The following is a 115343-nucleotide window of genomic DNA, read 5'->3' as shown; positions in this document are numbered from 1 at the left end:
GGTTGCTGGACGTCGGTATCTCGTAAGTCGGTTTTACCCGTGGTTGAAGAGTTAAATGGCTTATTGTTCTATCCCGTTCAGTATGAAGGTCAGGAACAATCTAAAAATATTTTCTACACAGGTGCAGCACCGAATCAACAAGCAATTCCTGCTGTTGAGTACCTAATGAGTGAAGAGGGTGGTAAGGCAGAACGCTTTGTACTTTTGGGCACAGACTATGTTTACCCACGCACTACCAACAAAATCTTACGTGCATTCTTGAAGTCGAAAGGCATTGCCGATGCAGACATCATGGAAGAATACACGCCATTTGGTCATAGCAACTATCAAACTATTGTGGGCAATGTGAAGAAGTTTGCGGCAGGGAAAAAGACTGCTGTGATCTCGACCATTAATGGTGATTCAAATGTGCCTTTCTATCGTGAATTGGGCAACCAAGGCATCAAAGCTGCGGATATTCCAGTGATGGCGTTCTCTGTAGGTGAAGAGGAATTACGCGGTATCGACACCAAGCCGCTGGTCGGACACTTGGCATCGTGGAACTACTTCATGTCAGTGAAAAATCCAGTGAATACTGAATTCACCAATAAAATGAAGCAGTATGCCGTGGAATACAAATTGCCAAATGCCGATAAATTTGTGACCAATGACCCGATGGAAGCTACCTATGTCGGCATCAATATGTGGAAACAAGCGGTAGAAAAAGCAGGAAGCACAGATGTCGATAAAGTGCGTGAAGCTATGGCCGGCCAAGAATTTAAAGCGCCATCGGGCTATACCTTGCAAATGGATGCGTCGAACCATCATTTGCATAAACCAGTCATGATTGGTCAGATCCGTGCCGATGGTCAGTTTGATGTGGTACACAAAACCGCAAAAACCATTGCTGCAGAGCCATGGAGTCCGTATATCCCTAAATAATTCAATCCGAATGCCTGTTGCTATTGTGTAGCAGGCCTTTTTTGATGTGATCCCTGTATGGGGTTGTTCTATTACTCAATAGGGATGCTTATAAGATGAAAAAATTACGCAATTTCCCGATCCTTTTTCTATTCCTGAGTCAATTATTCTGTCTGCAAATCGTGCATGCAGAAACAGCAGCGGATGTGGTGCCTACGGTGCAATCTGTGCAGCAAGGTGACGCCATTCAGCAATTTGTTCGCGGGAGTTTTACCGAGCGACGCAGCTTACTCAATCAATGGCCGGGCGATATTGAATCATTAGATCAGTTGGCCGCATTGGTCGAAAAAGACCAGTTATATAGTGGTCAAAGCGGTCAAACCTATATTTTAGAAACTGACGAAAAATTATTGAGCTATCCAGATTTGCAAACCGTGACGGATTGGCCTGCCGATTTATCTCAAGTCACCTTGGTGAATACCCTTCGTAAAGCCTTAACGTTTGCGCAAGCGAAAGAAAAGCTGCAATCGAATGATTTAATCCAACGTTTGGATGCAATCGATATTTTAGAAAATAACTTGGCTGAGTTGGATGTTAAAAATATTAATCAATTGTATTTAAATGAAAAAAATAACAAAGTTAAAGCCCGTTTAGCGCAGCTCAAAGCACGCTTGGATTATCAAAACCCTGATGTATTACAAAAAATACAGGCGGCTAAAGTGCTGCAAGATTCTAACCGTCCCGATGTGTTAGCGATGGTGGAACAGGAATTACAACAAGCCAATCTGCATCCCGAGTTAAAAGCCGCACTGACAGAAGCCAAGAGGAATATTAAAACTCGGATTCAGGCGAGTGAATGGACTGGACATGTCTTTTCCGGACTGAGCACGGCCAGTATTTTACTGCTGGCGGCACTGGGCTTAGCCATCACTTATGGCCTGCTAGGCGTGATTAATATGGCGCATGGTGAACTGATTATGATCGGGGCCTATACCACTTATGTGGTGCAAAGCCTGTTTAAGAGTTATCTCAGTAGCTATGTCGATTGGTACTTGATTGCCGCGATTCCTGCTGCGTTTTTTGTTAGCGCTTTGATCGGCATGTTGATTGAACGTACCGTTATTCGTCCCTTGTATGGCCGTCAATTGGAAACACTATTAGCCACCTTTGGTGTGAGCTTAATTTTGATGCAAGTGGTGCGTATGGTTTTTGGTGCGCAGAATGTCGAGGTGTCAAATATTTCATGGCTGTCAGGAGGGATCGCTGTGACACCGAGTCTGATGCTGCCTTATAACCGCATTGCCATTATTGGCTTTACCGTTGCGGTACTGTTGTTGCTGGTTTACTTGCTGAATAAAACCCGCTTTGGTTTATTTGTTCGTGCTGTGACGCAAAACCGTCAAATGGCACAGGCCGTAGGTATCCGTTCTAGCCGCATTGACATGATGGCTTTTGGCTTAGGTTCGGGGCTTGCAGGTCTGGCAGGTTGTGCCTTAGCACAAGTCGGCAATGTCGGTCCTGACCTAGGACAAAACTATATTATCGATGCGTTCTTGGTGGTTGTGGTGGGTGGTGTTGGTCAAGTATGGGGTGCAGTACTGGCGGCCTTAGGTCTAGGTGTCAGTGGCACAGTGTTGGAAATCGGCATGGGTGCGGTCTTAGCGAAAATTATTCTACTGGTTCTTGTGATTTTGTTTATTCAAAAACGTCCACAAGGTTTGTTTGCTATCAAAGGCCGTTTTGTGGAGTAAGCGCATGAAAATCACTTCGTTATTATCGGATAAACCCTATAGCGGTATGGCGATTGCCGTGTGCTTTGCCATTTTGCTGATTTTGCCTTGGTTACATGTATTGCCAGCCGATTCAGCACTGCATTTATCAGCGTATTGGGTCACGCTCATTGGCAAGATTATGTGTCTCGCCTTGGTGGCATTGGCCTTAGATTTGGTTTGGGGCTATGCCGGCATTTTAAGTTTGGGACATGGTCTGTACTTTGCCTTGGGCGGCTATGCCTTTGGCATGTATCTCATGCGTGAGGCGGCAGGCGATGGCTTACCCGACTTTATGCGCTTTTTGAGTTGGACTGAGCTACCGTGGTACTGGATGGGTACTGAACATATCGTGTGGGCATTGGCTTTTGTGGTTTTAGTTCCGGGATTGATTGCCTTCATTTTTGGCTTCTTTGCCTTCCGCTCCAAAATTAAAGGCGTGTATTTTTCAATTATCACTCAAGCCATGACCTTTGCGGCGGCACTACTGTTTTTCCGCAATGAAACAGGCTTTGGCGGTAACAACGGCTTTACCGGTTTTAAAACTATCTTAGGCATGGATATTACCTCTGCACCAATGCGAGCAACCTTGTGTTTCCTCACGGCACTGACTTTGCTGGTCTGTTTTGTCGGTTTACGCCACCTGATGAATAAACCCTATGGTCGTGTACTTGGTGCAATTCGTGACAGTGAAAACCGTTTGCAATATTTAGGTTACCGCACCTTATGGTACAAGCTCTCTGCATGGGTATTGTCCGCTGTGATCGCAGGGATTGCAGGTGCTTTGTATGTCCCTCAAGTCGGCATTATTAACCCGAGTGAAATGAACCCTGTCAATTCGATTGAAATGGCGGTGTGGGTGGCTGCAGGGGGGCGCGGTACGCTGATTGGCCCGATATTGGGTGCAGGTTTAATCAACGGAGTGAAGACCTATTTCACGGTGGCTTATCCAGAGGCATGGCTATTGATTTTAGGTGCGCTGTTTATTGTGGTAACGATATTTCTGCCAAAAGGCGTGATTGGGCTATTAGAGCGGTTTAAAAAGGAGCGCAGTGAATGAATGATCAATGGGTTCAACCGCATGGCGGTCATGCTGTTGAAGGTTATGGACGACCGAAGGAGCAGGGTGCGGATTTCAGTCACGGTATAGCCCTGTATTTGGAAAAAGTCAGCGTTTGGTTTGATTCTTTCCGTGCATTAAATGATTTGTCGTTATATATCAAAGAAGGTGAGCTGCGCTGCATCATTGGTCCCAATGGTGCAGGCAAAACCACGCTGATGGATGTGATTACGGGGAAAACTCGCCCAACAGAAGGTTCGGCTTTTTTTGGGCAAACCTATGATTTGGCAAAAATGAGCACAGAGCAAATTGCAGAAGCAGGGATCGGTCGTAAGTTTCAAAAGCCAACTGTATTTGAAAATTTTACCGTGATGGAAAACCTGTTATTGGCAGCGCCGAAAGATAAGCGGGTGAAAAAGAGTTTTTTCAGCACGCTTGATCCGGATGCGCAAAATGCCTTGGACGAATCTTTAGCACAAATCCGCTTAGAAGAATTGATTCATAAACCGGCAGGGCTGTTGTCACATGGTCAAAAGCAGTGGTTAGAAATAGGCATGCTATTGATGCAGCGTCCAAAGTTGATTCTGCTGGATGAACCTGTAGCAGGGATGACCGATGCTGAAACAGAGCGCACTGCTGAGCTGTGTTTAGAGTTGAAAAAGAACCACACCCTTGTAGTGGTTGAACATGACATGAGCTTTATTGACACCATCAGTGAAAAAGTCACCGTGTTGGCGCAAGGTGCGATTTTGGCCGAGGGTACATTAGCCGAAGTCCAAGCCAATGAAGATGTCATTGAAAAATATCTTGGACGTTAAGGAGCAGACCATGTTAGAAGTCAAAGACGTCAATCAGTTTTATGGTGGCAGTCATATTTTAAGAGATGTGACATTTGCCGCTCCCGTGGGGGCGTGTTCAGTGGTGCTCGGCCGAAATGGTGTAGGTAAAACCACACTCTTAAAATGTTTAATGGGCATTTTACCGATCAAGTCAGGGCAGATCCTACTGGATGGCAAAGATATTTCTAAGCTAAGTCCAGAACAGCGTGTACGTGAAGGCTTAGCTTATGTACCGCAAGGGCGGGATATTTTCTCGACCTTGACCGTTGAAGAAAATATTTTGATTGGGATGGCAAAATTTAAAGGCGCTAAAACCCGAAAAGTGCCAGAACATCTCTATGAGATTTTCCCCGTATTGGATGAAATGAAACATCGTCGAGGTGGAGATTTATCTGGTGGTCAGCAGCAACAATTGGCGATTGCCCGTGCGCTCGCTTCCGAACCACGGGTATTGATTTTAGATGAACCGACCGAAGGCATTCAGCCGTCGATTATTAAAGACATTGGCCGTGTGATTCATCAGTTAGCCGATGGCGGAGAAATGGCGATTGTTTTGGTTGAGCAGTTTTATGATTTTGCAGAAGAACTTGCAGATGAATATACCGTGATGGCGCGGGGGCAAGTGATTGCACAAGGTGTCGGTAGTGAAATGCCTGAAAAAGGCATTCGGGAACTGGTGGCGATTTAGGTTGTTTAATGCCCTCTTTTGCTCCATATGTTGGGGCAAGAGAGGGGGTATTTTACTCACGGCTGTTATGCTTAAAGGGAGGAAATTTTTATGTGGATTAAAGTTCAATGTTCTCAGGCCAAAGAAAATAGCCACCATATTGATTGGGCTTGAATTCTCCGCCAATGAATTTACCTGAATCTGTAAGCGTATGCTTACCTTCTGCTTTTTCTTCAAGTAACCCTTTATTCACCAATAGTTCTAATAATTCAGGGGTTTTTAATTTGTGCTTTGCGGCGAGTTTTGAACTGGTTAATTTAGATTGTAAAAGTGGTTCTTCTTCAATTTTTTCAATAGTAGGTTTTTCTGCTTTCACCTCATCTAAAGTAATGCGTACTTCATCGCTGATGCGAATAATACGTTGGGCTTCTTCATAGGCATCTTTAAAGACTTCATCATCTTCGTATTTACGAACTAAAATCCCCATTTCATTGTTATTTACTTGGCTAAATTCATAAAGATTTAAACTTGAAATAATGCATTCACCTTCATTTAAATAGCACTTTGCATGCAAATTTTTACAAAAGCTCACGCGGACATAATCCAGTTTTTGCATCCATTTTATTTCATCTGGATGTAAGTCACTTTTACCGTAGACAATACGAATATCAATTTTCATACGGTCTTTATCTTCAAGAAGCTCTTTAATACGGTCATTTAAACGTAAATAGGGGCTGATTAAAATCAAACGCTCTTTGGCATTTTTGATTAACTCTTCAAGAAAGAAGTTAGTGCCACTGGTATTTAAGAATTTTGCCATTTATCCCCCTGATTATTTTTGATAATTTTAAATTTTAGCGCATAAAATTCATACTTTGAAATAATTCGCTTTTAAACTTTAGACATGCATTTGTTTTTTGATAGCAGGTGGTCTAATTGAATTGGCGGTAAGCATAGTAATAGTGAGTTACTTATGATTTCAGTCGGAATAGATTGGGCTATACATGAATTGAATAAGTCAGCTGATATACAAAAAATTGTATAATTATTGCTCAATAAAAGTTAATCTTAACTAAATACATAACAAGAAGATAAGAATATGGACGCGATATTATATTTGATCCCACCGAATGATTTGGAAACACTGATTTTAGAAGCAGAAACCCCTCAAAATGTCTTGGATTCACCCTTTGTACAACACTCCTTTTTTTTAGGGGAGGCATGGCAAGAGTTGAATCCATTATTAAGCGTGAACAGGGATTCAGCTGCGGCACTGAATTATGCCATTCAGGCAGAACATCCATTGTCAGAGCGACGACCGGGACTGAGCCTTGCAGTGCATTACAATACTGTAGTTCGCGTTGCAGAAATCCATCAGGCATTACAACAGTTAAGCGTGGATGAAATCAAAAAACGTTATTTGGTCACGATTGCTGAAAACGCACCTGAGCAAGAGCTCAAATTGGCCGAATTAAGACTGCTTTTTTTACAGTTACAAGACCTTTATCGTGATGCGGTGCGTCATAACTTATCGGTGCTGAGTGTAATTCAAGATGGTATTCGTTTGGATAAATTACCATAAACACAGCTCAACACGGGTTATAACTGAAGTTGCATCAGGACCAGATCACGCCATTCACCAAACTTTTGTCCCACTTCAGGCATATAACCTGTTTGCTTAAAGCCTAATTTTTTGTGCAGGGCAATCGAGGCGCTATTGCCGTGATCAATGCCTGCAATCATGACATGCATATTTTGGCTTTTGGCATGCTGAATTAGGTGCTCTAATAATTGCTGACCAAGACCCTGTCGAGCATAGTTTGGGTCAATATAGACAGAATGCTCAACAGTATGTCGATAGCCAGCAAAATGGCGGAAAGAACCATAGTCAGCATAACCGGCGATTTGCTGTTGATCCTGATCTTCAATCACCACAAAAGGAAAATTTTGCTTTTGGAAATCCAGCAATTTCTGTTGAAAAGAGTCAAGAGTGTAAGCTTGATCATTCCATGTCGCAAAGCCGTTGAGAACTTCATGATTATAGATTGCGAGAATGGCCGCTAAGTCTTGTGGAGTTGCAGGTCGAATGAGAAAAGACATGCGCAAATTTCTGATAAAAATAAAGTCAATTTAAAAACTTAGGCATAAAAAAAGCAAGGTGATGAACCTTGCTTTTTTCTTCATCGCGTTCTGAGTCGAACTTAGAAGTGGTATTTCACCAAAGCGCTGACATCGTTTTGGTCCTGACCTTTCAGGCCATATTTGTTGTTCCAAACCGAGTGTTCAACACCTACGTAGAGCTTAGTCTTAGGAGAGATATGCTTACCTATATTCCATTTATATTGGCTTGTCCAGTTTAATTCACTAGCTTGCGCCCCTTTTTCAGCTGTTGACCAGTCAAGGAAAGCATCTACTAGAAAATCTTCAGAGCCAATTTTAAATGGCACAGCATAAGTGATCGTCATTTGATAATCATCTTTAGTACCGGCTGATTTAGAATCATTATCGGCTTTATAGAAGTTGATGTTTGCATACTGTGTATATGGAATGTCTAAAGCAAAGCCAATACCATACAAGAAGTTATTAAACTCAGAATTTTTGTCGTAGCCGGCATTATGTTCCCAAGTCGTTGCAATCAGAACGTCTTTGATCGGCCCCATAGAAAGGTCTTTACCAGAAACTTCGCCTAAGCTAAGGCGCGGTGCAAGCTCAAGGTAAGTCGATGCTTCATCATCTTTGTCCCAAGCTTGGTCAACGAAGAAGAATACATCTGAATATTTCAGTTTAGCGGCATATTCAGCTGTGATCGTTTTCTGTTCATTGTTGTCACCATCAAAAGGCACAACATAATTTTCACCATATAGGCCAGTTAAGCTGAAATCTTGCCATACGATAGGTGAAGCTTGAGTGAAAGCAGCAGCAGATGCTAATGCACATGATGCAACGATTTGTGTAAGTTTCATTAAAAAATATCTCCCCCGAGAAGCACTGAAAGCATACAGATTATTAAGCAAAAATAAAGCCAAATTTTACTCAACGGCAAAATTGTTTTGTAATTTGAAGGGGAAATATGCCGTGAATGATCAATGACGGTAAAAGCGAGATTTTAAGTTGGAGTGGAATTGTACAAATAGAAGGTGGGCGTCGAGGAAATGCACAAAAATATGACCCAAATCAATTAAAACAATGCAAATCTACAATAAAGTCTTACTTTTTTTATGGATATTAAAAAAATATCAAAATAGCACTTGCAAAATTCTAACTTAAGACCGATATTCGAAGTATAAGGACACGGATCTGCAGACTCTAAAGTGTTCATCATTCAATGTGGAGGACGACGTTCCATACAAAGTTGAAGATGGTCATTGCTGTAACATTTACAGCAAATGTAACGTGCCAAGATAATAAGTTTTGCACAAATATTTATAGATATTACAGATAGATATGAGGATGATATTATGAACATAGAAATCCGTACAGATAAAAACATTCCTAATAGTGATCGATTAATTACATACGTTCGTGCAGAACTTAATGAAGAATTTCAGCGCCATAGTGAACGCATTACTCACTTTTCGGTGCATTTAAGTGATGAAAATGGGGACAAGGGCGGTAGCGACGACATTAAATGTATGATTGAAGCGCGTCCTGCTGGTTTGAAGCCTGTCGTGGTCAACCATCGTGGTCATAATGTAGATACAGCTATTCACGGTGCAATTGATCGACTTAAACGTAGTCTTGAACATGTGTTCGAAAAGAAAGAGAACCCACGCAGTACGCAACCTGCTTTTGCTGAAGCAGATGACAGCGTAGACGACGAATAAGTCTCAAAATTTAAAAAAAGCCCTGCGGGGCTTTTTTTGTGTGTTTTGTATTTTGTTTTACATGAAATTCAAACAAACGCAGCTTTATTCGGCATAATAGATCAAAATAAATTGAAGTGAGCTTTCCCGATGTTAACAGCGCAACAACAGCTTTTTGTGCAAGCGTTAGAAGAACAAGATCTTGCACAGGTGCAACGCCTGTTGGCAGATGGTCTAAATCCAAATTTTATCGATTTTGAAAAAGGACCTGCGGTTTCTGTATGGTCTGATGGTTTGTTTAAATGGTGGGAAATGGTTTGCGAAGCGTATGAAGCAGGTCAACCCTTAACAGCTGAACAGAAAACACAACATTTAGACGTACATATGCAAATCTTGGAAGCGCTGATTCAAGCCAAAGCCAATGTGCATTTATGGGATGCTGAAGAAATTTATGGTCCATTATGGGACGCCGCGAGTGCAGCATGTGTCCCTGCGGTACAGCGCTTATTGGATGAAAAAGTGAATCCAAATATGATTGATAGCGATGGTTTAACCATTTTATCGTCGATTAGTGAATTATTTTTTGACTGTGATTTTGACGCGGTAAATTGGTCGGAAGCATTGGAAGAAGAAAAACAAACCTTGGAGCTTTTGCGTAGCCATGGCGCAAAAATGACCAAAGAATTAGCATAATTGTGAGTAAAAACATGACTGTATTTAAAGTTTTAAGCATTGCAACATTATCCGGTTTGAGCCTGTCTGCATTTTCGGCGGATTTTTCATTTGACCGTCCGGGCGCGGGTATGGGCACAGGCATTACCCCTGTAGGTCGTTTGGCATGGGAACAAAGTTTGCCAGCAGCGAGCTATAGTGAAAGTCGTGATGACAATGGTGAAAAAGTAAAAAACACCACTTTAAATGCAGACATGTTATTCCGTACTGGTTTGGCAAAAGGTTTGGAATTGCAATTGGGTTGGCAAGGTCCTGCATGGTCTAAAACCAAAGTTGCGGGTCGCTCAGTTGAAGAAGATGGTTTGGGTGATGTCAGCATTGGCCTGAAAAAAGCCATTGATTTGAATGATGAGAAATTATCGATGGCCATTCTTGCAGAAGCCATTATTGCAACAGGCAATCAAGGCTTTAGTGCTGAAGATGACATTTATAGTCTGACTTCAGCCGTGGCTTATGATTATAGCGATACAATTGGGACTTCAATGACCATGCGTTATGAAGTTCAAGATGGTGATTGGGCTGTGAGTGCTATTCCTGGATTGGAATATCAAATTGCGGGTAATTTATCGGGTTTTTCTGAGCTGGTTTATCGCAAAGCAGAGAGTACCGATCAGGAAGTGTCTTTGGCATCAGGTCTGACATATGCCGTTTCGGATCGTATGCAGTTGGATGCGAGCGTCGGTCTAGAACTCACTGGCGGTCATAAAAATTATCAGTCAGGTTTAGGTGTATCTTACCTGTTCTAAAAGAACCCTAAATTTTAAAACGTATAAATACAGACTGAGGATGAATTCAGCTGAATGAAACAATGGACTTATGTTGCGGCAGCGGCTGTGCTGTCGTTCAGTATGGGCGTCTCTGCTCAGGATGCATTACTTTCAGCTGAAGATGCTTTTCCTTTCTCGGTTGTCTCTGATCGTGCAGATCAGGCGGAGCTGAGTTGGGATATTCCAGCGCATTATTATCTGTATCAGCACAAAATAGAGGTGAAGCAGGGCAATCAAGTTTTAGCTTTGGATTTGCCTGCTGCTGAGGATTTAAAAGACGATAACTATGGTCATACGCAGGTGTATTACCAACAGTTGAGTTTTAAAATTCCGACTCAAAAACTGCAGACCTATCAAGTCAGTTGGCAAGGCTGTGCCAAGGATCGGGTGTGTTATCCACCACAGAGCATCAGCTTTGAAACGGATGCTTCTGGCTTGGTCACACAGCAAAATCTAGCCACTCCAAGTAAACGCTTACTCGACTTTGCAGCAGAAAATAATGCCGAACAGCCTACGGCGAATCGTTTAGATCAGCAGCGGGCAGATAATGCTGCACTGGCTTCTGATCGCTATACAGCAAGTGACCAAATGTGGTCAGAAAAATTAGCGCAAAGCTCCATATTTTATGGACTTTTGCTGTTTTTTGGACTGGGTTTTTTGCTGGCTTTTACCCCTTGTTCATTGCCAATGCTGCCGATTTTAACCTCACTGATTGTCCGCGACAGCCGAGGTTTAAAAGCGTGGATGATTGCACTGACTTTTGTCACCAGTATGGCGATGGTGTATGCCATTCTTGGCTTGGTGGCGTCGTCTGCAGGTTTGAATTTCCAGCGTTGGTTGCAACAACCCTCGACTTTAATTGCCTTTAGCGTGCTCTTTGTAGTTTTTGCCCTGAATTTATTTGGTTTATTTGAATTGAAATTGCCTCGCAGTTGGGTCAATCGCTTAGACCAAGCTCAGTCGATGCAAAAGGGCGGTAGTCTCGTTGGCGCTGGAGTCATGGGGATGATTTCAGCATTGCTGGTCGGTCCTTGTATGACAGCACCGTTGGCAGGTGCATTATTATTCATTTCCCAAACCCAAAGTCAGTGGCAAGGTGCATTATTGTTATTCACCCTCGGCTTTGGCATGGGGACCCCGCTATTGTTGGCCAGTGTCCTTGGCTCACGGGTATTGCCTAAAGCGGGTTTGTGGATGAATCAAATCAAGGTGCTCTTTGCTTTCATCATGTTGGCATTAGCTTTGTATTTTATTCGACCATTGATCAGTGAAGCTTGGTTACAGTGGTTATCCCTTGCTCTGGGGCTGGTGTTTAGCGCTTATGTGCTTTGGCGCATTTTATGGCGCAGTACTCAGCTCAAATGGTTGTATATCTTGGTGTTCTGTGCAGCTGTACCTTATATTGTGTACAGTCAATATCAACACAGCCAACGTTTTTTAGTCGAAGAAAGTCAACAACAAAGTGCTTGGCATGTGGCACATACAGCGGAAGAGTTTCAACGTTTGTTAAGTGAAATTCCTCAAGGTCAATCCGCGATTATTGATGTCTATGCCGATTGGTGTGTGGCCTGCCAGCCGATTGAACATAAAGTTTTAAAATCGGCTGCGGTACAACAGGCTTTGGCACCGTATTACTTAATTAAGTTAGATTTGAGTCAGTATGATGCAACCCATCAAGTACTGCTCAATCAATGGGATATTTTAGGGCCACCGACCTATTTATTTTTAGATACAGCGCATCAAGAGATACGTGGACTGCGTTTGACGGGCGCTTTTAGCGAGAAAGAATTGCTAGCGCAATTGGAAAAATTTAAATCGCGTGGAGAATAAAAATGATGCAATTATATATTGCCAATAAAAACTATTCGACGTGGTCTATGCGACCGTGGTTGGTGTTACACGCGTTTAATTTACCCTTTCAAGAGATCTTGATTCCTTTTTCTGAAGAAGCAGATGGCGGAGCATTCAAGCAGCAAATGTTAGCCCTACATGCCAATGGCAAGGTTCCCCTACTGCAACATGACGGTATGATGATTTGGGACTCATTGGCAATTTGTGAATATTTGGCAGAGCAGTTTCAAGATCTTCCACTGTGGCCTAAAGATCCCGCGCAACGCGCATGGGCACGTAGTATTTGCGCGGAAATGCACAGTAGTTTTATGCAATTGCGTAGCTTATGTAGTATGAATTTGCAGGCGGATTATGGTCATCATGGTCAGAGATTATGGTCTGAACATGCCGAATTGCGTGCTGAAGTGACTCGAATCGAGCAGATTTGGTCGAGTCGTCCTGCGGTGGATGGCTTTCTATGCGGTGAATTTAGTATTGCCGATGCATTTTTTGCACCCGTGGTGACACGTTTACAGACCTTCCAGCTACCTGTGAGTGACAACACACAGCGTTATATGCAAAAGATTTTGCAGCATCCTTCTGTGGTGGCATGGATCACGGCTGCTCAACTGGAACAGCCAGTCCGTCGTATGGAACAGTATCCACGTTAAAAGCTTAATGCCGCATCTGAGCTATATAAAAGTTTTAAACCAAATGGCTAAAGCTTTGTTGTTCGGTGTAGGCCATCACCATGTTACGACCACCAGCTTTAGCTGCATATAGCGCCTGATCAGCATGGGTCAGCAATTGTTGCGGTACCAATTCAGGCGTAGAAATTGCAATGCCAAAACTAGCTGTCACATGAATTGACTGACCGTCATGCCCCCAAATTTCAAGCTGTTCAATGGCTTTTCGACAGCGCTCTGCAATGAAAATCGCTTGTTCTAAGTTAGAATTTTTTAACACCAAAATAAACTCTTCCCCGCCAAAACGCCCAACTACATCACTACCGCGTAAATGTTGGTTTAATACTTGGCTGACGAGAATCAAGGTTTCATCGCCTTTATCGTGTCCGTATTCATCATTGATGCGTTTAAAATGGTCTAAGTCCAACAAGACCAGTGCATATGTATCTGTTTTAGCACTATCGAGCTGTTCCAAACACTGATTGATACTGCGTCGATTAAATAAATTGGTCAGTGGGTCGACTTGACTGAGTTTTTGAATCAAATGCTCACGGTGACGCCATTGGCTCAGTAAGATTTCAAATAAAGCCAGACAGGTTAATAAAATAGGAACAATGAAAAAGATCATTGAGAAGAGCCAAAAACTATTTTGATAGCCATAGGCATGAGGTTGAAAAATCGGGGCATAGGGAATAATGCCGCGAATACTTAAATACATGCAAATAGATAAAAAAATCGTGGCTGGAATCAGCATGCTATAGACGATTTTTCGTGTAAATAGCACTAATCCAACGGTCACCAGGCTCACATAGGTGATCATGGTGGCTGGGCTCATGACACCAATTAAGTAGCCGTCACGACATAAAGAAATGACGAATAAGCCGACCGAAAGATAAGGTAAAACAAGCTGAATTTTTGGCTTTTCTTTTCCAGCATAGCAAGGCCAAATCAATAGCACCATTAAGCCAAAAAAGACGATGTTGGTCCACAATTGAGAGTGGATGAGATCAAGGTTAACCCACTGCCAAAGTTCAGGTGTAAAAGAAATATATAATTTCCAAATAATCCAAAGCAGATGAATGGCTGAGCCAAGCATCAGCATGAGCATACACTTTTTCAGGATGCTCCAATTCATGACCACTTCATCTTCCAGTAAATACTGGGCGATTCTATTGCGAAGGATCATGTCACGTATGCTTGATTTCACCGTCATCCTGTGTCTTTGCCCTGTTCGAGTTATCAGTTTTTTTCTTAAAGTTTATATAGATATCATTTTATAGGCTTACATTAGCATGAAAATTTACACTTGATAACGGTCAAGAACCGCTCAGTAATTTTAAATTTTTTACGAGTTCAAAAAGATTGTTCTAAAAATAAAACATACTGTCATAAGGATCGGGATTATTCTATTTATGAAAAGTGATTACACTAGGCTCAAGTTAATAACAACAGCTTTAGGTTTTAGTCATGAAAATTTTGCATATTGATTCAAGCATCATGGGCGACGCTTCAGTTTCACGTCAACTCAGCGCTGAAATTGTACAACAGCTACAGCAAAAACATGGTGATGCGGCACAGGTTCAATATCTCGATTTAGCAGTACAGCAGATTCCACATCTCAGCAGTGAAATTTTGATGGGTCAAAATGCAGAACAATCGGCTTTAGGCGAGCAGTTGTTACAACAGTATTTAGATGCCGATGTGGTTGTGGTTGGTGCTGCTATGTATAACTTCGGTTTGCCATCAACTTTGAAAGCATGGATTGACCGTATCAGTGTTGCAGGTCGTACCTTTAAATATACAGAACAAGGTCCAGTGGGTTTGGCAGGTGACAAAAAAGTCTATATTGCCAGCAGTCGTGGCGGTGTGTATGGCGATAACAGCCCTGTAGATTATCAAGAAGGTTTATTAAAAGCCGTGTTTAATTTCACAGGTGTCAGCGATATTGATGTGATTCGTGCCGAAGGTGTCAATATGGGACCAGATATGAAAGCACAGGCAATGGCGACAGCTCAGGCTCAAATTCAAGCCATTTAACAGATTGACATTTCCCTCTTAGGTCAGCATCTGCTGACCTTTTTTTATGGTGACTTTGATCCATTTCAGGGATTATTTTTCAGCGATTAATCCTGATCCAGTCGATGTGCAAAATCGGCTAAATCACTTAGCGCACGCTGTCCTTCTTCAAACCATGGGCTAAACATTTGGAAGTTATGCCACATGCCAGTGTATAACTTGAATTCGACATCTAGGCCGGCTTCTTCTGCTTTGACTTTAAAACGCTGCGCATCATCCAATAAAATTTCTTTAGAACCCACTTGAATATGAATCGGAGGTAGTCCTTTGAGCTCTGCAAAAAAAGGCGAGACCAATGGATCAGCTCGATCGACCGAGCGTGGTACATAATAATCAATGCCTGTTTCAAGGGCTTCTATGCTTAACAGCGCATCATGCTTACGGTTATAACGCAAAGACTCACTGCTCAGCGTCAGGTCTAAAAACGGTGACATCAACACCAAACCACTGACTTGTGGAAGTTGGTCCTGTTGAATTTTAAGGGCTAAGGCAAGCGCCAAGTTTGCACCACAAGAGTCGCCTGACAAAATAATATCTTTGGCTTGAACCCCTTGATCTAATAACACCGCATACACATCAAAAAGGGCATCGAGTGCTTCAGGGAACTGTGCTTCAGGGGATAAAGGATAATCCAAATGTAACACTTGCATTTGCGTGCGTGCCGCAACTTGAGTCAGAAACGCCCGATGCGTGTTCATCGAACCCAAGAAAAATGCGCCCCCATGAATATGAAAAATGAGTTGGGTCGATGCCTGTTGAGGTTTGATTTCTTCGGCTTTTAAGCCGGCTAAGCGAATAGGACGAATTTGTACATCGGGGTTTTGGGGAAATGCACGACACATTTGTTCCAAAGCAAACCTTAAAGTATTGGGCGGTAAATTGAATTGGCTCGGCCCACGAATTGTGGTTTTTAAAATGCTTTCTGTAATCAGTTGTTTCGTCAGTGGCGATATCTTCATTGTCTTTCCATGTTTTTCTATTTTTGGAATCGTGTGAGCATATTTACCAACACAAATTACAAGGTTACACTAAACGGTCACATACAAAAATTGATAAATTGTTGTGACTTTTGGATACTAATATCGTCTATATCAGACCAGGGAAATAAACAAAAATGAAAAAAATTGCACTAGCATTAGGATTGATGAGTTTAGCCGCATTTGCAAATGCTGCAGATCCGCTAAATGGTACAACTTGGAAAACCATTGATGATAAAACCAAGCAGCCAAAAGCGATTGTAAAATTCACTGAACAAAAAAATGGTACGCTTTCTGCGAGCATTCAGTCAGTTTTGACACCAGGTGAAGAAAACGCTTGTAAAAAATGTGAAGGCCCATATCACAACAAATCATTAAAAGGCTTACGTATTGTGACAGGTCTTAAAAATGTAGGTGGTACAAGCTATGAAGACGGTTCAATTTTGGATCCTCAATCAGGTAAAACTTACAAGTTAAAAGGTCAATTGGCTGATGGTGGCAAAAAACTAGAGCTTCGCGGCTTTATTGGCGTTGCTGCTTTAGGTCGTAATCAAACATGGATTCGTGCCAACTAATTTGACATGATTCAAACAAAAAAAGCCTGACAATGTCAGGCTTTTTTATAGCCTATTTTCAGCCACAATTGAACTAGAGCCGTGCATGAGTGTGATAAAAAAATTTATTTCAATGCACGGTAAGCGCTTTCATCAAAGCCAATCAATAAATCGCTACCTGTATCGAGTACAGGACGTTTAATCATGCTGCTATGCGCTATTAAACATTGAATCAAATTTTCTTCACTGGCTAACGCTGTCTGTTGCTCTTCTTCACTGAGTTTTTTCCATGTTGTGCCTTTTTTGTTGAGAATCACATCAGCGCCTTTGGCATTAAGCCATTTTTTTACGGTTTCAGCATCAATCGCTTGTTTTTTATAGTCATGAAATTCGTAGCTTAGGCCTAATTCGTTGAGCAAGTCGAAAGCTTTTTTCATGGTATTACAGTTTTTGATGCCATAAATTTTAAGCATGAACAGGTGTCCTCAATTATTCAAACAATAAGATAAAAATACAATTCAGCATTATCCTACAGGCTAATTCATCAATGCTCAAAGCTCGATCTGGATGTGGATTGAGAAATAAATGTTTTGCTGTAAAAGTCGCATGTAATAAATATTGGGTATTGTCATCAAAACGACATTTTGGTCTTTTAGAATAGCCTACAGAACAAAACGATGCTCAGAAAAGAAAGCGATGCAATAACAAGAAAATTCAGCTTAAGGTTGCACAGTCAAAAGTAGAAAGAAAGCGAGAATAAGAAAATGCTGTGCAGATCGAATTTTTAGCTGTTTTATTTGGGGGATGTTTGAGTCTATAGATGTGGGGACTAGATAAGAGAAAACCCGCATTTAATCATCCTGATCATGCGGGTCTCAATCCAACGTCCATTGTCACATCCTTGAAAACAAGCTAAATCATTTAGTTTGTTTTTATACTTCCTTCGGCGTCCAATCCTTTTATGTCATCCTGACATGTCCCTTTGCCGTGCGACCATAATGCTATGTTCAAGTTATGAGATAAATCCACAAATTCGTCATGTAATGTGAGAAATAAGCTCTAATTGAGTAAACAATTGTTCACTCAATTAATTGTTGGAAGCTTAAATTTTATAATCAATAATCACAGGGGCGTGGTCGCTAAACCATTCATCTTTAAATATCCAAGCATTGACTGTACGTTCTTTCCAGTCTGGTGAACATGCATGGTAGTCGATACGCCAACCCACATTTTTGGCACGCGCTTGTCCTCGGTTAGACCACCAAGAGTAAAGCTCGGCTTCTTTACGTACCTCACGGAAGGTGTCGACATAGCCAAGCTCATCATAAATATGATCGAGCCATGCACGTTCATGTGGTAAGCAGCCTGAAGCCTTTTGGTTCCCAGACCAATTTTTAATATCAATACGTTTATGCACGATGTTGTAGTCACCGCAAACAATCACTGACTTATTTTCAGCACGCCATTGCTTCAAAATTTGTTGATATTCGCCTAAAAATAGGTCTTTGCGCGCCTGAGCTTCTTCACCCGATGAACCAGAAGGCAGGTAGAGCGAGCAAATATGTGCAGTTTGTCCAAGTCCTAAATCGAACTCAGCAGAAATAAAGCGGCCTTGAGTGTCTGCCAATTCAAAACCTAAACCATCTGTCACTGAAACAAAAGGTAGGCGGCTATAAATCGCAGTACCGGCATAGCCTGGGCGTTCTGCAGGGAAAAGGTGTGTAAACCAACCTTCGGGTTTAAATTTATCGGTCCATTGTTCATGGGTAATGCGGCTTTCTTGCATGCAGATGACATCGGCATCTGAAGTTGCCATCCAGTCAAAAATACCTTTTTTTTCAGCGGAACGCAGACCATTCACATTAATTGAAACGACACGTAAAATTTTTTGATCACTTGGATAGCTACTCTTTGGTATCATGCTCAGGTTTAACCTCAAACTTAAAAAAATGGAGCACCTCATGACAGCGCAAGCGGCATTTAATCCACAAGCTTTTATCGAACTCGCATTATCACGTGGTGTGCTTAAATTTGGTGAGTTTACTTTAAAATCGGGTCGTGTGAGTCCTTATTTTTTTAATGCAGGTCTACTGAACGATGGTGAAGCCTTATCATTATTGGCTTCTGGCTATGCAGCTAAATTAACAGAATGCGATAATGTGGAAGTGGTCTTTGGCCCAGCTTATAAAGGTATTCCATTTGTAGCAGCTACGGCTGTCGCACTGTCACAAAACCATGGTGTGAGCGTACCTTGGGGCTTTAACCGTAAAGAAGCGAAAGACCATGGTGAAGGTGGTGTATTGGTCGGTGCGTCTGTTGAAGGCAAAAAAGTCTGGATCATTGATGATGTGATCACTGCCGGTACAGCGATTCGTGAAGTAGTGACTATTCTGAAAAATGCCGGCGCGCAGATTGCGGGTGTATTGGTTGCACTAGACCGCCAAGAAAAAGGTCAAGGCGACTTATCTGCGATTCAAGAAGTACAAAAAGAACTCGAAATCCCAGTTCATGCCTTAATTACTATGAAAGATTTAATGACTTTCTTAGAGGCTAAAGGCGAAACTGAAGCTTTAGCGAAAATGGAAGCGTACCGTGTGAAGTATGGGATCTAAGCTAAGCCATGAACTTGAAGAAGGAAGCGATAGCTTCCTTTTTTGTATCTATATGAAAGTAAATTATTAAATTGATCTAATTAAAATTAAATTTGCACAGAAAGATTTAATGATGCGCTTTATTCATGACTAAGGGCCTCATCTAACCATACATATTCTTTCTCTGTACCTAAAATAAATCTATAGCCATAAGGTAGTGCCATATAAATAGCTAGGTCAGGCCTTTTGTGGATTATATGAGAAAAGTGGACATTTTCTAGAGTATTAAAATCACCATCATATTGATCTGTTGTTAACCACCATCCACTCATATGAGTTGGAGATTTATATCTCACCCCTTCAACAGCGCTATTGCTGGTAAGCACTCCTTTTGATACAACCACCAACTGATTTAAATTTACTGGGTTAAATTCTTTATCATAAAACTCACAGCACTCTCTTTGCTTATCTAATATATTTTTCATGGCATATTTCCCTCCTGCATTGTCTAAAAGTAACGTGGTTGAAAGAGGAAGTACAAGTTAAAGTGTATGATATTTAAAATTATGAATAGTTTATAAGTATGTATTTGATTTATATATTAAAAATAAAGGTAGATGGATATAAATTTCCACTTTATTCGTATTAAAAATAATGGCTGTTATACGAAACTCTCTTCATCACACTTCTTGCATTCCAGCATCACCCCTAATTTTTCTTTCCGTCCTTGCTCAGTCATTACCCAGGGACGGTTCTGCCAAGGCGGATCATGCCGGACATGCTGTGTATGGCCACAAGCTAAAATGGCATACCAATGATTTTCATCATCCAAAGCAAAATCAACAATGGATTGCTGCATATCTAACACCTATCTAAATTAAAATGATGCTGAAAAGGGAAGAGAGTTCATCTTGAACAATTACACGGTTTGAATATCAAATTACTAAATAAACAGTGAAATTTGGTTTATTTCTGCCGCACGCTTAGGCCGCGACAATTCTATTTTTCCCGCCATGTTTGGCTTTATACAGCGCTAGATCAGCACGTTTAATTGTATCTTCGTAGGTACAATCTTCAGGCATGATGGTTGTCACTCCTATGCTCACGGTGACATGCGCATTATCTATTGAAAAACGACTTAATTCTTTTCTGGAATGTTCATGTATCCGTTTGGCAAATTGAATGGCTTGTTCGCAGCCCGTATTGGGTAATGCGACCACAAACTCATCTCCATCTAAGCGGCAGGCGCAATCGGTCTTGCGCAGTGTTAAACGAAGAATATCTGCGACTGCTCGGATTGCCTCATCACCGACATGATGACCTTTGCTGTCGTTGATTTTTTTGAGGTTATCAAGATCGAACATCAAGATCGAGGTCTGTATGGAATGCCGTAGGTATGACTCATAATGTAATGCTAAGTCATGCTCTAATTTTCTTCGGTTGAAAAGACCGGTTAACTGATCGGTATGGCTGAGTTCTTTCAGCTTGATTTCCAAGTTGTGACGCGCTGAAATATTACTTGCGACCCAAAGTACAACGTCTTCTTTATCTACCGAAAAACTGAGGGCTTGGATGCGCACCTCAAACCAAATGGGCTCTTCAGGACCATAATCAGGCAGACCTTTTACATCCCTATTGCTCAATTCGTACTCTTCGATGAGTAGATTTCCTGACGCTAGAGCTTGGTCGATCAGATGCATAAAAAAGTTGGCTTTATCTGGCTTGATCACATCTGAAATATAGGTACCAACAAGACCGGAACCATCGTGGTAATAGCGATTATCGCGCCCACCAAAAACTGCAACGTATTTTCCACTACGTGATATGACAAATGCAGGGTCTGGTAAAGCATCAAGAATGATAGCCATCTGCTCAATGTTGATCATCAATAAATTCTATTTTTTTATTTACAATAATTAACACAATAGCTAAAAAAATAAAAAGCACGTGTTTTTTAACCAAAAATAGGGCTAAGTATATTTGGAAGTAATTAAACAGGTAGCAATGCTTTGGTATTTATTTATGCAGACCTATCAAATGATATTATTAAAGCTTATTTCCATTATTGAGATAAAGCCGATGATAGAAATGTTTTGAATTATCGCCTGCATCACACGAATCCATACATACACATGCAAAATCAGAATAAACAAAAGAAAAATCTCGGCTATACTCGTTCATAAATTGATAATGAACAGAGCACTGAATAATGCGTGTACTTGTTGTGATGGATCCCATCGAAAATGTAAACCTAAAAAAAGATACCTCAATGGCCATGCTGTGGGCAGCAGCACGTCGTGGACATGAGCTAGGCTATGCATTACAGCAAGATTTATATATCGATCAAGGCAAAGCCTTTGGTTTGATTTCTCCGCTAAAAGTTTTTGAAGACTACAACCACTATTACGAACTCGGCGAAAAACAAAAAGAATCAATTGCTGCTTATGACGTGGTTTTGATGCGTAAAGATCCGCCGTTTGACATGAACTTTGTCTATACCACCTATATTTTGGAACAGGCTGAACGCGAAGGCGCATGGATTATTAACAAACCGCAAAGCCTACGTGACTGCAATGAAAAATTGTTTGCGACGCAATTTCCTGAACTTCAAGTACCGACCTTGGTGACTTCACAACAAAGTCTGATTCGTGAATTTTTACAAGAACATGGCGATGTGATCGTGAAACCATTAGATGGCATGGGTGGTATGGGTATTTTCCGTTTATACCAAGATGGCGTTAATATCGGTTCAACTATTGAAATCCTGACCAATAACGGCACACAGCCGATTATGGCGCAGAGATACATCCCTGAAATTGTGGATGGTGACAAACGCATTTTGATGATCAATGGCGAACCCGTGCCGTATTGTTTGGCGCGTATTCCGCAAAATGGTGAAGTGCGTGGTAACTTGGCGGCAGGTGGTTTGGGCGAGGCGCGTCCATTGACTGAAAATGATAAAGCCATCGCAGCCAAAGTCGGGCCATTCCTTCGTGAAAAAGGTTTAGTCTTTGTTGGTCTGGATGTGATTGGTAATTACGTGACTGAAATCAATGTCACCAGTCCAACCTGTGTACGTGAAATTGATGCGCAATTTGGTACCTCGATTGCCGATGATTTATTTGATGTCCTTGAGGCAGGTTTAAAAGCTTAATTTTGCACTAGATTTAAAAGAGTCCTTCACGGGCTCTTTTTTTTGTCCTGCGCTAAGGGGAGGGGAGCTTAAAAAGCAAAAAAACTGTAAGTGAATGCAATTAAAGTGAAAAATTGTCTGATTTTTTTTCAATTCTCATAGATTAATAATAAAACTAGTTTAAACTTTTAAAATAGTAGAAAAAAACAATCATACGCCTGTTGAAAAAAAGTAAATTACCTTTCACGGTCATGCGTTTGTGATTACAATTGTTTGCTTAAAATCGAATATCATTAGCCTCTTTTTAGAATTGAAGAATTAGACAGTGACCGAAGTAACGCAAGTAAAGCCGAAACATGTCATGATGATGGCTGCCGGAACCGGTGGTCACGTCTTTCCAGCGCTCGCTGTTGCCAAAGAGTTGCAACAACAAGGCTGTGAAGTTTCTTGGCTCGCAACGCCAACAGGCATGGAAAATCGCCTGCTTAAAAATCATAATATTCCAATTTATCAAATTGATATCCAAGGCGTACGCGGCAATGGAGTCGTGCGTAAGCTGATGGCACCATTTAAAATTCTCAAAGCTACATTGAGTGCCATGCGTTATATGAAACAACTCAAAGTCGATGCAGTTGCAGGCTTTGGGGGGTATGTGGCTGGGCCGGGTGGCTTGGCAGCTCGTGCATTGGGCATTCCAGTCATTATCCATGAACAAAATGCGGTGGCAGGTTTTACCAATACGCAGTTGTCACGTGTGGCCAAAATTGTTTGTCAGGCATTTCCAAATACCTTTCCAGCACAAGATAAAATCGTAACCACAGGGAATCCTGTACGTAAAGAAATTACAGAAATTTTAAATCCGTCATGGCGTTACCAAGAGCGTGAAAAAGCTGGGTTGCCATTACGGGTTTTAATTGTAGGGGGCTCACTGGGCGCACGTGCCTTAAATGAATGTGTGCCGGTTGCTTTGCAGCAATTAGAACAGCCCCTGAGTGTATATCATCAGTGTGGTCAAAATAATGCTGAAAGCACATTGGCTCGTTATGCAAACGCACCTGAACATATACAAGTTGAAGTTCAGCCGTTTATTGAAGATATGGCAGCAGCCTATTCTGCAGCGGATTTGATTATCTGCCGTGCTGGTGCACTAACCGTCACTGAAATTGCGACAGCGGGTGTAGCAGCCGTCTTTGTTCCTCTGCCAAGTGCAGTGGATGACCATCAAACTGCAAATGCAGGGTTCTTGGCCAATATCAATGCTGCAAAAATTTGCCCACAAGCGGACATGACCGCAGAAAGTTTAACAGCGTTGTTGAAGCCGCTGATGAACCGTCAACTACTTATGGAAATGGCGGTTAAGGCTCGACAACAGGCACAACCCGATGCGACACAGCACGTGGTTGGTTTAATTCAAGATTTGTAAAATTCGAGTAATCTATGTCTCCATCAACGCCTGCCGATCAAGCGAAAAAGCTCATTAAAGTGCCAGAAATGCGCCGTATTAAACACATCCATTTTATTGGGATTGGTGGTGCGGGCATGTGCGGTATTGCCGAAGTATTGAAAAACCAAGGCTATAAAGTTTCAGGTTCAGATATTAAAGCGTCGAAAACCACGGCTCAGCTTGAAGAAAATGGCATTCAAGTTTTCATTGGTCATGCTGCTGAAAATATTCAAGGCGCTAATGTAATCGTGGTATCAACAGCCATTGATTCTGAAAACCCGGAAGTGAAAGCGGCGATTGAAACCCGTACACCTGTCGTGCGTCGTGCAGAAATGTTGGGTGAATTAATGCGTTACCGTCATGGTATTGCCGTTGCGGGGACGCATGGTAAAACCACGACTACCAGTCTTGTGACCTGCATGTTGGCAGAAGAAAATCTGGACCCAACTTATGTCATTGGTGGTTTGTTAAATCGTACTGGTGTGAATGCTGCATTGGGTGCAAGCCGTTATATCGTGGCTGAAGCGGATGAATCGGATGCATCTTTCCTGCATTTACAGCCGATGGCAACGATTGTCACCAATATCGATGCTGACCATATGGATACCTATGGCGGTAGTTTCGATGTATTGAAAGATACCTTCGTACAATTCTTACAGCGCCTTCCATTTTACGGTTTAGCTGTGATGTGTGGTGATGATGCCAACATCCGTGAAATTATGCCGCGTATTGGTCGTCCTGTCGTGACTTATGGTTTCAATGAAGACAATGACATTCGTGCTGTTGATGTGGCTCAAGAAGGCATGCAATCACACTTTACCGTTTTGCGTAAAGACCGTGAGCCGTTACGTTTAACCATTAACTTGCCAGGTCTTCATAACATCTTAAACGCCTTGGCAGCGATTGGTATTGCAACGGATGAAGGCGTTTCTGATGCTGCGATTGCGCGTGCCTTAGAAAGCTTCAGTGGTGTAGGTCGTCGTTTCCAAGTACAAGGCGAATTTGAAGTTGAAGATGGCTTGGTGAAATTGGTCGATGACTATGGTCACCATCCAAAAGAAGTGGAAGCGACCATTAAAGCGGCACGTGCAAGTCATCCAGATCGTCGTTTAGTGATGATGTTCCAACCGCACCGTTTTAGCCGTACGCGTGACTGTTTTGATGACTTCGTCGATGTCTTGTCACAAGTTGATCAACTGTTGTTATTAGAAGTTTATCCTGCGGGTGAAAAACCAATTGTGGGTGCAGATAGTCGTGCATTGGCTCGAAGCATTCGTCTACGTGGTGAAGTTGAACCGATTCTCATCGATCCAGTAGAAGGCAACTTACAAGCAGTGATGAAAAAAGTGTTACAAGCAAATGACTTGTTATTAACACAGGGCGCAGGTAATGTTGGAGCAATCTCAATCGAACTTGCTCAAAACAATCTCTATGTAAAATGATCACCGCTTGGTGATCCAAAGTTTGTTTAGACCGTAGATAAAAGTTTAAGGATATAAACGTGTCAAATGCTTCAAAATTCGGCAAAGTTGCCGTGTTATTAGGTGGGAAATCTGCCGAACGTGAGGTTTCTCTCGATAGTGGTAAAGCTGTACTTGAAGCATTGGTGCGTTCGGGTGTAAATGCCGAAGCATTCGATCCGCAGCAACGCAGTGTGACTGAGTTGGTGGCTTATGACCGTGCATTTATCGTACTTCATGGCCGTGGTGGTGAAGATGGTCAAATTCAGGGTACTTTGGAATGGTTAAACATTCCGTACACTGGAACGGGCGTTCAAGGCTCGGCGATTGGTATGGATAAAGTCAAAACTAAACAAGTTTGGCAAGGTTCAGAACTACCGACAGCACCTTATCGTATTGTCAGTAAAGATTCAGATTTACAAGAAATTGTAGATTCAATTGGTTTGCCATTTATCATCAAGCCCGTGCATGAAGGTTCAAGCATTGGTATGAGCAAAGTTGAAAAAATTGAAGACTTTGCAACCGCAATTGCAAAAGCGACCCAGCATGATGCAGTCGTGATGGCTGAAAAATGGATTACCGGACGTGAATTTACCATTGTGATTTTAAATGGTCAGGCTTTACCGGTGATTCGTTTAGAACCGCCTGCAGATGTGGCTTTTTACGATTACGAAGCGAAATATAACCGTAACGATGTGCAATATGGTATTCCATGTGGCTTAACTGAAGATGAAGAAAAGCGTCTACAAGCTTTATCTTTACGCGCTTTCCAAGCGGTAGGTGCGAGTGGTTGGGGGCGTATTGACGCGATGCAGGATGCAGAAGGAAACTTTTGGTTACTTGAGGTAAATACTGTTCCGGGGATGACCAGTCATTCTCTAGTGCCAAAAGCTGCTAATGCTGTAGGTTATAGTTTTGAAGATCTTTGTGTTGCAATTTTGGAACAAACCTTAACAGGTGCGGCACACTAAATTATGGCTCAACTTCCTGCGTCTATGCGCCGTAAACGTGCAGCAACGACATCGATACATGACAAACCACCGACACGTAAGGAAAAGCTTACCAATGTGGGTGGATGGCTGTTGTTGTTTATTGCATGTGTGGTTTTGATTGCCGGAATTTGGGGGCTATATAAAGTCATGACGGATGCACGTGTGGCTGAACTTGATGTGGTGGGTGTGCGGAGCGCCCAAGAAAAACAACAAGTCATGTCATACGTTTCACCGATGATGACTGAAAATTATTTTACCTCTGATTTACGTGTCATTCGTGACCGTACTTTAGAAATCTCTTGGGTCGATCGCGTGGTGGTATCGCGTGCTTGGCCAAATGCAATTCGTGTACGGGTGATGCCGCGTCAAGCGATTGCACGTTGGGGAACTGGGCGACTGTTAAGCGACAGTGGTGATGTATTTGCCGAATTAACTCCGACCAATCATCAGAATTTACCGTTATTGCATGGGCCGACGAGTCAGTCCAAAATGATGATGCGTCGCTATAATGAAATTAATCAATTATTTATACCTGTTGGCATTCGTTTAAAAGAATTATATTTAACCGAACGAATGACTTGGTTTATGCAGTTTGATTCAGGCTTACGTGTGATTGTCGATCAAGATCAGACTATGAGTAAGTTGCAGCGTTTAAGTTATCTCGCACACAGTGACTTAAAACCTGTATGGCCACGAATTTCTGCCATCGATTTGCGCTACCGAAATGGTTTAGCGATTCAATGGAAAAACTCTGTGCCAGCAAAGTCGGTAAATGGTCAGTTTGTTGTAACCAGTGATGACATAGGCATTGCGAATGCAGCGCCGGTAAAGCCATAATGATCGGCTTTATAAGTAGAGGCTTTAAGCCATAAATTAAACAAACATGTGAATGGTAGTAGTAAATAATGAATGAAGCTGTTCCCTCGGTTGTTGCGATTGACATTGGGACACACAAAGTTTCAGTTTTGATTGGTAAGGTACACGCGCCAGACAATATCCAAGTGGTAGGGATGGCGACCGCTCGTAACCGCGGCATGAATAAAGGGAAAATTGTCAGTCTCGATAAAGTTGTTACCGCAATTAAAAATGCAGTGCAGGAAGCGGAAGATATGGCGGAATGTCGTGTACATTCTGCGTGGATTTCCATTCCCAGTGCTGAACTAAAAAGTTTTTATGCCTCTGGTCGCACTCCAATTGAAAATAATGACCATGCGATTACCACCAATGAAGTGGTGCGTGCTTTAGAACTTGCCAAAGCCAGTCATTTAACGTCTGACCATTATTTGGTGAGTGCTGTACCTTTAGGTTTTGAACTAGATGATGAACCTGAATGGGTGTTAAACCCGATTCGCATGTCAGCACGGAGTATGACAGGACATTATCATTTGATGATGTTGCCAATCAGCACCATGCAGAATTTGGATCGTGCATTAAAAGGTGCCAATATTGGTGTTGAACGCATGGTCATTTCATCATTAGCAACTGCTGAAGCCAGTTTGCTTAAAGATGAAAAAGAATATGGTGTGTGCTTGGTTGATATTGGTGCTGGTACGACCAATATTGCGGTGTATTTAGATGGTCGCTTGGCGATGACACACACTTTGCAACGTGGCGGTGAGCATGTAACGCGTGATATTGCTGCTGTATTGCAAACCACAACAGAAGAAGCTGAACGTATTAAGCTGTTATATGGTTGTGTTGATCTGAAAGTGGTTAAACCTGAAAGTATGATTCAGTTCCAAGGTATTGATGGTCCACAAACCATTAGCCGTATTGAACTGACCGAAATCATTATTGCGCGCTATGAAGAAATCTTTAATCAAGTGCGTAATGAGTTGGTGGATCATGGTGCGATTCATGGTTTATACCATGGTGTTGTACTCACAGGTGATGCCTGCCAAATTGAAGGGATGGTGACATTTGCGCGTCGGATGTTAGGTGTTTCTGCACATTTAGGTAATCCACCTATGCAAGTGTATGCTGATGATCAACAGCAAGCCGCTTTACGTCGTTCACAATACGCGACTGCCGCAGGTCTGTTAATTTTCAGTCAAAGTGAAACACAAGATACGATCGTTGAGCCAGAAGATACGGAAAAACTTTCAGTATTAAATCGGGTAAAACGTGCATGGTCGGGCTTCAATGACACCTTGAAGTCGATCTTTTAAGTTGAAATATTTGGGAATATTGTTGGGAAGTTGTACGGATTATTGCTTGTACTTGACAAGCTGGAACTTGGACAGCATTCTAAAAAACAATTTTTATTAAGATCAAGGCAGTATACGGGCTGAAGTGTCTGCCAATTATGGATTAGGAATTTTTTAGGCATGGCCTCATTTGAATTTTTAGAAGATGATCAAAGCGACAGCAACGGTCAAGCCCGTTTCACAGTATTCGGTGTAGGTGGTGCTGGCGGCAACGCTGTGCAACATATGTTGGAATCAGATATCGAAGGTGTAAAATTTGTTTGTGCCAATACAGACAAACAAGCACTCGACCGCATGAATGCACAATTTAAAATCCAACTCGGCGAGCAAAGTACGCGTGGTTTGGGTGCAGGTGCAAATCCACAAGTGGGTCAAACTGCTGCTGAAGAAAGCCGTGAGTTGATTCGCCAACACCTTGAAGGTACGGACATGGTGTTCGTGACTGCAGGTATGGGCGGTGGCACAGGTACAGGTGCTGCGCCGGTTGTTGCTGAAATTGCCAAAGAAATGGGTATCTTAACTGTAGGTGTGGTGACGACTCCGTTTAACTTTGAAGGTAAACGTCGTCAGCAGTCTGCTGAGAAAGGTATTGAAGCACTTGAGCAACATGTTGATTCTCTGATTATTATTCCGAACCAACGCCTGCTGAAAGTGTTCCGTGATATCTCGATGAAAGATGCTTACAAAAAAGCAGACGACGTACTGTTAAATGCTGTACGTAGTATCTTTGATCTTGTCGTGCGTCCGGGTCACATCAACCTTGACTTCGCCGATTTGAAAACTGCAATGAGTACTCGTGGTTATGCAATGATGGGCGCAGGTTCTGGTCGTGGTGAAAACCGTGCACGTCAAGCAGCTGAACAAGCGATCCGTAGCCCATTGTTAGATAACGTGACGATCATGAATGCAAAAGGCATTTTGATTAACGTTACAGGTGGCGATGACGTAACTTTCGGTGAAATTGAAGAAATCACTGATGTGGTGAACCAAATTGTCGATCTTGATGAAGGTCAAGTGTTCTACGGTACGGTATTTGATCCAGATGCACGTGATGAAATTAGCGTAACGGTGATCGCAACGGGTTTAACTCGTAATTCTGCCGATTCTGCTGAGCCAGTGAAACGCCCTGTCGCACAAGCAACGCGTACAGTCGCTTCTGCACAAGTACCTGTAGATGAAGATGATGTGCCAGCGATTCAACGTCAGCACAATGAAGCAGCAGCTCCAGCTGCAGCAGCGGCGTCAGCATCCAATTCACGCCCTACGCCAATGAGTATTCAAGACTATTTGAAAAATCAGCAACGTAAATAACATAAATTCAATGACTTAAATGTCTGTTGATTACAAAAGGTAGCTGATCAGCTACCTTTTTGTTTTTTATCAATGGCTAAATATGCTAACGTATAGCGGTTTTGTGAACTGATGATAGAAGACACATGTTGAAACAACGTACCCTGAAACGCATCGTGAAAGCGAGTGGCATCGGACTGCATAGTGGGCAAAAAGTGATGATAAACTTTGTGCCACATCATGCCGATGGGGGGATTGTGTTTCGTCGTATCGACTTAAATCCACCGATTGATATTCCAGCCGATGCTATGCTGATTCAAGAAGCATTCATGTGTTCTAACTTGGTGCAAGAAAATGCCAAGGTGGGCACAATTGAGCACATTATGAGTGCGATTGCTGGTTTAGGGATTGATAACCTGATCGTGGAAGTGTCGGCGTCTGAAGTGCCCATTATGGATGGGAGTGCCGGCCCATTCATTTATTTGCTTATGCAAGGTGAACTACAAGAACAAAATGCACCTAAAAAATTCATAAAAATACGCAAACCTGTCGAAGCACTGATCGATGATAAACGTGCTGCCTTCCAACCCCATGACGGTTTCCAATTAAATTTTACGATTGATTTTGACCATCCTGCATTTAAGAAAGAATTTCAGTCGGCAACCATCGACTTTTCAACCGAAACATTTGTCTATGAAGTTAGTGAAGCGCGGACTTTTGGCTTTATGAAAGATTTGGATTACCTCAAAGCCAATAATTTGGCTTTAGGGGCGAGTCTCGAAAATGCCATTGGTGTAGATGACAATGGTGTGGTCAATGAAGAAGGCTTACGCTTTTCGGATGAGTTCGTTCGTCACAAAATATTAGATGCTGTGGGTGATTTATATTTGCTCGGTCATCAAATTATTGCGAAATATGATGCCTATAAGTCAGGTCATGCATTAAATAATCAGTTATTACGCAATGTCAAAAGTGATCCAGATAGCTATGAAATTGTAACATTTGATGACATTAAAGATTGCCCAATTAGTTATGTGAATGTGACATAAGTCATTGTCTTATAATAGTGATGTTATATTGTATCATTTGTAAGTGTTAAGTCTGTCACATTCTGAATATTCAAATTTATCTGTTACAACTCGGTGGTTACTTTTTATTGCTTGCCAAACGCAGCATTGCTTGGCTAAGCTTAGGGTCGCTCACAAAGTCAGCAGCATTACGGAGTAAATCCTGAGTTTCTGTACTGAGGGTTCTTGAAATTTTTTCAGGGGAATGGGGCGTTGGAGACGGAGTTCTCAGACGAACTTGAATCTTGTGTAAATCCTTGAATTCGTATATTTGTGATAACTGTGCAATATATTGCTTTTGTAAATAGGCCAACTGACTTATCAGTGCCTGATTTTCACCAGTTAATATAAGTACACCGTTTATATAACAAACGACTTGCCATTGATCCGGTTGGGGCAATAGCGGTTGGACAATTTTCGTAAGCTTCTGCCATGCAGCAACTTGCGTTGAGAGAAACGAAAAGTTTCCTGTTTTTATGTGTTTTCTTGTTGGTTGAAAGACGTTGACAGGTTCTGACATACATATTTCCTACATGTTTATGTCTTAATCTTATGCGCTCCTTTTGGCTGATATCAAGGACGAAATCACACAAGGAACAAAAGAGAACAGTTTATAGAGGTTTTTTATGCATTTACGACGTATTTTATTGGCGTTTTCATTGGCTGCTTCGGCCGCTTCAGTCGCTTTTGCAGATTTAGTTGAATTAAATCAAGCAGATTCATCAGATCGTATTGAACAGTTAACTCGCACTTTGTCTCAAGGTGCTTACTCTGAAAGCAATGATATTGATATTCCAGCAGAAACAAAGTTGAATGTTAAAATTCGTGAAAAATCAATTGAACTCAACAATGCGACAATCGCAAAAAAATACGGTTCAAGCAATTCCTCTAAAAACTATTCAGCAAGTTCAAATAATCCATATTCATGGTTAATTGCCCACCCACTTCCAGACATGAAGCGTGTAAGTTCAAACTATGGTGGTCGTACCATGGGTGGCCGTGCGGAGAATCATTCAGGTTTAGATCTTTCTGCGGCTAGTGGCACACCTATTTATGCAACGGGTCCAGGCATTGTAACAAAGTCAGGTTGGGGCACAGGTTATGGTCAATATGTTGAAATTAACCATGGTAATGGTTACCTGACACGTTATGCACATGCATCACGCTTAATTGCACGTGTAGGCGACCGTGTTACTGCGGGTGAGCATATTGCTAACGTTGGTTGTACTGGTCGTTGTACTGGCCCACATTTACATTACGAAGTAGTGAAAGATGGTCAACGTAAAAACCCATCAACGTATTTAGCGATGTTACCATAAGCACATATAACATCTATATACGAAGCCATTGTCTGAACCTCTACAGACAATGGCTTTTTTATTTATCGCTAATAACTATAAAATTATCATTCTAAAAAATATTGTCTGTATGAAAAATGGCGAAAATTGACCCAAAAATGTAAATTTGTGTAATTGTTAATCAATAAGTATTTAGTAAATAAATAACAGAGCTATTTCGTATTCATCTGTGGCGATAACTCAGCCTAGCCAAAATATGGTACTAATAGAGCCATATATTTAGCACATAGGATAGGTGAAGTATGGCGTTTTATGGCGATACAGATGCGCAAGAAACCCAAGAATGGCAGGACGCATTTGATTCAGTTTTACAGCACATGGGAACTGACCGCGCTGCATTTTTGCTTGAAAAACTATATCAACAAGCGATTGCTAAGCACGTTCCCATTCAGCGACTAAATACTCCTTACTTAAATACCATTTCAGTTGAAGAACAACCGCCTATGCCAGGTGATTCGGATATGGAGCGCCGTATTCGTGCGCTGATCCGCTGGAATGCCTTAGCGATGGTACTGCGTGCCAATAAAACAGGTGATGACTTAGGTGGTCACTTGGCAAGTTTTGCATCATCTGCAACTTTATATGACGTGGGCTTTAACCACTTCTTCCGTGCCAATAGCGACAGCTTTGGCGGTGACATGATCTATTATCAAGGTCACTGTGCACCGGGTATCTATGCACGTTCGTTCTTAGAAGGTCGTTTGACTGAAGAGCACTTAAATAATTTCCGTCGTGAAGTTGGCGGTAAAGGTTTGCCGTCATACCCACATCCATATTTGATGCCAGATTATTGGCAGTTCCCAACCGTATCGATGGGTCTAGGTCCAATCATGTCGATCTATCAAGCACACATCCAAAAGTACTTGATGAATCGTGGCCTGATCAAAGAAGAAAACCGTAAAGTTTGGGCTTACCTCGGTGATGGTGAAATGGATGAGCCTGAAAGTACAGGTGCCATTTCACTGGCAGGTCGTGAAAAGCTCGACAACCTAATTTGGGTCGTGAACTGTAACTTACAGCGTCTAGATGGCCCAGTTCGTGGTAACGGTAAAATTATTCAAGAACTTGAATCATTGTTCCGTGGTGCAGGCTGGCGGGTAATTAAGGTGGTTTGGGGTCGTCATTGGGATCCGCTACTGGCAAAAGATGATTCAGGTGCCTTAAAAGCGGTGATGGAAGAAGCGGTTGATGGTGACTTCCAACGCTATCAAGTGAAAGGCGGTGCGTATACGCGTGCACATTTCTTTGGTAAGTATCCTGAAGCTGAAGAGTTGGTGCGCAACTTAAGCGATGAAGATATTGATAACCTGAACCGTGGTGGTCATGACCCATTCAAAGTGTATGCGGCTTATGCCGAAGCGATGAAGGAAACAGGTCAGCCAACAGTTATCTTGGCAAAAACAGTCAAAGGTTATGGTTTGTCGGAAGAGATTGAAGCAGTCAATAAGACGCATCAAATCAAGAAAATGCAGCTTGAGTCGTTAAAATACGTGCGTAACCGTTTCAACTTGCCATTTACCGATGAACAGCTTGAAGAAGTGCCATTCTATCGTCCGAGCGAAAACTCGCCTGAATTGAAATACATGAAGGCGCGTCGTGAGGCATTGGGTGGTTATTTACCTGCACGTCGTAAAGAAAGTGAACAGCTGGCGATTCCTGAATTGTCTGTGTTTGATGCGGTATTGAAAGGCAGTGGCGGTAAAGAGCAATCGACGACCATGTTGATGGTACGTTTGATTTCATCATTATTGAAAGAAAAAGCCATTAAAGATCGTGTCGTACCAATCGTGCCAGATGAAGCGCGTACTTTCGGTTTGGAAGGTATGTTCCGTCAGTTGGGGATCTATGCTGCGCATGGTCAAAAATATACCCCTGAAGACCAAGAACAGTTGATGCATTACCGTGAAGCTAAAGATGGTCACATGTTACAAGAAGGGATTAACGAAGCGGGTGCGATGAGTGCTTGGGCTGCGTTAGGAACCAGTTATTCAACCAATAACTTGCCAATGATTCCGATGTATATGTACTACTCGATGTTCGGTTTCCAGCGTATTGGCGATATTGCATGGGCTGCAGGTGATGCACAGGCGCAAGGTTTCTTGCTCGGTGCAACTGCGGGTCGTACAACACTGAACGGTGAAGGTTTACAGCACCAAGATGGTCATTCACATATCTTGGCAAATACGATTCCAAACTGTATTTCTTATGACCCATGTTTTGGTTATGAGTTGGCAGTAATCGTACATGACGGTTTAAAACGCATGTACGTGAACCAAGAGCGTGTGTTCTACTACTTAACAGTAATGAATGAAAACTACGAACATCCAGCTATTCCTGAAGGTGCTGAAGAAGGCATTAAACGTGGTATGTATCTCTTCGAAGAAGATGAGAAAGCAACGGTTCAATTGATGGGTTCAGGTGTGATTCTGCGTGAAGTGATTAAAGCAGCGAAAATCCTTCGTGATGAATATCAAATTCATTCAAATGTGTGGAGCGTCACTAGCTTTAACGAATTAGCTCGTGATGGTATGGCGTGTGAAGAATACAACCGCCTACATCCATTGGCTGAAGATACGAAAGAAGCTTGGATCTCTCAATTACTTCGTGAAAAAGACGGTATTGTGGTATCGGCAACCGATCACATGCGTGCTTATAGCGAACAAATCCGTGCTTATCTTCCAGACAATCGTCCGTTCGTTGCATTAGGTACAGATGGTTATGGTCGTTCAGATACACGTGGCAACTTACGTAGCTACTTTGGTGTCGATGCCGCACATATTGTGGTAGCAACATTGAAAAAACTCGCGGATGAAGGCGAAGTTGATGCGCGTTTAGTCAAAGATGCTATCTCAAGCTTTGAACTAGATACTGACCGTCCAGTGGCATGGGCTCCGCAGGAAACGCCGGAACTGCATGCTGTGGCTGACTACAAAGAGGAGAACTAATCATGCAAATTACGACTCCTGATATTGGTGTAGATAAAGCAACGGTCGCTGAGATTTTAGTGAAAGTCGGCGACACCATTAGCGTCGATGACAGCATTGTGTTGTTAGAGTCTGACAAAGCCTCTGTTGAAGTGCCAAGCACTTCGGCAGGCGTGGTGAAAAGCATTGCAGTTAATCTGGGTGACAGTGTTGCTGAAGGTGCTGTGCTGATCGAGTTGGAAGCAGAAGGTCAAAGTGCTGCTACCGTTGAGCCAGTACAAAATGCAACTGAAGACCAAGCAGCAGAACCAACACCGGTTGTGGAAGCAGAACAAGCTGCAGCACCACCTGTTGCAGCCAATGCTCCTCAGTCGCAAAGTGTCGATGTGCAAGTTCCTGATATTGGCGTAGAAAAAGCTACGGTAAGTGAAATTTTGGTCTCTGTTGGTGATGAGATTGATGTTGATCAAAGTATTATCGTGGTGGAATCAGACAAAGCGACAGTCGAAGTCCCAAGTACTGTATCAGGCCGTGTCGAATCGATCACGATCAGTGCTGGCGATGTGGTGAAAGAAGGCGTAGTGATTTTAACGGTAAAAACGGCGGCTTCATCTGCTGCTGTTGAATCGGCTCCTGTGCAAGAAACTGCACAGCCTGTTGTTGCAGAAGCAACACTAGCGTCGTCTACGGCTGCGGCGTCTGGACCTGTTGAAATTGCAGTGCCTGACTTAGGTGTTGATAAAGCAGCAGTGGCTGAAATTTTAGTCGCTGTGGGTGATGTGGTTGAAAAAGACCAAAGCATCATCGTGGTGGAATCAGACAAAGCAACGGTAGAAGTGCCAAGCTCTACCGCTGGTAAAATCACCGCGGTTCATGTTCAGTTAGGGCAAAGTGTCTCTGAAGGCGTCGCTTTAGTGACGATTGAAGCCGAAGGTCAAGCTGTTGCAGCACCCGCGCCAGCAGCGAAACCTGCTCCAGCTGTAGCACAGCCTGCGACAGTTGCACCTAAAGCTGAAAGCAAAGTTGAAGCAGCAGCACCGCAACCACAAGGCGCAGATAAGCTCACCAAAGAGCAAAATGCTGCCAATGCCAAAGTGTATGCAGGTCCGGCCGTTCGTAAGCTTGCACGTGAATTGGGTGTGGTTTTAGCAGAAGTAAAAGCATCTGGCCCGCATGAGCGTTTAATGAAAGAAGATTTATTCGCTTATGTAAAAACCCGTTTGACCACTCCGCAAGTTGCACCTGCAGCTCAAGCTGTGGCACAGGTTTCAGGCTTGCCGAAATTGCCAAGTTTTGATGCTTTTGGTGGTGTCGAAGAGAAAGTTTTGACACGTTTACAACAAGTGTCGATTCCGCAATTGTCTTTAAACAACTTTATCCCGCAAGTGACGCAGTTCGATGCAGCGGATATTACTGATCTTGAAGCTTGGCGTAATGATTTAAAAGCTAACTTTAAGAAAGAAGGTATTGGCTTAACCATTATGGCTTTCATCATCAAAGCAGTGGCTTATTTGTTGAAAGAAGAGCGTGAATTTGCAGGTCATTTGTCTGATGATGGCAAGTCAGTATTTCTACGCAATGAAATCCATATGGGGATTGCCGTTGCCACGCCTGATGGTTTGACCGTGCCTGTACTGCGTAATCCAGATCAAAAATCGATTAAGCAGATTGCAATTGAGCTGGGTGAGCTGAGTCAAAAAGCACGTGACAAAAAACTATCGCCAAAAGATCTACAAGGTGCGAATTTTACCATTACCAGTTTGGGTTCAATTGGTGGCACGGCATTTACACCGTTGGTCAACTGGCCACAGGTGGCGATTTTGGGTATTTCACCTGCAACCATGCAGCCAGTATGGAATGGTGAAAGCTTTGATCCACGTTTGATGCTGCCGCTGTCATTGTCATACGATCACCGTGTGATTAATGGAGCGGACGCTGCACGTTTTGCCAATAAACTGACGAAGCTGCTCAAAGATATCCGAACTTTATTGATCTAATCTGACCTGTTTAAGTTTCAAAATGAACCCTGCTTTGGCAGGGTTTTTTTATGGCGTGGTGGTGGACTGACAAAGCCAATCAGGAAGTTCAATGGGTGAAGGGTACAGCTTTAATGCCGAGTTTGCGTTGAGGTTGTAGGTGAGTGGAAGCGTACGATGCGGGTGCGCCGTCGGCCAAAGCTTGTGCCTTAAATGTTCAAAGCGTTGGAAGTCTTTTAAAAATAAGCCCCAAAACTTTTCATAATGCTCCAGTTCTTGCACATGTTGATGCTGATAAGCATGTGTTTGACCTTGTTGGTGTTGAAAGTCATAGCCCATCAGCCAAATACGATGCGGTTGAAAGAGATGTGCGAGTGAATAGGCTTGAAGGCCGCAATTATTACCATAAACAAAGTACGGTGAATGAAATAACTCCGCTTGCGTATCGATGCGCACGGTTTTGAAGTTAATCACTTCATGTTCAGGATATGGCCGGTTGTGACCTAAACCACATCCGCTAATGATGTCACCTTGAAAGCAGGCTTTGAGCATGGGCTGATACTGTAACCACCATGCATAGTCTGAATGATGAGCAATTTGAGCCTGAGGAAGTTGAAGAAAACTTTGATTACAGCAAATGATCAGCAGTTTTTTTGAGGGCTGAATGGTGGTTAAGTCGAAATTGAGCTGAGATGGACCACCTGCAATGATTAATACATCCTGCACATGCATATAGTGTTGAATAAATTCTTGAAATTTTTGATTATTGTTTTGCATATCAAATTGAGTCATCGAAAATTAAAATTGCGAAAACATGCATTCCTCGCTAGAATAGCATTACTTCATTGGGGAGTAGCCGCTTTTTACGCAAAGTAAAAAGGTGATGGTCAACATATTTGCTCTAAAACGAGCATGGTCATCATAGCAAAGAACCAAATGAGCTCTTCGTAGCTTTCTTTTGTTGGCAAGACCTTTGATTTATCACTCTGCACATTGGCTAGCAGGAGGGATAAGTCATCGGTATATGTTATTGCTAGCCAGAGAAATGCACCATGTTAACCGCTTTCTTCATTTCCCTTGCTGTTGTTGCCCTGTCAGAAATGGGTGATAAAACACAATTACTTGCCTTACTGCTTGCTGCACGTTTTCGTAAACCCGTTCCGATCTTAATTGCAATTTTCCTCGCGACTGTGGTCAACCACGGGGTTTCTGCTGTGTTGGGTCAATGGATTACCACCATTTTAAGCCCAACTGTTTTATTGTGGATCGTTTCTTTGGGCTTTATTGCCATGGCGGTGTGGATGTTGATCCCCGATCAATTGGATGATGAATCTGAAAGTATCAATAAGTGGCAAAAATATGGGGTTTTCACCGCCACTTTCGTTTTGTTCTTCTTGGCTGAAATTGGAGATAAAACCCAAATTGCCACTGTTGCACTGGCTGCACGCTTTGACAGTATTGGCTGGGTGACTTTGGGGACGACATTAGGCATCATGTTGGTTAATGCGCCTGCGGTATTTATTGGCAACAAACTAGCAGAAAAACTACCGATTTCACTGATTCATAAAATTGGTGCCTTGGTATTCTTGGTGATTGGTTTGGCTGCGTTGGCACAACACTATTTATTTTAAATAATAGACTGCTTTCATAATTCATTTTTTGCTCAGCTCTAAATTATAGATTCCCGCAATTAAATTGAATCTTAAGCCCAGTCTTTTTCCTCGATTACGATATCGATCGGCAAGGATTTTGAAAGTTTTTAAACTACCAAATACATGCTCGATCCCGATTCTTCTTTTGTTGATTGCCTGATTATAGATTTTGAGTTCAGGTTCCAGTTTACAGCGTCTTTTGGCTTTTAACGGCAATAGGCTATTAGGGTACACAGCATAAATTCCCTGATAGCCTTTATCTGCAAGGATAAAAGCACCTGAAGGAATCTGCTTTAAATTGCGATTGAATAGCTCGAAATCATGCACCATACCGCGATCAGTGCATAAACTCAGAATTTGCTGAGTTTTATAATGAATGATGGCCTGTACTTTAAAGGTATGCGTCTTTTTCTTGCCACTATAGCTTTTCTTCTGTTTTTTTAGGCCTTTGAATGGGAATTTCTGTGGCATCCACGATCACCACATTCCAGTCGATCCCTTCGCCTTCAGGCAAATTCTTCGGTAAATTAAACAGATTGGATTGAATCAGGCAATCTTCAACATGACGTACAATTCTTGAGGCTGTTGACTCTGAAACCCCGTAACTCGTAGCAATGTGAAATAAAGTTCGGTATTCCCGCCAATAGCTCAGACAGAGCAGAACCTGATCCTCCACACTTAACTTGGGTGGTCTGCCTTTAGCTGGAACATGCTTCTGCAATTGCTCAACCATTAAATAAAAGGTTGACCATGATATGCCGGTGTATCGCTTAAACTGTGTTTCAGAAAGCTTCTTCTTTGAATCAATGTATTTCATCCGCAGATTATGCATGAATGCTAAGAAAGTTAGAGTACAAATATCAATCAAAAAGGTGCTCGTTTTTTGATTTATGCAAGAGATCTAATGATCTCACCATATTAAAAATACATGAAATCCTGAGTTAAAAACTCAGGATTGTTTGCCAATAAATGAGACCCAATTCACTGATATTTCAGATAATATTGACTGAATATTTATTGTAAGTTTCCCTAAATAAATATATGTTATTCACCTATAGAATATATATTTTTTGATAAAAAATTTGGGGAATGGGAATGGCTTTCGAACGCACAACATCACAGGTACTTTATGATGATGGAAAGCATAAATGTATTAGCTTTACCAGTTTGGTAAAAGGCGAGGGCGTACAGGCGAACCAGTTCCTGATTTTGGATAATGAGCGCGCAGCGGTGCTTGATCCAGGTGGTGACTTGACCTATGTCCCACTGACTATGGAACTGAATAAATATACCCGTTTGACCAATCTTGACTATGTGATGGCCTCGCATCAGGACCCTGACATTATTACTTCGATGCCACGTTGGTTGGTTTATACCGACGCCAAAGTGGTGGCATCTAAACTGTGGGCGCGTTTCTTACCACATTTAAACTCTGCATTCATGAGTGACCGCATGAAAGGCAACTGGTTGGATCGTCTGATCGAACTGCCAGATCATGGTCAGGTGATTCCATTAGGCAACAGTCATTTGGTGGCTGTTCCTGCACACTTCCTACATTCAGTTGGTAACTTCCAATTTTATGACCCGATTGCCAAAATTTTATTCTCAGGGGATATGGGCGCATCTATGGTGGATGATGCCTCTAAACCTTTAGAAAATTTTGCCGCTCATATTCCTAAAATGAAAGGCTTCCATCAGCGCTACATGTGTTCAAACAAAGTGATCCGTCTTTGGGTCAACATGGTACGGACGATGGATGTGGAAATGATCGTACCGCAGCACGGCACGCCATTTATTGGTAAAGAACAGATCAATCAATTCTTAGATTGGATCGAAACCTTGCAGTGTGGTGTCGATTTAATGGATGAGACAGTTTTTACTTGCCCAGTATAATGACTTGAAAATTTCAAAAAATAATTGAGTTTGCAGATAACATTTTTTAATATTTTTCGTCCATAAAATAAGCTTTTAGATGACGAGAATAGATAAAAATGTTGTCTCAAATACCGACTCAGGATGCATGTTTAACCTGTGGAGCATGTTGTGCTCACTATCGCGTTTCTTTTTATTGGGCAGAAGGGCTAAATATGCCTGAACATTATACGGAACCTGTGACATCGGTGTATTCATGTATGGTGGGTACGAATCAGGCAAATCCACGTTGTATTGCTTTGGGTGGAGAAGTAGGCAAACAGGTGAGTTGTAACATGTATGAGGCACGTAGTTCATCTTGTAAAGAAGTTCAAATCGCCGATGAGCAATGTAATAAAGCACGCATCGCGCATCAAATGATTCCATTGATCAGTATTCCACTGCATGACGCTGAAAATGACGAAGATTTCGATCAAGTCAGTTAAGGCTTTATTTCCAGAATAAATTTATTGAAATCTAAGAGGTAGAATCTTCGGATTCTGCCTGTATTGCACTGGATGCTGACCAACCCCCAGAGTATTCTTGCTGAAAACAGCATATTCGATGGTTAATATTGAAAACTCCGTAAAGAATTGCCGCAATTAAAATGAAAATTGAACGGAAATTTGTATATAATGGCTCACGGAAATTACCAGCGAGACTGTTATGTTGACCATCGTTCAAGAAGCCCTAACCTTTGATGATGTCTTATTACTCCCTGCCTATTCTACTGTTCTCCCAAAAGATGTCTCTCTTAAGACACGTTTCACACGTGGCATCAATTTGAATATTCCACTTGTTTCTGCTGCGATGGATACTGTGACTGAATCACGTATGGCGATTGCAATGGCGCAAAACGGTGGTATCGGTATCCTGCATAAAAACATGGATATTGCTGCACAAGCTGCAGAAGTTCGCCGCGTGAAAAAATTTGAAGCAGGTATGGTGAAAGACCCAATTACCGTTACACCAGAAACGACTGTACGTGAGCTGATTGCTTTAACTCAAGCAAATAACATCAGCGGTGTACCAGTGGTGAAAGACGGTCAAGTGGTGGGTATTGTTACTGGTCGTGACACTCGTTTTGAAACCAATCTTGAGCAACCTGTTAGTAACATCATGACAGGCCATGATCGTTTGGTGACTGTTCGTGAAAACGAATCAAAAGAAAACATCCAAGCATTACTTCAAAAACACCGTATTGAAAAAGTCCTTGTTGTAAATGACAACAACGAACTGAAAGGTTTAATCACGGTTACTGATTTCCGTAAAGCTGAAAACTATCCAAACAGCTGCAAAGATGACTTAGGTCGTTTACGCGTTGGCGCTGCAGTAGGTACAGGTGCAGAAACACCAAGCCGTGTAGAAGCATTGGTGGAAGCAGGTGTTGATGCGATTGTTGTTGATACAGCACATGGTCACTCTGCAGGTGTAATTGAACGTGTACGTTGGGTAAAAGCCAACTATCCACAAGTTCAAGTGATTGGCGGTAACATCGCGACTGGTGATGCAGCTCTTGCATTATTAGATGCTGGTGCAGATGCAGTGAAAGTGGGTATTGGCCCAGGTTCAATCTGTACTACACGTATCGTTGCTGGTATTGGTATGCCGCAAATCTCTGCGATTGACAGCGTTGCCAATGCACTAAAAGACCAAATTCCATTGATCGCAGACGGTGGTATCCGTTTCTCTGGTGATATGGCAAAAGCGATTGGTGCAGGTGCGAGTACCATCATGGTAGGTTCATTGATGGCGGGTACTGAAGAAGCACCAGGCGAAGTTGAATTCTTCCAAGGTCGTTACTACAAAGCTTATCGTGGTATGGGTTCATTGGGTGCGATGGCAGGTGCAACAGGTTCTGCTGACCGTTATTTCCAAGACTCAAAAGCAGGCGCTGAAAAACTTGTACCAGAAGGTATTGAAGGTCGCGTACCGTACAAAGGTCCAATGGGTAACATTGTTCATCAAATGATGGGTGGTTTACGTTCATCTATGGGGTATACCGGTTCTGCGGTGATCGATGACTTACGTAAAAATGCACAGTTTGTCAAAATTACTGCGGCAGGTATGTCTGAATCTCACGTACATGACGTGACTATTACTAAAGAAGCACCAAACTACCGTGTTGGTTGATATTTAGTAGCTTTTAGCCGAAAAGGCCGTCATTAATATGACGGCCTTTTTGTTTTTGGTGTAAAGTATTTGCAGTAAAAAGTGATGATTAAGATCACCATTAAGAAGTGAGTACAACATGAGTTATTTTGGTACAGATGGCATTCGTGGCAAATTCGGTGAATTGCCTATTACCCCTGAATTTGCATTAAAACTAGGATTTGCCGCAGGTAAAGTATTAAAACAATACAGTAAAAAAGCAAAGCCCATCGTTGTACTAGGTAAAGATACCCGATTATCGGGCTATATTTTAGAGTCAGCATTACAAGCCGGTTTAAACGCAGCAGGTGTTTATGTTCATTTGTTGGGTCCATTACCTACACCTGCAATTGCCCATTTAACCCGTGCATTACATGCCAGCTTAGGCATCGTGATCTCGGCGTCGCATAATCCTTATTTTGACAACGGCATTAAGTTTTTCTCGAGCGAAGGTAAAAAATTGCCGGATGAAATTCAAGAAGCCATAAACAAAGAACTTGAAAATGACTTGGTGATCGAAGACCCTGCAAACTTAGGTAAAAGTGTGCGTGTAAAAGATGCCAATGGTCGTTATATCGAGTTTTGTAAATCAACCTTCCCGTACCATTTTGACCTGACAGGCTTAAAAATTGTGGTGGACTGTGCCAATGGTGCAGCCTATAGCGTTGGCCCTTCGGTGTATCGTGAACTCGGTGCAAAAGTGATTGCGCTGTTTAACGAACCGGATGGTTTGAATATCAATAAAGACTGTGGTTCGACGCATCCTGAGTTTTTACAAAAAGCAGTTGTTGAACATCAGGCGGATTTAGGGATTGCCTTTGACGGTGATGCTGACCGTGTGATTATGGTCGATAAAAACGGTCAGCAAATTACCGGTGACCATATTCTCTATATTTTAGCCACTCAAGCGAGTCAAAAGCCTGCGGGTATCGTGGGTACCGTGATGAGCAATATGGCGCTTGAAATTGCTTTAGATCAAGCCAAAGTGCCGTTGCTTCGTGCCAAAGTTGGTGACCGCTATGTTTTACAAGGCCTAGAAGAAAAGGGCTGGGTAACGGGCGGTGAGCCATCAGGTCATATTCTGACTTTGGACAAGAGCACCACAGGTGATGCGATCATTGCTTCACTTCAGGTGTTAACGGTGATGGTTGAACAAGGTAAAGCCTTACATGAATTGGTGGAAGGTTTTGAATTATTACCAAACGTTCTGGTAAATGTTCGCTTGGCTGCGATGTTTGACCCCTACGCCGTACCTGCATTGGTGAGCGAGTTTGAAAAAGCTGAAGCGCAGCTCAAAGGACGCGGTCGAATCTTGATTCGTAAATCAGGCACAGAGCCGGTGATTCGAGTCATGGTTGAAGGTAATGACCTTGAAGAAGTTACCGCTTTGGCAAATCATTTGGCCGATGCTGTTCGTGCCAATGCAGCTTAAATCAAGAGGGGAAATTGCATGAATGATGTGATTAAGGACTTAAGTGAACTGCGTTTAACTTATCAAAAAGGTGAGTTGCATGAAGATCAGGTGAACCGTGATCCACATGAGCAGTTTTTATTATGGTTTAACCATGCCTTAGCAGCACAATTGCATGAACCCTATGCTATGTCTTTGGCGACGGCAAATGCCCAAGGTCGTCCGCACGTGCGGACGGTCTTGTTGCGCGGTGCGACCCATGCAGGTTATGACTTCTACACCAATTATGACAGTCAAAAAGGCAATGATCTGCTCGATAATCCTTATGCAGAATTATTGTTTTATTGGCAAGAGCAGGAACGTCAAATTCGGGTCAGTGGTCGTGTGGAAAAGATTTCTCTTGAAGAATCGACGGATTATTACCACAAACGACCGCGTGACAGCCAAATCGCAGCACACATTAGCACTCCACAAAGTGGTGTTATCGCCAGTCGTGAAGAATTACAACAGCGATTCCAAAATTTGCATGATCAAGTGGAAAGCAAAGACGTATTGGCGAAACCTGAGTTTTGGGGTGGCTATCGTTTAGTTCCGGATTATTATGAATTTTGGCAAGGCCGTCCGAATCGTTTACATGACCGCTTGAGTTATGAACAACAGGATGGTCAATGGGTTCTACAGCGACTGATGCCATAAATGTCTAAACTTTTAATTCAACAAAGACCCTATTTGACGCGCCCTGAAGATATTCAGGGCGTTGCGCCGTTTATTGCGGACTTATTGGCACGTCGCGGGGTTTCTTCCGCACAAGAACTGGAATTGAAGCTCAAGCATTTACATGCCCCGACCTTAAAAGGCATGCAGCAAGCTATAGAGTTGATCGACCAAGCCATTGATGCACATAAAAAAATTGTCATTGTAGGCGACTATGATGCCGATGGTGCAACCAGTACTGCATTGATGGTCTTGGCACTGCGTGATATGGGCGCGGATGTTGAATATCTGGTTCCAGACCGTTTTAAGTATGGTTATGGCCTGACACCCGCCATTGCTGATTTAGCCTTCGTGAGTTTTACCCCAGATGTGCTGATTACAGTCGATAATGGTATTTCGAGCCATGCTGGTGTAGCACAGGCACAGGCGCATGGTATGCAGGTGATCATTACAGACCATCACCTGACTACGAAGGAAACACCACAAGCAGAAGCGGTGGTGAATCCGAATCAGTTGGGATGTGAATTTCCAAGTAAAGCCTTGGCTGGCGTAGGTGTTGCATTTTATGTGTTGGCCAATTTGGCCAGTATGCGTAAAAAAAATGCTAAATCCACAGCCAACCTCAGCCAATATTTGGACTTGGTGGCTTTAGGCACTTATGCCGATGTTGCAAGTCTAGATCTGAATAATCGGATCTTGATCGATGCTGGTTTGAAGCGGATTCAGCAAGGACTATGTCGTCCAGGGATCAGTGCATTATTGGATATCGCTGGTCGTGATCCCGCACAGTTAAAAGCACAAGACTTGGGCTTTGTGGTAGGCCCGCGACTCAATGCGGCTGGGCGTATGGAGACCATGGATATTGGGATTGAGTGTCTGATTGCGGCGGATTTAAGTACGGCTTATCCGATTGCGCAGCAGTTGAATCAACTCAATATTGAAAGACGCCAAGTCGAAGGGCAGATTAAACAGGAAGCTTTGGCTGAGTTAGAACATGTTCAGCTTGATCAGGATAATCTACCTGCAGCCTTGATCATGTTTGAACAGCATTGGCATCAAGGGGTGATTGGGATTGTTGCAGGGCGTTTAAAAGAACAATTCCATAGACCTGCAATCGTCTTTGCTGCAGATGAAGATGGTGTGCATATAAAAGGTTCTGCGCGTTCGATCGAAGGTATTCATATTCGAGACAGTATTGAGCGTATTGCTGAATTACATCCGCATTTGGTGAGTCATTTTGGAGGGCATGCTGCCGCGGCAGGACTAACCATTCAAAAGCAGCATTTTTCTGAATTTAAAACTGCCTTTGAGGCACTGATCGCTGCGCAAGATGAAAGTTTATTTCAGGCGACTATTTGGACAGATGGTGAATTGCCTGATTCGGCCATTAATGTCGAAACCGTCGATCTTCTGCAAAATTTAAGCCCATGGGGACAAAAATTTCCTGCACCGGTCTATGAAGGTCTATTTAAAGTTTTAGATTATCGTTGGTTGAAAGATGTGCATCTGAAATTAAAACTTGCTTTAGAGAATGGCTTAATGGTGGACGCAATTGCATTTAATGCGGCAGAAAAGTATGAATTTAATCCTATGCAAGATCAAATCCGCTTGGTCTACGAACTCGATAAAAATGAATTTAGAGGAAATGTCAGTGTTCAATTGAGAGTTTTACACTTGGCTCAATAAATTCTATTTTACAGGAAAATAAAAAAACCGCTCAGAAGAGCGGTTTTTTTATGGTTTTGACTTCAATGGATTAGAAGCGGTATTTCGCTGCTACACCAAATGAATTGTAGTCATTGTTGCCAACTTCACCGAAACCAACACGACCTTCAAGGCTTACTTGTTGGTTGAAGAATTTACGTGCATTGATCCCTACTTCGTTACGATCAGTGACATCGTTGTTGTAGTAGTCGGCACCAACACTGAAAGTTTTGTCGATGAAGTAATCCGCTGCTAGATTGAATTCATCTAGATCACCGAATGCTGCACCCGCTTCAAGGTTGATGTCTTTACCATTGCTTAAAGTTGTTACGTATTTAGCACGTAAAGTTGGATCTACACCATCATCATCATCGTTATCCCAACCTTTCACACCAACTGCAACTAAGAAGCCTGGTGCAGGAAGATAACCGACTTCAGCGCCGTAGTAAGTTGTATCGTTGTCTATTGTGCCGACTGCAGTGTCAACTTCGACATTATTACGGCTTACATCACCAGATACATAGAAATCTGAGTTTGGTACGAAGTATTCGATACCAACGCCATAAGTATTGTCGTCAACATTGCCACGGTCAGCGAAAGTTGCGTGTGCATTTACGTTACTTGCACGGTTTAAGAATGCAGCTTCTGCAAGAGGAGCGTTACGCGTTTGAACAGGGTTGAAGTAATAAGTACCGTTTACACCAAATTCACTGCCAGAGCTTCCATTATCTGGGTCGATGTAACCAGCTGAAGCGCCTACTTCTGCTTGATAAGCATGAGCTGTACCTGTAATAGCAAGTGCAGAAAGAAGTGCTGAAGCAATTGCGAGTTTTTTCATGGAAACTACCCCTCTAAATTGTTTGGCTAAATTTAATACATTTTTTGTTACAAGTTTTAGTCTAGAGAATTTTTAAAGATGGTCAATCGCTGCAAAGTTGCAGAACTGTGTATTCGGTAATTTTATGTAATTTCAATTACTTAAAATGTTGAAAAATATATAATTATTATTAATGTTTTGTTTTATTAAAACTGTGTAGATATTATGAATTTGTAGATTATTTGGTCAATAACTCGACTTTTTTTAAAGTAAATATTACATCCAAAAGAAAAAAGCACCTCAATTTTGAGGTGCTTTTTTATGCACATTCCTAATTCAAACGAAATTAGAAACGGAAAGTTGCATTGATGTTGAACGCTTGAACGTCGTCACCAAAACCAACCTGACCACCGATTGCTAGGTTCGGGTTAAGGAAGTATTTTGAACGGATAGCGAAGAAATCCGTGTCTACATCACCATCATCTTCGATGTTGTAAGATGCACCCACGCTAAATGCTTGGTCGAAGTAGTAGTCTGCACCAATCGTAACAGAATCTAAATCACCAAAAGCACCATCTGCTTCCAGGTTGATGTATTGACCATTGTTCAGAGGCGCAACATATTTTGCTTTGACAGCAAAACGGTTGTCTTCGTCTTCATCGTTGTCGCCTTGATAGCCATCAATACCAACAGCAAGTAAAAGGTTAGAGACAGGTAAATAACCTACTAATGCGCGGTATGTTGTTGAATCATAGTCCTCGCTTGCTGAAATACCAGCAACTTTTACTTCAGCTTTTTCTTCTTTGTAGCCTAATTCACCATTAAAGTAGAATTGTTCAAAGAAGTATTCAGCACCTAATGAAATATGGTGGCTGTCATATTCTGCTTTGCCTGCAAGCGGACCTGAAACAGGAAAATAATCGGATACATCAACTGTTTTTGTATCTAAATATTGATAGCTATATTTAGCATAAATATTGCTGTTATGGCCTAAAAATGCAGCTTCGTTTAATGGGCCATTTTTAGGGTTTACTGAGTCTAAATATAACGTGCCTTGTAAGTTGAACAATCCGTTTGAATCTACGATGTCATTGTCCCAATCTGTATAAGTAAAACCGCCATCAACTTGACCATCATAAGCAAAAGTTGATGAAGTGATAACAGCTAACCCTAGTGCAAGTAATGTCTTTTTCATAAAACCCTCGAAACATTATTGTTGTAAAAAAAATGTAATAAATAGTAATGCGAGCGTATTGTTCATATTATGTGCATTGAAGTCAATGATTTGGATGATCAACCTGGCTGAAACTGTGCAAATGCTCTGTGATATAATAGGCGGCTATTTAAGCCAAATTTTTTGATTGAGAGTAATTCACGTGGAAATTAATCCGTATCTATTACAGCTAAAAGACTTAAACGACCGTGGTCAAACATTACGGGGGTATCTTTGACTACGATCTGAAAAAAGAGCGTTTAGAAGAGGTTCTACGTGAGCTGGAAGACCCAGCAATTTGGAATGATCAAAGCCGTGCGCAAGCAATGGCAAAAGAAAAAGGTGAACTCGAAAACGTCATTAACGTGCTCGAAGGGCTTTCAACTCAACTAGAAGATGCCCAAGCGATGCTGGATCTTGCGGTTGAAGCAGAAGAAGAAAGCTTACTTGTGGATGTGCAAGCAGAGTTAACTTCAGCGGAAGCAGAACTTGCGAAATTAGAATTCCGTCGTATGTTCAGTAATCCGATGGACCCGAACCCATGCTATGTCGAAATTCAAGCAGGTTCAGGTGGTACTGAAGCACAGGACTGGGCATCGATGTTACTGCGTATGTATCTACGTTGGATTGAACGTCATGGCTTTAAAGCAGAAGTGATGGAAGAGTCTGATGGTGATGTGGCAGGGATCAAGTCTGCAACGATCCGTGTAGAAGGTGAGTATGCATATGGTTGGTTACGTACAGAATCTGGCGTACACCGTTTAGTCCGTAAGTCACCTTTTGACTCGGGTAACCGTCGCCATACTTCATTCTCAGCGGTTTTTGTATCCCCTGAAATTGATGACAATATTGAAATTGAAATAAATCCAGCTGATGTTCGTACTGATACCTATCGTGCATCTGGTGCGGGTGGTCAGCACATTAACAAAACAGACTCTGCGGTACGTTTAACTCACGCTCCAACAGGGATTGTGGTGGCATGTCAGAACCAACGTTCACAACACGCCAACCGTGACCATGCATGGAAACAGTTACGTGCAAAATTGTACGAACTTGAAATGCAAAAACGTAATGATGCGGCACAAGCGTTGGAAGACACCAAGTCAGATATCGGTTGGGGCAGTCAAATTCGTTCATACGTTTTAGATGACTCGCGTATTAAAGACTTACGTACTAGTGTAGAAAGTTCAAACACCGGTGCAGTGCTTGATGGCGATTTAGATAAGTTTATTGAAGCCAGCCTTAAACAAGGTTTGTAATTTAAATTTATATAGAAAACAAAGTTCTATCGGTTTTTGATTAATATATCTATAAAAATCGATATAAAAATCGAAAAAATACGATATAGTGTGTTCAAGATGCTGAATAGAACTTTGTTGTCCAAATTTTTATTTAATTAAACCCGTTTAAATTATGGATATTGATTTAATTTTTAAAGCACTTGCCAATCCGACTCGACGTCAAATCTTGGAATGGTTGAAAACACCAGAACAGTTTTTGTCAGAAGAACAATGCGGCGGCTTTAATCGTGGTGTATGCGCCGGCAATATCGAAAAACTCGGTAATGTTTCGCAGTCTACGATGTCTAATCATTTGTCTGTGTTACAACAGGCGGGCTTAATTCAAGCCGAGAAATATGGTCAATGGTCGTATTTCTCACGCAATGAAGAACTCATTCAGCAATATATCGATTATCTGCAAAACTCACTTTAAATCGTTTTTCGCATTTGAAGTGTCAGGCGAGACATATATGGCTGAACTTAATACTCCTCTCATTTTGGGTGATTTACACCTCAAAAATCGCGTTGTAATGGCGCCACTAACCCGTAGTCGTGCAACCATTGACCGTGTTCCAACGCCGATGATGGCTGAATATTATGCACAGCGCGCAAGTGCTGGATTAATCATTTCAGAAGCAACAGTCATTTCAGAAGCAGCTAATGGCTATTTGCAGACGCCGGGTTTATTTACCGATGCTCAAGTTCAGGGCTGGAAATTGGTGACCCAAGCCGTACATGAACAGCAAGGTTTAATTGTGGCACAATTGTGGCATGTCGGACGTGTCTCACATCCCGATCTTTTGAATGGTGATACACCAGTTTCTGCCAGTGCGGTACAACAGGCGGGTTATGTCAGTCTGCTTCGCCCAAAACGCGAATATGTCGTGCCACGTCCATTAGAGATTGCAGAGATCAAAAGCATTGTAGAACAATACAAACAGTCTGCGATCAAAGCCAAAGAAGCGGGGTTTGATGGTGTGGAATTGCATGCGGCCAATGGTTATTTGATCGATCAATTCCTACAAAGCAAAACCAATTTACGTGAAGATGAGTATGGTGGTTCTGTCGAAAACCGCGCACGTTTATTGCTCGAAGTGGTGGATGCGCTGATTGAAGTGTGGGGGGCAGGTCGTGTAGGTGTGCATCTTGCGCCGCGTGGTGATGAACATGACATGGGCGATCATGATCCACGTGAAACCTTTGGCTATGCTTTAGAGCAGTTGGGGCAGAGGAAGATTGCATTTTTCTTTACCCGTGAATATCTAGCGGATGACAGTATCAGTGATTATCTGAAACAGCGCTCAAATGGTGTGCCATATATTGCCAATATGCGTTTAAGCCGTGAAGATGCTGTAGATTTATTAGCCTCAGGTAAAGCCGATGCGGTGTCTTTTGGTAAAGCCTATATTGCCAATCCAGATTTGTTTGAACGTTTGCTAGCGAATGCTGCATTGAATGAATTGCAGTTGGAAAACATGATTGGAACAGATGTTGCCGAAGGCTATATTGATTATCCAAGCATGAAAAATAAATTTGGTTCAGGTCGTTCAACCTATTAATCGACACTTGAATACGCATTATCCATTAACATGTGGATAATGCTCTGATATATTCTGCCGATTCAAACCGTTTTTGAGCGTAATAATTTGACTACTCCTTTTTGGTATAACGCAGCTTTGGCACTGATTAAGCCGCTATATCAATGGCGCCTCAAAAAACGTGCTGAAGATCTCCAACTATATCAGCAAGAGTGTCTTGAGCGCTTTGGGCCATTTCAGCCAGTTAAAAACCGCGATGCAATTTGGTTTCATGTGGTTTCCGTAGGAGAAACCAACGCTGCACAGCCGCTGATTGAACATTATCTCAAAGCAGGTCATCCGGTCTTAGTCACCAATACTACCAAAACCGGACAAGCGCGTGCGAAACAATTATTTTTAAAAGCACCGTATGAATCACTGTTTCAGGCCGTGTATTTGCCGGCAGATCAAAAAAAGTTAGTCCGTCGTTTTATCGAAAAATATCAACCTAAAATGTTGGCTCTGGTCGAAACTGAACTCTGGCCAAATTTGATGATTGAAGCCGATCAGGCCAACGTTCCGTGTTTATTGATTAATGCCAGATTATCTGAAAAATCTGCGAAGGGTTATGGCAAAGTCCCGAGTTTGATGCAGCCGATGCTAAAGAGTTTGAAACAATTATTGGCGCAAGATCAGGCAACTTTAGCGCGATTTATTGAGTTGGGTGCAAACCCGCATACCAGTCAGGTCGTGGGAAGTATCAAATTTGATATTCATGCGCCCGATAGCTTTGTGCAACAAGCAGCGCAGTTGCGTCAAGATTGGGCTTTACAAGAGCGTAAAATCATCACCATTGCCAGTACGCATGCACCAGAAGAACAAAAACTGCTCGCGGCACTGCAGCCGATTTTGCAACAACAGCCTGAGCTGTTATGTATCGTCGTACCACGGCATCCTGAACGCTTTGATGAGGTTTTTTTAGAAGCGCAGAAACTGAATTTACGCACACAGCGCCGCAGCCTTAATCAGACCATTTTGCCTGATACACAAGTGTATTTAGCGGATAGTATGGGCGAATTATGGCTTTGGCTGGCACTGAGTCAGGCGTGTTTTGTGGGTGGATCGCTCAATGAACCTGGTGGTGGGCACAATATTTTAGAGCCCATTACGTTAAATGTGCCGACAGTTTTGGGTGAGAATTATTTTAATTTCCAGACCATTGTGGATGAGTTCGTTGCTGCTCAAGGCGTGAGAGTAGTGCAAGATGCAGAACAGGCTGCTCAGGTGTTGTTTGAGTTAATCGAAGATAAGCTTCAAGCTCAGTGTTTGAATGCTGCAGCGCAGCAGATTATGCAAAAGAATACTGGGTCGCTGCAAAAGCATATTCAGGTGATTGATCAGTACCTTTAAGTTTTAATTTTGCGATACATTAATTTTTATTAAGCAAGTTTTATCACGGCCTTATTTTATGGTGATCGTTGAACATCCTATTCGTAGGCATAATCTACTTTTAAAGGATTAAAAGTAGCAAAAATCCTCTGAACGCTGAAGGTACTTCCTGTACCTCAGCGCACAGGCGACATCCATGTCGCCTGTCCTCAATGACATATGCTTTGCGTGAATTGATATGGTTATTTATGAACATCGTCTTGCTTGATCCTCGTCAAACTGAATCTGAACTTTGGAGTATTAGCGCCAAACGTCAAATTGAGCATTTAAAAAACCATGTGAATATACAGGTGGGCGATACACTCAAAGTCGGTATTCGGGAAGGAAAACGCTATTTAACCCAAATCGTCAGTATCAGTGATGAGCGCATTCAACTTAAACCCTTACAAGAAGAAGAAGTACCTGCAAAGCATCCGGTGACTTTAATTGTGGCAATGCCTCGTCCGAAAGTGTTGCGCCGTCTGATCATGGATGCCGTCACTTTAGGTGTAGAAAAAATCATTTTGCTGCACAGTTATCGCGTGGATAAAAGCTATTGGCAGACCCCATTTTTACAGCAGCTCGATCACTATGTGACGTTGGGTTTGGAGCAGGCAGGTGACACCATTGCGCCCAAAATTGAATTGTATAAACGCTTTAAACCCTTTGTGGAGGATGTTTTACCGAGCAGGATCTCGTCAGACTATCCGGCTTATGTGGCGCATCCTTATGTCGAAGATGTGATGCCTACAGGGATTCAACATGGATGTACGATCATCATTGGACCTGAAGGTGGATTTATCCCTTATGAGGTCGATTTACTCATAAAAAACGGTTGCCAAGCAGTCAGCTTAGGCAACCGAATTATCCGGACAGAAACTGTGATTCCGTACGTTTTAGGGCGATTATTTAGCTGTTGACGCTTCTGTCTCAGCTTGATCACCACGGTAAACTTTCACTTCCTGTACAGGGTAAGGAATTGAAATACCATTTTGATTGAATGCTTGGATAACGTGTTCTTGCACTTCACTGATTGAGTTCGCAGTAGTGGTTTCAGTGGTATCTACCCACCAACGGACATTCAGATTGACTGAGAAATCAGCCAAAGCATTTACGTTTACGGTAAATGCAGGCTGGCTCAAGATGGTTGGATCTTTGTCCAAAATAGCCAAAACAATGTTTTTAGCTTTTTGAATATCATCTTCATAACCAATACCAACCACAAATTCACAACGACGACGTTGATAAGCGGTATTCACCGTTACCGCACTGGTGTAAACCGTCGCGTTTGGAATCACGATACGACGACCATCTGGAGAGCGTAGGAAGGTTGCACGGATCTGAATATCTTCAACAGTACCTTCCATTCCTGACACAATAATGTCATCACCGATTTTGAACGGTTCGCCGAGGAGAATCAAAATACCCGACAGTAAGTTCTGGAAAATATCTTTAAACGCGAAACCGATTGCGACCGAACCAATCCCCAAGGCACTCATGAGCTGACCCGGTGTGAAACCTGGGATTGCAATGACCATTGCAATTAGGAAACCGAAGAACATAATGGCTGAGCTACCCACACGGTTCAGGACCAAAACTAGATTTTGTTTTGAGTAAGAACGGTCAGTGAGCGCTTTACGAACAAAGAATCTAAAGAGTTTAGACAGTAGATAGAAGATCGTAAAAACAATTAATGCGATACAAATATATGGCAGGCGTTCCCAAAATCCATCGACAAATTTATCGATCGTTGAGTATGCGTCATTATATTTAGAGGTATGTTCCAGCACGGTTTGTGCGGTTTTTTCTGTTGCCTCTTGCAAAAGTTGAGTCGTGCCTTGAGTGACATCACTCAAGGCATTTTCTTTTTCAGCCACGAGTTTTCCAAATGTTCCGGTTTTTCGTTATTTTGCCTGAAATTAGTGGCGAAAATAACCCTCATTTACAGGCTTGCGAACAGATGTATCAAAATTCAGACAGGCTCAGATTCGGTCAGTGGCTTAGAAATATTCAGTGCCTTGTTGAATGATTTCTGTCGGCGATTCAATTTCACCGCTACCCATCATATACGAGGTGATGCTACCTGTAGCCAAGAGCGACAACACACTGATTAAAATCATCAACCATGCCAGAATTTTTTCCCAAACGGCAGCAGGGCGTGGCGCGCCGTATTGATTTACGGTCGGTGTGCCTGAGGCCAATAATAAATACAGGATAAAGAAAAGATTGATCATGGGGATAAATAATAATAGTAGCAACCAACCGGCTTTATTGAGGTCATGCAGCCGACGCACGACAAAGACACAATAAAAATAAATGTAAAGAATCATAATCGCCAAATAGGCGAGGCCAGATATCCCAGTGAATATACCAACAAATTGCTCATTTAACGCCATGGTATTGATGTTGAAAATACCCACGGCAAGGCTTAAAGCGATCAAGGCAAAAAAGCTGATGATATTGAGAAAGCCATACCAACCAATCATGCTCAGTCGACAAAAACGTCCATCAGGTTTCAGGGGATTATCCGATGTAGTGGTCGTCTGACGGGAAAAGAAAGAAGAGTCATTGGTGTTCATGATCGGATCAACTCAACGTATATGAAAGAATAAAAAAGCGGAGTGCTGAGTAAAATTACCTTTGCAGTATATGTTTAATTGAACTGGTCAGATACTGAATTAAAACATGTTTTTGTTGAAATTTTGCTTATAGATGTGCTTTAAATGGGAAAGAATAATACGACCAAAGCATGATTGCTGCGATTAAAAATTAATCGTCATACTGCTGTGATGCAGGAATTATAAAAGTAGAAATGTGGCATGGCATCTCGTGATGAGATGAATCAGATCAAGGAAAATACAATATGAAAGAGATCTATCCAGTACCTGAAAGTTTCAAAAAAACCGCACGCATCAACGAGTCGGAGTACTTTGAGCGTTATCAAAAATCGATTGAACAACCAGATGAGTTTTGGGCAGAGCAAGCGCAAAAGATCGATTGGATCAAACCGTTTACCCAAGTTAAAAATACAAATTTTAAGCAAGATGATTTTAAGATCGAGTGGTTTGCTGATGGTGAACTGAATGTCAGTGCCAACTGTCTCGATCGACATTTAAAAGAACATCCACATAAACCGGCCATTATTTGGGAAGGTGATCATCCTTCACGGCATAAAATCATTTCTTTTGAAGAACTGCATGATGAAACTTGCCGTTTTGCCAATGTGTTAAAAAAACATGGCGTGGGCAAAGGCGACCGTGTGGTGTTGTATATGCCAATGGTGCCCGAAGCGGCAATTGCGATGTTGGCCTGTACCCGAATTGGTGCAGTACATTGCGTGGTTTTTGGCGGTTTCTCACCAGACTCATTGGCAAGTCGTATCGATGACAGTAAGGCGAAAGTCGTGATTACTGCGGATTGTGGGATGCGTGGTGGCAAGCCCATTCCACTCAAAGAAAATGTCGATCTTGCACTCGACATCGAAGGCACATCTTCGGTTCAAAATGTCATTGTGGTACACCGTACAGGTAACCCGATTGAAATGAAGCCTGAGCGTGACCTGTGGTATCACATGGAAATCATGTCGGTCAATGATCTCTGCCCACCTGAACCCATGAATGCCGAGGACCCGCTATTTATTTTGTATACATCAGGTTCAACAGGAAAACCGAAAGGTGTATTGCATACCACAGGCGGCTATTTAACCTATGTGAATTGTACCTTCCGTGAAGTTTTTGACCTTAAACAAGATGATGTGTTTTGGTGTACTGCCGATGTTGGTTGGATTACGGGACATTCTTATGTGTTGTATGGGCCATTGTCGAATGGCACCACGACCGTGATGTTTGAAGGTGTACCACAATATCCAAGTTGGGCACGTACGGGACATATTGTCGATAAGCACAATGTCACTATTTTATATACGGCACCGACTGCAATTCGCGCCATGATGCGAGAAGGGGATGCCTTTGTCCGAGAAAGTGACCGCAGTAGTCTGCGTTTACTAGGTTCGGTGGGTGAACCGATTAACCCAGAGGCATGGAATTGGTACTACACCGTGGTAGGTGAAAGCCGCTGCCCAGTGGTGGATACATGGTGGCAAACAGAGACGGGTGGTTTCATGATTACGCCATTGCCGGGAGCAACCGATTTAAAACCGGGTTCAGCGACGCGTCCATTCTTTGGTGTACAACCTGCGATTGTCGATGCTGAAGGCAATGAGCTTGAAGGCGCCGTAGAAGGTAACTTGGTGATTAAGGATTCTTGGCCGGGACAAATGCGAACCATTTGGGGTGATCCTGAGCGCTTTATTGAAGCCTATTTCTCCACTTATCCGGGGACGTATTTTACAGGTGATGGCGCACGTCGTGACGAGTCTGGCTATTATTGGATTACGGGTCGTGTGGATGACGTCTTGAACGTTTCAGGACACCGATTGGGAACGGCTGAAATTGAAAGTGCGCTGGTTGCACATGATGCTGTGGCAGAGTCTGCGGTGGTGGGTATGCCGCATGATATTAAGGGACAGGGGATTTGCGCCTTTGTGACCTTACAAGCCGGGACAGCCGAGACGGATGAGTTGCGTCAGGAACTGGTGGCTTGGGTACGAAAAGTCCTTGGACCAGTGGCAACGCCAGATGCACTGCATTGGGCGCCAGCCTTACCTAAAACGCGGTCTGGTAAAATCATGCGCCGTATTTTAAGAAAAATTGCGGCCAATGAGCTGGACTCTTTAGGCGACACTTCGACCTTGGCAGAACCTCAAGTGGTTGAACATTTGATTGCTACGGTTTATCCGAAGTCATAAGAGCAATTTGAGCGTGAGTGATAGCATTCTGATGAAAGTTCACTATCGCTCATGCGATGGGTTATTAAGGCAATATTGAACGTCCTTTCCCCTAGAAAAGTTGATTAGGATGAAGGGCCGTTCATGATGCATTTTATCCATCGTACATACGACGGATAACAAAGACCAAGCCATGAGTCGCTTGAATGTTGGTGACTTAGATTTCATGAGATATAGATTTTACAGATATAGACTGCAGGCATTGAGATAAGCTGAATGCCTCTACTTTGTTAAGCTAAAACTGTAACAGAATAATCAGACAGACATATGAATGCTTCAACTCCATTGACTCAAGATCCGATCGATATTGCCCAAAAACTGGCGGCAGAATTTGCCACGACGGCTGCTCAGCGTGATAAGCAGGGGGGAAATCCCAAAGCTGAACGTGATTTGATTCGTCAAAGTGGTTTGCTTGCATTGTCCATTGGACAGCAATACGGTGGACAGGGTGCAGATTGGCTGACGATTTTTAAAACCATTCAAACCATTGCTCAAGTGGATAGCTCATTGGCGCATGTTTATGGTTTCCATCATTTATTGATTGCAACCGTACAGTTGTTCGCGCAGCCCGAGCAATATGGCCCGTGGTTTGAACAGACTGCACGTGAGCATTTATTTTGGGGCAACACCCTAAACCCCTTAGACCGTCGTACTACAGCGACGCAACTGTCTGAACACGAATACGTCTTTCATGGCGATAAAAGTTTTTGTTCGGGTTCCATGGATTCAGACATTTTGCTGTGTTCTGGCTTCAATGAAGACGGAAAATTATTGATCGGGGTGATTCCTACAGCACGTGAAGGCGTCAGTTTTCTCGGCGATTGGGACAATATGGGACAACGTCAAACCGACAGTGGAAGTAGCCATTTTGAACAAGTTAAAATTTCCAAAGATGAATTACTACTGAACCCAGGCCCATTAAGTACACCTTATTCGAGTTTACGCCCTTTGATTGCACAGTTGATCTTTGTACATATGTTCTTGGGGGTAGCCGAAGGGGCATTTGAAACAGCAAAAGACACGGTACAAAGCCAAAAAGCATGGTCAAAATCTTTAGCTGAAAATGCAGTGAATGACCCATTTATTCAAAAGCATTTTGCTGAGTTTTATGTGCAATTAGAAAGTGTACGTTTATTGGCAGATAAAGCGGTTCAGCGTTTGCAATGGGCTTGGGAGATTGGTGAAGCTTTAACGGCGGAACAACGTGGAGAAGTTTCTATTGCGATTGCAACAGCCAAAATTGCGGCCACCAATAGTGCGCTGTACATTACGCAAAATATTTTCCAAGTGATGGGCGCACGTGCCACGACGGCCAAATTGAATTTAGATCGCTTCTGGCGCAATGTACGTACCCAGACCTTACACGATCCGATTGATTATAAATATCAGGAGGTCGGTGAATGGGTGCTCACAGCCAAAGTGCCAGATCCAAGTTTTTATTCTTAAACGTATATTGCAAATGAGCCAATAAAAAGCCTCCGTTTTGGAGGCTTTTTTGCAATGTGCTGTCAGTCGATTTAACGCTGATGAATATTTTCTAAGGTATCGACTAAGGTTCGCGTTGTTTGATCAATTTCATAATTCACGGCATCACCGACTTGGACATCTTTCCATGTGGTGAGACGCAGTGTTTCAGGAATGAGATCGATTGAAATTTCACTATTGGCACGATCAACACGGTTCACAGTCAAACTGCAACCATTGAGTCCAATAAAACCTTTGAGAAAGAAATATTTAATATTGCCTGCTGGAATGTGAATATCGAGATGAAAGGTTTCCCCGCGATGCTCTAAGTTTTTGATCGTGGCTGTGCCTTCGATATGACCATATAGATTGTGACCACCATTTTCTGCCCCAACTTTGGCTGAGCGTTCGACATTGACCTCATCACCGGCCTTGAGCGCTTTTAACGTGGTGAGTTGATTGGTCAATTCAGAAACATCAAAATGTACTTGGTTGGCTGCCAAATCAATATGTGTGGCCGTTAAACACACGCCATTAATCGCTACACTTGCCCCGATAAAGACATCATGAAAAAAATTCTGATGATTTGAAATCACCAAGGTTGTGAAGCCATTGCCTTGACGAATGTCTAAGACTTTTTCTAAACCTTGCACGATGCCTGTATACATGTGAGCGTCTCTAAAATGATTTGCGTTTTCTGTATTGTAGGGACAAAACGACCGATCGGCTATGCCTTAGAGTGACCATTTCAGTACAGCATTTTGATCTGTCGCAGTTCGATTTTGGCAATGGCCTACAATGCTCGGAATGTTTCAATTGCCGCTAGGCGAGACTGCTTTAAATCAACGATCGGCTGAGGGTAGTTCAATTCCAGTTGAGGATTTTTGGCAAAGGGTTGGTGAATTTGTTTGGCATCCAAATCTGCGAGTTCAGGTAGCCATTGACGTAAATAATCCCCGTTCGGATCAAATTTCTGAGATTGGCTGATCGGGTTAAAAATCCGAAAATAAGGTACAGCATCTGTACCCGTCGAGGCGCACCATTGCCAACCGCCATTATTGGCTGCTAAGTCACCATCGACAAGGTGCTGCATAAACCATTGCTCCCCCAACCGCCAATCGATCAGTAGATTCTTACTAAGGAACATGGCACAAATCATCCGCACCCGATTATGCATCCAACCCGTAGCCAGTAGTTGACGCATCCCTGCATCGACGATCGGAATGCCCGTCTGGCCGTATTGCCACGCAGCAAAGTCTTGTGGTGCATGGCGCCATTTTATTTTTAAGGTTTTGGTTTGAAACGGCTGGTGCTGAGAAACTTGCGGGTAGTCAAATAAAATGTGCTGGTAAAATTCACGCCAAAGCAGCTCATCGAGCCAAGTTTGTTGTCCTCTGTGGTCGATCTGGAAATAGCCGCCTTGTTCACGAAAAAGGGCTTGCAGACATTGGCGAATAGACAAGATGCCCAAGTTTAAATACATGCCAATTCGACTGGTTCCATTGAGCGCAGGAAAGTCCCGATCATCAGCATAACGATGCAGATGTTGTTCAATAAATTCATCTAAGTACTGTATTGCGTGATCTTCTCCAATCGGCCAAAGCTCGATTTGAGCAGCTAACAGCGATGTGGGATAAAAAGGACGTAAATCAAATTGATTTTGCCACAGCGGATGCGGTTCGAGAGCCGCTTGGGCTTCAATAGCGGGATAACAAGTAGGCAGACTGATGCTCAATTTTTCGTAGCAATTTTTCTTAAATGCACCGAAAACTTGATAAGGATGTCCAGATTGATTGCGAATACTGCCAACAGGAAACAGGGTGCGGTCATGGTACAGCTCAACAGAGATGTGCTGCTGTTCTAATAACTGTTGTACTTCGCGATCTCGTTTAAGTTCATTCACACCATGTTCAATATGTGCATGAACAGTGTGTATATTGAGCTGAGTGCATAAGGTCAATAGCTCAGTGGCGATGTCTGACCAATGGGGAATATGCTGAATAATCAGTGGAATATTTAGTTCAGCCAATTGCTGTCGCAAAAGTTCCAGCTGGGCAAGATAGCGATGGATTTTAATGGGGGCATCGTCATGCCTTGTCCATTGTTCAGGAGAAAGCGCAATAAAGGCAATCGTTGGACTAGACTGTGTCGCCTGCCACAGTGCGCTATGGTCATGTCGTCTTAAATCTTGTCGAAACCAAACCAGTTGCATGTTTATTGCCTCTTGTTTTGTTGGAAATATCACAGGAATTACGGGGTGTCTATTGGTGATAAAATCATCTAAAAAATATCGATTTTAATAAAAAACCATATAATATCTAGGGTTTAAGTTAACCGATTGCGCACAATCTTGTCAGCTTAAGCGTACAAGCAACGAAGTTTTTGACGCTAGGCGCACTTTTAAATTTTACCTAAGATGAACTCATACAGGAACAGGACGTTCCGGAACATAAAACAATAACAAAGTGTTCACCATCAGGACTGTGAAGCAAGACAGGAGTCATGCTTAAGTATCCATATAGAAAAAGCCCGACAGGATGTCGGGCTTTTTCTTTGTCTATAGTTTAGCTCATTTTCTAGAATCAAAGCATATCTTTAAATGGGACTCGAGATAAAAAATCCCCTAAGCCGAGCCTTAGGGGAGGAAAGTGAAGTGAGCCGGTTGTGATTATTATGCTGATTACATGAGCTGTGACTGCATCAACAATTATGCTGATTTAGCCTGCACAACTTGCTGCTGTTGAGCTTCCAGTTCACGAACCAGTGGCAACACTTTTTCGCCAAAGTATTCCACTTCTTCAATGAAGTGGAGAAAACCTGAGAGAACCAAATCGACACCTACACTTTTGAGTTCCACAATGCGTTCGGCAATTTGTTGTGGCGTGCCAATCAGATTGGTTTTAAAGCCGTCGTTGTATTGAACCAAATCTTCAAAAGTAGATTTTGCCCAGTTACCTTCGCCTTCTTTTGTGGATGCACCTGCTTCACGAGTTGCATCGCCAAAGGCATTGACCGCTTCAGTATTGGCATTGTCGATAATAGCTTGAAGCACCGCTTGGGCTTCTTCCTCAGTATCTCGGGCAATGATGAAGGCATTCACCCCGATTTTGACCTGATGGTTATTGGCCTTGGCTTTTTCACGAATATCATCGATCTGCTTTTTCAACTCAGCAGGGGTATTGCCGTTGGTGAAGTACCAATCGGAAACACGTGATGCCATGTCACGTGCTGCACGTGAACTGCCACCTTGGAAGATTTCAATATGCGGTTTTTGTACCGGTTTCGGAGATAGAGTGTAATCTTTAAATTGATAGTATTTACCATCAAAACTAAAGTTATCCTGCGTCCAAACGCCTTTTAGGCTACGAATGAACTCTTCAGAGCGCGCATAGCGTTGATCATGTTCGGGCCATTCTTCACCAATCGCATCAAACTCTCCACGGAACCAACCACTTACAACATTGATTGCAATACGGCCATTGGTAAGATGATCGATGGTCGCCAATTGTTTCGCAGCCAGAGCTGGTTTCCAAGGGCCGGGTAAAATCGCTGCAATGACTTTGAGCTTTTCGGTTTTGGCCAAAATACCATGGCTGAAACTAACCGATTCGTGTTGATTTTCGGCGTTATAGCCTGCGGTAAAACGAATTTGAGTCAGCGCATAATCAAAGCCACTTTTTTCTGCAGCTTGTGCCAAACGCACGTTATAGTCATAGCTCCAATCGGTACGCTGTTCAATATTACTGACCACCAAACCACCACTGACGTTTGGTACCCAATACGCAAATGTAATGTTTTTTTCTTGTACTGACATTTTGCAAACCCTCGGGATCGAATTGTTATGCTGTGGTGTTTAGGCCACTTGCGTTTTTGGCTTTTTACTATGCAGTCGAGCTTCAGCGGCATCCAAACTTGGAACAGCTGCAGAAGGAAGGACTTCTTCTTGCTCGATTTGTTTATTAATGCCCAAGTTTTGGTTGGCTTGTTGAGACTTGGCTTTCACCACTTCAGCACGCTGACCTTTGGCTGGAGCCCATTCCAAAATCGGCAGCGCACGTGCTACAGCTAAAGTAATGCGGTCACGGAGTAATTCACTATGAATGGTATATTCAGGGGTGAAATCACGGTCTGTTGCATAGACTCCGATTGGTAATGTTTGCGCTTGGAAGAAACTGAACAATGGACGCAGTTGATGTTCAAGTACTAAGGCATGGCGTTCAGAACCACCTGAAGCTGCAAGCAAGACAGGTACATCCACCAATGCAGTTTGTTCGACAAAGTCAAAGAAGTGTTTAAACAGACCTGTAAATGAAGCACGGTAAACGGGTGTTCCAACAATCAGTGCATCAGCAGCTTCAACGGCAGCAAGGTCATCTTGTACACGTTGTGGCAATTGGTTACGGTAAATCGCGCCACCTAATAAATTGCCAATTTCGCTAAACTTAATAAAATGCACATTGATTGGAGTCGCATCACCGAGCTCATCAACAATGGCTTGTACCAGAGCTTCGGTTTTAGATGGATTGTTTAGGCCACCTGATACAGCAACAATATTCAGGGGTTTTTGTAGATTAACTTGAGACATTTTTTAAACCTAAAAGTGTGGTTTCTCGGAATGCCTTTTATTAATCCCGATGGGTGGATCACTGTAAAATAACGAAAATCAGAAAAGTTATCTGATTTTTAGATATGTTGGAAAAACCACAAGATTCGTGAAATATCAAATTTTAAACTGTTGATATTTCAACATATAATGCTTAGATATAAGCATTTTTACTATGTTGATAAAATTTATATGAAAATATGATTAGATTTAAAGATTTATAGAAAATGCGAAAAAAGACGCATTTTAAGCGAAAAATCTACATTTTAAATGCAAAAAAATAAGTTCTTGCATATCCTTCACATAGCATGTGTGGTTAGAATAGGGTCATTGTGCACAAGATCTCTCACGTTGCTTATGAATATTTTAATCGTTGATGATCACCCGCTGTTTCGTCATGCTTTAATTCAGGCGGTTCGTTATAGTTTGCCTCAGGCGCAAATTCATGAGACTGCAGCAGTCAATGAATGCTATGAACGTCTTGAAAATGGCCCTGAGCCTGATCTTGTGTTATTGGATTTAAACTTGCCGGGTGCTTCAGGCTTTTCTGCTTTGGTGCATATTCGCGCACAATATCCATCGATTCCAATCATTGTGGTCTCTGCGCATGAAGAAGCGTCGATTATCCAACGTGCGATTGCACATGGCGCGATGGGTTATATTCCAAAATCTGCGCATCCAAGTCACATTGGTGAAGCGATTCGTCAAGTCTTAGAAGGCGAGATTTGGTTGCCACCAAACCTACCAGCCAATATGAACTTCGACCCACGTGCTGCAGATGAAACGGCATTGGCAGAACGTATTCAGTCTTTAACACCGCAACAATTCCGCGTGTTAATGATGGTGGCGGAAGGTTTGTTGAATAAACAAATTGCCTATGAGTTGGATGTGTCTGAAGCAACCATCAAAGCACATGTGACGGCAATTTTCCGTAAGTTGGGCGTACAAAACCGAACCCAAGCTGTATTGGCAATTAATGCACTGAATATTGAAGAAAAGAAAATCTAAGGATTTTTTCCATAAAAAAGACCTCCACGATGGAGGTCTTTTTTTTCTGTTTAAGCACTAATGCTGGCGCTAGATCATTTCGGTGTAAATGCTGTTAGGTCTTTACATGCGGTTTAAAAGCAATAGAGTAATGCAACTTAACAATGACTTAAACAAACCACTTCAACTTAAGCAATATAGTCTTGCTTAGGCGTCAGATCGGTACAGTACAAAGGGTTGAGCGCACATTGCAGTTCATCAATTTGTTCATCGGACACATAGCCGCGCGCTTTGAGATAATCCGCGACACGGTCATCACGTAAACTCAGGAAAGCCGCATCATAAACACCTAAATCTACAAATAGGGCTGCAGTTTCTAAGCTGTTAAAACGGTCTAGATAAACATCATTGTCATACATCAGGAAGATATGGTCTTGCTTGGAGTTGGCATCAACATTTAAACGTTGTGCCAATTCAAATGGCGCTGTTTTAATAAATAGTAAATCAGATAATTCATCAAACTGTGTTTTATCCAACTGGTTTTTGTCGGTTTTGACTTTACCGAGCCAAGCTTTAAATACTAAGACCGCACCACCACGCAGTAGCATGCTCCAAATCTGATGACGGGTGTCCAAACCTAAGCCATTGGATTCTGCTTCTAAATTTTGCAGTAGTAGATCTTCCTGTTCTGCCAGTCGATCGAATAAGCCAAGACCTTGGGGTTTGTAGGCATTCGGTGCAAAGACATCAAAATTCAGTTCGTCAAATACCTGTAACGCAAGAGGAACGGCACTGCGATAGAGTGTTTCCAACGCTTCGACTTGCACATCACTTAATTTGCTGAACTTAAATAATTGACGCCAGTCGATCTCTGGCAAAATGGCATTGGCGCCATATTGACGATGAAACTGTAGATTTTGATCAAAACCATGCGGCATTGTTTCTGAAATATTCACAAGATCACTCCTAATATGCGGGGGAGATCAGCTTCTCAAGTGTTGAGTTATGACGCTTCTTGAATTGGCTTGAAACTGATCAACTTCTTATGAATATTTTTAAAACGAACGGCGGCAGCTAAATATACGACTAAAGTTTTAGTTTTTATTTTAACCTATAAAATACTGAGTTAAATCAAATAGATTTTTAATTGTAACTAAGTGTACAAGTGTTCACTCATGCATTCGATATTTTTTGCCATAGGCAATCTAAATTTGATATTTATGGCTAATAAATAGACGAAATGTCGGGGCTATTTTGAATGATCTTGCCGCTGAGACAAATTTTTTTGCCATTTAGGTAAGTTTAAGTAAGAACAAGGTAAACAAAAGCCCATTTCATGTGAATGAAATGGGCTATTTTTCACAGAGAGATGTCCTGTAACAGCGCTACTGATTTGAAATCTTCAAACCAGATAACCATGAACGGAGTGAAGCCGGTTTCAACGGTTTTTTCAGTAAGACGATGTTTAACTCTTTTAGACGTTGCGGTAGTTCAGGATCAGAATCTGCAGTAATCAGTGCCACAGGGACATTTTCCTGACGGTTATCTAAAATAAAGTCGAGACCGATCTTGTTGTTATTCAAATGTTGGTCAACCAACCAAACTTGAATATTCTCTTGTTGAATCAACTCCATGGCCTGTTCAGGTTCAGTGGCTTTAAAGACTTGATAGCCCCATTTGGTCAGTAAGGTCGACATCCCTTCCAAAATGGTTTCATCATTGTCTAAGCACAGAATCTTATAGGCTTTGGTTTTCAGCGGAACCGCTTGGGTCGGTGCAGCGACCACTTTTGGCGCAGCGACTACAGGGACTTCAATCATAAAGCATGAACCATGACCAAGTTCTGAGAACACATGTACTGGGTAGTCGAGTAAGCTGGTCATGCGTTGCACGATGGCTAAACCTAAGCCCAGACCCTGTTCACCCCATGGAGAGGTGTGTCCACAGCGTTCGAACTCTTGGAACAACTTAATGCGCTGTTCTTCCGCGATCCCAGGACCTGTATCCCAAACGCCAATACGAATATGCCCCGGACGTGCTGAACGTAGCACACCCACCACAACACGACCACGCGCCGTATAGCGTAGGGCATTGCTGACGAAGTTTTGGATAATACGACGAATCCACTGTGGGTCCGTGTCAATCCAGAACTGAGCATCGTGTACGGTCAGTTTGATATTACGCTGTGCTGCAATCGATTTAAATTGCAGTTCAAGATCACTGAGTAAGTCATGCAGCGGATAGGGCTGACGTTTCGGTTGAATGGTTCCGCCTTCGAGTCGTGCAATATCCAAGAGGGCAGAGAGCATACTTTCCGCACCATGCAATGCACGATCTAGTTGCTGAAGCGTTTTACGATCATCATCATTTTGTACGCTTTGCTCGAGGGCTGTACTAAACAGACGCGCAGCATGCATCGGTTGCAATAAGTCATGGCTTGCAGCAGCGATAAAGCGGCTTTTCGACATATTGGCTTTATCGGCTTGCTCACGTGCCAATTGTTGTTCAGACAGGGCATCTGCCAACTGTTGGGTACGATCTTGCACACGGCCTTCAAGCAAGGCTTCATTTTCACGGAAAGCGGTAATATCGGCAAAGGTCGTGACGAAACCGCCGCCTTCGATCGGATTACCACGCATCTGAATTACACGACCATCTTTACGAATCCGTTCAAATTCATGTGCGCTGCCGACTTGCATCCAATGCATGCGTTTACGCACATGTTCCTCGACTGAACCGGGACCACATTCGCCGCGTTCAGCGTTATAACGAATCAAGTCTGAAATTGGGCAACCGACGTAGACAATGTCTTTTGGATAATCAAACAGTTTGAGGTATTGATTGTTCCATGCCACCAAACACATATTTTCATCAACCACAGACACACCTTGAGTCATATGGTCGATCATGGTCATGATCAGGTTTTGGTTAAAGCGCTGCCACTGTGAGGCTTGGTCAAGAATATTGGCGACCTGACCGAGTGCTAAACCATTATTAACCATGGCTGTGGTGAGTAAGGTACGGGCGGATGCCGCACCGATGGTGCCTGCAAGATACTGTTCGGTAAAACGCCACCACATACCGTTGGCGCTGCTATTTTCATTTAAAACGACATTGTTTTGTGCGCAGAACTGGTTGAAGGCACGCATGGTTGGACCTTCACCGGTAATACGTTTTGCCAAGGTAATCAAATCACCTACTTTTAGACGCGCCACATCGTGGTGAATATAGCTGATGTCGTTTGATGTGCTTTGAGCAGGAAGGGGCTTGGTTTCATAATAAAAGAAACTTTCGGCCTGAATTTGCTCGGCAACACTTGGACGGAAGACGCGGGAAATCCAAATATAGAGGGTGATATTTAAACCGAGCGCCCAAACTACGCCATGGGTAAGTGGATCGAAAGATTCAAACCCTAACAGTGCTTCAGGACGTAACCAACTCAAGCCTAGCGGACCCTGACTTAAAAGATTTTCGGTAAATGTTTTAAATTGTTCAGGTAGGCTACGTAATACGGTTGGTAATAACAGGGTATAAGCCCACATGCCAAAACCGACCAACAGACCCGCATATACACCTTGCTTACTTCCGCCACGCCAATACAAACCACCAATTAGCGCCGGTGCAAACTGTGCCACAGCACTGAAGGCCAATAGACCAAATACTGATAATTGGTCAATGTCATTGAAGAAATGGAAGAACAAGAAGCCCAATAACATGACTGCTAAAATACACACACGACGTGTGAATTTCAGTACGAGTGGTAGGCGTTTGTCATGACGTGACAATAAGCGTGTACGCCACAGTGCAGGCATGATCAAGTCATTACTGAGCATAATCGACAAGGCCACTGACGACACCAACAGCATACCTGTCGAAGCTGAAAACCCGCCGAGAAACGCAAGTAAGGTCAACCAGTCTTGGTTATAACTTAAAGGCAGTGAGAGCACGGCAACATCGGGGATTGCCAAGTAAGCCGGTGCTGCATGCAGCGCCCAACTGGCAATCGGGATGATCGCGATAATGGTTAAAATCAGATAAATGGCGAACCAACGACGAGCACCACGAATATGCTTTTCATCTCGCAGTTCAACCACCGCGACATGGAACTGACGTGGTAGACAAATAATCGCTAAAGCAGCCAATAATGTTTGAATCCAGAAGCTTTCTGGCACACCTTTGAGCTGGACATCTTTAAATGTACTGCTAATGTCATGGCTGATTTGCGCCATGTTTTCAGGTGATTCAAAAACAAAGAAAAATGCGACTGCAAGTAGTGCAAACAGCTTGACGAAAGACTCAAATGCCACAGCCAACATTAAGCCGCCGTGCTGTTCAGTATTGGCAATCTGTCGTGTCCCAAACATCATCGCCAAAATCGCCAATACACCGGTCAAAAACAGCACACTATTGGTGGTACCTGTCAGACCAGCGGTCGGTTCTAAAATGACTGTTGCACTTAAGGCAATCGCACGTAGCTGCAAGGCTAAATAGGGAATAATGGCAATTACGGCAAGGATCGTTACCAGTGATGCTAAGGGGCCACTTTTACCATATCGTGCTGCTACAAAGTCGGCAATCGATGAAATGGCATGATGCTGACGGACACGCCCTAAACGTCGCCAAATATCATAGCCGAGCGCAACAAATAGTAGCGGTCCCAGATAAATTGGCAGGAAAATAATGCCCTCACGAACGGCGGCACCTGTTGCGCCATAAAATGTCCACGATGAACAGTACACCCCTAAAGTTAGACTAAAGAGAAGCATTCTGCCACGAGTACTGAGCCTGCTGGCATGCTTTTCACCAAAGAATGCACATACAAAAAGTAATGCGATGTAAAGGGCCAATACCCCGACGATAAGCCAACTATTCATAGAGCCTGCAGCATATTAATTCTCGCTTAATGATAACGCATCCATAGGCTTAGGGAGGTTATTGATCAAAATTTAACGACCAAAGTCTAAATTACAAGAGATAAGGAACATTGGTAAGTTTAGCTTCGAAATAATTCGAATTAGAAAATTGCGCGCCAAGGTTCGGCGTAAGGAGAATATTATGGATGAGAGACAGGTAGAACAAATTCTACAGAATCCAAAATTTAAGGAAATGGTCAGCCGTAAAAGTAAGTTGAGCTGGACTTTGACGATCATTATGTTGGTGGTCTATGTCGGCTTTATGCTCCTTGTGGGCTATAACAAAGAGTTCTTGATGCAATCCGTGAGTGGTGGTGTGACCACGATTGGTATGCCATTAGGTCTAAGCATTATCGTATTGTCATTCTTACTGTGTGGTGTTTATTCGTATATTGCAAACAACAAGTTGGATGCATTAAACGCAGAAGCAATGCGTGAAGTAGAAGCAATTACTCAAGAAAAAGGACCGCACTAAGATGAAATGGAATTCATTGAAAGCAATAGTATTAGCGGCTCCTGCTCTGCTCATGTCAAGCATGGCAATGGCTGGACCAGATTTAGGTGAAGCACAGCAACAAGCAACCAACTGGCATGCGATTATCATGTTCGCAATTTTTGTTGGCTTGACTTTGTTTATTACCAAATGGGCAGCGAAGCAAACCACAAACACTGCAGACTTCTATACTGCCGGTGGTGGTATTTCGGGTTTCCAAAATGGTTTAGCGATTGCCGGTGACTACATGTCAGCAGCATCGTTTCTCGGTATTTCCGCAATGGTATTCAGTTCAGGCTTTGACGGCTTGCTGTATTCATTGGGCTTCATGGTGGGTTGGCCAATTGTATTGTTCTTGGTGGCTGAGCGTCTGCGTAACTTAGGTAAGTTTAACTTATCTGACGTGGTGTCATTCCGTCTAGCTGAGAAACCTGTCCGTACCCTTGCAGCAGTAAGCTCACTTGTGGTTGTAGCGTTCTACCTGATTGCACAGATGGTGGGTGCAGGTCAGTTGATCAAACTACTATTCGGTTTGAACTACAACATTGCGGTTGTGATCGTTGGTCTACTGATGATGGCTTATGTAATCTTCGGTGGTATGTTGGCAACAACTTGGGTACAGATCATTAAAGCTGTGATGCTTTTGTCTGGCGCAACCTTCATGGCATTTATGGTCATGAAAGGCGTGGGCTTCAGCTTCTCTGAAATGTTCACTCAATCGATCCAAGTTTTCTCTAAAGTACATGACGTATCTTTAGCTGAAGCTGCAAACATTATGGGGCCGGGTAAATTGGCTGCAAACCCAATTGATGCGATCTCTCTAGGTCTTGCATTAATGTTCGGTACAGCAGGTCTTCCACACATTTTGATGCGTTTCTTTACTGTAAAAGATGCAAAAGAAGCACGTAAATCAGTAGTTGTTGCTACAGGTTTTATTGGTTACTTCTACCTATTAACTTTCATCATCGGTTTTGGTGCGATCCTTTATGTATCGAACAACCCACAATTTCTTGATGTAGCGAAAATGGCGGTAACTGGCAAGTTAGAACTTGTTGGTGGTAACAACATGGCAGCGGTTCACTTGTCTGATGCATTGGGCGGTGACTTGTTCATGGGCTTTATTTCAGCGGTAGCATTCGCAACGATTCTTGCAGTAGTTGCAGGTCTAACGTTGTCTGGTGCTTCAGCAATTTCACATGACTTGTATGCAAACGTATTCAAGAAAGGTCAAACTACACCTGAATCTGAACTTCGTATGTCTAAAATCGCGACTTTGGGTCTTGCGATCTTCGCAATGATTTTAGGTATCTTGTTCGAGAAACAAAACGTTGCATTCATGGTCGGTCTTGCATTCTCTGTAGCAGCGTGTGCAAACTTCCCAGTGCTTGTATTGTCGATGTTCTGGAAAGGTTTAACGACGCGTGGTGCAGTGATTGGTGGTGTGGTTGGTCTAGCAACTGCTGTGATTCTAATTGTATTGTCTAAAGCAGTTTGGGTAGATACATTCGCAATCTCTGAAACACCAATTAACCCATTCAATGGTCCTGCTATCTTTGCAATGCCATTGGCATTCATCTGCTGCTGGTTGTTCTCTGTGACTGATAATTCAGCACAAGCACAAGCTGAGCGTAAAGCATTCGATGCACAGTATGTACGTTCACAAACTGGTATTGGTATCTCTGGTGCTTCAGATCACTAATCTGAATCGCCTAAAAAGCCCCTAATAAGGGGCTTTTTTTATATTTGAGTGAATGATATGAAACAGTGGTTTGTGGACAAATCTCTGTCCTATTTGCGTGTATAATTTTCTCCATTGATCGACATCTTCCAATGGCCTTGATCATCTTGATAAGGCGAGCGCTGAATGGTGAATTGTTGAGAGAAATTATCCTGACCGATGCTAAAGCTCTGATCACCAAAACTGCTCAAATGGGCTTTTATTCGCGACTGTTCAGCACCACTGAAGGTTTGGTTGGCAATACTTTTTTCAGTATGTTCTTGATGGTAATACGTCACTTCGCCCGACGATTTGATCACTAATTCACTGTGGTTGTTTTGCCAAGTCCCCACATAATTTTCATGGCCTTTGAGGAGCGGACTGTTTTGTGTACAGGCAGAGAGCATGAGCAGACAGAGGGGTGCAAATACGAGATGTTTTTTCATAATGAAATCTACCACGCAGGAGATTCCTTTGAATATGTGCCTGAAAACTGAAACTTACAGTAGTTTTTTTGAACCTCTTTGGTAATAAGAAACCCAGCTAGAACAGTGCTCATATGGATGCTTTTTCAGATTAGGATCAACAAATCTTTGCAGTAGAAGAAACTTACTTCATGCTAATTTAAAATCAATCAGTTGATGATGCTTCAGATCGATCATTTCAGCGCATGAAAAAAATATAGAGATTGAAAATAATGCAAGGTTTTGTAGATTTTTGGAAAAGCTTTAGACTTTTACCCTCAGCATGGCTGTTACTGGTGCAGTTTCTGATCTTGGTTTTAACCGCGATTACCCGAGAAAGTCTGTCTTTTCGTGCGCTAATTTGGGTACTTGGGGTGTCGGTACTATTGATCATTGCCAAAGTGATTCGCCAAACTCCAATGTTTACGATTTTAGGACTGAGTTTTGTTGGCTGCGCCGTATTGTTTTCTACTTTGATTATGCTCGGTGTAAATCATCCCAATATTCAAATTATTGCGCATGGTTTTGAAGCATGCGCATATTTTAGTGCAGCCTATGGCTTATTACGCTATATGTTTGCCGATCGCTATTTAACCAAAGATGAACTTTTTGCAGCAGGGGCAGTATTTACCCTCATCGCATGGGGTTTTGCTTTTCTCTATAGTATTTGTCAGCTGATTTATCCGGATAGTTTTGTGAATCCTGCAGAGCCGGGTATGCAGTCGTGGTTAGATTTATTATTTTTAAGTTTTAGTTTGCAGTCTGCCACGGGCTTGTCGGATCTCATGCCTGTGAGCGCGCCTGCACGGGTGTTGGCGATGCTTCAAATGTTTTGTGGAGTGATGTATTTGGCTCTCATCGTTTCTCGCTTAATTGCTTTGCAATATATTGCCCATTTACCGGAACGCCATGAGCCTAAAGACAAATAATGACAGAATAAAAAAGGACGCAAATGCGTCCTTTTTGGTATTCAGTATCTAATATGAATTAGAAACGGAATTTAGCATTTACGCCAACAGTTTGAGTGTCGCCGATAAAGCTTGTTTCAGTCGCTTTAGCTGCTTCATAGTTAGCATTTACATAGCTAGCACCAACTGCAACAGCAGGAGTGATAAAGTAGTTTACGTTCGCGCCCCAAGCTGAGTCTGGAGTACCAGCAAAGCTAGATTCAGCGTAAGAAGCACCAACGCTTAATTTAGGAGTTACGAAAAGATCAGTTTTGAATTGGTAAGCAGTGTCATCACCGTAGATGATGCCTGATTCGAAACCAATTGCCATGTTAGTGTCGTCGATTGCGCCAACATATTTAGCACGTGCAGTGATTGCATCTTGGTCTTGGCCAATAGTTGTAGCTTCAGCAGCAGCTTTAGCAACACCGTTACCCATAACGTTGAACGCGTCAACAGCAGCTTGGTCAGCAACGCTAGTGTAACCAACAGCAACTAAGAAGTTTTGAGTTGGAAGCGCACCAACTTCTAATGCATAACGGTCGCCGTTGTCTTCTAATACTTTAGATGCTTGGTTTTTAGAATCTAAAATAGTGTGGCTGTAAGACGCGCTTGCATATACAGGAACAACTTTAGTTGGAACATAAGCTTCAGCTTTAGCACCAAAGTTATGAGCAATTACGTCAACACCTTGTGAACCAACTTCGCCGTAGTTGTAAGCAACAGCTACGTTAGAAGCTTGGTTTAAGAATGCAGCTTCTGCTAAAGGGCCTTTTGTAGAGTCAACATTTTTGAAGTAGTAAGTACCTTGAACACCACCAATGAAATCTTTGTCATTTGTAGTTGTGTCGATGTATTCTGCTTGGCCTTGAACTTCAAATTGGTAAGCTTGAGCACCGGTCATGGCTAATAATAAAGCAGTGGCTAAACCGAGTTTTTTCATGATTTTCTACCAGTTGTTACAAATGGATTAAACATTGAGCATTGTATTGTAACAATATATTAAGTCAATGATCCTAAAGGTTATTATTCAGTCTCTGACTCAGATCTTTATTTCATAATAAGAAATTCAGTTTTTACTCTAACTAATAAGTCACTCAAAAAAAATCATTGAGAACAATTAAGTAAGTTTGATTAAATTCTTAATTAAAAAAATACACTTGAAAAAATACACAACTTTTCAATCTAAAATAACAATTATTATTGTTATTTTAATTCAAAATAACATTTATTGTAGTGGGTAAATTCTAACGCTTTTCACGCATTTGAGGTAATAAATCGGGACTTTGACTGCTGAATTGTTGGGCTAAAACCACTTATTTGTATATTAAATAGACATTTTTGTTTTAAGTTTGAGGGATATGTCACTTAAATATGTGTCTTTGTGATATTTTTAATATCCTAGTGAAATACTTGGCTTTACATCAGGTTTTATTTGATTCATAATTTGCCAATCGAGTCGTCACACGGTTTAAAAGTGTGACTTTGACCCTGATTCTCCATTATTGTTTTTTATTCGCCCAACTTTCCCCAAGGTTGGGCTTTTTTTTATTCAAAATGCAACTTTATATTAAAGATAAAATATAGAGCAAATATCTCGTAGAAATAAATGCACTTTTATGGTGCGTTAATAATTCTATTTATCTTTCAATTAAAGTGATATAGACAAAAAAAATCCTGATTTTCAAGGAAAATCAGGATTTTTTAGCCAAAATTTTCGGGAAACTAAAATATTCTGCTGAGGAAGAAATCTAGTGTGCCCTAATACGGTGCATTCTGCACCAATTTATTGCAATTGTAAATATTTATTTAAACAAGTTGATAAAAAATATTTCGCTTTGAAATATGCTGCTGTTTTTTAGCAAATTATCTCGTTCTAAAGTGATAAAAATGTGACAGATTAAGCACATTTATATAGAATTTAGAGCTATAAATGTTCACTTTACAAATTAATAAATTATTGGTCATTAATTTAAATATTCCCGCGTTTAGTTGAGAAGTGGGTTGGGGTATGCAACAAGTGTGGGGCATAAAATAGATGGAAACATTACGAACAGAGCATATTAGTAAGCGCTTGCAACTTGCGATGCTAGTAATCGTCTTGTCTATCGTATTTATTAGTGTTCCACTGATTGTGAGCAGTTATCAAAACTACCTCAAAAATGCTCAAGCGCTGAAAGAAATTCAGATGCTAAAAATGGTGGCAGATTTAACCAACCAAATTTCTCGTGAACGTGCGCCAGCTAACAGTGCAATGTCGAGTCAAGGTGAACAGCGCGAGCAAAAAATTATTGAGTTGGCTGAATATCGTCAAGGCGTTGATCGGCAATATCAAGATACACTGAAAGTTTTAAAAGAAACGGGCTTTGCACCGATCGCCCAGCAGTTAGAGTCCAATTTATATCCATATTTGTTGCAGGGTCGCAAAACGGTCGATCAATATATTGCGCTGCCGACACAACAGCGTGAAGCTAAAAAATTGGATCATGCCATTTTGGCGATGTTCCAAGCTTGGGATCAAAGCTATATTGCCATGCAGAAATTGGTCAATCATTCACATGGTAAAGATACCCGTGTATCGAATTATTACACGCTGATTTTATTACTGGCAGAATTACGTGATCAGGCGGGACGAGTCGCATCAAATATTATGGCTGCGGTATCATTTCAACAGGAAATTCCAGAGCAAAATTTAGCGCGGAGTTTACAAACCCAGCGCCAAACACGCTATCTATGGGAATTGATCAATGTCGTGCAGTCCGAACATGACAAAACACCTGAGTTTAAACAGTTACATCATGCGGTACGAACGGAATTTTTAGATAAAGGTTTGCCAATTATTGATGGTTTGGCTCAAAAAAGTCTTCAACATCAGCGTTATCACATGGATGGCACCCAGCTCACTGATGCAATGGTCAATAAATTTGTCACAGTGGTGGAATTGCAAAGTTATATTTTAGATTACAGTCTCAAAGTAGCTGCGGATGAACAACGTGAAGCGCGAAATAAATTGATTTTCACGCTTTTTGTCTCGCTCGTGTCATTACTGACTGCATTATTAACGATGTTCTATGCCAAGAAATGGGTGTTTGAACCTTTAATTCGTGCTCGTAATCAGTTATTTAAACTGGCAGGGCACCGACAAATGGATCAAGGTGTGATTGAACCTGCCAAAGTAGGTTATCTCAGTTTATTTGACGCCATTCAGCATATTGAAAACATGCTGGAACAGCGTGATGCCTTTGAATTTCAGCTTAAACATATTGCCAATACTGACTCACTTACCAATGTCGCCAATCGTTTTGCCTTAGATGAATATATTAAATTTCGCGACAGCCAAAATTCAGGCTTTTTACATACAGCACTGATCGTGATTGATATTGATCACTTTAAACAGGTGAATGATCGCTATGGGCATATTGTCGGCGATTTGGTGATTCAACATGTTGCCAATCAATTACGAAAACATATTCGTTCATCCGACTTGGTGGTGCGATATGGTGGAGATGAATTTTTAGTCCTGATCGAGGGGATTAATATGCTCAAAGCCCAACACATTGCCGAAACTATACGGCACGATATTCAGAATGTGAATTTTAATTTGGTAGAAGACGAAACCGATCTCATCGTGACGGTGAGTATTGGAGTGGCAGTGGGGGCCAAAAGCTGGATCGATTTATTAGAGCGAGCAGACCAAGCATTGTTTAAAGCCAAAGCTGCGGGGCGTGATCGTGTTTCAGTCTAAATGCAGCTTGGCAGATTCATAAAGTTAGCTAGACAAATGAATTAATCTTCATCTTTATATAATTTATTGCAGGCTTGTTGGTTCATTTGACTACCATCTTCATTCCAACACTGGGCTTGGGTAATTTTGCCTAAATCGTACTGAAGCACCGCTTCAGGTTGCCCATTGTCATACCAAATTTTATAACTGTTATGACGAACACCATTACGATAATAACCTTGGCGTTCTAGTTTGCCGTTTTCAAACCACATTTTCAGCTCGCCAATCAGTTTATTGTTTTGAAAATTGGCATAGGTCCACGGTTTACCATTACTGTACCAGCGTTGGCGCAGGCCATGCTCGATACCATTTTTATAATTTTGAGAAAAAGCCAGTTGCCCATTTGGATGCCAAATTTTGTAATCCCCCTGCGACTCACCATTGATGATGCTACTTTCTTGCTCTTTTATCCCATTGGCAAACCAAAACTCAAGTTTGCCCTCGTACTCCCCATTTTTATAAGCAATGCGGCTACGGGGTTTGCCGTTGGGGAAGAAACTTTCAAATACGCCTGAGCCTTGAATACCATCTGGAAAGTGAATGAGATGTTCACATTCACCATTTTTAATTTTGCTGTTGCTCAGAAAGATGGTGGTTAGGGCATTGCCATTGGCATAGACATATTGATTTTCAAAGATCCCTTTGTGTTGAGTCGGGGTACTGAGGGCTTTACACTGCGGCTTATCTTTCCATGGGCTAAGATCGGGGTCTTCTTGTGAGACAAATAGCACCATGTATTCGTTTAGATAGCCATCGGCAAAGCTATATATTGGACATAATAAGAGGCTGAAACTTAAGATAAATTTATTCATTGTTAGTATGCTTTTATATTTTAAAAATTAAAAATTATTCGTTGTTGAGTCCACGATAGGCGTCATCATAAGGATGTTTTATTTAAAAAGAAATAGTGCTTACGCTAAGTTTGGAACAGATACAAGACTGTTGAAAAGTACACAATTCAGGTTTGAACTTCATCTTATACTATGGACTTTAAACGCCATAAAAATAGTGCAATGAAAAAAATATATCTATCTTTGATGACTGTCCTGAGTTTGTCCGCATGTACAGCAAATGAAGGCATGTTGGATTCATCTCAACACTTAAAACAAACCACTCAAGCCAATTTAGAAAATTCACGGGTGAGTGAGATTCCGTCTTTATTTAATCAAGCACAAACACAGGCAGTATTTGTCACATTTGATGGTCAGCGTTTAAGTCATTATGGCAATGACTTACAGCGCGCCCACACTGAATACATTCCTGCATCTACCTTTAAAATGTTAAATGCTTTAATTGGTTTGCAGCATCAGAAGGCGACAGCCACTGAAATTTTTAAATGGAAAGGTGAAAAACGTGCTTTCCCCTCATGGGAAAAAGACCTGACTTTGGGTGAAGCGATGCAAGCATCTGCAGTTCCTGTATATCAGGAACTGGCAAGGCGAATAGGTTTGGCGTTAATGCAACAAGAAGTCAAACGGGTCGGTTTTGGCAATGCCAATATTGGCAAACAGGTGGATAATTTTTGGTTGGTTGGGCCGTTAAAGATTACGCCTGAACAAGAAGTCAAATTTGCGTATCAGCTTGCGACAGAGAAATTACCGTTTGATGTCGCGGTACAAAAGCAAGTCAAAGATATGCTTTATATTGAAAGCCGTGGGGATGCGAAGTTATATGCCAAGAGTGGTTGGGGTATGGATGTGGAACCTCAAGTCGGTTGGTATACCGGTTGGGTAGATGATGGTCATGGCAAGATCACGGCGTTTAGTTTGAATTTGCAGATGGCTGCAGGGGATGATGTGGCGGAGCGTAAGCAGTTGACGTTGGATGTGTTGGATAAGTTGGGTGTGTTTCATTATTTACGTTAATTTTTTGAATTTTGAATTTTGAATTTTGAATTTTGAATTTTGAGTTGGCACGTCCTCGCTTTGCATTGGGTTTGAGTTTCCATTGCGTAGGATTTATCTTACTTTTGAAAGCACAAAAGTAAGCAAAATGCTTTTGTTTGGTTGAAGGTAAGTCCGAACAGTTCCAGTTGAATGTATAAAATAATGGTGCGAATTTTGTGGATGGATTTAGTTCAGGTTATTTTCAAAAAAATATGCTTTTCTAAACGTCCTCGCTTTGCATTGGGTTTGAGTTTCCATTGCGCAGGAGATTCCTACTTTTGAACGCACAAAAGTAGACAAAATGCTTTTGTTTGACTGATGGCACATCCGTGCTGCCCCACTCAATCAGGCGACATCCATGTCGCTGTCATGTGATTAAAAGAATTATGAAAATAAAATATCTCCTAACGATAGTTGTAGTACATACCACCGGCCATTTTTTTCTCCTCGTAATTCAGGTGATCCAGTAGTCGAGTCTGCATAATTTAACGTGATATTAATTTCTGTATCTTTAATCCCTTCATTTTTTATGTATTGGATATTGGTTAAGATTCTTGTTGATGATGCTGTATAGTCTTCTAATGCAATAATTTTAAAATTTAATAATTCACTTTTTTGATAATCACTTTTGATTTCTTGAGAAGCTTTACCTAAATGTTTCCCAATATTATGTATTAGTAGTGGGGGAAGTTTGCCCCAATGTTTATTTTTCCAATGATTTAAAAATTCTAACAAAGTAAATTCAGGAGAATCATCTACAACTGTTTCTAGAGTTTGAACTATCCAATAATCTTTCGGTTGTATAGGTCGCGGTTTCCATAAACCAATACGTTTTGAAAGTTCTCGTGTTTGTTGATGTTGTTTTAAGATCGTTTGAAAGGATTCGGGTGGTTTTGGTTGCTTGTTTAAGGCCTTTTCATCTGCCCATTCTATAAGGGATGCCAATGCCCACCAACATTTTGATGCGACTTCTTTATTTGCAAAATTTAGATCACGCCCATGAAGTATTCCATTTCTATAGGGAATCTTTATTTTTTCGGTTGTAGTATTTTTTCTAGCACTATTCATAAGTATCTTTAAAAAAGGTAAACCTGTTTTATGAGCAGTTATGCTATCAAATAGTTCTAAGTCAGATTTTTCTGCAAAGAATCCAATATGTGCTGAAATGTCATTCGCAAGACCATCTATGAGTGCAAGTAGAAGAGGAATACAGGCATGATATCGCTCTTCTAAATAGTCAATTTTTAACAATTTGAGTAATTCGACTCTTAATTTGAAGTGTTTTCGAATTCCACATTTTTTCAACACAAGATCAATAAAAATTTCATCAATAGAGTTTATTAATAGTAATTTAGCTTCTTCAATTTTATTATCTAATCCTAGACTGACTGATTCTTCCAAGATGGATTGGTTTAAAGCTCCGTAACAGATCCAGCCCTCATTTGAAAACAATTCATTAAACTGATCTGGGAGAGTAAGGATAGAACTTTGATTTTGAATCTCTATAAATTGTTTCTTTAAAGATTTTATTTTAGGACTTACTTTATAAATAAAAGGAATTTTATCTAATACAGAAAAACTAATTTTTCCGAATTCTAGTAAATTGAGTAAAGGTTGGATAGATTCGTTATCTTTAATTTTTGTAGGCATATTGATAAAAACGGTAATATATTTATTATCGTTTTTATCATGCACTTAAAGGAAAGTGAATCTTACTTCAACATCAGCTTTAAAAACTTCGCTGTATGCGACACTTTATTCTTCGCAACAACTTCAGGTGTACCTTCGGCAATAATCATACCGCCACCCGCACCACCTTCAGGGCCTAAGTCCACAATCCAATCGGCAGTTTTAATCACATCCAAGTTATGCTCAATCACGACAATGGTATTGCCCTTATTACGTAGCTCATGCAGGATGTCGAGCAATTTGGCAATATCATGGAAGTGTAGACCAGTTGTTGGTTCATCAAGCACATACAAGGTTTTGCCTGTATCGCGCTTCGCCAACTCACGAGCCAATTTCACACGCTGCGCTTCACCACCCGAAAGCGTGGTTGCAGACTGACCCAAACGGATATAGCCCAAGCCCACTTGGTTCAAGGTTTCCAAACGACGGTGAATCACAGGAATAGCGTCGAAGAAATGCATCGCATCTTCAACTGTCATTTCTAACACATCTGAAATATTACGACCTTTATAGCCAACTTCTAAAGTTTCACGGTTATAGCGCTTGCCGTGGCAGGCATCACACGGTACGTACATATCAGGTAAGAAATGCATTGCGACTTTAATCATGCCGTCACCTTCGCAGGCTTCACAGCGACCACCTTTCACGTTAAATGAGAAACGACCCGCCGCATAACCACGTGCTTTAGCTTCAGGGGTTTGCGCAAACAGTTCACGAATAGGGGTGAACAAACCAGTGTAAGTTGCGGGGTTTGAACGTGGTGTACGACCAATTGGGCTTTGGTCAATATCGACGACTTTATCGAGGAATTGTAAGCCATCAATCGAATCAAATTTTTCCGCAGTGAGCGTGGTTGCACCATTCAACTGAGTTGCTGCAAGTGGTAACAAAGTACGGTTAATCAGCGTCGATTTGCCTGAACCGGACACACCTGTCACACATGTCATCACACCTAAAGGAATAGTTAAATCGACATTTTTCAGGTTATGACCCGCAGCGCCCATTAACTTGATTTGTTCTTCAGGTTTTGGCGGTTGTGTTCGTGTTTTCGGCACATCAATACTGAGTTTTCCTGATAGATATTGACCGGTTAATGAATCTGGATTTGCCAAAATTTCGTCATACGTCCCTTCGGCAATCACATGACCGCCATGCACACCTGCACCTGGGCCGATATCAATAATATGGTCGGCGGCACGGATCGCATCTTCATCATGTTCTACAACTAATACGGTATTACCTAAGTCACGCAAACGTACTAGGGTTTCCAATAGGCGGTCATTATCACGCTGATGCAAACCAATAGAGGGTTCATCCAGCACGTACATTACGCCCATCAGGCCCGCGCCAATTTGCGAAGCCAAACGAATACGCTGAGCTTCACCACCCGACAGTGTTTCTGCCGAACGCGATAAACTTAAATAGTTCAAACCGACAGAGACTAGGAAGTGCAAACGTTCACGAATCTCTTTGAAAATCTTGTCAGCAATTTCGCCTTTGGCACCGCTTAAGTTGAGGTCTTGATAATAGCTTTCAGCATCGCCGATCGACATCTTGGTGATTTGCGCGATGGTTTTATCTTTAACTCGGACATGACGTGAAATTTCATTGAGACGTGAGCCACCGCAAGCATCACATGCAGCATTGGATAAATACTGTGCTAAATCCTCACGCACATAGTTCGACTCCGTTTCACGGTAGCGACGCTCTAGGTGAGGTAGAATCCCTTCAAAGGCTTGCACACGTTTGTGCGAACGACCACGCTCATCAATATAGCTGAGGTCAACTTTTTCCTTGCCTGTACCATAAAGGAATTTCTTTTTGGTCTCGGTATCGAGTTCATTCCACGGTGTGTCTAGAGAATAACCAAAATGATCGGCAACTTTTTGGATCATGCTGTAGTAATACGGACGTTGACGGTCCCAACCACGGATTGCCCCTTGGCTAATCGAAACTTCATTATTAGGAATCAATTTGTCAGCACTAAAATGGCTGCGGGTGCCTAAACCATCACAAACAGGGCAGGCACCGAATGGATTATTGAAGGAAAATAGACGCGGTTCGAGTTCACCTACGGCACGTTCACATTCAGGGCAGGAGTGTTTGGCTGAAAATACGCGGTCTTCTTGTTCGCCTTTCATCCACGACAAAATGGCAATATCACCGCCCATGCGTAAAGCCGTTTCAAAACTTTCTGCAATCCGGTTGCCAAGATCATCACGTACCTTAAAACGGTCAACAACGACTTCAATGGTGTGCTTTTTCTTTTTGTCGAGTTCAGGCGGAGTATCAATATCAATGACTTCACCGTCGACACGGGCACGGACAAAACCTTGACCTTGTAATTGTTCAAATAAGTTGGTGTATTCGCCCTTACGCTCTCGCACCACAGGGGCAAGCAACATAAGCGCTGTGCCTTCTTCTAGACCTTTGACGGTATCGACCATTTCAGACACAGTCTGAGCCACCATCGGGAGGTCATGTTCAGGACAATACGGCGTGCCGACACGGGCATAGAGTAGACGTAAATAGTCGTAAATTTCGGTGATCGTTCCCACCGTTGAGCGCGGGTTATGGCTCGTTGATTTTTGTTCGATGGCAATCGCGGGACTCAAGCCTTCAATCGAGTCAACTTCGGGCTTTTCCATTTGCGAAAGGAATTGGCGTGCATAGGCAGATAAGGACTCAACATAGCGACGTTGACCTTCAGCATACAAGGTATCAAAAGCCAAAGAGGACTTCCCTGAACCAGAAAGACCCGTAATGACCACAAACTTGTCGCGTGGAATATCGAGTGACACATTTTTTAAGTTATGGGTACGTGCGCCTCGAATACGGATATGGCTTTGGCTCATGCAAGGGGTCCTAAAATATTCATCGAAAAACCTATATATGATAGCGCATGAAAAATGTTCAAGTGTAATTTAAACCTAGATTTATGCGTGACTTTGTGAGAAAAATGGCCGAATCAAAATATAGCTGTCTGTGCCGATGCCCTAAAGCATCCGCAAATCAGCAATCTAGGACTTTTAACATGAAATGGCAACTTCATCTCAATCCAACATTAGGTGTGATGGGTTTATTGATGTGTAGTGTGTTTTTGAGTGCATGTACCCCGAACCACACACCGAAAGCGCAAAATTATGACAGCTTAGAACAAGCAACTTTGGCGCTGAATACCGAAAGTGAAAAAATTGATCTGTATATTGCAAAATTAGGTCAAGCCAAAACAGAAGCTGAAAAAAAGCATCTGGCTTGCGAAAAAATTCCTCAACAGTTTGATTTGGTTTTGGCAATTGTTGAAAACAATCAACATTTGATGAGTGCAGAAGATTTAAAAGTTCAAGCGCAGTTTAAGCAAATGGCTGAGCAACAAAAAGCGCGCTTTACATCTAGCCTATGGTGTAAAGGTGCATAAAGATCACGGCTCTATGACTGTTTTAAGTTCATCGTTTAAATCTCCTGTGCTATGCGCATAAAAATGCATTAGAAAATCTCAGGACTATCGCAGAAAAGGCGTAAAATGCAGTTTTATCGAAACCATAGAATGCCATGTTGTCCTTATTTCTCAAAAGCTTAATGGGTGCCTTTGTTGTGGTATTAATTGCTTTGCTGTCTAAAAGTAAGGTGTTTTATATTGCAGGTTTGGTTCCATTGTTTCCGACTTTTGCGTTGATTGCTCATGTAATTGTGGCAAATGATCAGGGTGCAGCCGCATTACAAAAAACTGCGCTGTTTGGACTCTGGTCTCTCATCCCATATTTCATTTATTTATTGATGGTGTACCTGCTCGCAACACGTTTGAGCTTAACGGCATGTTTGAGTGTAGCAACTTTGAGTTGGGTGCTTGCTGCGGCTGTTTTGATTTATGCATGGCAGAGTTTTCAGTAAGCATCAAAAGCCTATATCGATGCTGTTTCAGATTAACTTTTTATCGGTTCTAGATCATTTATAAAACAATAGATTTGTATTAAATTATGATGAATTTCCAATCACTAAATGTGTGATTTAAAATGTAAGTATTTGAATAATTAATTATAATTCTGCCAGAACAGAAAATAATCATGATAAGAGCAAATAATGTTAAAACAATTTTGGGTGATCATCTGCCTCATGTTTTCAAGCCAAATCCTGTGGGCTGAAGACAGTCAAATCCTCGCGTTTGAACAGTTTATTGACCCTGCAGCCGAGCAGCGTTATAGCGTGAGCGTGCCTGCGGTCGGGCAAAATGAACAGCTATGGTCTGTGGTCTATATGGTGCTGCAAACCAACCAAGTCCCTGACAATACCGTATTGGACTTTAAAGTCGTTCCCCAAGGTTTATTATCGAAAAATAATCCTGCACAAAAAATACAAGAGTATGCTTTTGATGGTGTACAGTTGGCACAGAAAAAAGACTATGTACTGTCCCAATTCTCCGATTTGAGTGAACAACTGGAAGATCAAACGGACAAGAAAGTGCAGGATGCATCAATCTTTGATATTAGTCGTGCCCATGTATATGCCCGCGTAGAAGATTGGGTGCCTGACTATAATGCACAAGCTACTCAACTGAATATTGAACTGGGAAAACTCAATGAAATGCAAGTCAAAGGGCTGTATTTCATTTTAGGCAAAGGTGAAAAGCCCAAAGATTTATTGGCTATTGCTCAACTAGATCCGATGGTCAAATCACAATTTCATTCAGAAGAAATGCAGGAACGCAAAGCAGCGCGCAGTGAAATGCGTGAAGCACGTTTTGCGATTTTTTTGGTGATTATCGCGATGGGGATTTTTCTCGGATGGTATCGTTTTAAATGCTAATGCCTGAAATGATCGTGCAGGATCATTTTAAAAAACGAATCCAACCGTATTAAAAAAGGATCTAAAAGCAATTTTAGATCCTTAAATTTTTATACAGCTTAAATCACAGGTTTATTCAATAGGCCATGTGCGCTGTTGATACGCGCTGTCCCAGAACATCCATTCTAATTTTGCTCCGTTTGTGTAAGCGGCATGCATCTTTTCAAGCGTATCTGCATCGCAGCGAGCTGCCACTCGATCAATGGTTTGAATCACGTTTTGCACAGCAGTATTGAAGTCTTCACCTGAGTAGGTGTCGATCCATGCTTGGTAAGGGTTATTAGGCACAGATTGGCTGACAATGGCTTTGCCGACTTCAGCATAGATCCAAAAGCAAGGCAGGAGTGAGGCAAGGACCACAGGGTAACTTTCTGACCATGCTGTCGCTGTTAGAAACGAAGTGTAATGATGGCAGGCAAGGGTCAGTGGAGTATTTTCAAACTGTTCTTTGCTGATGTTAAAACCTTGCATAAAGTCATTGTGCAGACTACGTTCCACCACGATGGCAATTTTTGCCGCTTCAGAAAACTGAATCACATCGTCGGCATCAAAGGCCTTGGCTGCACACACTGCAAGCGCACGACCATAGGCCAATAAATAATGGGCATCCTGAATGACATAGTGGCAAAAGGCATCGCGGCTTATGCTGCCCTGAGCCAATTCCTGATTAAACGGTAGATGGAGAATCTGCTGATATAACGCGGTATTACGTTGCCAAACTTCTTCAGAAAAACGCATTGAACATTCCTGTCGTTAAAAATGAAAGACGGGTCTACACCATGATGCGATGTAATTGAGAGCCTCCATCTTAGAGTGTTTATTCAAAATGTAACGAATAATTTTTGGTTTCAATCCTGAAAAGCTGCATAATTGCGCCATAAACTTAGCTTCAAACTGGGTATTCCCTCATTTTGAAATCTTATTGAATGAATAGGTCGATCTATCATGATGAAACATTTTGGTTTCTCAATCGTCTTTACGATCGTGTGTCTTGCCATTTCTGCATATTGGGGTCTGAATCATGGCCCAAATGCAGGTGTGCAAGCCATGCTGACAGCACTGACCATTACTGCAATTTTGGCAGTGATGGAAGTATCATTGTCATTTGATAACGCTGTAGTGAATGCATCGGTACTCCGTGGTTGGGATCATTTCTGGAAAATGATTTTCTTAACTGTCGGGATCGTGATTGCTGTATTCGGTATGCGTTTGATTTTCCCAATCGTCATTGTTGCTGTAACGGCTGACATGGGCGCTATGGAAGTGGTGCAATTGGCATTGAATAATCCAATTGAATACTCTGCAAAATTGATGGCACATCATGCAGAAATTGCGGCCTTTGGTGGTGCTTTCTTATTGTTGGTGTTCCTGAACTTCTTCTTAGATGAAGGGAAAGATACCCATTGGTTCCGTTGGCTAGAGCGCCGTTTGGCCAATCTTGCAAACGTTCCTGCGATGTCCGTGTTTATTGCCCTAATTGCGTTATTGGTAATGGCAGCAAACGTGGCCGAAGCCTCTCGTCTAGCGGTAGTCATGGCGGGTATCTGGGGGATCGTGGTGTATATCGGTGTCCAAGTACTGAGTCATTTATTGGGTGGCGAACCTGAAGTTGATGAAAACGGTAATGCGGTTGGACATGACGCAAATGGCGTACCGACAGGCGTGATCAAAGCAGGTTTTGGTGGTTTCCTTTACCTTGAAGTACTCGATGCCTCATTCAGTTTTGATGGTGTGATTGGTGCATTTGCGATTACCTCTGATGTCGTAATCATTATGCTCGGTCTTGCTATTGGTGCTATGTTCGTGCGTTCAATGACCATTTACTTAGTGGATAAAGGCACCTTAGATGCTTATATCTTCCTTGAACATGGTGCGCATTATGCGATTGGTGCTTTGGCCTTCATTATGTTGGCGAGTGGCACAGGTCTTCATGTCCCTGAAGTGGTAACGGGTCTAATTGGTGTGGCATTTATTGTTTGGGCTGTGATTGCCTCAATTCAATATAAAAAGCGTCAAGAAAATCTAGGCTAATTTAAATTTGCCTAAAATCTCCCAAAAAGCGCAGCGTCAGCTGCGCTTTTTATTTGTCCAATCATCAGGATATTTAAAATCAATAAAAATCCTGCTTCGCTTTAAGCTGAATGTCCTATAATCCCATTCCAAGATTAATGAATTTTTAACCAGCTATGATGAATGCTCTTGAACGACGCTCAACTTTTGCTTTGAGTAGTATTTTCGCCTTACGTATGCTGGGGCTGTTCATGATTATTCCTGTTTTCTCTGTGGCAGGTCAGCAATATGCAGGGGCAACACCGGCACTCATTGGTTTAGCGGTGGGTGTCTATGGGTTGACCCAAGCGATTTTACAGATTCCGTTTAGTTTGATTGCAGACCGTTATAGCCGTAAACCGTTGGTGGTGATCGGGCTGCTGTTGTTTGCTTTAGGCGGTGCAATTGCGGCGATGTCCGATAGCATCTATGGCGTGATTATCGGGCGTGCGATTGCCGGTGGTGGTGCTGTATCTGCCGTAGTGATGGCTTTGTTAGCCGATGTCACACGTGAAGAACAGCGTACTAAAGCCATGGCCATGATGGGGATGAGTATCGGTTTGTCCTTTGTGGTCGCGTTCAGCCTTGGGCCTTGGCTCACAGGTTTAGTCGGCATCTCGGGTTTATTTTGGGTGACCACCATCATGGGACTTGCCGCGATTGCGATGTTGCTATTGGTACCGAAAGTAACGCGTCATCATAAAAATTTTCAACAAGGTTATCTGACGCAGTTAAAGCAAGTACTGAAAATGCCTGATCTAAATCGTTTACATGTTTCAGTCTTTTCATTGCATTTACTGCTCACAGCGATGTTTATCTATGTGCCGTCTCAGTTGATTGACTTTGCCAATATTCCCTTGCATTCGCATGGTCTGGTGTATTTGCCGCTTTTGGTCGTGAGCCTGTTTTTTGCCTTTCCAAGTATTATTTTGGCGGAAAAATATCGCAAAATGCGCGGCATTTTCTTGACCGCCATTGGTGGCATTATTTTAGGATTGGGCATCTTAATTTTTGGTTTCGAATCAAAATATATTTTGCTGACAGGTTTAGGTTTATTCTTTATCGCATTTAATGTGATGGAGGCATTATTACCGTCATGGTTATCGAAAGCAGCTCCAATTCAATCCAAAGCGACTGCCATGGGGGTGAACGCCAGCAGTCAGTTTCTGGGGGCATTTTTTGGTGGTATGATTGGTGGGCAACTTCTGTTGCTAAATGATACGGCAATGGGATGGGGCATCCTGACAGGGCTAGCCATTTTATGGTTGATCATTAGTTTTGGATTGGCTCAACCGCGTTATTTATCGTCTATGGTTTTCAGTTTGCCTGAAGATAAAGAAACGGATGAATGGACTTCTCAGCTTTTAGCAATTCGTGGTATTGAAGAAGTTGTGGTGATGTCTGACCAGCAAGTGGCTTATGTAAAAGTGGATAAGCAGCAGATGGATGAATCTGCGCGACAACATTTAACGCACTTGTTAGGGAAAGAGGTAGCCATTTAACCATAACTCTTATAAAGTAAATAATAGAAACAAATAGGAAGAATACGTCTGATGCGTGGTGTAAATAAGGTCATTTTAGTTGGTACTTTGGGTCGTGACCCTGAAACAAAAACTTTCCCAAATGGTGGTTCTCTCACTCAGTTCTCAATTGCAACGAGTGATTCATGGACAGATAAAAATACAGGTGAACGTAAAGAGCAAACAGAATGGCACCGTATTGTGTTACATAACCGCTTAGGTGAAATTGCACAGCAATATTTGCGCAAAGGTTCTAAAGTGTATATTGAAGGTTCATTACGTACTCGTCAGTGGACAGATCAAGGCGGTCAAGAGCGTTACACGACTGAAATTCGTGGTGAACAAATGCAAATGCTTGACAATAATCGCCAACAAGGCGAACAAGGTCAAGGCGGTGATTTTGGTCAGCCTCGTTTCAATAATCAACAAGGTGGTTATAACAATAACCAAGGTGGCTACGGTAATAGCTCAAGCCAAGGCGGTTATGGCAATAACCAACCGGCTCAAGGCAATAGCTATGGCAATAACAACCCAGGTGGTTTTGCGCCAAAACAACAGCCTGTACCGACACCGGCTCCTGCAGCAGCAGATTTAGATGACGACTTACCGTTTTAATGAACCTTAAACACAGCGTTTAAAACGGTAGATCATCATCAAAAAAAGCCCTCAATCTTGAGGGTTTTTTTTCGTAGGTCTCATCTTGAAAGATCAGTTTCATTTTGCAATTGAGTCGACGACTTATTTTTTTTCAGAAACCCACATGGTAATTACGGCTTTAAAAACGGCTTCATTACGCGTGTTGTTCACCACGACATTCACCAAATAATCACTCCCTGCATTCCACGTAAAATTAGCATCGACAGGCGTGGCAATGGCCGTTAAATCTGTATCGGCTTTTTTCAAATATTCCACAGTCATGCCTTTGGGAATCCAACGATGGCTGCTCGGAACGGTTACATCGGTCATGGTACCGCCAGCCAATTCGGCCATATTACACATGGCAATCGCGTGGACAGTGCCAATATGATTCAACACACTGCGCTGTTTTTTAATATGTAGTTCACAGTATTGGGGCTTTAATTCATCAAAAACAGGCGAAATACTGCTGAAATACGGTGCTTTTAAACACAGCAATTTAGAAAAAGTCCATTTCCCTGCGGGTTTGTTTTGGAAGGTCTTCCATAATTTTAATGCTTGGCTCATGCTTAATTATCCTTCATTATTCAGAATATAATTCTAATACGGAATAATATTCTGTTAATGGCGTAAATGACGTCACAGCTATTAAAAAAAGCCAACATTGTTTTAAAATGACCCGAGCAAAGGAAAGTATCAATGTCGTCAAATCAAGCATTATTGCAACGAATTTACAGCGGTCGCAGAGCGGAACTTAAAAGGCAGATCTTAGGAGAAGCCCTTGCATGTTTTTTAGAGCAAGGGATTGAAACGACGACGATTGAACTTGTGCGAGACCGCGCAGAGACCAGTGTTGGTGCGATTTACCATCATTTTAAAAATAAAGATGGTTTAGTAGCAGCATTGTATTTTGCAGCATTGCAAGATCAATTTGCGAAAAGGGCAGACGCCTTGACACAGGCCCAATCGCTGCAGGAAGGCATTCAAGCCATTTTGTGCTCGTATATAGACTGGGTCGAAGCGTATCCTGATTTTGCAGGATTCTTGTATGCGGCAGGGTTTAGTATGCGTAAGGAAACGCTACAAGCCGAGTTAAAACAACATAATCTACAACGCAATACCGCGCTGCTGGATTGGTTGACCACACAATCCGATTGGCATTTGATCGAGCATTTACCCAAAGAATTAATGATGTCTTTGGTCTTAGGGGCAACGGAAAATTATTGTCGGGCATGGTTATCGCATAAAGTCAAAACGCCACCATCACACTATAAACAACAGTTTATACAGGCTGCTTGGCAGGCCCTCTGTATGGATATAAAGCCTTGCTCTCATTGAAATTGATTGGTTTGCTCGATGGAAAGGCAAAGATTGATTTAAATAATAAATCTAAAAATCCGATAGTTTTTATAAAAAAGTTCGGTTTTACCTATGATTTGATAAGTCGTATTCTAGCTTCAACAGATAAGCAATCCCTGAAATGAGTTAGAGGAATATCAAATGAGTTTAATTAATACTGAAGTAAAACCATTTAACGCTACCGCTTACCAAGACGGTCAATTTATTGAAGTTTCAGAAAAAGACTTCTACGGTAAATGGTCTGTGGTGTTTTTCTATCCTGCTGACTTTACTTTTGTATGTCCAACAGAATTAGGTGATCTTGCTGATCACTATGCTGAATTCAAAAAAATGGGCGTAGAAATTTATTCAGTATCTACTGATACACACTTTACGCATAAAGCTTGGCACGATTCTTCTGAAGAAATTAAGAAAATCGAATACCCAATGGTTGGCGATCCAACTTGGACACTTGCGAAAAACTTTGATGTTTTAATTGAAGCGGATGGCCTTGCTGACCGTGGTACTTTCGTAATTGACCCTGAAGGTAAAATCCAAATCGTTGAAATCAATGCAGGTGGTATTGGTCGTGATGCTTCTGAATTGATGCGTAAAGTAAAAGCTGCTCAATATGTACATGCACACCCAGGTGAAGTATGTCCTGCAAAATGGAAAGAAGGTGAAGCGACGCTTGCACCATCGATCGACCTAGTGGGTAAAATCTAATTTGGTGATCCAACCGTAGATTTAAAAAAGCCAGAACTCAGTTCTGGCTTTTTTGTGGTTTAGATCATTAGACTAAATAGCCATCATGTTCTGGAGCATAGCCACGAACTCCATCGACTAAATAGTCAATTAATCTTTCCATGACTAGGCGTTGACCTTTGCGCGAAGCATATACCAATTGCACCGTACCGACATTTGAGCACCATTCGGGGAAGAGGTGAATTAAACGACCTGCCTCAATATCTGCTTGCACGGTTAAATAGGGTAAGTCTGCAATGCCTAAACCATCGAGTGCTGCATAATAAGCACCGGCTAAGTCATTGCTTTTAATCCGAGGCTGTAAGGCAATTTCAATCTGTTCTTGCTGTCCCGTATGATGCAAATGCCATTGATAGCGGTTTTTCTGTGTGCCCAAAACGATACTCGGAAATTCTGTCAATTCGGTAATATGCTTTAACTCGCGTCCTTGTAAAAGTTCAGGACTAATCACTAAGCAATGCACTGTTTTAATCACGTCACGTACAATAATGCTCGAGTCTTCATTCTTACTAAAATTGGTGCGAATCGCTAAATCAATGTCGTCATGTAAGACATCCACACGGCGGCTAGACAGCTCGAGTTCGACCTGAACTTTGGGATGATCTTTTAAAAACTGATTTAACAAGGGGCGAATTTGATGTTTCATCATGACCGGTGGACAGCTAATTTTAACCAAGCCTTCAAGTTCACTTTTTTGCTTCAGGAGTACCTGATGCGCACATTCGACTTGTTCGATCACTTTTATGCATTCTTCATACAATTCTTGGCCTAATGTCGTGACCTTAAAGTGTCGGGTAGAACGCTGAATAAGGGTGACATTATATTTGGCTTCGAGATCTAAAATGCGTCGGCTTAATTTTGATTTTGTAATATTCGATGCTTCACTTGCAGCGCTAAAACCGCCATGTTTCACCACCAAATAAAAGTAGTAATAGTCATCAAATGAATGCATGGATCACCTTATGCAGTGAAAAATTATTTCAATTCAAATCATCATACGTCAATTTATACATCAGGTATAAAAAAAGCGGCTCGAAGCCGCTTTTTACTACTGGAGGATTATTTCTTTTCAGTATTTTGCGTATAGCTGTTGATGAGGTTACGGTAGTCTGGAATATGATTGCCGAAAAGCGCACCTAAACCTTCAATATCATTACGCCAGTCACGGTGTAATTCACACGCGGTACCAAACCACGTCATGAGCTGTGCACCCGCTTGCGTCATACGTTCCCACGCTGAGTCGCGGGTTAAATGGTTGAAAGTACCTGAAGCATCGGTCACCACAAAGACGTCAAAGTCTTCTTCTAAAGCAGACAAGGTTGGGAATGCCACACAAACCTCAGTCACTACACCGGCAATAATCAATTGTTTTTTGCCGGTTGCTTTGACTGCTTTCACAAAATCTTCATTATCCCAAGCATTAATTTGACCTGGTCGTGCAATATAAGGTGCGTCAGGGAACATTTCTTTGAGTTCTGGAACCAATGGCCCGTTTGGACCTTGTTCAAAACTGGTGGTGAGAATTGTTGGAAGATTAAAATATTTCGCGGCTGCAGCCAGTGCAAGCACATTATTTTTAAATTTATCTGGATCAATATCGCGAACCAATGAAAGTAGACCTGTTTGATGGTCAACTAAAAGTACCGCGGCATTGTCTTTGTCTAAACGAACGTAAGGTTTGCCCATTTTATTGTCCTCTTTCCTGTTTGCAAGTACGCAGGATCAGATGAAGTCTGCGTGTTAACTCGATTTAGCATAGCTATAAAAATGGGATAACGGAATGGGTTTAAATGAGAAAAACAATCATAAAATTGGGATAATTTATTGTTGAATATGACTTAAACCCCTATATTTTTCAAATCAATGCTTGTTTTTGAGTAAATTTTAGATTGTATTACTGATTATTGTTCTATATTTGAGATATAGAATGCTATCTGGATGATGGTCAGTAAGTATTTCAAAGTTTAAAATTAGCGCTATGTTCATCCTATCGTATGAATATAGGAGCTAAGAAATGAAAAAAGTAATTGGTGTTTATCGTAATCAGCAAATGCACTGGGTGGGCGATGGTTTTCCAGTCAAAAGCTTATTTTCCTATGATCGTCTAGGTCAGGCGATTAGCCCATTTTTGCTTTTGGATTATGCAGCACCTTATCAGTTCGATCCCACCACTGCACAGCATGGCGTGGGTTCACATCCACATCGTGGTTTTGAAACCGTGACTATCGCCTACAGCGGTGAAGTGACTCATAAAGACTCAAGTGGTGGTGGCGGCACAATTCAAACGGGTGATGTGCAATGGATGACCGCAGGTTCGGGTTTGGTACATGAAGAATTTCATTCGCCTGAATTTGCTCAAGCAGGTGGTCTTTTTGAGATGGTTCAATTGTGGGTGAATTTACCGGCAAAAGACAAAATGACTCAGCCTCGTTACCAAGCGATCACACGCCAAGATATTCCTCGCATAGACATGGATGAAGGTGCAGGGCATATTCGGGTGATTGCCGGTGAAATGGGTGGTCACCTTGGGCCAGCACAGACCTTTAGTCCAGTGAATGTCTGGGATGGTGAGTTGAAAGCTCAATATGAAACCACCTTACATGTACCTGAAGGGCATAACACCATTTTGGTGGTCTTGAAGGGTGAGGTTGTGGTGAATGAAAGCCATAAAGTGCAAGACAGTTCGATGGTCATGTTTGCCAAAGACGATATCGCCATTCAGCTACAAGCGTTGCAGGACACACAATTTCTGTTACTTAGCGGTGAGCCACTAAATGAGCCGATTCAAGGTTATGGCCCATTTGTGATGAATAGCAAAGCTGAAATCATTCAAGCCTTTGATGATTTCAATAACGGAAAATTTGGTGAAATTGCACTGGCGCATGAAGCTTAAGCGAAATTCATGACATTGAAATAGCCGAAAAAAAAGCCTCTGAACAGTCAGAGGCTTTTTTATTGAGCGCTGTAGTATTTATAGTTGTCATGATTTAAATATCATTTTACTTTTTATAAATTGTGATGAATTTATCACTTTCTTATGTGGCGCATCTTAGCGAGACTTGGCTTTAAAGTAAACCGAAAGTTATAAAAATGGTTAATTTAATTGTTTGGTTTTATAGAGTAATTAAAATTTTAAAGAAAAATATGTTTAAAAAACAAAGCTTAAATTGTGTGCTTTTTGACTGTAAATATTTGTAAATTTAACTTAAAAACCGCTGTACTGAAATCCATACAAAAAGTGCGAATCTGGTATTTTTTAATAGCTATTTTTAACTTCTGATCAGTCATACTTTTAAACTGTGTTTTATAGATGGAAAAGAAAATTGGAAATTGCAGTCATCGGTAGTGGCATGGCTGGGCTGGCTACCGCAAGAATTCTTAAAGACGCAGGGCATAACATTACAATTTTCGAAGCTCTGCCTGGTCGTGGTATGGATAGCCACAGCACTGAGTTTGAAGGCGGCTTGATCGATGCCCCTTTGCGTGTGATGAATCCACACCTCTGGAAAAATACCTTAAGTTTGGCGACCCATTTAGGGATTAAAACCTTCCCCGTCCGTACCTATATGGCATGCAGTTGGCTCTTTGAAGATCGTACAGAAACGTGGTTGACCACCAGTCGTAGCCGTATTGGTAATTTCCCAATTATTAATAACCGTAAAGGCTTACAACAATATGGCTGGCGTTTAGTCAAAGGAATGTTGCAACTCAAAGCCGCGATCACTCGATTTTTTAAATCAAAAAATCAGGACATCACGCTTGCCGAGTTCATTAATAAAAATGAAATTGAAGAAGTATTTTGGCATGGTGCGGTCATGCCTGTGTTGTATACCATTTGCACTTGTAACCCGAAAACGATTGGCGAATGGCCTGCGAAACCACTATTGATTTTCTTGCGTCAATTGACCAATGGTGATGCCTTGCTGCGCATCCAAGGTGGTACACCTGCGTTGGTTGATAAACTGATTGAAGGTTTAAATATTCAAAGTGATACGGCAATTACCAAAGTGCACGAGCAAGACGATAAAGTCTTGGTGGAAACTGAGGCCGGAGCACATCATCTATTCGATCGCGTGGTTGTTGCGACACCAACCACCAAAACGGAAGAATTTTTAGATTCTACTCAGTTTGCTGACGATATTGAGCTCTTAAAGAAATTTAAATTTGAGCAAGGTCAGTTGGTGATCCACACTGATCAAACGGTGATGCCGCCGAAGCGCAAAGATTGGTCTGTACTAAGTTATATGATGGATCGTAAATTTACTCGTCAGCAATTTACCGTGTGGCTGAACTCCATTGAGCCGAGCTTGGTGGGTAAAACCCCAGTGTTCCAAACTTGGCAGCCAGTGACACCGATTGATCCTAAAAAAGTGATCTCTTCGGTCAGTTTGACACGCGCAGTGGTGGATTCTCATACCGTGGCGCTGAATAAAGAGTTACAGCAACGACATTTATCCCCTGAGCGTAAAGTCTTCTTTTGTGGCTCATGGTCTTGCGATGGTCTGCCGATTTTAGAGTCCGCGGTAACGTCTGCTATGCATATTGCAGAAATTTTTGGTGCGCCATTGCCGTTTGTGGGTTTAAAACCTAAAGTGGAGGTTGCCCCTCAACTCGGTTACTAACATGAAATGGCTTCAAGCAATTCGTCAGTACGTCCCTAGCCATAAATATGCGATTAACAGTCGACTACTCGGAGATGATTCGGAGCTTGCTTGGAGCAATTTGGGCTATTGGGATGATGCAAAATCATCCTATCCTGCAGCCTGTCAAAAACTCGCTTTCCATCTTGCCGAATCCATTCAATTAAAATCTACAGATCGTGTTTTAGACCTTGGTTGTGGGCAGGGCGCGAGCTTGGTTTTTTGGATGGAACATTTTCAAATTCAAAACTTATCCGCAGTCGAATTGCAAACCGAATGTGTGGAAAAAATCCAAAAAAATTTAAATTCAAAAATCAAAATACAACAAGATTCATTTTTGAATTTAAAAAATATTTATCCACAAAACTGTATGGATGCCGTACTGTGTATTGATGCTGCGTATCATAGTGATTTGAATTTATTGCTTTTATCAGTTGTTAATGTTTTGAATTCAAAAGGGCGCTTTGCTTTTCACTATTTAATGTTGTCTGATGCGTTTTTGAATTTAAATTCATTGCAACGATTGAAATATCAAAGTCTGTTGAAAGTAGCAGATGTGAATTTGAAAAATTTAAATTCAAAACAAAATTTACAACACCAAGTGCAACAGGCAGGTTTCGAAAATATCCAGATTGAAGATATCAGCGAATTCGTATTTCAGGGTTTTGCAGATTATATTCAAGAACAAAAAAGTCAGATGAGACTGAGTCATGTGGATCAATTCAAAATCAAGATGACGGCAAAATTGTGCGAGAAGTTGTATCGAGACGGGCTGATTCGTTATGTGCAGATTAGCGCGAGGAAGCCATAAAAGAGTGGCTCTAAAAACATCAAAGCCTCACTAAAAAGCGAGGCTAAGAAATGGTGCCGGCACACGGATTCGAACTGTGGACCTACTGATTACAAGTCAGTTGCTCTACCAACTGAGCTATGCCGGCGTTGTGGAATGCATTCTACAGATTTTTTGAAGTGGCGCAAGTTAAAAAAACAGCAAATCGAATGTAATTTATACGTTTGATTTATTCAGCATTCAACCGATGTTTGGCTCTAAAAACCAGAAAATAAAATTAGGCAATGTTTCGCCCACAAGATGTGGGCGAGAAAATAGGATGGATGAACGTTGAGTGCTATTTCATTCTTAAAATTTGGTCTAGATCCTGTGCGCATTCCTCAAGTGTATATGCCATCTCCAGTTGCATTTGGGGGCGGAGTTCATTGGCGAGCTTTCGCCATTCGTCAATCAGACGCTGTGCTTTTTGAATTTTATGTTTATTGATGTCTTTGGCAAGGGTTGGGGTATAGCCACCACGTTTGGCGTTCTTGATCTGCTTAACATAATTCTGGCTGTTATTCATGTTCTCTCCCGAATAGCAGTGATATATGAAAGGTGTTTTTTAAGTTTTTCGTTGATCAAGTTAAAAGTACCGCAATCACGTTTCAGTTCTATGATGTTTAAATTAATGAATAATTTTTTGAATATTACCTATATTGAGAGGATGATTTATTTTTAGCATAGGCTTAAGTAATTGTCTTTAGAATATAAAATTTGTATTTGTAAATATACGTGTACTTATTGCTGCCAATAAAAAATCCATAAGTCGTGCATTAGGAAAAAACGTGTGATTTAAATCCATCAATCAGGACTCAAATACTGTGAAGTCATTGAGCTAAAAGGCTAAAAGATCAATTAGGGGGATATTTAATATTGAGAACAATAAAATTAAAAAAGGCCTAAATTTTATCAATTTAGACCTTCATTCTGCTTGGTATAGCAGTTTATTCTGGCGGTGAAAGAGGGATTCGAACCCTCGAAACGCTATAAACGTTTACACACTTTCCAGGCGTGCTCCTTCAGCCACTCGGACACTTCACCTTTTGCGCGGTGGATAATAGCGAAAAAAATATATTCTGCCAAGAGAAACAATTGAATTAGACAAAAACATCTTGAGCGGTGCTATGATTCGCAAAAATCCTGTCTAAATTGAAGACAATTATATGCAAAGTACTGCACAAAAAGCCGCATTGCCTGCCATCACCTTGGCAGCTTTGGGCGTAGTATTCGGAGACATTGGGACGAGCCCATTATATGCGCTGCGCCAATGTTTCCTCACAGCACACTTGGCGATTAGCGAAGCGTCTGTGCTGGGTATTCTGTCCCTGATTTTCTGGTGCATCATGCTGACGATTAGTTTTAAATACGTCAGCATCATCATGCGTGCAGATAACAATGGCGAGGGCGGTATTATGTCGCTGTTGGCCTTGAATCTACGAACCACACGAATTGCCGAAAACAAAAAAATTTACCTGATTGCCCTTGGCTTTATTGGGGCATCTTTGTTCTTTGGTGATGGGATCATTACCCCCGCAATCTCTGTGTTATCTGCGATTGAAGGCTTAAGTATTGCGACGCCGATGTTTAACCAATGGCTGCAACCCTTATCGATCGGTATTTTGGCGGGGCTATTTTTAGTGCAACGCCATGGCACAGGCACGATGGGTAAATTCTTTGGTCCATTGACGCTCATGTGGTTTTTATCCATTGGTGGTTTTGGACTATGGAGTATTTCGCAAACGCCATTTGTGTTGACCATGATCAGTCCGCATTGGGCTTTCAATTTTGTGGTACAGCAGCCTTATGTTGCGTTTTTGACTATGGGTGCGGTCATCTTGACGATGACGGGTGGTGAGGCAATCTATGCCGATATGGGGCATTTTGGCCGACTCCCAATCCGCTTGGCATGGTTTATTGTGGTCATGCCGTGCTTGCTGTTGAACTATGCAGGCCAAGGTGCCTTGCTACTGCGTAATCCTGAAGCTTTAGCCAATCCATTTTATATGCTGATCCCTGAATGGGCACTGTATCCAATGATTGCTTTGGCGACAGCGGCCGCGGTGATTGCCTCTCAAGCGGTGATCACAGGGGTGTTTTCTATGGTCAATCAGGCGATTCAATTGCGTTATTTGCCGCGTTTGACAGTGAAACATACCTCTGAAGTTGAACGTGGTCAGATTTATTTGCCATTTATTAACTGGGCATTGTTTATCTCGGTGCTGATCTTGATCTTGCTGTTTGAAAACAGTGCGAATTTGGCCAGTGCGTACGGCGTAGCTGTGACCATGACCATGCTCTGCGGTACGATTTTGATTTCAGTTTTGGCTTATGGTTTATGGCGTTGGCCGGTTTGGAAAGTGGCGATTTTTGCAGTTCCATTTTTATTGATTGATTTGATTTTTGTTGCATCGACATCATTAAAAATTGCAGCGGGCGGTTGGGTTCCAATCCTGATTGGTGCGGTATTGTTTACGATTTTAATGACGTGGAAAGATGGTCGGGCATTGGTGCTCAATCGACTCGGTAAAGATGCCTTGCCTATTGACCTGTTTATTCGCAGTGTCAGCATGGGCAGTGAAACCAAGTTTGTTCCAGGTGATGCGGTATTCTTAACTGGAACGCCTGAGATCGTGCCTCATGCCATGTTGCATAATATCAAGCACAATAAAGTCCTGCATGAACGCAATATTATGGTTACGGTCAACACCCGAGATGTGCCATTTGTACCCGAAAATGAGCGGGTGATCACGGAAAAACTAGATGATCGATTCTATCGAATCACGATGTTTTATGGGTTTAAAGATCAGCCGAATATTCCTGCCGCTTTGGAGCATGCGTATCGTGAATTGGGCTTTGAATTTGATCTTATGCAAATCAGTTTCTTTATTTCCAGAGACCGTATTATTCATACCTTGGGTGAAGGCATGGCACCTTGGCGAGAAAAGCTGTTTATTTCTATGCAGCGAAATACCAGTCCAGTCAGCGATTTTTATCAAATTCCAACCAACCGTGTGGTTGAGTTGGGCAGTCAGATTGAAATTTAAGACGTAGATTTAACTTTTAGGCATAGATTTAAAAGTTAGACACGAAAAAGCCAGATCAATTCTGGCTTTTTTTTATCTGTAATAATTAAACTTTTTTAGTCCAAAGACATAGAGATCATTCTGTTGCTTTTTCCTGGGAGGAGTATGCGAGCAAAACAACAGAATGAAGATGTTGCGTTATTTCATCCTTGAAAATACGCTGATTAGTTGATTGTCGCGTCTACATCTGCAGAGGCTTCAGGCGCAGCTTGGATGGCTTCGTCAGCAACAGGTGCTTCTGGGTTGGCTTGAATTGATGCATCTGCAGGATTTACACTTTGAGTCTCAGGTGCTGCCATAAAAGCATCTTGTTGTCCTTGAGGAGCTTCAGGCAATGCAGCCGATGCGCTATCGGCATTCACTGGCGCTTCTGCAGAAGAGGCAATGACGGGTGCAGCGTTGTTATCTGCTGATACGGCTTCAGGTGCTTGCTGTGCTGTTTCCACAGGTGCTTCAGTTACCGCGGCTTCAGGTGTATTGGCCACTGCTGTTTGTTCAGTTGGAACGGACTGCTCTGTAGGTGCAGCAGCTACACTTTGCTGTTCATTTGCGAGTGCATTTTCCGCTTCAGTCACGGCTTGTTCAGCATTTGCAGGGACTGCAGAGGCATTCGGATCGATTTGGTTTGCCTGAGCCTGTTCAGGGTTTAAGGGCTGTTCTGTTGCAGCGGCATTGACTTGTCCGGCAGGAGCTTCAACCAATTGAACTTGGCCACTTGAAACTAAGTCCTGAATGGAACCAGGTTGACCATTCACGGTGGTCACAATTTTGACTTTAGATAAGCTTTCTAATGTATCACCGGGTTGAATCGGCGGTTCTGCAAATGCTGCTGCGCTCATTAAACCTGAAATTAAACCTAAACCTAAAATTTTAGAATGCATAATCACTCCGTATATTTTTATCGCAATTTTTCGTATTTTTACCTTGTCATAATTCTTGAGGCGAATTCAATGAAACATACGCAACTGCTTCATGACCTCCTATAAAGAACTGCACAATTGCGACATAAAGTTACATCAACTGCTGCTTTGTTAAACAATATTTGTGTGATTGTTAAGCAAATTAAAAAAGAAAAGTGTACTAAAATTTGCACCCTTGCTAAGCTGCGGAAAAATAGTCCTTTTAGAAGTCATTGTTGTAAGTCATGGTCAAAAAGAAACGCAATTCAGCAAATCCGCTTTCACAGTTATTTGGGCAAAATGGCATAAAAGTGCTGTTGGGTCTGGTGGCAACAGGAAGCTTTGCTATTGCTTTCGGGCAAGAAAAGATTCAACAACTTGTTTCTATGAGCAGCACTTCAAATAGCGCCTGTTTGGACCAATTTTATCGTGAAGTGCCACCTTATTTGGTCCGTGAAAGCTTACATAAAAACAGTTTTCCACTGTGTTTTAATGGCTTTAATGTCATGTATTCAGGGATATCCAAGACACCGCTTTGGGTTGCAGAAGCATTAACCCCCGCACGCCTGAGTCAAAAAATTCCGCGTGAAGATAACTTTCATGAAGAGACTCGCGTGCCGTCTGAATATCGGGCTTTGCTTTCAGACTATAAATCTTCAGGCTATGACCGTGGACACATGGCGCCAAATGCCGATATGCCCAATAAAGCTGCGCAGTTAGACAGTTTTTCTTTGGCCAATATGGTGCCGCAAGCTCCAAAAAATAATCAGCAAGTGTGGCGTGAGTTAGAAGAAGCCACACGGGCGATAGTGACCAAACAAAAGCAAGATGTCTATGTGGTAACGGGGCCGGTATATAGTGCGAAAAAATTAAAAACCATCGGGCAAGGGGTCATCGTGCCGACCGCCACTTATAAGGCGATCTATTTGCCGAAAAAAGGTGTTGCAGGCGTGTACTATGCAGACAATACCTTGCGTGATACCGCACCGACAGTCAAAGTCATGAGTATTTGTGCGCTAGAAGAACTGACTGGAATTAATTTCTTTCCAGAATTAACCGAAGACCAAAAGCGTAATACCTACCGTTTGCCACTCAAAGCCACCCAAGTAAAAGCAAATCAAGATATCGCTTATTTGCATTGGGATGCTGAAAGCCAGTGTGCTGCAGATGTCGCAGAAGACAAGATTTTAAGTTTGCAAAAAGAGTTTAAATCGAGTGGTGGTTCTGTGGGAGAGACATCCATGGCAAGTAGTGGAAATGACAACAATCAAGATGCCTTGCTCAAACAATTGATTGAAGAAATTCTGCAATATCTGCTACAGATTTTGAAATAATCGAGTAGCTAATAGCGCTGAACTGCGAGCGATGAAGAAGATCATTGCTTGCAGTTGAAATCTTTTTCACGTATTTCTATTGCTGCATCACTACAACAAAAAAGAAGGATATCTATCATGTTCAAAGCATTTGAAAATGACACAGCGTCGCATGCAATTCATGACTTAACACTAGAAAATGGCCAAGATCGAATTAATATTTATGGCAACTTACAGGTGACGAAAGACCAAGCTGGTTTAGCTGCAGCGAAAGCTTTACAGGCATTTTTCAATGATGTGGTGACCACGCTTGAGGCAGAAACCAACTTAGCTGAAAAAATAGCGCAGGGCGGTGAAGACAACGAAGTGGAAAATCCATTTCTTTAATGCTGTGTCATCGGCTGTCGAAGGGCGCAATGCTCAATTCGGGATGAATGAAAAAAAGCTCACAGGTTGTGAGCTTTTTTTGTGGCGTATTTTTCTATTTATGCGTCTTTTGCCATCAGTTTATAGATGACCGCACCAATCACTGCGCCAATGATAGGGGCTACCCAAAACAGCCAAACTTGTGACAGCGCAGCAGTTTCAGCAAAGAATGCGACACCCATACTACGCGCTGGGTTAACTGAAGTATTGGTGACGGGAATGCTTATGAGATGGATCAATGTAAGCGCAAGACCGATCGCAATTGGGGCAAAGCCAGCAGGGGCGCGTTTATCTGTTGCTCCCATGATCACAATCAGGAAGCCAGCCGTCAGCACAATTTCAATGATTAAGGCTGAGAGCATAGAGTATTTGCCAGGAGATAACTCACCATAGCCATTGGTGGCAAAACCGCCGACACCGATAAATCCGGCCTGACCTTGCACAATGATGAATAGAATAAATGCGGCGAGGGTTGCACCCAGTAATTGAGAAATAATATATGGAGCCAGTTCTTTTGCTTCAAAACGACCGCCTGCCCACAAGCCGATACTCACTGCAGGGTTAAAATGTCCGCCTGAGATATGACCCAGCGCATAAGCAGCCGTTAATACGGTTAGACCGAAGGCCAGTGCCACGCCAGCGAAGCCAATGCCAAGTTCAGGAAAGGCTGCAGCCAAGACCGCACTACCACAACCACCAAAGACCAGCCAAAAGGTACCGATCAGTTCTGCTAAATATTTATTCATTTAAAACTCCATTTGTTTTTGTCATTTGGAATAGATTTTCAATCTTTCACTCAGCATGAGTGCAATCTAGTTGTGAAGTGTTGTTTTATTCATTTATTGAATATGCATAGATTTAATGGATTTTGCTGAAAATCACAACATTTAAAATGATAACTGTGTCACATTTTTAACTTGCTGCTTCAATTTGCGATAAGCGCCATTGCTGTGGGGTTAAGTTTCGCCATTGTTTAAACGCACGTTGAAACGCACTCTGTTCTGAATAACCCAGCAGTAACGCAATTTCTTGCAAACTTAAATGCGGGTCTCTTAAAAATTCTTCAGCCATCATGCAGCGGACTTCCTGCATACGTTGCTGATAGGTGCTGCCTTGTTGTTGTAAATGGCGTTGTAATTGTCGGACGGAAAGATTGAGTTGCGTAGCGACATGTTCAATTTGGAACTGATTTTTTTGCAAACCCATTAAGATGGCTTGCTGTAAGCGTTGGTCGATTTGCGTGGTATTCGGCAGTTTTTCTAATAAAGACTGTGCCTGTTGCATCAACAGTTTTTGTAAGGTCTGATCGCCTTGGGAAAAAGGGCGAGACAGTTCTTGAATGGGAACGATAACCTTCGACTTTTCTTGGGAAAAACGAACTTTGCAGCGAAAATATTGTTCATACTGAGCGACATTTTTCGGTGCAGGATTATGAAAATGCACTTCGTGTAAATTGATATCTTCAAAACGCATGAATAATTTTAGAAACTGCAGCATTAACGCAATCGCAATTTCATCGGTCAATTGATTGGCCATATTCATGGGTAAATCATTCCAACCGATGGAGAAAAAATCATTTTGAATATCAATCAGCAATGGACTACCATCGAAGATTAAGCGATGAAAATCATGGTAGCGGAGCAGTGCTTCGCCCAAGTTTTCACAGGACAGAGCAATATACGCAATAATGCCAATATGTTTAGGTTGCACATGTTCTGCAATTTCTAAACCCAGCGCCGGCTTTTGGATCTTTTGATCTAAATCCATCAATAAATCACGCCAAATGGCATAATCAAAACGCTCTAAGTTTTGAACTTTATTCAATTTTTCAGGAATGGCAATGCCTTGAGCTTGATGATAAGCATAGAGCAAATGGCCCAGTCCTCCATAGACCGATCCTGTATAGTCCTTGAGTTGTTGCATATTTTTTTAATTCTAAATTTTGTCGTGTTTTGTCAATAATATTAAAAAAAACGGTCAATATCTAGCCCTTTTCATTACCTATAGTGGAGCTAAGAAAAGGAGATATTGGTCATGTTAAAAGGTTTTATTGCAGGGTTGGTCGTCGCCAATGCCTTTGAATGGTTCGCACATAAATATGTTTTACATGGGACACATCGGTCAGGCAAGCCACGTTTTAGTCCAGTACCGAAAAGTATGAAATCACATTGGGAGCATCATCGTGAAGTTCGAAAAACAGATTTTCATGATCATGGCTATGTTGAAGGTGTACAGAACTGGCGCACGAAAAATGAAATATTGTCACTGGTGGCAGTTTCAGCCGTATTTGTCCCGCTGTTTTATCCCATTTCCAAAGGAATGAGTTTGTCTGTGCTGTATTGTGCAGGGAATTATTATTATATCCATCGTCGCGCACATCTTGAGCCAGAGTGGGCGATGAAAAAGATTCCATGGCACTATGACCACCATATGAACTCAAATCAGGATGCCAATTGGTGTGTGACTAAACCGTGGTTTGATTATATTTTAGGAACTCGGGTGATCTCCTCGGCAAAATTACAGGAACAGAATCCACTAGGTGTGTTACTACCGACAGCGATTGCTAAATCATTGTCACACTGGGTGAATCGGGTATTTCCTGCAAAGTGGGTCGCTGAGCGTGAAAAGCCAGTTGCACTGCTTGAAACGGTCTAATATGAATGCACTGTGCGTTTTGACAACAAGCTTTGCCATCCAATTGAATTGTCGCAATTTGTCAATAAATTATGAATCTACTGTCAATCAAATGCAGTGCAAATGCCCTATATTTAAATGATCAAAAGGCTTGTACACGACGAGTTGATTGATGAAGTTGCTATGTATATTTTTTCATTTGTTTTAAGTATCAGACCAAGTGCTGTAGTTTTTCTTGGTTTATAGGAGCCGACAAGGCTCCTTTTTTTTATGTCTATAGTAAATGAATTTTATGGACGATGCTCTGCTACAACGTCAATGACGTGGCATCAAAGCAACAAGGCAAAAAAAAGAGCGAATCATCGCTCTTCTTCAATCTTCATTGAAAATGAATCAATTAAAGGCGCATTTCAATGCCTTGTTCTGCTAGATATTTTTTCGCTTCAGGAATGGTGTGTTGACCAAAGTGGAAAATAGAGGCTGCAAGCACCGCATCTGCACCGCCTTTTAAAATACCATCGGCCAAATGTTGTAGATTACCGACACCACCAGAAGCAATGGTTGGAATGGTCACACGGTCATTAATATTACGCATCAGTTCAATGTCATAACCAGCTTTGGTTCCATCAGCATCCATCGATGTGATGAGTAATTCACCTGCACCGAAGTCCGCCATTTTTACCGCCCATTCGATGGCATCGATACCGGTTTCTTTACGACCACCGTGGGTGAAAATTTCCCATTTATTATCGCCGGTTTTTTTCGCATCAATAGCAACCACAATACACTGTGCGCCAAAACGCTGAGAGGCTTCTTGTACAAATTCAGGGTTATAAATAGCCGCAGAGTTAATCGAAACTTTGTCCGCACCGGCATTTAATAACAGGCGGATATCTTCTACTTTACGCACGCCACCACCGACTGTTAATGGCACAAATACAGACTCAGCCATACGCTCTACTGTACGGTAAGTAGTATCACGACCATTTGAGGTTGCGGTAATGTCTAAGAAGGTAATTTCGTCCGCACCTTGTTCGTTATAACGGCGTGCAACTTCAACTGGATCGCCTGCATCACGAATATCAAGAAATTGAACACCTTTCACTACACGACCGTTGTCCACGTCGAGGCAAGGAATAATACGTTTAGCAAGCATAATTTTTTCCAAAAATAACAGCCGATTATGAAACTTCGCGACTTAGATGCTACACCTTAGTAGTCGGAGCGGTTATTCTATCAAAAATATGTAAGTTTTTTCGCAGGTTTTCTATGTCGGTTTATACCACTTTGACTTTAAAGGAAGTTCAGGATTTTGCAGCACCTTATGGACTGGAGGTGATTGACCTGATTCCGATTCAAGGCGGTATTCAAAATACCAACTATTTTATTGTTTGCGAAAATGGCACGCAGTATGTATTAACCGTTTTTGAAGAGATGGACGAGCAAGGTGCAGGGGAATTGGTGCCTGTACTCGAACACTTGGGGCAGGCTGGTCTAGCTGTGCCTGTACCACTGAATCATTCGGGTAAAGCGATTCATAGCTTAAAGGATAAACCTGCACAGATTGCGCCACGCATGCAAGGTCAACATCCCATGCCTGCGAGCTTAGCGCAAGCAGAAGCGATTGCTGTAGCCCAAGCGAAAATGCATGTGGCTTTACAAGATTTCCCTTTGGAACGTGCAGAATATCGTGATCATGCTTATTGGTTACAAGTTTCACGGGATATTCGTCCAACATTAAATGAAGCAGATACCACGTTGCTTAACAATCTGTTGGGCTTATATGACATCTTAACGGCGATGTATCCAGACCGTCCTACCGGTTTTATTCATTCTGATCTGTTCCGTGACAACACTTTATTTGACGGTGATCAACTCAATGGCATTTTAGACTTTTATGAGTTAAATAAAGACGAACTCTTGTTTGATATTGCTATTACTTTAAATGACTTCTGTACTGAATATCCGGATGTACATTTGAATGAAGACAAAGCCATTGCCTTTTTAAATGCCTATGAAAGCGTGCGTCCATTAACCGCAGATGAAAAATCATGCCTAGAGTTATATTTGGCGATGGCGGCGGGTCGCTTCTGGATGATGCGTTTACAGGTGGCACAGAAAAATGCTGCAGAAGGCCGTACAGGGGATGATATTTTGCAGAAAAACCCTGCTGAAATGCGTAATATGCTGATTGAACGATTAAAATTCGTCACTGCATAAATTTTAAAAACAACGAGAGGGAAAAGCATGCGTGATCAAGGACGCTTAGTAGAATGGTTTGATGACAAGGGCTACGGCTTCATTCAACCGAACGATAGCACCAAAGATCGCGTATTTTTGCACATCAAAGACTTTTCCCGTCCCGGCCCACGACCAATCGTGGGCTGCGCGTTGGATTATGCTGTGATCTTAGACGAACGCGGACGCTTTCGTGCGCAGCAAGTGCATTATTTAAAAGCCTCACAAACCAAAGCTACACAACGCCCCAATAAAAAAAATGTGGTGCAGATGCCGCGTCAGGCAGAGCCGATGCAAATCTTGTGCATCATTTATATCCTCGCCTTGGCGGGCTTGTCTGTGGCTGGTTTACTCAGTGGCATGGTGCTGCTTTTTGTAAGTATTATCAATGTCTTGACCTATTGGTTCTATGCGCAGGATAAAGAAGCTGCGCAAATGGGGAACCGACGCGTGCCAGAAAATACACTGCATCTTTTGTCTTTTTTAGGTGGGTGGCCGGCGGCATGGTTGGCTCAGCAACGTTTGCGGCATAAAACACAAAAACAACCGTTTCGAAAAATATATTTCTGTACCATAGCCTTTAACATACTACTGATTTTATGGCTAATTTCACCATTTAATATCCTGCATATTTAGGTGGAACGATCCGCAAAATCATCATGACGGAGAGCGAAATGAATTATTCCATTGATAAAGATCCAAACCGCCTGCTCACGATTATTTTGTATATTCTTTATATTGTGGCGATTTTTTCTGCCGGCTTGCTTGCGGTCCTCGCGTTGATTATCAATTACGTCAAACGCAGTGATGTGCGCGGCACGATTTTTGAAAGCCATTTTACTTGGCAGATCCGTACGTTTTGGTGGTATCTCATTTGGAATATCATTGCTTTCGTGCCTTTTATTTTTCTGTTCTTTACTGGCAATAATGCCAATGCCTTTGCGGGTGTGGCACTGGGAGCGAGTACCTTCTGTGTCACGGTGATCGGACTGTCTTGGTTATGGATTGTGTACCGCGCGATTAAAGGTTTAATTCGTGTCAATGACAACAGACCGATGTATGACTAATGCGAGTTCAGAACTTTTTGGCATAAAAATCTTGGCATCAAAAAAGCGGCTGTATGGGCCGCTTTTTTGATTTAAGAGAGGAAGCTGAAATTAGCGTTTCTTTAACCATTTCGGCCGCCATTCACTCACAATCACACCCAGCACTACACACAGTCCACCAATGAGAGCGAGCGGTGTTAAGCGTTCACCCGCAAGCCGCCCAATGATTGCGGCCCAAACCGGTTCACCTGCATAGATGATTGCCGCCTGTGCAGGATCAACCATACGCTGCGCCCAGTTCATCACCAGTTGAATCACGGCGCTGGCCAGCCCCAATCCGCACAGTACAGCGATTAATGGCCATTCAAATTTGGGCAATGTGGTTTCACCTACCAGTGGAGCAAAGCAAAAACAGAACAGTGAAGCAAATGCCAATTGTAGAACCGTCACTCTGCGTAGATTGACGCGGGGTGCAAAATAACTGATCAAGATAATTTCAAAGGCAATGGTAATTGACCCGAGCAACGTAATGATTTGTCCAAAATTGAGCTGAATAGCCCCAAAACCATTACCAGTTAAAAAGACCAAACCGACAAAAGCCAAACTTACACCTAGCCATGTCATCAGATGTGGTTTATGCCGAAAACACAGCCACATAAAAATCGGCACCAGCGGCACATACAGCGCAGTTAAAAAAGCCGATTCACTGCTGCTGATGCTTTGCAGGCCGATTGTTTGCGTCGCATAGCCGATCGCAATCACCGCGCCGATACTTGCGCCCGCAATGACATCATATTGAGAAAAGTGTCTAAGATATTTGAGTGATAAAAGACTCACAGCCAGTGTTGCTGCGGCAAAACGTAGACCGACAAACAGCACTGGACTGCTAAAATTTAAACCGTATTGCACGGTGATAAAACTGGCGCCCCAAATCATGGTAATCAGGATGAGTGCGAGCTGCGGAAACTTGGCTTTCCAAGCAGATTGGACGGTTGGCATGTGTATTTGAATGTTCAAAGAGGAGAAATAAAAAAAGAGGCCCGAAGACCTCTTTTCTGCTCGGGTAAATTACAAGCTTTGTTGATCAAGCAGTAATTGAGCTTCACGAAGGTTCAATGTGCCTTCATAAATTGCACGACCGGTAATCGCACCTAAAATGCCCGGTTGGCCTTTTAAGTTACGCACGTCGTCTAGGTTGGTCACGCCACCCGATGCAATAACAGGTAAGCCTGAATAGGTTGCAAGGTTAACGGTTTGTTCAACGTTCACACCTTGCATCATGCCATCACGTGCGATGTCGGTGTAGACAATGCTCGATACGCCAGCATCTGCAAAGCGTTTTGCCAAATCAGTAGCTTTCACGTCTGTGACATTTGCCCAACCATCAGTTGCTACCATACCGTTCATGGCATCGATACCGACAATGATATGGCCTGCAAATTTTTTGCACGCTTCTTCAACAAATTCAGGCTCTTTTACCGCTTTTGTACCAATGATGACAAACGATACGCCTGCATCAAGGTAGTGTTCAATGGTTTCAAGAGAGCGGATACCACCACCAATTTGAATTGGTAATTCAGGCTGTGCTTTAGCAATCGCTTCAACCACAGGCTTATGAATCGGTGTACCAGCGAAAGCACCGTTTAAATCTACCAAATGTAAGCGACGCGCGCCTTCATTTACCCAATGCTGTGCAGTTGCCACTGGATCGTCAGAAAATACGGTATCGTCTTCCATACGACCTTGTTTTAAACGGACACATTTGCCATCTTTCAGGTCAATTGCAGGGATGATCAGCATGCTTTCGCTCCTTGCTCAATCAAATTAAGAATGAATTTGTGCCTAATCTTATCAAATAAACGGCTATTCACTAAATGCTAATATCAGAATTGATGAATTAAAAAAGCCTGACATAGGTCAGGCTAGTGCAAATAAAGGATTGGATTTTATTGTTGGTCTATAAAAATGCGCTGTGTATTAGCGTTTTTAGTCATTAAACATAAGCGGTTGTTTGTAATAAATCGCTGTTTACGGATTGAAGTAAGCTACCGACATCGTATAAGCCTTGATTGAGGGCTGTGGTACTTTCACCGACCACTTGAACAAGATCACCCACCACAGGAAGTTCAGTGGCAATCGATGTAATCGGTACAATGTCATCCAGTAAGGCATCTAAAGTGCCTGAAACATCTTGCACTACACTACCCATACTTGCTAAAGGATCATTCAGGACGGATGTTAATAATTCGGTAGGATCAATACTGGCTACATAGTCGCCCGTTTCAGCCAACAAGCCAGTTAAATTCCCCGTAGTTTCGCCTACTGCATCCAATAGACCGCCCAGCAATGGCAAGTCAGAAAGTGCGTCTGTGATTGGTGCAGCCACGCCACTGAGATGATTAACCAAGCCAGCAACTTCAGTCACGGTTTGACCGACCACACCAGTTACGCCATTGAGAGCGGTTTGCACCCCACCAAGAAGATCACCCGTCGCCAGTTGATCGGCTACCGCATGTAAGCCTTCGTCTAAGGTGTCGACCAACTGATTTTCAACTGCGAGTACTTTTTCGATGGTCCCACCAATCAGTGGTAGTTCAGTCAGTGCATCCGTTAAGGGCGCTGTTAAGCTATTAACGGTCTTTAATACGCTGTCTACTGTATCCAAAACACTATTTAAAACCAGTCCAACTGCTTTACTGATCCCTTGTAAAGTCAGGCTGAGTACGCCGCTGATTTTTCCTGTAAATAAGTTCAACATGTCAGGTTCTCCAAGTTTTTAAATTATGATGTGTTATGTATTTGGCAGACTTTTTTTAGCAAAAGGAGATTGATGAAAACAAATTATGAAAGTATAGAAAGAATGAGATAAATCATGTAATTCTGCTAGAAAATCTAGAGAGATCAAAACCTTAGTTGAATAAAAATATAAATGTATATTAATGTAATTAAAATGATTTAAATCAAATATATAAATGTACTTAAAAGGTGCGATTTTATTGTTTTTAGACTGTGCTGTGACTATTTTTAAGGCAATAAGGTACTGTTCAAATCTTTAGCGCAAATAAACTGCAAATTCATTGGCACTCTTCAGCCGATCTTTGCACTTGGTCATGCCATAGATTGGGGCAATATCCAGTTACAGAGCGGTTACATCGCTGAATATAAATTAAATCATTAAAATAATTAAGGATTTATAAATTCATGTGCGGACGAATTCTTAGTTTGAGAGAAGTATTGGGAATGGTTTTGGGTAATAAGCCACGTTGTAATAATTCTTCAAAGACCAAAACAGGGGCATAGGCATCGGCAGCGGCATAACGAATTTGCTCCGGACTTAAGCGCTTTTTGGCCCAATTCGAGGTGCTGACCGATTTAGATTTTGGAAAATTCACACGAAAAAGCAGTGCCATGGCATTTTTTAAACCTAAAGGTTGGCTTAAGCCAAAAGAAGCAAAGCACTTGGAGAGTTCCAATACACTATTCAGTTCGATGCCTTTTTTACGAAATAAATGCGCATCATTTTTTAAGCCAAAACCCACTTTAATTTGATCACGATTACTCAAGATCGGCTTTAAAAAATCCCAAGTGCATTCGTTCATTTGAAACAACCACGCCTGTTGCGCCGTAGCGAGTTGGATTAAATGTGGACCGGTAGAGACCTCACCTTTACGAAAAGTCGGCTTAGATTCAGAGTCGAAACCGAATAAGGCAGTCGTCTGCAATTCATCGGCCCAGTGTTGGCATTGTTCTGCATTGTGAATGACATGGATCTGCTCTGGCACTAAATTTTGGAACAATGGAAAATTTTTAATCTGTTCTTTTGTTGGCAAAATAGGTGTCAGTAGAGCATCAGTCATTATGATTTAATTCAAAGGCTTGTTGTTGCAGCCTAGAGCGTTTAGTAGGGAAATGCAAATACCGAGATGTGGCGTTGAGCATGAGCCATTGACTCATCGGCCTGTCATAGCGCGTTGCTATGACAGTGACGAAGGCACTTAAACACAGTGACTAATAGGCTTAAAGTCAGTGACGACTTAAAATAGAAAACGCGCAGTAAATAATACATTTACCAAGATCAGTAAGAATAAACCGATAAAGAGAAAGGCGAGGACCACCTCCCATGTTTTGGATTCACGTGGCTCACCATATTGATTGGCATTTGCAGACCCCGGGATGAGCATCAGCGCAATGCACATAACGATATTGAGCAACGGAATCAACTCTAAGAGTGCAAACCAGCCTGAGAGATTAAAGTCATGCAAACGACGCACTGAAAAAATCATCAAAGGGATCAGCATTAAAATATTTAGGATCAATCCAATCACTTGCGTCATTGGATTTTCAGCATGAGCTATTAGGGCATTGAGGGTATTGGGCATCATGCTGACGATCAGTAGCATCAATATGCTCAGCATGAGGCCATAGAAGACATTCCAACCGATAAAAGACATGCGATTAAAACGACCGTCACGGTTCCAACCAGAGTTTATATTGGGTGAATTATTCATATTAAATGATCTTAAATTATCGTAAAAAGTATAGTTATCATTCATTTTTAGCCGCAAAAAAATTGAGCTAAAAACGACATAAAAATGTGAAAAAGTACAGGATTTGATCCTGAACATAAAAAGCGCGTTGATTATAAAGGTAAAGTACAAAAAAAGCCCACATGTGTGAGCTTGTTTGAGTAGATGTATTGCTGTTTAGAGCGATCTAGGCGGCATTTAATGATTTATCATTATTGTTGTTGAATCGTGGTTTGCTGAGAGCGGATCACATAGTTTTGGTAAGACGGAATCATGATCGCAGCAAGTATCCCGACTATAAACACCACGATATACAAAACAGCCAGCACTGTTTCCCAGCCTTTGGTCGGGCGTGGTTGTCCAAAGCTATTACTACCGCTATTACCCGGTGCAAATAACACATAGAGCGCAAATAATATATTCACTACAGGAACTAAGATCAGCAGTGCAAGCCATCCAGAATGGTCTCGGTCATGTAAACGACGGATTAAGAAAATGACGCTGTAATAAATGACGATGGCATACATGATAAAGAAAATAATCATGAGTGGCGTCGACATTGCACCCTCAGTCAACGCATTTTGCGCACCGGGTATGAGCAGGCCGACTACAACAGCAATTAGCGTAAAAATAATGCCGAGAAGTAGATTCCATGCAAGATATGCGCGCCGGCTAAAGCGGCCACTGGCTTGGGTCGGTGAGTCAGATGTGAATGTATTCATTATTATTCCTAGGCTTTGGTATTTTTATAAGTAGGCAAATTCTAAAATGAATATGTAGAAAATAAAAGGATGAAAAATAAACAGTACAAAAAAGCCCGCAAGGAGCGGGCTTTTTGCGGCGAAGGAATTTTAAATATCCCATTCCACAAAGTTTTTCAGCAATTGCAGACCGGCTGTATGACTTTTTTCTGGGTGAAATTGTGTCGCAAACAAGTTTTCCTTGTGAATTGCGGTACAAAATTCCAAACCATAGTCACAGGTAGCAGCGACTATGCTTGAGTCTTGCGGCTCTACATAGAAGCTATGTACGAAATAGAAACGTGCATCTTGCTCAATGTTTTTCCACATCGGGTGGCTTGGGTCTGCCTGATGCACTTGGTTCCAGCCCATGTGCGGCACTTTTAATCCCTCTACATCAGGGAAGCGTTTAACCGAACCTTCAAAAATACCCAATGCATCTGCACCGCCATTTTCTTCGGAATGCTGCATTAGGGCTTGCATGCCGACACAGATCGCAAGCACAGGTTTATTAAATGCCGCTTTACGGACGACTTCATCAATCCCTGCATCATGCATGCCTTGCATACAGTCACGCATTGCTCCCACACCGGGGAACACAATTTTATCTGCTTGTGCAATCAGCTTAGGATCATTGGTGACATCAACAGTTGCACCCACGTGTTCGAGGGCTTTTGCTGCTGAGTGAAGATTTCCCATGCCATAGTCAAGAAGGGCAATACGGGTCATTACAATGTTCCTTTGGTAGACGCAACAGTATTTTCGGCACGCGGGTCAACTTCACACGCCATACGTAATGCACGGGCAAAGGCTTTAAATACGCTTTCAATTTGGTGGTGGCTGTTTTTGCCTTTTAGGTTGTCGATGTGCAGCGTCATTAACGCATGGTTCACAAAACCTTGGAAAAATTCAGAGAAAAGATCCACATCAAAAGTCCCGATGCGTGCGCGAGTGAATGGAATATCCATCCAAAGACCCGGACGGCCAGATAAATCAACCACAACACGACTCAGTGATTCATCCAGCGGCGCATAGAAGTGACCGTAGCGACGTAAACCTTTTTTATTGCCCAGTGCTTGAGCAAAGGCTTGGCCAAGTGTAATCCCACAGTCTTCTACGGTAT

Annotated in this window: 109 protein-coding genes, 2 tRNA genes and 1 riboswitch (2 of these 112 cut by a window edge); of the genes, 63 read left to right on the top strand and 48 right to left on the bottom strand. The window is 42.1% G+C overall.

What is annotated here, in order from left to right; all coding sequences use genetic code 11:
• The 5 genes from urtA to urtE form a co-directional block, all read left to right on the top strand.
• Nucleotides 1–921, top strand: the 3' portion of a protein-coding gene (urtA, locus tag FTT92_RS06380; protein WP_180078537.1) for an urea ABC transporter substrate-binding protein. Its footprint begins 366 nt before the window's first position; only the last 921 of its 1287 coding nucleotides appear in the window; its start codon lies off the left edge, out of view; its stop codon occupies nucleotides 919–921.
• Nucleotides 922–1016: 95 nt separating this feature from the next.
• Entirely contained in the window at nucleotides 1017–2651 is a 1635-nt protein-coding gene (gene urtB, locus FTT92_RS06375; RefSeq protein ID WP_180171685.1) for an urea ABC transporter permease subunit UrtB, read from the top strand.
• Nucleotides 2652–2655: 4 nt separating this feature from the next.
• A complete protein-coding gene (gene urtC / locus FTT92_RS06370; protein ID WP_180171684.1) occupies nucleotides 2656–3729 on the top strand; it encodes an urea ABC transporter permease subunit UrtC in 1074 nt (357 codons plus the stop codon).
• A complete protein-coding gene (gene urtD / locus FTT92_RS06365) occupies nucleotides 3726–4547 on the top strand; it encodes an urea ABC transporter ATP-binding protein UrtD (protein WP_180170913.1) in 822 nt (273 codons plus the stop codon). The genes urtC and urtD overlap by 4 nt, the downstream gene beginning before the upstream one ends.
• 10 nt (nucleotides 4548–4557) lie before the next feature.
• Nucleotides 4558–5256 (top strand): urea ABC transporter ATP-binding subunit UrtE, encoded by a 699-nt coding sequence (gene urtE, locus FTT92_RS06360; RefSeq protein WP_180171683.1) that lies wholly within the window; start codon nucleotides 4558–4560, stop codon nucleotides 5254–5256.
• 97 nt (nucleotides 5257–5353) lie between these two features.
• Here urtE and FTT92_RS06355 read toward each other — a convergent pair whose 3' ends face one another.
• Nucleotides 5354–6055, bottom strand: coding sequence for a phospholipase D family protein (locus FTT92_RS06355; RefSeq protein WP_180084450.1), 702 nt, complete (start codon nucleotides 6053–6055; stop codon nucleotides 5354–5356).
• A gap of 279 nt (nucleotides 6056–6334) precedes the next feature.
• Here FTT92_RS06355 and FTT92_RS06350 point away from each other — a divergent pair, with 279 nt between their 5' ends.
• Nucleotides 6335–6817, top strand: a complete 483-nt coding sequence (locus FTT92_RS06350; protein ID WP_180171682.1) for a DUF1877 family protein — start codon at nucleotides 6335–6337, stop codon at nucleotides 6815–6817.
• A gap of 17 nt (nucleotides 6818–6834) precedes the next feature.
• Here FTT92_RS06350 and FTT92_RS06345 read toward each other — a convergent pair whose 3' ends face one another.
• Nucleotides 6835–7335, bottom strand: a complete 501-nt coding sequence (locus FTT92_RS06345) for a GNAT family N-acetyltransferase (protein ID WP_180022328.1) — start codon at nucleotides 7333–7335, stop codon at nucleotides 6835–6837.
• A gap of 101 nt (nucleotides 7336–7436) precedes the next feature.
• Nucleotides 7437–8198 (bottom strand): outer membrane protein OmpK, encoded by a 762-nt coding sequence (locus tag FTT92_RS06340; RefSeq protein WP_168379688.1) that lies wholly within the window; start codon nucleotides 8196–8198, stop codon nucleotides 7437–7439.
• Nucleotides 8199–8693: 495 nt separating this feature from the next.
• Between FTT92_RS06340 and FTT92_RS06335 the strand changes: the two genes are divergently transcribed.
• The 5 genes from FTT92_RS06335 (at nucleotide 8694) to FTT92_RS06315 (ending at nucleotide 13038) form a co-directional block, all read left to right on the top strand.
• Nucleotides 8694–9059 carry an HPF/RaiA family ribosome-associated protein gene (locus FTT92_RS06335; protein ID WP_111885127.1) on the top strand — a complete coding sequence of 122 codons (366 nt, stop codon included), beginning with the start codon at nucleotides 8694–8696 and terminating at the stop codon, nucleotides 9057–9059.
• A gap of 129 nt (nucleotides 9060–9188) precedes the next feature.
• A complete protein-coding gene (locus FTT92_RS06330) occupies nucleotides 9189–9731 on the top strand; it encodes an ankyrin repeat domain-containing protein (protein WP_078190592.1) in 543 nt (180 codons plus the stop codon).
• Between the two features lie 14 nt (nucleotides 9732–9745).
• The gene (locus FTT92_RS06325) at nucleotides 9746–10516 is read left to right on the top strand and encodes a transporter (protein WP_180084446.1); all 771 of its coding nucleotides are present in this window, start codon (nucleotides 9746–9748) and stop codon (nucleotides 10514–10516) included.
• A gap of 54 nt (nucleotides 10517–10570) precedes the next feature.
• The gene (gene dsbD, locus FTT92_RS06320; RefSeq protein WP_180171681.1) at nucleotides 10571–12367 is read left to right on the top strand and encodes a protein-disulfide reductase DsbD; all 1797 of its coding nucleotides are present in this window, start codon (nucleotides 10571–10573) and stop codon (nucleotides 12365–12367) included.
• Nucleotides 12368–12369: 2 nt separating this feature from the next.
• Entirely contained in the window at nucleotides 12370–13038 is a 669-nt protein-coding gene (locus FTT92_RS06315) for a glutathione S-transferase family protein (protein ID WP_180171680.1), read from the top strand.
• A gap of 34 nt (nucleotides 13039–13072) precedes the next feature.
• Here FTT92_RS06315 and FTT92_RS06310 read toward each other — a convergent pair whose 3' ends face one another.
• Nucleotides 13073–14266 carry a GGDEF domain-containing protein gene (locus FTT92_RS06310; protein WP_180171679.1) on the bottom strand — a complete coding sequence of 398 codons (1194 nt, stop codon included), beginning with the start codon at nucleotides 14264–14266 and terminating at the stop codon, nucleotides 13073–13075.
• Between the two features lie 254 nt (nucleotides 14267–14520).
• On the opposite strand from FTT92_RS06310, the gene FTT92_RS06305 reads away from it, so the two are divergent.
• On the top strand, nucleotides 14521–15090 hold the full coding sequence (locus tag FTT92_RS06305) for an FMN-dependent NADH-azoreductase (protein ID WP_180078552.1): 570 nt from the start codon (nucleotides 14521–14523) through the stop codon (nucleotides 15088–15090).
• An 86-nt stretch (nucleotides 15091–15176) separates the two neighbouring features.
• Here FTT92_RS06305 and FTT92_RS06300 read toward each other — a convergent pair whose 3' ends face one another.
• Entirely contained in the window at nucleotides 15177–16088 is a 912-nt protein-coding gene (locus FTT92_RS06300; protein WP_078193228.1) for an alpha/beta hydrolase, read from the bottom strand.
• Between the two features lie 155 nt (nucleotides 16089–16243).
• On the opposite strand from FTT92_RS06300, the gene FTT92_RS06295 reads away from it, so the two are divergent.
• Nucleotides 16244–16681, top strand: a complete 438-nt coding sequence (locus FTT92_RS06295; RefSeq protein WP_078193227.1) for a DUF2147 domain-containing protein — start codon at nucleotides 16244–16246, stop codon at nucleotides 16679–16681.
• A 104-nt stretch (nucleotides 16682–16785) separates the two neighbouring features.
• On the opposite strand, the gene FTT92_RS06290 is transcribed toward FTT92_RS06295, so the two are convergent.
• Both FTT92_RS06290 and FTT92_RS06285 read right to left on the bottom strand, forming a co-directional pair.
• Nucleotides 16786–17133, bottom strand: a complete 348-nt coding sequence (locus tag FTT92_RS06290) for a Spx/MgsR family RNA polymerase-binding regulatory protein (protein WP_180078557.1) — start codon at nucleotides 17131–17133, stop codon at nucleotides 16786–16788.
• Between the two features lie 629 nt (nucleotides 17134–17762).
• The gene (locus tag FTT92_RS06285; protein WP_078193225.1) at nucleotides 17763–18581 is read right to left on the bottom strand and encodes an exodeoxyribonuclease III; all 819 of its coding nucleotides are present in this window, start codon (nucleotides 18579–18581) and stop codon (nucleotides 17763–17765) included.
• Between the two features lie 40 nt (nucleotides 18582–18621).
• Between FTT92_RS06285 and pyrE the strand changes: the two genes are divergently transcribed.
• The gene (pyrE, locus tag FTT92_RS06280) at nucleotides 18622–19272 is read left to right on the top strand and encodes an orotate phosphoribosyltransferase (RefSeq protein ID WP_078190583.1); all 651 of its coding nucleotides are present in this window, start codon (nucleotides 18622–18624) and stop codon (nucleotides 19270–19272) included.
• A 119-nt stretch (nucleotides 19273–19391) separates the two neighbouring features.
• Here pyrE and FTT92_RS06275 read toward each other — a convergent pair whose 3' ends face one another.
• The 3 genes from FTT92_RS06275 to FTT92_RS06265 all read right to left on the bottom strand — a co-directional run bounded on the left by FTT92_RS06275 (nucleotide 19392) and on the right by FTT92_RS06265 (nucleotide 21119).
• Nucleotides 19392–19736 carry a hypothetical protein gene (locus tag FTT92_RS06275; protein WP_180171678.1) on the bottom strand — a complete coding sequence of 115 codons (345 nt, stop codon included), beginning with the start codon at nucleotides 19734–19736 and terminating at the stop codon, nucleotides 19392–19394.
• 176 nt (nucleotides 19737–19912) lie between these two features.
• Nucleotides 19913–20110, bottom strand: coding sequence for a DUF3565 domain-containing protein (locus FTT92_RS06270; RefSeq protein ID WP_180171677.1), 198 nt, complete (start codon nucleotides 20108–20110; stop codon nucleotides 19913–19915).
• A gap of 124 nt (nucleotides 20111–20234) precedes the next feature.
• Nucleotides 20235–21119: a sensor domain-containing diguanylate cyclase gene (locus tag FTT92_RS06265; protein WP_306672617.1), complete on the bottom strand. Its 885-nt coding sequence runs from the start codon at nucleotides 21117–21119 to the stop codon at nucleotides 20235–20237.
• Between the two features lie 341 nt (nucleotides 21120–21460).
• Here FTT92_RS06265 and gshB point away from each other — a divergent pair, with 341 nt between their 5' ends.
• The 8 genes from gshB (at nucleotide 21461) to lpxC (ending at nucleotide 30826) form a co-directional block, all read left to right on the top strand.
• On the top strand, nucleotides 21461–22405 hold the full coding sequence (gshB, locus tag FTT92_RS06260; RefSeq protein ID WP_078190578.1) for a glutathione synthase: 945 nt from the start codon (nucleotides 21461–21463) through the stop codon (nucleotides 22403–22405).
• A 304-nt stretch (nucleotides 22406–22709) separates the two neighbouring features.
• Nucleotides 22710–23807 (top strand): undecaprenyldiphospho-muramoylpentapeptide beta-N-acetylglucosaminyltransferase, encoded by a 1098-nt coding sequence (gene murG, locus FTT92_RS06255; RefSeq protein WP_180171675.1) that lies wholly within the window; start codon nucleotides 22710–22712, stop codon nucleotides 23805–23807.
• A 14-nt stretch (nucleotides 23808–23821) separates the two neighbouring features.
• A complete protein-coding gene (gene murC, locus FTT92_RS06250; protein ID WP_078190576.1) occupies nucleotides 23822–25270 on the top strand; it encodes a UDP-N-acetylmuramate--L-alanine ligase in 1449 nt (482 codons plus the stop codon).
• 59 nt (nucleotides 25271–25329) lie between these two features.
• Nucleotides 25330–26259, top strand: a complete 930-nt coding sequence (locus FTT92_RS06245; protein WP_180008768.1) for a D-alanine--D-alanine ligase — start codon at nucleotides 25330–25332, stop codon at nucleotides 26257–26259.
• A 3-nt stretch (nucleotides 26260–26262) separates the two neighbouring features.
• Nucleotides 26263–27117, top strand: a complete 855-nt coding sequence (locus FTT92_RS06240) for a cell division protein FtsQ/DivIB (RefSeq protein ID WP_180008770.1) — start codon at nucleotides 26263–26265, stop codon at nucleotides 27115–27117.
• Nucleotides 27118–27185: 68 nt separating this feature from the next.
• Nucleotides 27186–28448 (top strand): cell division protein FtsA, encoded by a 1263-nt coding sequence (ftsA, locus tag FTT92_RS06235; RefSeq protein WP_111884462.1) that lies wholly within the window; start codon nucleotides 27186–27188, stop codon nucleotides 28446–28448.
• 159 nt (nucleotides 28449–28607) lie between these two features.
• Nucleotides 28608–29798, top strand: a complete 1191-nt coding sequence (ftsZ, locus tag FTT92_RS06230; protein WP_078193216.1) for a cell division protein FtsZ — start codon at nucleotides 28608–28610, stop codon at nucleotides 29796–29798.
• A 125-nt stretch (nucleotides 29799–29923) separates the two neighbouring features.
• A complete protein-coding gene (gene lpxC / locus FTT92_RS06225) occupies nucleotides 29924–30826 on the top strand; it encodes a UDP-3-O-acyl-N-acetylglucosamine deacetylase (protein WP_078193215.1) in 903 nt (300 codons plus the stop codon).
• Between the two features lie 97 nt (nucleotides 30827–30923).
• Here the strand turns inward: lpxC and FTT92_RS06220 are convergent, their stop codons facing one another.
• Nucleotides 30924–31364: a DciA family protein gene (locus tag FTT92_RS06220; RefSeq protein WP_111884464.1), complete on the bottom strand. Its 441-nt coding sequence runs from the start codon at nucleotides 31362–31364 to the stop codon at nucleotides 30924–30926.
• A 106-nt stretch (nucleotides 31365–31470) separates the two neighbouring features.
• Between FTT92_RS06220 and FTT92_RS06215 the strand changes: the two genes are divergently transcribed.
• The 3 genes from FTT92_RS06215 (at nucleotide 31471) to FTT92_RS06205 (ending at nucleotide 37123) form a co-directional block, all read left to right on the top strand.
• A complete protein-coding gene (locus tag FTT92_RS06215; RefSeq protein WP_180171674.1) occupies nucleotides 31471–32163 on the top strand; it encodes a M23 family metallopeptidase in 693 nt (230 codons plus the stop codon).
• Between the two features lie 281 nt (nucleotides 32164–32444).
• Complete coding sequence (gene aceE, locus FTT92_RS06210) at nucleotides 32445–35147, top strand: pyruvate dehydrogenase (acetyl-transferring), homodimeric type (RefSeq protein ID WP_078193212.1); 2703 nt, start codon at nucleotides 32445–32447, stop codon at nucleotides 35145–35147.
• A 2-nt stretch (nucleotides 35148–35149) separates the two neighbouring features.
• A complete protein-coding gene (locus FTT92_RS06205; RefSeq protein ID WP_180171673.1) occupies nucleotides 35150–37123 on the top strand; it encodes a 2-oxo acid dehydrogenase subunit E2 in 1974 nt (657 codons plus the stop codon).
• 48 nt (nucleotides 37124–37171) lie between these two features.
• On the opposite strand, the gene FTT92_RS06200 is transcribed toward FTT92_RS06205, so the two are convergent.
• Entirely contained in the window at nucleotides 37172–37879 is a 708-nt protein-coding gene (locus tag FTT92_RS06200) for a methyltransferase type 11 (RefSeq protein WP_180054188.1), read from the bottom strand.
• 58 nt (nucleotides 37880–37937) lie between these two features.
• A riboswitch (yybP-ykoY riboswitch) is annotated at nucleotides 37938–38080 on the top strand.
• Nucleotides 38081–38154: 74 nt separating this feature from the next.
• Here FTT92_RS06200 and FTT92_RS06195 point away from each other — a divergent pair.
• Entirely contained in the window at nucleotides 38155–38733 is a 579-nt protein-coding gene (locus FTT92_RS06195; RefSeq protein ID WP_180171672.1) for a TMEM165/GDT1 family protein, read from the top strand.
• 21 nt (nucleotides 38734–38754) lie between these two features.
• Here FTT92_RS06195 and FTT92_RS06190 read toward each other — a convergent pair whose 3' ends face one another.
• Together FTT92_RS06190 and FTT92_RS06185 are read right to left on the bottom strand one after the other, a co-directional pair.
• Nucleotides 38755–39225: a transposase family protein gene (locus FTT92_RS06190; protein ID WP_180171671.1), complete on the bottom strand. Its 471-nt coding sequence runs from the start codon at nucleotides 39223–39225 to the stop codon at nucleotides 38755–38757.
• Complete coding sequence (locus FTT92_RS06185) at nucleotides 39173–39571, bottom strand: transposase family protein (protein WP_180171670.1); 399 nt, start codon at nucleotides 39569–39571, stop codon at nucleotides 39173–39175. Before FTT92_RS06185 ends, FTT92_RS06190 begins: the two co-directional genes overlap by 53 nt.
• 278 nt (nucleotides 39572–39849) lie before the next feature.
• Between FTT92_RS06185 and FTT92_RS06180 the strand changes: the two genes are divergently transcribed.
• The 6 genes from FTT92_RS06180 to recJ all read left to right on the top strand — a co-directional run bounded on the left by FTT92_RS06180 (nucleotide 39850) and on the right by recJ (nucleotide 46627).
• Nucleotides 39850–40647, top strand: a complete 798-nt coding sequence (locus tag FTT92_RS06180) for an MBL fold metallo-hydrolase (protein ID WP_078190564.1) — start codon at nucleotides 39850–39852, stop codon at nucleotides 40645–40647.
• A gap of 98 nt (nucleotides 40648–40745) precedes the next feature.
• A complete protein-coding gene (locus FTT92_RS06175) occupies nucleotides 40746–41111 on the top strand; it encodes a YkgJ family cysteine cluster protein (protein WP_078193208.1) in 366 nt (121 codons plus the stop codon).
• A gap of 220 nt (nucleotides 41112–41331) precedes the next feature.
• Nucleotides 41332–42798 carry an IMP dehydrogenase gene (gene guaB / locus FTT92_RS06170; RefSeq protein ID WP_078190562.1) on the top strand — a complete coding sequence of 489 codons (1467 nt, stop codon included), beginning with the start codon at nucleotides 41332–41334 and terminating at the stop codon, nucleotides 42796–42798.
• Nucleotides 42799–42916: 118 nt separating this feature from the next.
• Nucleotides 42917–44248 (top strand): phosphoglucosamine mutase, encoded by a 1332-nt coding sequence (gene glmM / locus FTT92_RS06165; protein ID WP_111884469.1) that lies wholly within the window; start codon nucleotides 42917–42919, stop codon nucleotides 44246–44248.
• Nucleotides 44249–44266: 18 nt separating this feature from the next.
• The gene (pdxH, locus tag FTT92_RS06160; protein ID WP_180109624.1) at nucleotides 44267–44923 is read left to right on the top strand and encodes a pyridoxamine 5'-phosphate oxidase; all 657 of its coding nucleotides are present in this window, start codon (nucleotides 44267–44269) and stop codon (nucleotides 44921–44923) included.
• Entirely contained in the window at nucleotides 44924–46627 is a 1704-nt protein-coding gene (gene recJ, locus FTT92_RS06155) for a single-stranded-DNA-specific exonuclease RecJ (protein WP_180171669.1), read from the top strand.
• Nucleotides 46628–46697: 70 nt separating this feature from the next.
• Here recJ and FTT92_RS06150 read toward each other — a convergent pair whose 3' ends face one another.
• Nucleotides 46698–47483, bottom strand: a complete 786-nt coding sequence (locus tag FTT92_RS06150) for a putative porin (RefSeq protein ID WP_180164584.1) — start codon at nucleotides 47481–47483, stop codon at nucleotides 46698–46700.
• A 325-nt stretch (nucleotides 47484–47808) separates the two neighbouring features.
• The gene (locus FTT92_RS06145; RefSeq protein ID WP_180171668.1) at nucleotides 47809–48657 is read right to left on the bottom strand and encodes a putative porin; all 849 of its coding nucleotides are present in this window, start codon (nucleotides 48655–48657) and stop codon (nucleotides 47809–47811) included.
• Between the two features lie 181 nt (nucleotides 48658–48838).
• Between FTT92_RS06145 and prfB the strand changes: the two genes are divergently transcribed.
• The 5 genes from prfB (at nucleotide 48839) to FTT92_RS06120 (ending at nucleotide 53820) form a co-directional block, all read left to right on the top strand.
• Nucleotides 48839–49934 (top strand): peptide chain release factor 2 gene (gene prfB, locus FTT92_RS06140; RefSeq protein WP_168379411.1). Its coding sequence is split into 2 segments (ribosomal slippage): nucleotides 48839–48910 and nucleotides 48912–49934, totalling 1095 coding nucleotides; the frame shifts between segments, so codons are not numbered across the junction.
• Between the two features lie 154 nt (nucleotides 49935–50088).
• Nucleotides 50089–50388: a helix-turn-helix transcriptional regulator gene (locus FTT92_RS06135; RefSeq protein WP_078190555.1), complete on the top strand. Its 300-nt coding sequence runs from the start codon at nucleotides 50089–50091 to the stop codon at nucleotides 50386–50388.
• 37 nt (nucleotides 50389–50425) lie between these two features.
• Entirely contained in the window at nucleotides 50426–51514 is a 1089-nt protein-coding gene (locus FTT92_RS06130) for an alkene reductase (RefSeq protein WP_111884475.1), read from the top strand.
• 87 nt (nucleotides 51515–51601) lie between these two features.
• Nucleotides 51602–52882, top strand: coding sequence for a 3-deoxy-D-manno-octulosonic acid transferase (locus tag FTT92_RS06125; RefSeq protein ID WP_180171667.1), 1281 nt, complete (start codon nucleotides 51602–51604; stop codon nucleotides 52880–52882).
• Between the two features lie 227 nt (nucleotides 52883–53109).
• Nucleotides 53110–53820 carry a 16S rRNA (uracil(1498)-N(3))-methyltransferase gene (locus FTT92_RS06120; protein ID WP_180171666.1) on the top strand — a complete coding sequence of 237 codons (711 nt, stop codon included), beginning with the start codon at nucleotides 53110–53112 and terminating at the stop codon, nucleotides 53818–53820.
• Here the strand turns inward: FTT92_RS06120 and FTT92_RS06115 are convergent.
• A complete protein-coding gene (locus tag FTT92_RS06115) occupies nucleotides 53806–54777 on the bottom strand; it encodes a mechanosensitive ion channel family protein (protein WP_078193200.1) in 972 nt (323 codons plus the stop codon). The genes FTT92_RS06120 and FTT92_RS06115 overlap by 15 nt on opposite strands.
• 123 nt (nucleotides 54778–54900) lie before the next feature.
• A complete protein-coding gene (locus FTT92_RS06110) occupies nucleotides 54901–55479 on the bottom strand; it encodes a DUF805 domain-containing protein (protein WP_180171665.1) in 579 nt (192 codons plus the stop codon).
• Between the two features lie 284 nt (nucleotides 55480–55763).
• Between FTT92_RS06110 and acs the strand changes: the two genes are divergently transcribed.
• The gene (gene acs, locus FTT92_RS06105; protein ID WP_180171664.1) at nucleotides 55764–57707 is read left to right on the top strand and encodes an acetate--CoA ligase; all 1944 of its coding nucleotides are present in this window, start codon (nucleotides 55764–55766) and stop codon (nucleotides 57705–57707) included.
• A gap of 306 nt (nucleotides 57708–58013) precedes the next feature.
• Entirely contained in the window at nucleotides 58014–59192 is a 1179-nt protein-coding gene (locus FTT92_RS06100) for an acyl-CoA dehydrogenase family protein (RefSeq protein WP_180171663.1), read from the top strand.
• 71 nt (nucleotides 59193–59263) lie between these two features.
• Here the strand turns inward: FTT92_RS06100 and FTT92_RS06095 are convergent, their stop codons facing one another.
• The 4 genes from FTT92_RS06095 to msuE form a co-directional block, all read right to left on the bottom strand.
• Nucleotides 59264–59878 carry a riboflavin synthase subunit alpha gene (locus FTT92_RS06095; RefSeq protein WP_180171662.1) on the bottom strand — a complete coding sequence of 205 codons (615 nt, stop codon included), beginning with the start codon at nucleotides 59876–59878 and terminating at the stop codon, nucleotides 59264–59266.
• Nucleotides 59879–60003: 125 nt separating this feature from the next.
• Nucleotides 60004–61422 carry a deoxyribodipyrimidine photo-lyase gene (locus FTT92_RS06090; RefSeq protein ID WP_180171661.1) on the bottom strand — a complete coding sequence of 473 codons (1419 nt, stop codon included), beginning with the start codon at nucleotides 61420–61422 and terminating at the stop codon, nucleotides 60004–60006.
• Nucleotides 61423–61917: 495 nt separating this feature from the next.
• The gene (gene sfnG / locus FTT92_RS06085) at nucleotides 61918–63024 is read right to left on the bottom strand and encodes a dimethylsulfone monooxygenase SfnG (RefSeq protein WP_078190545.1); all 1107 of its coding nucleotides are present in this window, start codon (nucleotides 63022–63024) and stop codon (nucleotides 61918–61920) included.
• A gap of 39 nt (nucleotides 63025–63063) precedes the next feature.
• Nucleotides 63064–63795: an FMN reductase gene (gene msuE / locus FTT92_RS06080; protein WP_078190544.1), complete on the bottom strand. Its 732-nt coding sequence runs from the start codon at nucleotides 63793–63795 to the stop codon at nucleotides 63064–63066.
• A 375-nt stretch (nucleotides 63796–64170) separates the two neighbouring features.
• Between msuE and FTT92_RS06075 the strand changes: the two genes are divergently transcribed.
• Complete coding sequence (locus tag FTT92_RS06075) at nucleotides 64171–64821, top strand: response regulator transcription factor (protein ID WP_078190543.1); 651 nt, start codon at nucleotides 64171–64173, stop codon at nucleotides 64819–64821.
• 167 nt (nucleotides 64822–64988) lie between these two features.
• On the opposite strand, the gene FTT92_RS06070 is transcribed toward FTT92_RS06075, so the two are convergent.
• Nucleotides 64989–65738 carry a hypothetical protein gene (locus tag FTT92_RS06070; protein WP_171525947.1) on the bottom strand — a complete coding sequence of 250 codons (750 nt, stop codon included), beginning with the start codon at nucleotides 65736–65738 and terminating at the stop codon, nucleotides 64989–64991.
• Nucleotides 65739–66185: 447 nt separating this feature from the next.
• The gene (locus FTT92_RS06065; RefSeq protein ID WP_078193193.1) at nucleotides 66186–69674 is read right to left on the bottom strand and encodes a PAS domain-containing hybrid sensor histidine kinase/response regulator; all 3489 of its coding nucleotides are present in this window, start codon (nucleotides 69672–69674) and stop codon (nucleotides 66186–66188) included.
• A 181-nt stretch (nucleotides 69675–69855) separates the two neighbouring features.
• Here FTT92_RS06065 and FTT92_RS06060 point away from each other — a divergent pair, with 181 nt between their 5' ends.
• Nucleotides 69856–70188, top strand: coding sequence for a DUF485 domain-containing protein (locus FTT92_RS06060; protein WP_078193192.1), 333 nt, complete (start codon nucleotides 69856–69858; stop codon nucleotides 70186–70188).
• Between the two features lies 1 nt (nucleotide 70189).
• Nucleotides 70190–71905, top strand: coding sequence for a cation acetate symporter (locus FTT92_RS06055; protein WP_180171660.1), 1716 nt, complete (start codon nucleotides 70190–70192; stop codon nucleotides 71903–71905).
• Between the two features lie 89 nt (nucleotides 71906–71994).
• Here the strand turns inward: FTT92_RS06055 and FTT92_RS06050 are convergent, their stop codons facing one another.
• Nucleotides 71995–72369: a hypothetical protein gene (locus FTT92_RS06050; RefSeq protein WP_180008801.1), complete on the bottom strand. Its 375-nt coding sequence runs from the start codon at nucleotides 72367–72369 to the stop codon at nucleotides 71995–71997.
• 251 nt (nucleotides 72370–72620) lie between these two features.
• On the opposite strand from FTT92_RS06050, the gene FTT92_RS06045 reads away from it, so the two are divergent.
• A complete protein-coding gene (locus tag FTT92_RS06045) occupies nucleotides 72621–73316 on the top strand; it encodes an ion channel (protein WP_180008803.1) in 696 nt (231 codons plus the stop codon).
• Nucleotides 73317–73374: 58 nt separating this feature from the next.
• Here FTT92_RS06045 and omp33-36 read toward each other — a convergent pair whose 3' ends face one another.
• Nucleotides 73375–74277, bottom strand: coding sequence for a porin Omp33-36 (gene omp33-36 / locus FTT92_RS06040; RefSeq protein ID WP_180171659.1), 903 nt, complete (start codon nucleotides 74275–74277; stop codon nucleotides 73375–73377).
• Between the two features lie 1095 nt (nucleotides 74278–75372).
• On the opposite strand from omp33-36, the gene FTT92_RS06035 reads away from it, so the two are divergent.
• Nucleotides 75373–77079, top strand: coding sequence for a diguanylate cyclase (locus FTT92_RS06035; RefSeq protein WP_180171658.1), 1707 nt, complete (start codon nucleotides 75373–75375; stop codon nucleotides 77077–77079).
• A gap of 41 nt (nucleotides 77080–77120) precedes the next feature.
• Here the strand turns inward: FTT92_RS06035 and FTT92_RS06030 are convergent, their stop codons facing one another.
• Nucleotides 77121–77930: a toxin-antitoxin system YwqK family antitoxin gene (locus FTT92_RS06030; RefSeq protein ID WP_180127376.1), complete on the bottom strand. Its 810-nt coding sequence runs from the start codon at nucleotides 77928–77930 to the stop codon at nucleotides 77121–77123.
• Between the two features lie 201 nt (nucleotides 77931–78131).
• Between FTT92_RS06030 and blaOXA the strand changes: the two genes are divergently transcribed.
• Nucleotides 78132–78983 (top strand): class D beta-lactamase, encoded by an 852-nt coding sequence (gene blaOXA, locus FTT92_RS06025; protein WP_373684098.1) that lies wholly within the window; start codon nucleotides 78132–78134, stop codon nucleotides 78981–78983.
• Between the two features lie 405 nt (nucleotides 78984–79388).
• On the opposite strand, the gene FTT92_RS06020 is transcribed toward blaOXA, so the two are convergent.
• Nucleotides 79389–80699, bottom strand: coding sequence for a hypothetical protein (locus FTT92_RS06020; RefSeq protein WP_373684097.1), 1311 nt, complete (start codon nucleotides 80697–80699; stop codon nucleotides 79389–79391).
• A gap of 17 nt (nucleotides 80700–80716) precedes the next feature.
• Nucleotides 80717–83548, bottom strand: a complete 2832-nt coding sequence (uvrA, locus tag FTT92_RS06015) for an excinuclease ABC subunit UvrA (protein WP_180171657.1) — start codon at nucleotides 83546–83548, stop codon at nucleotides 80717–80719.
• A gap of 179 nt (nucleotides 83549–83727) precedes the next feature.
• Between uvrA and FTT92_RS06010 the strand changes: the two genes are divergently transcribed.
• From FTT92_RS06010 to FTT92_RS06000, 3 genes are all read left to right on the top strand, one after another.
• Entirely contained in the window at nucleotides 83728–84111 is a 384-nt protein-coding gene (locus FTT92_RS06010; RefSeq protein ID WP_180171656.1) for a hypothetical protein, read from the top strand.
• A 134-nt stretch (nucleotides 84112–84245) separates the two neighbouring features.
• Nucleotides 84246–84584: a GlpM family protein gene (locus tag FTT92_RS06005; RefSeq protein WP_180002743.1), complete on the top strand. Its 339-nt coding sequence runs from the start codon at nucleotides 84246–84248 to the stop codon at nucleotides 84582–84584.
• Between the two features lie 189 nt (nucleotides 84585–84773).
• Nucleotides 84774–85496 carry a hypothetical protein gene (locus FTT92_RS06000; RefSeq protein ID WP_180171655.1) on the top strand — a complete coding sequence of 241 codons (723 nt, stop codon included), beginning with the start codon at nucleotides 84774–84776 and terminating at the stop codon, nucleotides 85494–85496.
• Between the two features lie 111 nt (nucleotides 85497–85607).
• Here the strand turns inward: FTT92_RS06000 and tenA are convergent, their stop codons facing one another.
• Nucleotides 85608–86273 carry a thiaminase II gene (gene tenA, locus FTT92_RS05995; RefSeq protein WP_180171654.1) on the bottom strand — a complete coding sequence of 222 codons (666 nt, stop codon included), beginning with the start codon at nucleotides 86271–86273 and terminating at the stop codon, nucleotides 85608–85610.
• A 207-nt stretch (nucleotides 86274–86480) separates the two neighbouring features.
• Between tenA and FTT92_RS05990 the strand changes: the two genes are divergently transcribed.
• From FTT92_RS05990 to ssb, 3 genes are all read left to right on the top strand, one after another.
• Complete coding sequence (locus FTT92_RS05990) at nucleotides 86481–87566, top strand: DUF475 domain-containing protein (RefSeq protein ID WP_180035454.1); 1086 nt, start codon at nucleotides 86481–86483, stop codon at nucleotides 87564–87566.
• 155 nt (nucleotides 87567–87721) lie between these two features.
• Complete coding sequence (locus tag FTT92_RS05985; RefSeq protein ID WP_111884498.1) at nucleotides 87722–89086, top strand: MFS transporter; 1365 nt, start codon at nucleotides 87722–87724, stop codon at nucleotides 89084–89086.
• A gap of 51 nt (nucleotides 89087–89137) precedes the next feature.
• A complete protein-coding gene (gene ssb, locus FTT92_RS05980) occupies nucleotides 89138–89719 on the top strand; it encodes a single-stranded DNA-binding protein (protein WP_180171653.1) in 582 nt (193 codons plus the stop codon).
• Between the two features lie 123 nt (nucleotides 89720–89842).
• Here ssb and FTT92_RS05975 read toward each other — a convergent pair whose 3' ends face one another.
• A complete protein-coding gene (locus tag FTT92_RS05975; RefSeq protein WP_168378960.1) occupies nucleotides 89843–90307 on the bottom strand; it encodes a hotdog fold domain-containing protein in 465 nt (154 codons plus the stop codon).
• A 132-nt stretch (nucleotides 90308–90439) separates the two neighbouring features.
• Between FTT92_RS05975 and FTT92_RS05970 the strand changes: the two genes are divergently transcribed.
• On the top strand, nucleotides 90440–91078 hold the full coding sequence (locus tag FTT92_RS05970; RefSeq protein ID WP_111884501.1) for a TetR/AcrR family transcriptional regulator: 639 nt from the start codon (nucleotides 90440–90442) through the stop codon (nucleotides 91076–91078).
• Between the two features lie 162 nt (nucleotides 91079–91240).
• Nucleotides 91241–91804, top strand: a complete 564-nt coding sequence (gene ahpC / locus FTT92_RS05965) for an alkyl hydroperoxide reductase subunit C (RefSeq protein ID WP_078190520.1) — start codon at nucleotides 91241–91243, stop codon at nucleotides 91802–91804.
• Between the two features lie 67 nt (nucleotides 91805–91871).
• On the opposite strand, the gene FTT92_RS05960 is transcribed toward ahpC, so the two are convergent.
• Nucleotides 91872–92795 carry a LysR substrate-binding domain-containing protein gene (locus FTT92_RS05960; RefSeq protein WP_180077962.1) on the bottom strand — a complete coding sequence of 308 codons (924 nt, stop codon included), beginning with the start codon at nucleotides 92793–92795 and terminating at the stop codon, nucleotides 91872–91874.
• Nucleotides 92796–92902: 107 nt separating this feature from the next.
• Complete coding sequence (gene ycaC / locus FTT92_RS05955; RefSeq protein ID WP_078193174.1) at nucleotides 92903–93529, bottom strand: isochorismate family cysteine hydrolase YcaC; 627 nt, start codon at nucleotides 93527–93529, stop codon at nucleotides 92903–92905.
• 328 nt (nucleotides 93530–93857) lie between these two features.
• Here ycaC and FTT92_RS05950 point away from each other — a divergent pair, with 328 nt between their 5' ends.
• The 3 genes from FTT92_RS05950 to FTT92_RS05940 all read left to right on the top strand — a co-directional run bounded on the left by FTT92_RS05950 (nucleotide 93858) and on the right by FTT92_RS05940 (nucleotide 97294).
• Nucleotides 93858–94736: a pirin family protein gene (locus tag FTT92_RS05950; RefSeq protein ID WP_078190517.1), complete on the top strand. Its 879-nt coding sequence runs from the start codon at nucleotides 93858–93860 to the stop codon at nucleotides 94734–94736.
• Nucleotides 94737–95166: 430 nt separating this feature from the next.
• Nucleotides 95167–96465, top strand: coding sequence for an FAD-dependent oxidoreductase (locus FTT92_RS05945; RefSeq protein ID WP_180171652.1), 1299 nt, complete (start codon nucleotides 95167–95169; stop codon nucleotides 96463–96465).
• Nucleotide 96466: 1 nt separating this feature from the next.
• Nucleotides 96467–97294, top strand: coding sequence for a cyclopropane-fatty-acyl-phospholipid synthase family protein (locus tag FTT92_RS05940; protein WP_180171651.1), 828 nt, complete (start codon nucleotides 96467–96469; stop codon nucleotides 97292–97294).
• A gap of 51 nt (nucleotides 97295–97345) precedes the next feature.
• Here the strand turns inward: FTT92_RS05940 and FTT92_RS05935 are convergent.
• The 3 genes from FTT92_RS05935 to FTT92_RS05925 form a co-directional block, all read right to left on the bottom strand.
• Nucleotides 97346–97421, bottom strand: a tRNA-Thr gene (locus FTT92_RS05935).
• Nucleotides 97422–97610: 189 nt separating this feature from the next.
• Nucleotides 97611–97838: a hypothetical protein gene (locus FTT92_RS05930; protein ID WP_078190515.1), complete on the bottom strand. Its 228-nt coding sequence runs from the start codon at nucleotides 97836–97838 to the stop codon at nucleotides 97611–97613.
• 427 nt (nucleotides 97839–98265) lie between these two features.
• Nucleotides 98266–98356: transfer RNA gene (locus FTT92_RS05925), tRNA-Ser, on the bottom strand.
• A 122-nt stretch (nucleotides 98357–98478) separates the two neighbouring features.
• On the opposite strand from FTT92_RS05925, the gene FTT92_RS05920 reads away from it, so the two are divergent.
• Complete coding sequence (locus FTT92_RS05920; protein ID WP_078193161.1) at nucleotides 98479–100359, top strand: potassium transporter Kup; 1881 nt, start codon at nucleotides 98479–98481, stop codon at nucleotides 100357–100359.
• Nucleotides 100360–100562: 203 nt separating this feature from the next.
• Here FTT92_RS05920 and FTT92_RS05915 read toward each other — a convergent pair whose 3' ends face one another.
• Nucleotides 100563–101279 (bottom strand): hypothetical protein, encoded by a 717-nt coding sequence (locus tag FTT92_RS05915; RefSeq protein ID WP_180171650.1) that lies wholly within the window; start codon nucleotides 101277–101279, stop codon nucleotides 100563–100565.
• A gap of 263 nt (nucleotides 101280–101542) precedes the next feature.
• Between FTT92_RS05915 and FTT92_RS05910 the strand changes: the two genes are divergently transcribed.
• Both FTT92_RS05910 and FTT92_RS05905 read left to right on the top strand, forming a co-directional pair.
• Nucleotides 101543–102631, top strand: a complete 1089-nt coding sequence (locus FTT92_RS05910) for a DNA/RNA non-specific endonuclease (protein WP_180171649.1) — start codon at nucleotides 101543–101545, stop codon at nucleotides 102629–102631.
• A gap of 117 nt (nucleotides 102632–102748) precedes the next feature.
• Nucleotides 102749–102997, top strand: a complete 249-nt coding sequence (locus tag FTT92_RS05905) for a hypothetical protein (RefSeq protein ID WP_078193158.1) — start codon at nucleotides 102749–102751, stop codon at nucleotides 102995–102997.
• Nucleotides 102998–103095: 98 nt separating this feature from the next.
• Here FTT92_RS05905 and aqpZ read toward each other — a convergent pair whose 3' ends face one another.
• Complete coding sequence (gene aqpZ / locus FTT92_RS05900; protein ID WP_180171648.1) at nucleotides 103096–103782, bottom strand: aquaporin Z; 687 nt, start codon at nucleotides 103780–103782, stop codon at nucleotides 103096–103098.
• A gap of 166 nt (nucleotides 103783–103948) precedes the next feature.
• Nucleotides 103949–104959, bottom strand: a complete 1011-nt coding sequence (locus tag FTT92_RS05895; RefSeq protein WP_180024917.1) for an AraC family transcriptional regulator — start codon at nucleotides 104957–104959, stop codon at nucleotides 103949–103951.
• Nucleotides 104960–105070: 111 nt separating this feature from the next.
• On the opposite strand from FTT92_RS05895, the gene FTT92_RS05890 reads away from it, so the two are divergent.
• Complete coding sequence (locus tag FTT92_RS05890) at nucleotides 105071–105691, top strand: hypothetical protein (RefSeq protein ID WP_180171647.1); 621 nt, start codon at nucleotides 105071–105073, stop codon at nucleotides 105689–105691.
• A 376-nt stretch (nucleotides 105692–106067) separates the two neighbouring features.
• Here FTT92_RS05890 and hisF read toward each other — a convergent pair whose 3' ends face one another.
• Nucleotides 106068–106829: an imidazole glycerol phosphate synthase subunit HisF gene (gene hisF / locus FTT92_RS05885; RefSeq protein WP_320109244.1), complete on the bottom strand. Its 762-nt coding sequence runs from the start codon at nucleotides 106827–106829 to the stop codon at nucleotides 106068–106070.
• 110 nt (nucleotides 106830–106939) lie between these two features.
• On the opposite strand from hisF, the gene FTT92_RS05880 reads away from it, so the two are divergent.
• The 3 genes from FTT92_RS05880 to FTT92_RS05870 are packed head-to-tail and all read left to right on the top strand — an operon-like array spanning nucleotide 106940 to nucleotide 108975.
• The gene (locus tag FTT92_RS05880; RefSeq protein ID WP_078193154.1) at nucleotides 106940–107890 is read left to right on the top strand and encodes a homoserine kinase; all 951 of its coding nucleotides are present in this window, start codon (nucleotides 106940–106942) and stop codon (nucleotides 107888–107890) included.
• Between the two features lie 27 nt (nucleotides 107891–107917).
• On the top strand, nucleotides 107918–108544 hold the full coding sequence (locus tag FTT92_RS05875; RefSeq protein WP_180022370.1) for a DUF1294 domain-containing protein: 627 nt from the start codon (nucleotides 107918–107920) through the stop codon (nucleotides 108542–108544).
• Nucleotides 108545–108582: 38 nt separating this feature from the next.
• Nucleotides 108583–108975 carry a hypothetical protein gene (locus tag FTT92_RS05870; protein ID WP_078190495.1) on the top strand — a complete coding sequence of 131 codons (393 nt, stop codon included), beginning with the start codon at nucleotides 108583–108585 and terminating at the stop codon, nucleotides 108973–108975.
• A gap of 90 nt (nucleotides 108976–109065) precedes the next feature.
• Here the strand turns inward: FTT92_RS05870 and FTT92_RS05865 are convergent, their stop codons facing one another.
• The 8 genes from FTT92_RS05865 to hisB all read right to left on the bottom strand — a co-directional run.
• A complete protein-coding gene (locus FTT92_RS05865) occupies nucleotides 109066–109953 on the bottom strand; it encodes a DMT family transporter (protein ID WP_180171646.1) in 888 nt (295 codons plus the stop codon).
• Nucleotides 109954–110022: 69 nt separating this feature from the next.
• A complete protein-coding gene (gene hisA, locus FTT92_RS05860; protein ID WP_078190493.1) occupies nucleotides 110023–110754 on the bottom strand; it encodes a 1-(5-phosphoribosyl)-5-[(5-phosphoribosylamino)methylideneamino]imidazole-4-carboxamide isomerase in 732 nt (243 codons plus the stop codon).
• A gap of 193 nt (nucleotides 110755–110947) precedes the next feature.
• Nucleotides 110948–111712 (bottom strand): hypothetical protein, encoded by a 765-nt coding sequence (locus FTT92_RS05855; protein ID WP_180171645.1) that lies wholly within the window; start codon nucleotides 111710–111712, stop codon nucleotides 110948–110950.
• A 433-nt stretch (nucleotides 111713–112145) separates the two neighbouring features.
• Nucleotides 112146–112811, bottom strand: coding sequence for a 3'-5' exonuclease (locus FTT92_RS05850; RefSeq protein ID WP_180002794.1), 666 nt, complete (start codon nucleotides 112809–112811; stop codon nucleotides 112146–112148).
• A gap of 177 nt (nucleotides 112812–112988) precedes the next feature.
• Nucleotides 112989–113462, bottom strand: a complete 474-nt coding sequence (locus FTT92_RS05845) for a DUF805 domain-containing protein (RefSeq protein WP_162689739.1) — start codon at nucleotides 113460–113462, stop codon at nucleotides 112989–112991.
• A gap of 230 nt (nucleotides 113463–113692) precedes the next feature.
• Nucleotides 113693–114202: a DUF805 domain-containing protein gene (locus FTT92_RS05840; RefSeq protein WP_180009276.1), complete on the bottom strand. Its 510-nt coding sequence runs from the start codon at nucleotides 114200–114202 to the stop codon at nucleotides 113693–113695.
• Nucleotides 114203–114331: 129 nt separating this feature from the next.
• Nucleotides 114332–114949, bottom strand: coding sequence for an imidazole glycerol phosphate synthase subunit HisH (hisH, locus tag FTT92_RS05835; protein WP_078193147.1), 618 nt, complete (start codon nucleotides 114947–114949; stop codon nucleotides 114332–114334).
• Nucleotides 114949–115343: the 3' portion of an imidazoleglycerol-phosphate dehydratase HisB gene (hisB, locus tag FTT92_RS05830; RefSeq protein ID WP_078190487.1), read on the bottom strand. The gene runs 199 nt beyond the window's last position; only the last 395 of its 594 coding nucleotides appear in the window; its start codon lies beyond the right edge, outside the window; it ends in the stop codon at nucleotides 114949–114951. The genes hisH and hisB overlap by 1 nt, the downstream gene beginning before the upstream one ends.

Origin of the sequence: Acinetobacter sp. YH12023, from assembly GCF_013420135.1 — a bacterium.
In the GTDB taxonomy this organism is placed as follows: Bacteria; Pseudomonadota; Gammaproteobacteria; order Pseudomonadales; family Moraxellaceae; genus Acinetobacter; species Acinetobacter amyesii.
Note: the sequence above shows the minus strand (reverse complement) of the source record. Positions and strands in the feature narration are given on the sequence as shown.

What these genes read in the sequence shown, in the direction of transcription:
- ycaC (WP_078193174.1), bottom strand. Translation starts at nt 93,529, where the DNA reads ATGGGCAAACCTTACGTTCGTTTAGACAAAGACAATGCCGCGGTACTT.
- guaB (WP_078190562.1), top strand. Translation starts at nt 41,332, where the DNA reads ATGTTGACCATCGTTCAAGAAGCCCTAACCTTTGATGATGTCTTATTA.
- sfnG (WP_078190545.1), bottom strand. Translation starts at nt 63,024, where the DNA reads ATGTCAGTACAAGAAAAAAACATTACATTTGCGTATTGGGTACCAAAC.
- FTT92_RS06120 (WP_180171666.1), top strand. Translation starts at nt 53,110, where the DNA reads ATGAACATCGTCTTGCTTGATCCTCGTCAAACTGAATCTGAACTTTGG.
- FTT92_RS05920 (WP_078193161.1), top strand. Translation starts at nt 98,479, where the DNA reads ATGCAAAGTACTGCACAAAAAGCCGCATTGCCTGCCATCACCTTGGCA.
- FTT92_RS06205 (WP_180171673.1), top strand. Translation starts at nt 35,150, where the DNA reads ATGCAAATTACGACTCCTGATATTGGTGTAGATAAAGCAACGGTCGCT.
- FTT92_RS06000 (WP_180171655.1), top strand. Translation starts at nt 84,774, where the DNA reads ATGTTAAAACAATTTTGGGTGATCATCTGCCTCATGTTTTCAAGCCAA.
- ftsA (WP_111884462.1), top strand. Translation starts at nt 27,186, where the DNA reads ATGAATGAAGCTGTTCCCTCGGTTGTTGCGATTGACATTGGGACACAC.
- FTT92_RS05875 (WP_180022370.1), top strand. Translation starts at nt 107,918, where the DNA reads ATGCGTGATCAAGGACGCTTAGTAGAATGGTTTGATGACAAGGGCTAC.
- ahpC (WP_078190520.1), top strand. Translation starts at nt 91,241, where the DNA reads ATGAGTTTAATTAATACTGAAGTAAAACCATTTAACGCTACCGCTTAC.
- hisA (WP_078190493.1), bottom strand. Translation starts at nt 110,754, where the DNA reads ATGCTGATCATCCCTGCAATTGACCTGAAAGATGGCAAATGTGTCCGT.
- ssb (WP_180171653.1), top strand. Translation starts at nt 89,138, where the DNA reads ATGCGTGGTGTAAATAAGGTCATTTTAGTTGGTACTTTGGGTCGTGAC.
- recJ (WP_180171669.1), top strand. Translation starts at nt 44,924, where the DNA reads ATGTCTAAACTTTTAATTCAACAAAGACCCTATTTGACGCGCCCTGAA.
- FTT92_RS06010 (WP_180171656.1), top strand. Translation starts at nt 83,728, where the DNA reads ATGAAATGGCAACTTCATCTCAATCCAACATTAGGTGTGATGGGTTTA.
- FTT92_RS06030 (WP_180127376.1), bottom strand. Translation starts at nt 77,930, where the DNA reads ATGAATAAATTTATCTTAAGTTTCAGCCTCTTATTATGTCCAATATAT.
- FTT92_RS06075 (WP_078190543.1), top strand. Translation starts at nt 64,171, where the DNA reads ATGAATATTTTAATCGTTGATGATCACCCGCTGTTTCGTCATGCTTTA.
- FTT92_RS06345 (WP_180022328.1), bottom strand. Translation starts at nt 7,335, where the DNA reads ATGTCTTTTCTCATTCGACCTGCAACTCCACAAGACTTAGCGGCCATT.
- urtD (WP_180170913.1), top strand. Translation starts at nt 3,726, where the DNA reads ATGAATGATCAATGGGTTCAACCGCATGGCGGTCATGCTGTTGAAGGT.
- FTT92_RS06240 (WP_180008770.1), top strand. Translation starts at nt 26,263, where the DNA reads ATGGCTCAACTTCCTGCGTCTATGCGCCGTAAACGTGCAGCAACGACA.
- FTT92_RS05855 (WP_180171645.1), bottom strand. Translation starts at nt 111,712, where the DNA reads ATGTTGAACTTATTTACAGGAAAAATCAGCGGCGTACTCAGCCTGACT.
- FTT92_RS06350 (WP_180171682.1), top strand. Translation starts at nt 6,335, where the DNA reads ATGGACGCGATATTATATTTGATCCCACCGAATGATTTGGAAACACTG.
- FTT92_RS06100 (WP_180171663.1), top strand. Translation starts at nt 58,014, where the DNA reads ATGAATGCTTCAACTCCATTGACTCAAGATCCGATCGATATTGCCCAA.
- FTT92_RS06295 (WP_078193227.1), top strand. Translation starts at nt 16,244, where the DNA reads ATGAAAAAAATTGCACTAGCATTAGGATTGATGAGTTTAGCCGCATTT.
- dsbD (WP_180171681.1), top strand. Translation starts at nt 10,571, where the DNA reads ATGAAACAATGGACTTATGTTGCGGCAGCGGCTGTGCTGTCGTTCAGT.
- aqpZ (WP_180171648.1), bottom strand. Translation starts at nt 103,782, where the DNA reads ATGAATAAATATTTAGCAGAACTGATCGGTACCTTTTGGCTGGTCTTT.
- tenA (WP_180171654.1), bottom strand. Translation starts at nt 86,273, where the DNA reads ATGCGTTTTTCTGAAGAAGTTTGGCAACGTAATACCGCGTTATATCAG.
- FTT92_RS05840 (WP_180009276.1), bottom strand. Translation starts at nt 114,202, where the DNA reads ATGAATACATTCACATCTGACTCACCGACCCAAGCCAGTGGCCGCTTT.
- FTT92_RS06310 (WP_180171679.1), bottom strand. Translation starts at nt 14,266, where the DNA reads ATGACGGTGAAATCAAGCATACGTGACATGATCCTTCGCAATAGAATC.
- FTT92_RS06200 (WP_180054188.1), bottom strand. Translation starts at nt 37,879, where the DNA reads ATGCAAAACAATAATCAAAAATTTCAAGAATTTATTCAACACTATATG.
- urtE (WP_180171683.1), top strand. Translation starts at nt 4,558, where the DNA reads ATGTTAGAAGTCAAAGACGTCAATCAGTTTTATGGTGGCAGTCATATT.
- murC (WP_078190576.1), top strand. Translation starts at nt 23,822, where the DNA reads ATGTCTCCATCAACGCCTGCCGATCAAGCGAAAAAGCTCATTAAAGTG.
- FTT92_RS05890 (WP_180171647.1), top strand. Translation starts at nt 105,071, where the DNA reads ATGTTAAAAGGTTTTATTGCAGGGTTGGTCGTCGCCAATGCCTTTGAA.
- FTT92_RS05990 (WP_180035454.1), top strand. Translation starts at nt 86,481, where the DNA reads ATGATGAAACATTTTGGTTTCTCAATCGTCTTTACGATCGTGTGTCTT.
- FTT92_RS06215 (WP_180171674.1), top strand. Translation starts at nt 31,471, where the DNA reads ATGCATTTACGACGTATTTTATTGGCGTTTTCATTGGCTGCTTCGGCC.
- FTT92_RS06300 (WP_078193228.1), bottom strand. Translation starts at nt 16,088, where the DNA reads ATGAAGATATCGCCACTGACGAAACAACTGATTACAGAAAGCATTTTA.
- FTT92_RS06005 (WP_180002743.1), top strand. Translation starts at nt 84,246, where the DNA reads ATGTTGTCCTTATTTCTCAAAAGCTTAATGGGTGCCTTTGTTGTGGTA.
- acs (WP_180171664.1), top strand. Translation starts at nt 55,764, where the DNA reads ATGAAAGAGATCTATCCAGTACCTGAAAGTTTCAAAAAAACCGCACGC.
- FTT92_RS06180 (WP_078190564.1), top strand. Translation starts at nt 39,850, where the DNA reads ATGGCTTTCGAACGCACAACATCACAGGTACTTTATGATGATGGAAAG.
- blaOXA (WP_373684098.1), top strand. Translation starts at nt 78,132, where the DNA reads ATGAAAAAAATATATCTATCTTTGATGACTGTCCTGAGTTTGTCCGCA.
- FTT92_RS06050 (WP_180008801.1), bottom strand. Translation starts at nt 72,369, where the DNA reads ATGAAAAAACATCTCGTATTTGCACCCCTCTGTCTGCTCATGCTCTCT.
- FTT92_RS06285 (WP_078193225.1), bottom strand. Translation starts at nt 18,581, where the DNA reads ATGATACCAAAGAGTAGCTATCCAAGTGATCAAAAAATTTTACGTGTC.
- FTT92_RS06045 (WP_180008803.1), top strand. Translation starts at nt 72,621, where the DNA reads ATGCAAGGTTTTGTAGATTTTTGGAAAAGCTTTAGACTTTTACCCTCA.
- FTT92_RS05985 (WP_111884498.1), top strand. Translation starts at nt 87,722, where the DNA reads ATGATGAATGCTCTTGAACGACGCTCAACTTTTGCTTTGAGTAGTATT.
- FTT92_RS05865 (WP_180171646.1), bottom strand. Translation starts at nt 109,953, where the DNA reads ATGCCAACCGTCCAATCTGCTTGGAAAGCCAAGTTTCCGCAGCTCGCA.
- FTT92_RS06175 (WP_078193208.1), top strand. Translation starts at nt 40,746, where the DNA reads ATGTTGTCTCAAATACCGACTCAGGATGCATGTTTAACCTGTGGAGCA.
- FTT92_RS06195 (WP_180171672.1), top strand. Translation starts at nt 38,155, where the DNA reads ATGTTAACCGCTTTCTTCATTTCCCTTGCTGTTGTTGCCCTGTCAGAA.
- FTT92_RS06185 (WP_180171670.1), bottom strand. Translation starts at nt 39,571, where the DNA reads ATGAAATACATTGATTCAAAGAAGAAGCTTTCTGAAACACAGTTTAAG.
- msuE (WP_078190544.1), bottom strand. Translation starts at nt 63,795, where the DNA reads ATGTCTCAAGTTAATCTACAAAAACCCCTGAATATTGTTGCTGTATCA.
- FTT92_RS05915 (WP_180171650.1), bottom strand. Translation starts at nt 101,279, where the DNA reads ATGCATTCTAAAATTTTAGGTTTAGGTTTAATTTCAGGTTTAATGAGC.
- glmM (WP_111884469.1), top strand. Translation starts at nt 42,917, where the DNA reads ATGAGTTATTTTGGTACAGATGGCATTCGTGGCAAATTCGGTGAATTG.
- FTT92_RS06315 (WP_180171680.1), top strand. Translation starts at nt 12,370, where the DNA reads ATGATGCAATTATATATTGCCAATAAAAACTATTCGACGTGGTCTATG.
- pyrE (WP_078190583.1), top strand. Translation starts at nt 18,622, where the DNA reads ATGACAGCGCAAGCGGCATTTAATCCACAAGCTTTTATCGAACTCGCA.
- FTT92_RS06335 (WP_111885127.1), top strand. Translation starts at nt 8,694, where the DNA reads ATGAACATAGAAATCCGTACAGATAAAAACATTCCTAATAGTGATCGA.
- FTT92_RS06130 (WP_111884475.1), top strand. Translation starts at nt 50,426, where the DNA reads ATGGCTGAACTTAATACTCCTCTCATTTTGGGTGATTTACACCTCAAA.
- FTT92_RS06340 (WP_168379688.1), bottom strand. Translation starts at nt 8,198, where the DNA reads ATGAAACTTACACAAATCGTTGCATCATGTGCATTAGCATCTGCTGCT.
- lpxC (WP_078193215.1), top strand. Translation starts at nt 29,924, where the DNA reads ATGTTGAAACAACGTACCCTGAAACGCATCGTGAAAGCGAGTGGCATC.
- hisH (WP_078193147.1), bottom strand. Translation starts at nt 114,949, where the DNA reads ATGACCCGTATTGCCCTTCTTGACTATGGCATGGGAAATCTTCACTCA.
- FTT92_RS05870 (WP_078190495.1), top strand. Translation starts at nt 108,583, where the DNA reads ATGAATTATTCCATTGATAAAGATCCAAACCGCCTGCTCACGATTATT.
- FTT92_RS06265 (WP_306672617.1), bottom strand. Translation starts at nt 21,119, where the DNA reads ATGGCTATCATTCTTGATGCTTTACCAGACCCTGCATTTGTCATATCA.
- FTT92_RS06145 (WP_180171668.1), bottom strand. Translation starts at nt 48,657, where the DNA reads ATGAAAAAGACATTACTTGCACTAGGGTTAGCTGTTATCACTTCATCA.
- FTT92_RS06065 (WP_078193193.1), bottom strand. Translation starts at nt 69,674, where the DNA reads ATGAATAGTTGGCTTATCGTCGGGGTATTGGCCCTTTACATCGCATTA.
- FTT92_RS06305 (WP_180078552.1), top strand. Translation starts at nt 14,521, where the DNA reads ATGAAAATTTTGCATATTGATTCAAGCATCATGGGCGACGCTTCAGTT.
- urtC (WP_180171684.1), top strand. Translation starts at nt 2,656, where the DNA reads ATGAAAATCACTTCGTTATTATCGGATAAACCCTATAGCGGTATGGCG.
- FTT92_RS05880 (WP_078193154.1), top strand. Translation starts at nt 106,940, where the DNA reads ATGTCGGTTTATACCACTTTGACTTTAAAGGAAGTTCAGGATTTTGCA.
- FTT92_RS06070 (WP_171525947.1), bottom strand. Translation starts at nt 65,738, where the DNA reads ATGCCGCATGGTTTTGATCAAAATCTACAGTTTCATCGTCAATATGGC.
- FTT92_RS05970 (WP_111884501.1), top strand. Translation starts at nt 90,440, where the DNA reads ATGTCGTCAAATCAAGCATTATTGCAACGAATTTACAGCGGTCGCAGA.
- uvrA (WP_180171657.1), bottom strand. Translation starts at nt 83,548, where the DNA reads ATGAGCCAAAGCCATATCCGTATTCGAGGCGCACGTACCCATAACTTA.
- FTT92_RS05905 (WP_078193158.1), top strand. Translation starts at nt 102,749, where the DNA reads ATGTTCAAAGCATTTGAAAATGACACAGCGTCGCATGCAATTCATGAC.
- FTT92_RS06055 (WP_180171660.1), top strand. Translation starts at nt 70,190, where the DNA reads ATGAAATGGAATTCATTGAAAGCAATAGTATTAGCGGCTCCTGCTCTG.
- FTT92_RS05950 (WP_078190517.1), top strand. Translation starts at nt 93,858, where the DNA reads ATGAAAAAAGTAATTGGTGTTTATCGTAATCAGCAAATGCACTGGGTG.
- FTT92_RS06090 (WP_180171661.1), bottom strand. Translation starts at nt 61,422, where the DNA reads ATGCAACTGGTTTGGTTTCGACAAGATTTAAGACGACATGACCATAGC.
- FTT92_RS06035 (WP_180171658.1), top strand. Translation starts at nt 75,373, where the DNA reads ATGGAAACATTACGAACAGAGCATATTAGTAAGCGCTTGCAACTTGCG.
- pdxH (WP_180109624.1), top strand. Translation starts at nt 44,267, where the DNA reads ATGAATGATGTGATTAAGGACTTAAGTGAACTGCGTTTAACTTATCAA.
- FTT92_RS06095 (WP_180171662.1), bottom strand. Translation starts at nt 59,878, where the DNA reads ATGTATACAGGCATCGTGCAAGGTTTAGAAAAAGTCTTAGACATTCGT.
- urtB (WP_180171685.1), top strand. Translation starts at nt 1,017, where the DNA reads ATGAAAAAATTACGCAATTTCCCGATCCTTTTTCTATTCCTGAGTCAA.
- FTT92_RS06190 (WP_180171671.1), bottom strand. Translation starts at nt 39,225, where the DNA reads ATGCCACAGAAATTCCCATTCAAAGGCCTAAAAAAACAGAAGAAAAGC.
- FTT92_RS06220 (WP_111884464.1), bottom strand. Translation starts at nt 31,364, where the DNA reads ATGTCAGAACCTGTCAACGTCTTTCAACCAACAAGAAAACACATAAAA.
- FTT92_RS05975 (WP_168378960.1), bottom strand. Translation starts at nt 90,307, where the DNA reads ATGAGCCAAGCATTAAAATTATGGAAGACCTTCCAAAACAAACCCGCA.
- FTT92_RS06290 (WP_180078557.1), bottom strand. Translation starts at nt 17,133, where the DNA reads ATGCTTAAAATTTATGGCATCAAAAACTGTAATACCATGAAAAAAGCT.
- ftsZ (WP_078193216.1), top strand. Translation starts at nt 28,608, where the DNA reads ATGGCCTCATTTGAATTTTTAGAAGATGATCAAAGCGACAGCAACGGT.
- FTT92_RS06275 (WP_180171678.1), bottom strand. Translation starts at nt 19,736, where the DNA reads ATGAAAAATATATTAGATAAGCAAAGAGAGTGCTGTGAGTTTTATGAT.
- FTT92_RS06330 (WP_078190592.1), top strand. Translation starts at nt 9,189, where the DNA reads ATGTTAACAGCGCAACAACAGCTTTTTGTGCAAGCGTTAGAAGAACAA.
- FTT92_RS06355 (WP_180084450.1), bottom strand. Translation starts at nt 6,055, where the DNA reads ATGGCAAAATTCTTAAATACCAGTGGCACTAACTTCTTTCTTGAAGAG.
- FTT92_RS06150 (WP_180164584.1), bottom strand. Translation starts at nt 47,483, where the DNA reads ATGAAAAAACTCGCAATTGCTTCAGCACTTCTTTCTGCACTTGCTATT.
- FTT92_RS05845 (WP_162689739.1), bottom strand. Translation starts at nt 113,462, where the DNA reads ATGAATAATTCACCCAATATAAACTCTGGTTGGAACCGTGACGGTCGT.
- omp33-36 (WP_180171659.1), bottom strand. Translation starts at nt 74,277, where the DNA reads ATGAAAAAACTCGGTTTAGCCACTGCTTTATTATTAGCCATGACCGGT.
- FTT92_RS06270 (WP_180171677.1), bottom strand. Translation starts at nt 20,110, where the DNA reads ATGCAGCAATCCATTGTTGATTTTGCTTTGGATGATGAAAATCATTGG.
- gshB (WP_078190578.1), top strand. Translation starts at nt 21,461, where the DNA reads ATGCGTGTACTTGTTGTGATGGATCCCATCGAAAATGTAAACCTAAAA.
- FTT92_RS06060 (WP_078193192.1), top strand. Translation starts at nt 69,856, where the DNA reads ATGGATGAGAGACAGGTAGAACAAATTCTACAGAATCCAAAATTTAAG.
- FTT92_RS05895 (WP_180024917.1), bottom strand. Translation starts at nt 104,959, where the DNA reads ATGCAACAACTCAAGGACTATACAGGATCGGTCTATGGAGGACTGGGC.
- FTT92_RS06325 (WP_180084446.1), top strand. Translation starts at nt 9,746, where the DNA reads ATGACTGTATTTAAAGTTTTAAGCATTGCAACATTATCCGGTTTGAGC.
- FTT92_RS05910 (WP_180171649.1), top strand. Translation starts at nt 101,543, where the DNA reads ATGGTCAAAAAGAAACGCAATTCAGCAAATCCGCTTTCACAGTTATTT.
- FTT92_RS05850 (WP_180002794.1), bottom strand. Translation starts at nt 112,811, where the DNA reads ATGACTGATGCTCTACTGACACCTATTTTGCCAACAAAAGAACAGATT.
- FTT92_RS05930 (WP_078190515.1), bottom strand. Translation starts at nt 97,838, where the DNA reads ATGAATAACAGCCAGAATTATGTTAAGCAGATCAAGAACGCCAAACGT.
- aceE (WP_078193212.1), top strand. Translation starts at nt 32,445, where the DNA reads ATGGCGTTTTATGGCGATACAGATGCGCAAGAAACCCAAGAATGGCAG.
- FTT92_RS06135 (WP_078190555.1), top strand. Translation starts at nt 50,089, where the DNA reads ATGGATATTGATTTAATTTTTAAAGCACTTGCCAATCCGACTCGACGT.
- FTT92_RS06110 (WP_180171665.1), bottom strand. Translation starts at nt 55,479, where the DNA reads ATGAACACCAATGACTCTTCTTTCTTTTCCCGTCAGACGACCACTACA.
- FTT92_RS05940 (WP_180171651.1), top strand. Translation starts at nt 96,467, where the DNA reads ATGAAATGGCTTCAAGCAATTCGTCAGTACGTCCCTAGCCATAAATAT.
- FTT92_RS05960 (WP_180077962.1), bottom strand. Translation starts at nt 92,795, where the DNA reads ATGCATTCATTTGATGACTATTACTACTTTTATTTGGTGGTGAAACAT.